This is a genomic window from Corynebacterium auriscanis (assembly GCF_030408435.1).
Lineage (GTDB): Bacteria > Actinomycetota > Actinomycetes > Mycobacteriales > Mycobacteriaceae > Corynebacterium > Corynebacterium auriscanis.
The window spans coordinates 2478110-2593452 of sequence record NZ_CP047046.1; the positions used below are offsets into that span (position 1 = coordinate 2478110).

Sequence of the window (115343 nt, forward strand, 5' to 3'; positions counted from 1 at the left end):
CCATCCCGCTTCGCCAGCCTTCTGCCCTCCGGCCCCAAAACCAGCGGGACGTGCACATACTCCACCGGTTCTAACCCCAGCAGATGCGCCACATACGCCTGCCGCGGCGCTGAGCTCAGCAGGTCATCCCCGCGCACGACCTGCCGCACGCCCGACAGGGCATCGTCTACCACCACCGCTAAGTTGTACGCGTAATCATTCGCGTGTCCACCCGCGCCATCATCGCCCTCTTCGTCCGGCGCGCAACCCGGCAGCACGTTGCCACCGCGGCGCAGGACCATGTCATCAACTTCGTCGCGGTACACCCCATCCGTGGCCTGTGCGGAAAAAAGCTCTGCCACCTGCCACGAGTCCACATCGGACGCCAACCGCAAAGCCGGCACCCGCCCTCGTGCACGTAGCTGGTCGCGGGCAGCGGTGCGCTGAGCGCTGCTCAACGAGCGACACGTCCCGGGGTATACTCCCGGCCTCACATGCGGCGCACGGCTAGCCTCCTGGATATCCTTACGCGAGCAATAGCATTCATACACCAGTCCGGCGGCCTGCAGTTTTCCCAGCGCAGCCGCGTAGTGGTTGAGGTTTTCTTGCTGGCTCGCCACCGGGCCGTCGTGGTCTATTCCCAACGACGCCAAGTCTTCCAACTGCCGCGCCGCCGACGTGGGGGAGGATCGCTGCGCGTCGATGTCATCAATGCGCATACGGAAGGCAAGGCCGGCGTGACGTGCGAAAAGCCATGCCAGCACCGCTGTGCGCAAATTGCCCAGGTGCAAGTCCCCGCTAGGGGACGGCGCGTACCGACCGGCGGGGCTGGCAGGAGTTTCGTCCCCGCCTGCAGCAGAAACATTCGGGTCGATGCCCGGGCGAGAGTCCGATGAGGTCATGACTTGCATTCTAGGGTTTCCCTGCACGCGCTACCCGCCCCCTCCGCGTTTCCCCTTCAATCTCCCCGCTCTCCTACTCCCTAACCTCTTCCACCCCGCGCTCCACGTCGAAAAAGCAGAACGAAACGCACCCCCAACAGCGCACCTTCCCACCCCTACCGCCCAACCCTGTACCGCACAACCCCGCAAAGCAGAACGAAACGACACGACAAACCGCGACATCACGCATCTCATTCTGCTTCTCCACACCAACCCCCCACCACCCCACGCTCCACGTCGAAAAAACAGAACCACACGCACCCCCAACCCCGCACCTTCCCACCCCTACCGCCCAACCCTGTACCGCACAACCCCGCAAAGCAGAACGAAACGACACCTCAAACCACAACATCGCGCATCCCATTCTGCTTCTTTACGAGGAGGGAGGGAAGAAAAGAAAGGGCGCGTTGGAGGGGAGGAAGAGAGGGAGCCATTGGAGAGAGGAATGGAAGAATGAGGAGCCGTTGGAGAGAGAGGAGGAAGAATAAGGAGCCATTGGAGAGAGAGGAGGAAGAATAAGGAGCCATTGGAGAGAGAGGAGGAAGAATAAGGAGCCATTGGAGAGAAGAATGGAAGAAAAGGAGCCGTTGGCGTGTTGGAACGAGTAAATGAGGGGAGAAAGGGACAAAGGGAAAGAAGGAGGGAAAGTGCAGTCGTAGGAACGATCGCACGGATCGGGATCTGTTCCGCGACACGCCAACCCTAGCCTCGCGCGCGACCGACTAAACTCATGCTCCATGACTGCGCAATCCCACGCCAAGGGCACCAACGGCTCCCGCACCAATGTCAAAGCCTCCGACACCACCTTCACCCTCGGCCACGAGCTCGGGGAGATCTCGGATCCCTCCTCCGCCACGCCCGCAGGCACCAAAGGCGCAGTTCACGGGCGCACGGGCGTGATCCACACCCCGCACGGCGATATCGAAACCCCCGCGTTCATCCCGGTGGCAACCAAGGCAACGGTGAAAACGCTCACGCCGGATCAGATCCGCGAGACCGGTGCGCAGGCCATCCTCTCGAATGCCTACCACCTATATCTGCAGCCAGGCCCCGACATTGTGGATGAAGCGGGCGGGGTCTCCGCTTTTGAAAACTGGCACGGGCCCACGTACACCGATTCGGGAGGTTTCCAGGTGATGAGCTTGGGCGTCGGATTCAAAAAGGTGCTGGCGATGGACACGGTGGGCCTAACGGAAAAGGACATCCGCGCCAAGAACAAGGACCGCATGGCGCACGTCGATGAAGACGGCGTGGATTTCCGCAGCGTGATCGATGGATCGAAGCACCGCTTCACCCCGGAAGTCAGCATGCAGATCCAGCACCAACTGGGCGCGGACATCATTTTCGCGTTCGACGAGCTGACCACCCTGGTGGATACGCGCCAGTACCAAGAGCAATCCGTGGAGCGTACCCGCCGTTGGGCTCAGCGATGCCTGGACGAGCACGACCGCCTCACCAACCTTCGCACGCATCGGCCGTTGCAGTCGCTGTGGGGCGTGGTGCAGGGTGCGCAGTATGAAGATTTACGACGCCTCGCTGCCCGTGGCCTCGTGGAACTTTCGGAGCAGGCGGAAGCCGCTGGACGCCGAGGCTTTGGAGGATTCGGCATCGGTGGTGCGTTGGAGAAGGAAAACCTGGGCACGATTGTTGGATGGGTCTGCGATGAGCTTCCCAAGGAAAAGCCTCGGCACTTGCTGGGGATTTCGGAGCCCGATGACCTGTTCACCGCTATCGCTGCAGGTGCGGATACGTTTGATTGTGTTGCACCCACCAGGCTGGGCCGGCGCGGAGGTGTGTATACCTTAGACGGGCGGATGAATCTGACGGGCGCGCGGTTCAAGCGAGATTTCACGCCGGTAGATGCGGAGGTCGGCGGGTACGTATCCGAGAATTACACCCGCGCATACATTCACCATCTGCTGAAGGCTAAGGAGTTTTTGGCGGGCACGCTGTGCACGATGCACAATCTACACTTCATGATCCAGCTGGTGGACAATATACGCGAGGCGATGAAGGAAGGCCGCTTTGAGGAGTACCGCACGGAATTCATGAGCCGCTACTACGGGCCCGATTGGGCGGATCGAGTAGTGCCCACGAATTTCATTGACGGGGTTCGCTAGGCACAGCATTGCAGCGCTTTTTGGAAATTGATCCAAAGGTTTTTGCTGAAAAACTACACTGACCTTCATGAGTCAGCTTTCTCACCCCATTGGTTTTTCAATTGGTACGGCCAGCGCGGCATTGCAGATCGAAGGATCCTTGCCCGCCAACAATTGGTCGCGCTGGGCGGATCAGGGGCATGTACTAGACGGAACATCGCCCGATGTCACGACCGACCATTGGAACCGGTGGCGGGAAGACAACCGGCTCATGGAGGAGCTCAGTCTTCAGATTGCCCGTATCTCCGTGGAATGGGCTCGGATTGAACCGCGGCGAGGCGAGTTCGATTTCGTCGCTCTGGACCGATATGCCGCCGAAATTGCCGACCTCAAGGAACGGGGAATCGCCCCGTTAGTGACGTTGCACCACTTCGGGCATCCCCTGTGGTTCGAGGATTTGGGGGCCTTCACCCGTGAGGAAAACGTCAGTCTCTTTCTGCGCTATGTGCGCACGGTCATTCAACATCTCGGTGATGTAGTTGATGACTGGGTGACAATCAACGAACCCAATGTGTTCGCCACGCAGGCATACCTGTTCCGTGAATCCCCGCCCGGGAAAACCAGCTGGCCAGCGCTGCTACGCACGTTGCGGAACATGGCGGTGGCGCACATTCGGGCATACCAATTGATCCATGAAGCATTGGATAGCCCGCAACGGCAGATCAAGGTGGCGTTTGCACATCACGTACGCGTTTTTGCACCACTTAATCCAAAGAATCCCCTCCACCGGGTTTTCACTACTTTCAACGAATGGGCTTTCAACCGCGTGGTCGAAAAAGCATTCCTCACCGGGGCGTTTTCGCCCCTGTTGGGGAAGGCCCACACGACGATTAGCCCTGGCCATTACGCAGATGCCATTGGAATTAACTACTACTCACGCACCGCAGTCCGCGGCCCGTCCGACGGCACGTTTCCCGATGCAGACGTCAATGATTTGGGTTGGGAGGTGTATCCGCAAGGCTTGGTGGATGTCTCGCGCCGTTTAAGCAGCACCTATCAACTACCGATCTGGATCACCGAAAATGGGACCGCCGATAACGGATCGGGCGAACCCTCGAGTGAAAGGTTTCGCTGCCGGTTCCTGCTTGACCACCTAACGGCTTTATCGGACGCGCATGCCCAGGGAGTTCCTATCGAACGCTATTACCACTGGTGTTTCATTGATAACTGGGAGTGGACCGAGGGGATGGCCCAGCGGTTCGGCATCGTAGGAATGGAACCGGGAACACTGAACCGCGTGGTCAAGCCCAGTGGATACATGCTGCGGGACATCATCAAATCCGGTGGCATTACCCGGCATATCAGGGAGCAATACACAGAGCCCGGCGGTTACCTGCAGGGTGTGAGACTCAGCCAGCCGGGCTTTCAACCACGGAATCGCCGACCGTGGAATCGCGTGGCGGACGGCGAGCGGCGAACCAAAACAGGCCGAACCGATGAGTGAAGTAATCCCAGAAAACGTCACCCGCAATTGGATGACTCGGTACGGCTTAGCCTATTTCGGATCGTGCGTGGGATGGGCTGCCCCTTCCCAATTGCTGCTTGGCAACCAATTGATGGTTCTGCGACCGGATGACAAAGAAACAGCACTTTCGGTTCTCATGATGCTCGGCGGAGCAGTGATGGTTGTCACCAGCCTCATCACGGGCACGTTGAGTGACCGAACCCGGTCTCGATGGGCCGGCGCATGCCGTGGATCCTGGCCGGTTCAGCCCTGTGCGCATTGTGCTTGGTCATCGCCCCTTTTGCCCCAAGTTATTCCCTTTTGCTGCTCATGTGGGCTGTGTTCCAGATGAGCATGGCCTTTGTCACTAATAACCTGCTCACCGTCGGTCCCGATGTAGCTCCCCCAAAGCAATACGGAACGATTTCGGGAGTGTTGGGCGCGACCTACACGCTGGGTCTTGTGATGGGAACTGTCATTGCGTCTGCACTGGATCTCCGCTCAGCGTATTTGGCTACCGCCTTAGTATTAGTTGCAACCACGCTCCAAATGATTTTCGGCTCCGGATTGAGAGTTATTCTGCGCGCAGAGCAGCAGGCGCTGAGCAGCAGAATGCTCCCGGAATCAACCCCATCGAATCCCTCCGCCAATCCGCGCACCCATTCATACCGCGACTATTGGTGGGTATTCGCTTCCCGCTTTGTTATTCACATCGGCAATTACACAGCCCTGTTCTACCTTCTGTATTACTTAGCGGATCATATCGGCATCGATGATCCAGATACCGGAGTGATGATCCTCACCGTCATTTACGCCGCATGCACCGTGGTGACCAGCCTCATCGGGGGTTCCCTTTCGGATCGACTGGGCAGGCGCAAGGTATTCGTGATTGTGAGCTCCTGGGCAATTGCCGCCGCAACGTTGCTCATGGCATTTGCGCACCACATGATCACGGTCGTTTTCGCGGCAGTAATCCTCGGCTTGGCCTGGGGAGTGTTCACGTCTGTGGACCAAGCCCTCATCAACGAATCCCTCCCTAGCGAGTACAACCGCTCGCGGGACATTTCCATCATGACTCTCACGGTCGGCATCACGAATATGGTCGCGGGAGGCATAGCGGCGCTGGCCCTGCACAACCTCGGTGGTTACCCCGGGTTGTACGGACTGTGCGCCGTGGTGAGTTTCGTCGGATCGTTGCTGGTCATCCCGGTGCGTAGTTCGTCATAGAGGCGGCCGCGCTGGTGGCGGTTTCTCCGCCGCCCAAATTCGGACGCGATGGCCTGCTCCCTCCACCCCAGCTCGCCCCCAGCCACTCCACCTCGGCCGCCAGCCACCCCGGCTCGGCCGCCAGCCACTCCACCTCGGCCGCCAGCCACTCCACCTCGGCCGCCAGCCACTCCACCTCGGCCGCCAGCCACCCCGGCTTCTTACTTAACTTCCCACTAACCTCCTACTGTGGGAAGTTAAGTAGGAAGCTTGTGGGAAGTTCCAATCAGGACCCGCGCCTCGCCCCCACTGCGTCATCGCCCATCTGGTGAATCTCGCCAGAGTTGAATGCCGCTTCCAGCTTCTCGCCCTCCACATCAAACGTGGGAAGAATCTTGTCCAACCACTTGGGCATGTACCAGGTCCACCGTCCGTGGAGAATCATCAGCGCAGGGATGGCGGTCATGCGGATAAAGAAGGCGTCGAATAAAACTCCGGCGCCGAGTGCGAAACCGAAAATCTGGATGAACGGCAAGGGCTGGAACACAAAGCTGGCAAACACACCAATCATGATCAACGCGGCGGCGGTAACTACGCGCGCACCCAGGCCGAAGCCGAAGATCACCGAATCCTCGGTGGGGGTGTAGGGGGAATTGTGGGCTGTGCGCTTCGATTCGTGAATGAACCTCTCACGCATGCGAGAGACTATAAACACCTGGTAGTCCATCGCAAGCCCAAAGGTTACCCCGATCAGGAAGATTGGCATGAAACTGATCAAGGGCCCCGGTGAATCCCACAACCCCCACAGACCCTTTTGCCACACTAATACTGTGACGCCGAAAGCCGCACCGACACTGAGCAGGAATCCGGCAGCGGCCATGATGGGTACGAGGAGACTGCGGAAGACCATGAGCAGGAGCAGCAGCGCCAAACCCACCACTAGGCCGAGGTAGATCGGCATCGCATCCTCCAGCTTGTCTGTCACATCCTGCTGGATCGGAGTGAATCCGGTGATGCCCATGTCGGCGCCGGTGGCGGCCTCGATCAACGTCTGCTGGGAACGCAGTCCGTGGATCAGTTGCACAGTGCGCTCGTCGATCGGTCCGCCGTTGGGCGTGACGAGGATCTGCGCGGTAGTGCCGTCAGGGGATTGGCCCACCAGCTGAGCGTGCTTAACGTCCGCATTATTGCTCAGCTCGGATACCGCATAAATGAACGCGGCCGAGCGGGCGGCTTGGAGGCGGTTATTGTGCGACTTGCCCTGGTCCTCGCTGCTCTGCTGTCTATCTTGGCCCTGGCCTTGCGCGCCCCGCTGCGCATCCTGTTGGCCCTGGCCCCCACTACGTTGCTGGCTCTGTTGCCCCTGCGCGCCCTGCTGCAATTGCGCCTGCACATAGGGCTTCAGCGCCTCCGCGTTCTCGTTGACATTCGTGGCGTTTACCAGCACCAGGAACGGCGCATTGCGACCAGCCCCAAAACCCTCGGCAGTGAGCTCCGCAGCCTTGCGCTGCGTACTATCCACGTTCGAGGTCGAATCCGAAGGCAACGACAGCTGCAGATCCATCGCCGGCGTGGTCAGCGCAGCCAGACACGCCATCACCAACGCCAACATCAGTCCAGGCACCCGGTGAACCAGTTTCACCCACTTCATGCTCAACCCCTCGCGCTCAGCGCTGTCTGGCGCCCCAGCTCGGCGCGCGGCCCCGGTGCTCTCTACTGTCCTAGCTCGGTGCGGGGCCTCAGCACCGTCCGTAGCCCCAGCTCGGCGCGCCGCCCCGGCGCTCTCTGCTACCTCGGTTCCACCGGTAGCCCCGTCGCCACCCCGTTCCGCGTTACCGCTATCAGCCAGCGCAACCCCAGCCCGCGCGGCGTCCTTCTTAAAGAGCCGCCCCGCAAAGATCCCCACCAGGGCCGGCAGAAGAGTTAGCGCCACCAACACCGCAATGAAGACGAACGCGGCGGCCGAGTAGCCCATGTACGCCAAAAATGGAATGCCGGCCAAGCGCAGGCCGAGCAGCGCAATGACAACGGTCAGCCCCGCGAACACCACTGCAGAACCAGCGGTCCCGGTTGCCAGGCCGATGGCGTCCGGTTTGGACCGTCCCCGCTTCAACTCATCACGATAACGAGACATGATGAACAGTGCATAGTCGATCCCCACGGCCAGGCCGATCATCACGCCCAGCGTGGGCGTCATGGAATTCAACGGACCAAACGCGGTGGCCCCCACCGTCAGCAGGGCGCCAATGCCCACCCCGATCACCGCGGTAATCAACGGCAACCCGGCAGCAATAAGGGATCCAAAGGTAATGAACAAGATGATGAGAGCCACGATCACACCCGCGATCTCACTGATGGGCTCAACCGCGATGGGATCCCCAAAACCGGGCCCACCGACCTCAGCGGTCAACCCAGCATCACGGGATTTCGCAATCGCGTCGTACACCGCATCGCGATCTTCCTCCGTGACGTCCGCAGGCAGCGGCACATCAAAGCTGAAAGTGGCAATACCCGTGCGCCCATCGGCGGACCAGGTGCGCAGATTATCGGCATCGGCCCGCGCGGTCTGCTCGGGTAAACCCTGCGCGGTCAACTGCTTGACCAGCTCTTTCTCCAACCCAGCGTTCATCGTGACGGGGTTGTGGAACCGCATGGTATCGCCCAGCTGCGGCACGTGATCCTTGACGTGCTGGACGGTTTCGTCCATAGCTTTCATGTACTGCGGTTCGTCCAGTTTATGGCCCTCGGGCGCCTGGAACACCACGTTGACATCCGCAGCGGCTGCCGGGTTCTTCGTCCCCGGGAATTTCTCCATGAGCGTTTCGGTGGCATGCGTTGTGGGCACGTCACTGATCTCGAAAAGGTCGTTAAACCCCTTCTGGAACGTCAAGGCACTACCGGCGACGGCAGCCAAGGTCACGAGCCAGAAGATAAGAACCATCCACTTATGGAGGAACGACCAGCGGCCAGTATGAAAGAGGAATTTAGCCACGGAAAGCCTTGTCCTTTACTGGGAATTGTTGGTGTGCAATAGTGCGGTGAACGTGGTGGTTTTTATCCACCCTCACTGAACGTAATGACGTGTCCTCAACCATAGTGGCCATCTCCGACAGTGCCGAAATAGTTGAGTAAGCTTCGGGCTGCAGGCTCGCAACACGGGCTTACAACGAGGACCTCGGGCAGAGGCCTTCAGAACAAGCTTCGAACGCGAGCATGCAGCACCAGCTTCCACACAAGCATGGACGAAAGGTAGGGCAAGTAGTAATCGTGGCTGCGAACGTAATCAAGGTATGCGCGGTGGTCGTTCAGGATCCAGAGGGCCGACTTCTGTGCGTACGTAAAAAGGGTTCGCAGTTCTTCATGCAGCCCGGCGGCAAACCCGAGGTCGGGGAAACCAGCCAACACACCATCATCCGCGAGGTCAGGGAAGAGCTTGGCGTCGAAATAAAAGAAAACAGCCTGCAGTTCCTTGGCGTGCATTCCGCCCAAGCCGCCAACGAGAACGGCTTCACCGTCCAGGCCACGCTCTTTTCCCACCCTTATACCCAGGCGTTCGCCAGCATCACCACTGGTCGGGCCGAAATTGCTGAGGTTGCTTGGTTATCTTTAGACGACGCCACCCAGCGCCCCCACGTCATCGCTCCCCTGATGCGGGAGCGCATTCTGCCCGCGATCGCCCGGCGGATTAATTCCGTGGCAGTGTTTACGGGAGCTCGTCCCGGGGTGGACGAAAGGTACATGAGCATGGCCCGCGATTTCGGACGCGCACTAGGGAAGCAGGGGTTAACCCTTGTTTACGGTGGCGGCAAAGTCGGACTGATGGGAGCGGTCGCCGACGGTGCGCTGGCAGTGGGCGGGCACGTGGTTGGTGTGATTCCGCAACACCTCGTCGATGGCGAGATCGCCCACCCCGGACTCACTCAGTTACATGTGGTGCACTCGATGCACGAGCGCAAGGGGCTCATGGCAGAGCTGGCCGATGCGTTTGTGGCGCTTCCCGGCGGCACTGGCACGCTGGATGAGGTTTTTGATGTGTGGACCGGACAACAGTTAGGGATCCATCACAAACCCATCGCATTGTGTGGCGCGGAGTTCTGGCAACCGCTGGTGGAGAGCTTGGCCGGAATGTCCACGGAAGGGTTCATCCGGCAAACCGATATTGATTCGCTGATCGTCACCGATGGTGCCGAGGAGACGATCGCGATCTGCGAAAGGTGGCAGGCGCCGAAGCCGCGCTGGTCGGATCGGTGAGCTGCAGCAACCGTCCCAGCACGATGTAACGGCCGAGCCAGAATCCCCCCACGGCTAGACCAACGAACCACAGCAACCGCCCCAGCACGATGCAACGGCCAAGCCAGCATCCCCCACGGCTAGACCAACGAACCACAGCAACCGCCCCAGCACGATGCAACGGCCGAGCCAGAATCCCCCACGGCTAGACCAACGAACCACAGCAACCGCCCCAGCACGATGCAACGGCCAAGCCAGCATCCCCCGTTACCGTCGTGCTGTCGCAGCTCTTGCCTAGATATTCAGTTGGTCACGAATCCCTGCAACGCCACCAGGTTGCGGTTGCGGCGCCTTAGGATTGTGAGGGGCCGGCTTGACTGGGGTCAGCGCCTCCAAGCTATTGCCACGCGGGATGTGCCCGCAGCTGGACGGAGCGGGGCGCCCGTTGAACCGATCCATGAGCCAGGTCGTGGCTTCTGGGTACCAAAGCGCGAAAGCACTGGTGTGCGGAAGGATTTCGTACTCACGGTACAGCACGGGGTTACCCGCCTTGCAGTACTTATCCGCGATAGAGCGAACGTCGCCGGTCACCATTACTCCGTCGCCCTTTCCGATTCCCTTTGGTCCGGGCATGGTGCCATCCATGAAGCCACCATTGGTTTGGCCGATCATGAATGGGACGTCCGGATTCGGTCCGAGGTTCATGTTCACCTTATTCAGGACGTCAACGAGCCCCGGAACGGACCGTGGGTCCTTGTACTCCGGCCTGAACATAGATTCGTAGGTCACGCCACCGAACTGCGCGTGGACTTCGAATAGGGAGGCGTTGCGCAACTTGGTCATGATCCGCTTGCCGTATGGGGAGAGGTAAGGATCTAGGTCCAAATCGTATGCCCTCGCCAGACCAACCACCGCCATGGGAAGCACACCTGCCCACAGCGGGCTGCCGTTGATGTATTTCACATCGTGGATGGGGTTGACGAGTGTGCCGCCGGTAGCTGCGCCGACGAGGTTGTCATTGATATCCGGCGCGTACTGGGGTGCCAGTTGTGCTGCCCAGTTCGTAGCGATCGCACCGCCAGAGTATCCCAACAGCCCGACCTTGGCCTTCGTGCCAAGGCGCAACTTCTTGGAATTCAGGGCTGCCCGGATTCCATCAAGCGTGATCTGGCCGTATTCTGGGCCCGCAGCAAAGTCAGCGGTTTGGCCTTCGATATCGGGGATCGCAACGGAGTATCCCTGCGCCAAATATGGGATTAGAACAGCGGTTTCCATTCCACTGGAGAACGTGCCCAGTGCGAAGTCTCCTTCGATCGCGCGGGATGGGGAATGCTCGGGATTCAGCGAATCGTACACCGAATGGTAACTAACCAGCCTGCCGTTTGGCTTGCCGGTAGGCTTCACCACGGAGGTCACCCCAACGCTTGGCCGGCCTTGTGCATCCGTTGTACGGTAGCGAATCTGCACCACGCTGACTGGGAATTGCAGGCCCAATGCATGGTAGGAAATAGTACGCTGCCCCAAGATATCCCCTGGTTTGAATGCGGAGAGATCACGGGACTCGTGGTAGAAAGCAGTATTCGATTGGCGAATGGATGCCCCGCCCAAGGGGGCGCCAGCCATGGGGCCCTCGTAGCGAAGCCCGCTTTGGGTTTGTTGGTTCGGTGGGATAGGTATGATCTGCGATGGCTTCGGATCGCTTTCCACCTTCACGTGAGGCGGGGTGGTGGATCCGGAGCTAGATGCGGGAGCCGCATTCGCGGCGGGCATGGTTCCGTCGAGTACCGCTCCAGCGGGGAACGCAGAGGGAATCACAACTCCCGCTGTAGCGGTGGCCGCTGCGAGTGCGGTTGAAAGGAGCCTTTTCATGGTGCTCTCCTTTGTGGCGTTTCAGCGTTGAACAATGAGGGGTGTTGAGAGGCCACAACAATCGAAGCGATCAACCTCCGATTATCTGACCTTGAACTGAGATTAACGCCTCTATCCGGTGATATACAGGCGTTCCTAACGTTCTCCTGGCACCAGATTTTTTGTTGAACAACTGCGCCCCTGCTCACACGGCTTAAATATATTCCACCGGGGGTGGGGGCAGCCCACCCCCGTCCGGCCGCGGATTTAACCAAGGCCCCGTTTGACTGGACCCCGTTTAGCCGAGCCCCTTTAACTGAGCCCCCCCCCGTTTAACTGGCCTCCCCCGTTTAGCCAAGCCCCCCCCGGTTAACTGAGCCCCTTTAACTGGCCCCCGTTTAACTGAGCCCCCACAGAAACAACGAAAAAGAAGCCCCAAGACATCTTCCATAAGGAACAATGTCTTGAGACTTCGCAATGGCGGTGGCGGGGGGATTTGAACCCCCGGTTGCTATTACACAACACTCGCTTTCGAGGCGAGCACCTTCGGCCGCTCGGACACGCCACCATCGGATTACGCAAACCACATGCGGTAGAAACTTGTGCCTCACACCAAGTCTAGGTTTGCAAACCTCGATCAAGAATAACACCGGCTTGCCGACGCACGAAAAACGGGTCCGCATCACACTGCATGCGAACCCGACTCCAAAATGTTTGCGCTGATCCGCCCCTGTACCGCCGCGACAATCCCCAGCCAGGAGCGCAAACTAATGCGCTTAGTTTTCGTCCTCACCTAGAACGCGGTCCAGCCCTTTATCCAAGCCCTGCTTGGCCTTGTCAGCCTTGCCCTCATCTAGCTTGCTATCAATAATCTTGCTGCCTTGCTCTTCAATCTTGTCGCGGTTGTTACCTGCCAGGTCCTTAGCCTTATCCATGAAACCCATTGTGATTCTCCTTCTATGCTTGCTCTGCACGCCAACCGGTCGCGGCTTCCGCTACACCGGCTGGCGATCCTTTATGTATAACGATCCGCGGTCGAACCTGAGAATGCACTCAGCGTTCCACCCACGCCTTCCACGCTAGTGATATTGCCCGTACCTCGCAGCACGCTCGCCGGCACCCTCAACAAAACACATCCGGCTATAGGTTTTTAAAACAATCCCGAATCAGCGGCTCGTATTCACCACAGCCCCGGAGGTCGCAGCAGCCTAGCACCCTGCCCCCGAACGGCGTGGGGTCATAGCACCCTGCCCCCGAACGGCGAAGGTTACGGCCCCACCCCACCGGATCGCCACCCGCCCCACGCACTCGTTCACACAATGTGCAGCAGAACTCTGACAAAATCACGCGTTTTTGTTGGACTTCTGCTGCACATTCCTTCTTCAGCGGGGAGAATACCAGCACTGAAACGTCCGAGAAAGCTCTCGACATCAATATGTTCGAGAAAGCCCCCAGCACCGTCCCACATCTCGGCCTAGCACCCTACCCCCTCCCAAACGGCGTGGGGTCGTAGCACACTCCACCTCGCAGCACGCTCGCCAGCGACCTCAAGATACACGTCCCGCAAAGTTGAGATCCTATGAAGAACACCCCTACCGAAGGTTTTCGAAGAACCCCCGCACCAGCGCTTCGCATTCGTCGCGGAGCACCCCGCCGAAAACTTCCGCCTTATGTAATGGCGCTTCCCGTGGTAAATCCCATACGCTTCCACAAGCCCCAGTTTTAGGTTCGCTGGCGCCGTACACAATCTTGCCGATACGTGCACCCAGCGCCGCTCCCGCGCACATCGCACACGGTTCCAGTGTCACCACCAGCGTGCACCGCTCTAAACGCCACGAATCTCCTAGCGCGTCCACGGCCGCCCGCAGCGCCGCCATCTCCGCATGCCCCGTAGGGTCCCGGTCAGCTTCGCGCCGGTTGGTCCCCACGCCAAGCTCCCGCCCATCGGGCCCGTAGACCACGGCTCCAACGGGAACGTCAGCGCGTGGCGTCGAGTAAGCAATTGAAAGAGCCCTACGCATCCAAGCCTCGTGCTGCACCTCAACCTGTGGCCTAGGCAACCCGCCGCCTACCCACGCCCCCGCTTCTGCATGGCGATCATTCACCACCGTGTACCTACTCCAATTCCAACCCGGCCGCTGTGCCAGTCAACTCAACCTGCCAACCCGGCCGCTCCAACCCCAACCCGGCCCGCCTACTCCAGTTCCAAACCAATCGCGTCCGCCAGCTCCTCGGCACAACCCAGCTCCTCGGCCACCCGCATGAGCTGCTCGGAGGCATAAAGATCCTCGTCATCAAAGATCACGCTAAGCAACTGCTCCGGCACCCCCAGGTCCTCCAGCAGATCAAAATCACCCTCAGGCCATGGCTCATCGCAGTTCTCGGCTTCATCCTCAGTAGGAGTATCCACATCGAGCTCATCCAAAATGTCCGTCGCCAAGTAGTAATCCAGCGCCGCCGTAGCATCCGAAATCAGCAACCGCACCCCACCCGGGACAGGCCGCACGACGGCGCACCAGTCGTCATCCATGCAGACGAATCCCAGCAGGGCGCCTTCAGCGCGGTTGGCACGCAGGTCTTTGACCAGATCGCGGAGGCTATCTAGGGCCTTTTCGGGCAGCTCCCGCACTTGCCATCCACCCTCGCCCGCAACGGCGACAGCGGCAAAGGTCAGCTCGGTTGTCTCACTCATGTCCCCAACGCTAGTCGTGTTGTGGGAAAATAGGGAGCGTGAGTGACATTAAGAGCCCCGAATCCCACCCCGTGAACCCCACGAGCATCGCCGCTGAGCCACGCACCCCCATCTGCGTGCTGGGGTTAGGCCTGATCGGTGGATCTCTGCTCCGCGACCTCGGCCGCCTGGAATGGCCGTGCTACGGGTGGAATCGTTCTGAAAAAACTGTGACCCGCGCCCGCCGCGATGGCTTTGATGTCTCGAATGACCTCACCGCGACGTTACAGCGCGCCGAACAGGACGGAGCTCTACTGGTTCTCGGCGTGCCAATGTTTGCTCTTTCTTCTTTACTCGACGCCATCAAGGTCCACGCCCCTCATTGTGGGTTTACGGACGTCACCAGTGTGAAGGAGGAGGTGCACGACCTGGTTGAAGAGCATGGTTTAACGTCGCGCTTCGTGGGTGGGCACCCCATGGCGGGTACCGCGAACTCGGGGTGGCCGGCCACCATGAGCCACCTATTCGAAGGCGCTGTGTGGGTGGTGACCTACGACAACGCGGTCGCCGGGGATGGCAAGGGTAAGGGTGCTAATGAGGCCGAGGAGCTGTGGCTGAACACGTGGGCTCGCGTGGTCACCATGGCTGAAGCCGTAGGCGCGGCGGTGGTTCCCGCGTTGGCGCGCCGGCACGACCGGGCGGTGGCCCGCGTTTCTCACCTTCCTCATGTACTCGCGGAGGCGCTGGCGATCGCAGGTGACAAGGGGGGTCCGCTGGCGCTGACCTTGGCGGCGTCGAGTTTCAGAGATGGCACCCGTGTGGCCGGCACGGAGCCAGCGCTGGTGCGGGCGATGTGTGAAAACAACCGCTCTTCTTTGGTGGTTGCGATTGATGAGACGCTGGAACTGCTGCAGCAAGCGCGCGAGCAGCTGGCGAACCCGGATGAGGACATGCGGGACCTGACGGAGGTCGGGCACGCGGCCCGTGGGCGCTTCGAGGCGCGGGCGGGGCGTAAGAAGGGTGAGGGCCCGAATCGGCCGATCATCCGTGTGCAACCGGGTGGCACAGGCTGGGTGTCGCAGCTGGAATCGGCGGAATCGATGGGTGCGCAGATCGGGATTTTCTAGCTCGCGCGGTGCTGCTTGCTGGGACTCTGGGGCCCTGGGTCGCTGCGCCCCTAGCTGGGCTGTGGCCGGGGTGATGCTAGCTGGGCTGTGGCCGGGGTGATGCTAGCTGGGCGCTATCCCGTCGGTTGATCTCCCCATGACTTCAGCATGAAAAACCCCGGCGGTAAAAACCGGCCGGGGTAGATCTCGTGCGCCCGGAGGGATTCGAACCCCCAACCTTCTGATCCGTAATCAGTCAGCGCCCAACAAATCTGATCAGAATGAAAGCTCCTTCACACTGAGAAATCCCAAAAAATCCAAGTACGGAACCGCGAAATGCGCAGCTGCATCAGGTAACTTCAAATTCGAGGTACTTTGAGGCGCAGATTTCTCGTCGGAGACAATGGTCGCACCACGAACCGCGCCACTAGCCACCAGCCACCAGCCATGAGTCTGCAGCATTAAGAAAACTGTCCACAGCTTTCTGCGTCAATTTTGGGGTTCTTTCAAACTGCGCCCACGCCGATACCTCGACATACTTTTCAACTTCAGACTGAATCGGTGCTAACACCCGGTCATCCGGAACATGTTTCGAAAACCATTCACTCTGCTCTGAAGACCAGGCGGTAAGCTCCCGTTTCACTTCCTTATGGAAATACAAATCACCACCCGGAATGAGGTCAGCGAACTCGTCCCATAAACTCCGAAAAATTGCAGGTGGATAGGTATTCCATGTACCAATCACAATATTGGAGTCAATTAGGTACATGTCAGACAACCTCATCCGCAAGCGCCATGACCTCTTGCAAGGTCTGCTTGTTTCCAATCCCCAAGAATTCTGCGGCAGCAGGTTCAGATAGATCACCAGCAAGCGCTGCTCCCGTGATGGTATTCAGAAATCTGCGCCCGACGCGTGAACGCACCAAAACAGGAAAGGGAGGCGCACCAACTGTTTGAGACGCTTGGGCTGCTTCCTCGCCCTTGAAAAGACCAACGGCGCGATCCGCATCTTTCTTCTGAACCAATTTCAGCTCTACGAGTCGCCAGAGCAGCGCTTCTCTACTGACCCCAAACCGAGTTGCTGTTGTTGAAAGTTGAACTACCAACTGATCGGAATCGAATTGAATACTCCTGACACTAGCCTCAGGAATTAGGAGAGCTGCAGCAAACTTATTACACCATCGCTCCACATGATTTCTTTTTCCTTGATCGCCTGACAGCCCTGGCGCTGCCATAGCAACGTGAGCTAGCTCATGAGCCAGACTGAACAGCTGAGCAGTCTTGCTATCTGATGTGTTTACAAAGACGAGTGCATATGGGCCTTCACGAAGGGTGAATCCTCGAAATTCATGGACGTCCAATCTCCGTGAGGTCGAATTCCCAACAATGGTATTCCGCATTACAAGCAGACCATGATCTTCCATACGATGGACTAGATCCCTGACCCTGTCAGGCCCTTCAGGGTGGCCTATCGAGTCCCATCCCAACGATTCTAGGACAACTTCTGCTGCTTTCTCAGGTGGGGTGGAGGGCGACACAACTCCGAGAATCGTGGGCGGTGCTATGCCAATCTCGGTCGCGTACTCGGCATACCAATCCAGACGCTGCTCAGCAGTTTGTATAACTTCACGCAGATCGGCGCCGATCGACTCAACGTTTGCATTGCGAACCGTTCGAAAGTCAGGGATCGTAAGCTCATCAGGAGTCGGGACTGGTAGAAGAAGCCGACCAAGTGGTAGGCGAACAGCTTTAGCAAGCGTCTTAGCTTGCGGAAGGGTGGGTTTCTTCGAACCAGACTGCCATTCCTTCAATTTAGGAAATCGTTTTTCAATCTCATTTTCACCTAGTCCAGAGCGCTCCAGCGCCCACTTCAGAACTTCAGGTTTTATCGTCACTTCGACTGTCACTTTGCTCGCCTCCTTTCTAACCAGAACTATATCCCTTCAACAAGACAAGCTCACCAGCATTTCAACGCTGATTCTTATCCCCACCAGCTGCATCTGTATCTGATTCAAGACTCGCTACCTACTCAAAGACCCAGCTGGTTGCCCCAAGCAACCAGAAAAACCCCAGCAAACAGGGAGTTTGCCAGGGTCTTGATTCGTGCGCCCGGAGGGATTCGAACCCCCAACCTTCTGATCCGTAGTCAGATGCTCTATCCGTTGAGCTACGGGCGCAACCGTGCACGTAGATGCCTGAAGCCGAACCAGCGAGGTTCAGCAGCATCCGCCGCAACGAGGGATAACATTACACATTCCCGTGAGATTTAAACAAATCCGCACGTCATGCGCTAGATTTTTGTGCCCGAGCCACCCCTTTATCGGCGCACATTCCAATCCAGGAAACTCTCACCGGACCCCATGCCTGTAGAACCAATGAAGGGTCCTGGTAGGAGCGGCGGGAACAGCTGATGCAGGAACTGGGTGATAGACGCCAAAACATCCGTGGATGGCCCTGACATAGCAGCCAGGTTATTCAAAGGATCGGACAACGTAGATCCCGCCGGCAATGACTGATCCGCAGCACTTGCAGTACCTGGCGCCATCACGCCACCAAGGATCAATCCTGCAGCCATAGCACCCGCAGCGAAAGTTCTACGGGAACGACTGACGCGGGACGCTCCATTGGAACTAGAGATCGAGCCAGCGCTGACGCAGTTTGACGAGGTGACGCCGGGCCTCATGGAGGATTCGGGCATTGTATTCTCCTGTTCCGCTGGGCAGGAATCGACGAGAATCCTCACCACAGCACATTTTATAAGCCACAAGGTGGCCCGGTGAGCAAGCCACATACAGGACACTAGCGCCGAATATTTTCGGCGGGGAATGTTTCTAGAAAAAACTTCATTGGCCGGGCCGCACACTGCTCACCCCTGCGCGTGGTTCGGCTCAATCCTGCAAGGCCCGCTACTCAACCCAGCGCGCGGTTCGGCTCAACCCTGCAAAACCCGCTACTCACCCCTCGAATCGTGTGCCTTCCACACCGCCTCGCCAACCACCAGGTCCTCCCACGGCATGCCAACTGTTTTGAATACGATCGGCCGGTCTCGCTCCAGCTGGACCGCACCACTGACAACATCTTTCATCGACACTAAGTCAGACTCGGAAAGCGTGCCGTCTTCGATAGCAAGGGTGATATCGCCGGCTTCGGCAAGCGCGGCCCTAGGTTCTTCAACAATGACGTGGGCGGCACCAACGAGGTCGGCGGAAAGCTCACGGGCATCGGTGGTGTGGGAACCAACAGCGACAATAACGGCGTGCGCGGAGACATCCTCAAGTTGCAAAATCGGGGAGGCTGCCGTGGTAGCGCACAGCACCAGGTCGGCAGTTTTAAGCGCGTCGGCGGCCTCTGCACTCCCTGACCGCAGCCACGTGTACCCAAGATCGTCCGGTTCGTTGCGGCTCACGAACGCTATGGAAACCTCCCTAATGCCTTCCAGTACCGACGTCACCGTCTCAGCATGACCGCGCCCCTGCGCCCCCGCTCCCAGAATCACGACGTTGATCGGGTCCGAACCATCGACGATGAAGTCCCGGATACCAGCGAGTGATACAGCCGGGGTGCGCAGGGTGGTCAATGCTGCACCGTCAAGGAGGGTGTGCGGAGTGAGCGTTTCACCATCGGCCAGCAGGTACTGGCCCTGAACGAGCGGCAAGTCGGTTTCAAAGCCCTCTGGGTGGAGCAGGATGATCTTCACACCCGCAACGTGGGGCAACGTTGACGGCAGAAGGTGCATCTCACCGTGATGCAGGGGAACCTTCGTACGGGCCTGATCGTCAGCTGGGTCATAGCCACTGCGAAGCACCTGACGGAGCGCCTCCACGGCCTTGGCTGGGGTAATAGCGGAATTGACATCGTCGTAGCTAAGAAACTGCATGGCATCTAGGGTACGTGGATTCCGCAAACTCAATTTGGTGTGGTACCCCGAGGTATGTGGCCCCCTAGCATCGTTCAGCCATATCGAAAATGACGATGTCAACTTTGTCGCGACTCACCCGTCAAATGTGTCGCAGCCCATGAACACGCGACTCACCCCTCAAACGTGTCGCAGCCCATGAGCAATGGTGCGCCCGGAGGGATTCGAACCCCCAACCTTCTGATCCGTAGTCAGATGCTCTATCCGTTGAGCTACGGGCGCTTCACCTTGCGATGAAAGCGATGCAGCCGAGCACAATCTCCCGCGGACCACCACAGGCGCACCACACGCCCCACAACACTGTCCGCCGCTGAACCCAGACCTCACCACAAGTCACTGGGCAGCACCTGAGCAGCTCTGGCGCTTCGCATTTCACCGAAGGTACGGAGACGCGGCACAAAATCGCAAGCGACTCCGGCCCTGTTTCCGCTGGTCAACAGGGTGTTAACCAATTGCGATCGTAACACTCGTGAAGCTTAACCCCAAAAAGTCTTCCAGCCGATTCTAAACTTTGCTATCTTATACATCTGCGAATGGGCAGGGTACAGGGTGAAAACAATGCCCATTTACATGTTGCGCGACAGCAATATCGCTACCCCCCACCTGGGGGCACGTTTGCAATCGTTGGGAGAATCGAACTCGCCCAATGCGTCAAGTTCTGCTATTCGGCTCCGCCACCGGCTTCACGCAAACCGCAAGCGGTGCACCTCCCCCTCTGAACTTCACCCACACCCCGCACCCAAAAAAACACCGGCCCCGCCTCGATGCACTCGATTAAGCAGGGCCGGCGCAATACTTCTCTGCGGAGGCGACAGGATTTGAACCTGCGGTCCCCGGAGGGACAACTCCTTAGCAGGGAGCCCCATTCGGCCGCTCTGGCACGCCTCCATTCGAACCGGGGTGGCGTCGAACTAAATAGCAACAAAAAGCAACTAGATAGCAAGAAGAACCAACCAGTTTCGACGGCATAAGCCTACACAGGAAACCGCCCGGCCCCAAATCGCCGGTGGGTCTACAAACCGCCGCGATCGATTGCATGGTGGGTAAGCTGGTGCAATGGTTCGAGCTGATTTATCTTCCCTACCCGCATATGTCCCCGGCGCATCGGTTGAGGGGGCGCTAAAGCTGGCGTCCAACGAGTCCACGTTGGCTCCACTCCCCTCGGTAGCGCAGGCCATTACCGCGGCCGCCTCCGGCATCAACCGCTACCCGGACATGGGCGGATTTGCATTGCGAAAGAAGATTGCGGAGTGGTTTAGCACCCAGCCCACGTCTACCAGCCCCACCACCTTCACCACGGAGAATGTGGCCCTCGGCAACGGCTCATCGGCGCTGTGCCTGCAATCAATCCAAGCTACATGCGCGCAGGGTGAGGAAGTCATCTTCGCCTGGCGTTCCTTCGAGGCCTACCCAATTCTCACGCGCATCGCCGGCGCCACACCCGTACAAGTCGCCCTCACCCCCGACCACGGCCACGATCTCTCCGCGATGGCGCAGGCCGTCACCGAGCGCACGCGGTTGATCTTCGTGTGTAACCCGAACAACCCTTCGGGGACTACTATTACCGACGCCCAGCTGCGCACCTTCCTCGCTTCCATCCCTGCACACGTGCAGGTGGTGTTGGACGAGGCTTATGTGGAATACAACCGCGCGGAAGACCAGCCCGATCAGCATGCCCTGTTAGCAGAATTCCCAAATCTGGCGGTGTGCCGTACGTTCTCGAAGGCTTACGGGTTGGCGGGGTTGCGCCTGGGGTACATGGTGGGATCCCCGGAGTTCATCGAAGCCGTCAACAAGGTGGGCATCCCATTTGGGGTAAATGCACTATCGCAGGTCGCGGGAGTGGCCAGCCTAGAGGCACGGGACGAGTTACTACAGCGCGTGGACCACACTGTAGAGCAGCGCGCGCGGGTAGAGCGCGTGATTGCGGAAGCCGCCCCTGATCTCTTGGTACCCAGTCAGGCAAATTTTGTGTGGCTGCCGTTGGGCGAGAGTGCGCAGGCATTCGACGAGGCGCTGAAGTCGAACGGAATTGTGGCACGCTGCTTCGCAGGCGAGGGCGTTCGCGTAACTGTCACGAATGACGTGGAAACCGATCAACTGATTGAGGCGCTCCGGGCAGCGCTCCCAGTGGCGGGGGCGTAGGAAGCGCGAGTTTCCCAGTTCAAGCACCCAGTCAACCCTGCTGGGGGCCACGGGACTAGGGGATCGCTACGTTAGAAACGGCGGCGCAAACTCAGCAGAGCAACGCCTACGGCCAACGAGACGGCAACGGTTGCCGCCACCGCTGCGATACCCTGGCCGTTTTCCAGTTGCGCGGGCCCGCGGGAACCGGCGGATGCGCCAGGATAACCATAGGCCTCATTGCTGAGGGTTGAGTCGTCCGCCTCATCGAGGGAACCCAATTTATCGGGTTTTTCTCGACCAGCGCTATCACGGTCTGCCCGGTCACGGCCAGCTTTGTTATTCGTACCATCTTGTGACTGTGGACCATTCGTGCGGCCTATTTGATCTTCTTGAGCGAAGATTTGAATGTCTTGGGGAACGCCCATCCTCGGCTCATTAGGCTGCTCAGGGAGGCGCTGTGTTGGCTGGTTCCCCGCCACCGGCGTAGGCGGAACCGTGGTCTCATCATAGGCAGGTTCCTCGGTGGTATCGGTTGGATCCTCGGTGGCGCGTAGTGATGCTTGTACGGTAGTCGTTTGTGCACGCGAGGTCGGGGCAGCCGTCTCTGCCGTTCCCGAAGGTTCAGTCGTCTCTGCCGTTCCCGAAGGCCCTACCGTCTCCGTCGGCTCTGTAACAGTTACCGTTGGTTCTGTCGTCGCTTCCGTCGTCGAGGATTCCGCCGGGGATTCCTCCGCCACATCGAACGCGACCACCGCTGTTGCTTCTTTGCCCGTGGGCTTATCCACCAGCTTAAATTCCGTCGCATAACGTCCCGCTGCCGCAGGCACTCCCGTGATCTTCCCGGTAACCGGATCAAAGGTCAGGCCTGGGGGCAGCGTGGTGGCGTCGAAAGAAAGATCCGACGTTGTGAAACCGGAACCAGGCATTACGGATACGGCCTCGATAGGGCGGCCGACCGTAGCCGCCTGTGTGCTGGGCTGGATGTGTATAGTGACCTCGACAGGGATGACTTCAATGCTGAAGGTCCGAGTGATCGGATTACCTAGATAATCACGGATTTCCTGGCCAGCCTGGTCGACCGCCACAGCTGTAACCTCGAAAAAACCGGTTTGCGTAGGCACACCCGTCAATACCGCCTCACTGGTGTTTTGACCGGGGCCAACGGGCGCCGGGGTGTAAATCATCCCTGGGGGAAGCCCATCCAAGCGCGCCATTGCTCCTTCGGCGAACCCACTTAAGCGGATGGTGACGGGCCGAATTGCCCGCCCCTCCAAAACAGTGATGGTTGCTGCGCGCTCGGTGGTATCGGTGGCCGGTGCAGCTATTTCGCTGGCACCCCCGGTGTTTTCCTGGGCCAGGGTTTCGGGAAGCGCAATCGACCCTAAAGCCAACCCCCCCGGCCATGGCTGCGGACACGGCTGCGGACATGACAAAACCAACCACATGACGGCGCAGACCTTTGTGCGCCGAATGCGCCACCGGCTTTGCGGTGGCACTCGCGGAGTGATCCGCGCCGTAGTTGATGCCCTTCATTCGGCCAACTTTCTTTACCCTATTGCCCTAGTCACCACCGGTGTTTGACCAAGAATTCCAAACTCTCCACCAAATACGTAACAATTTGATTTGATGGAGCTAAATATTAACAGAGCACCTAACTCACATAATATCGCTCGATATTGCCTGCCCCAAAAACTAACCTTCGCAGTTCGGGTTAAGTATACGCTGAGAAGCGTCACACCACCCGCCCGTAGTACTGCAGCCACCAGCTGCAGTAACGCTCCTGCAGTGCACCCACCCTAAAATAGTCAGGCGTGAAAGATCCAACTCGTATTCCCCAACTCATTGCGGAGCTGCAGTCGGTATGGGAGGCACTGCCAGATGTGCCCTTCGCTCAACTTGTGCATCAGCTCCAGGCTGCTGGAATGTCTATTACCAGCACGGATGATGATGTTCGGGAGCTCTTTCAGCGCCAACTGTGCGCCCACCCCAGCGCGCTGGATCAATCCGCCCTCGCTAACCGTGCCTTTATTGTGCAAACGGAAAGCCCTTCCCGTCGCATTATCCTGTCGCGGAGTTCCGTCGCGGTTGTGCCAGTCGCGGGCAGTTCCGCTTATATTTCGCGGTCTTTAAATAGGGCCGAAAAGCTAACTCCCATCAAAGAAGCTCGGGCCTCTACTCACCCTGTCAATAAGCATGATGAGCACGTCTTGCATCCCACCGTGTGGCAATTTTGCAGCATTCGGACGTGCCGGGTGAGCTCGCCTTTAGTGTTGCTTGATGCTAATGGGATCTCCCACCATTTGGGTGTGGTCACCTCGATTGCGGTCGCGGGTTTCCCGGCCGAGCATGCGGACATTGCTACTAGCTCCGTTGAGACCCTGTGTGGTGCCCTGCAGGGAGCTATGCCCGTAACCCCTCAGTTGTTGGATAACCAGGAGTGGTTGATTCGTTGCACGGATGGCTCTCTGGTTTTGTTGGGGCGCTGGTTGGTGGTTTTTTCTTTCCGACGCCGCACTCTGTCCTCTTCAGCCCACCCTTGGACGCGAGCGGAGTTCAGCTCTGGGGAGGCTGCGGCCGTGCCCGATCAGGGATTGGATGCAGGGTTTTCGGTGGATCTGGCTAACGGCCAGTCTATGCAGTTCGGACAAGTGGATTGGGTGATCCGGGTGCGGTGATGCACGGGTGAGTTCAACCCGGTGAGTCCCGCGAGGCGGTTGAGACGTGAATATTGGGTTTGATTTGTTGCCGCAATGCCCAGAAGAGGGGCTCACGTTGTGAAAACGTGAGCCCCTCTTCTTTGCTGGTTTACTTCGTCTCGTCTTTTGATGAAGTGCGTTGCCCCGTGGGTTCCGTGGGGTTAACTGTGTTCTTTAAGTCGACGTGTTCAGCGTTCCCCCCGCGAACCCGAGGGCGTTCCCGCGCCTTGCGGGCTCCCCGTCCTGTGGTGTTGCAGGGACAGAGTGCCCGAAGGGGCGGGGTTGGGTTTTTCGTCCCCAGCGGGCGACGTGCGTCTAGTTCCTCGCTGAGGACGGGTGAGAGTGGTTAGCTCTCGCGGCGGCGCAGTGCGAGCAGCGCGCCACCTACGGCAAGGGCGAGAACTGCAGCGCCCAGTGTGATTGCCACACCGGATACACCGGTCATTGCCAGCTGGCCACCGCGGTTGCCTTGGTCCGCTGCTGCGGAGTTGCCACCGTTGTTGTTGCCAGCACCGGTGTTACCACCGTTGTTGTTGCCAGCGCCGGTGTTGCCACCGTTGCCGCCCTGGTTTGCAGCACCGTTGTCACCTGCACCTGGCTTGCCTGGCTTCATGTCACCTGCACCTGGCTTACCTGGCTTCATGTCGCCTGGCTTGCCGGGCTTGCCTGGCTTCATGTCACCTGGCTTGCCGGGCATGGAGGAACCTGGTGCATTGCTGCCACCAGCGATTCCGCCGATGATGCCGCCGATGATGCCACCGCCGATCAGGCCTGGAATCAGGCCCTCGGACGAGCCGGTGCCGTCACTGGAACCAGGCAGGCTGTCCGAACCATTATTGCCGTCGGAGAGGCCTGGCTTTTTTGGACCGTCGATGATGTCAGGGGTGCCATCCTTTGGATTCTCATCCGTGACACCGGTATCACCCAAGCCATCACCGTTCTCGTCGGTTACAGGACCCTCAGGAACATTGGACTCATCCTTGTTTGGCTTACCGTCACCATCGGTGTCCTCGTCACCATCATTGGTGCCGTCACCGTCGGTATCTGGCTTCAACGGATCCAGGCCAGCGACCTTCTCGTCATCGTTGGACACACCGTCGCCATCAGCATCCGGATCCTTAGAATCCGGAATGTTATCGCCGTCAGTATCCTTCTCGGCCGGTCCGTCGATGATGTCAGGGGTGCCATCCTTTGGATTCTCATCCGTGACACCGGTATCACCCAGGCCATCACCGTTCTCGTCGGTTACAGGACCTTCAGGAACATTGGACTCATCCTTGTTTGGCTTACCATCACCATCGGTGTCCTCGTCACCATCATTGGTGCCATCACCGTCGGTATCTGGCTTCAACGGATCCAGGCCAGCGACCTTCTCGTCATCGTTGGACACACCGTCACCGTCAGCATCCGGATCCTTAGAATCCGGAATGTTATCGCCGTCAGTATCCTTCTCTTCGGTGCCGTCAAGCAAGTCAGGCTTACCGTTCTTCGGGTTCTCGTCCGTGATGCCAGTATCACCCAGGCCGTCACCGTCACCGTCAGTTACAGGACCTTCAGGAACATTGGACTCATCCTTGTTTGGCTTGCCATCACCATCGGTGTCCTCGTCACCATCATTGGTGCCGTCACCGTCGGTATCAGGGTTGAGCGGGTTGAGACCAGATGCCTTCTCATCATCATTGTTGACACCATCACCGTCAGCGTCTGGATCCTCCTCGTTAGGGATCTTGTCGCCGTCCTTGTCACCCTTAGGACCGTCCTGATCATCCTTATCAATGATGTCTGGGATGCCATCGCCATCGGTATCGGTAGTCTCATCCTTCGTCGGATCGGACTCATCCTTGTTCGGCTTGCCATCACCATCGGTGTCCTCGTCACCGTCATTGGTGCCGTCACCATCAGTGTCTGGATTGTAGGGATCAGTACCAGCGGCGTTCTCATCGGAGTTGTTCACACCATCACCATCGATGTCAGGATCAACCGCGTCGACGATGCCATCGCCATCCGTGTCATTCTTAAGCGGACCGTCGATGATGTCAGGGGTGCCATCCTTTGGATTCTCATCCGTGACACCGGTATCACCCAGGCCATCACCGTCACCATCGGTTACAGGACCTTCAGGAACTTTGGACTCATCCTTGTTCTTTTTGCCGTCACCATCGGTGTCCTCGTCACCATCATTGGTGCCGTCACCGTCGGTATCAGGATTCAACGGATCCAAGCCAGCGGCCTTCTCATCATCGTTGGACACACCGTCACCATCGGCATCTGGATCCTGAGCGTTAGGGATGCCATCGCCATCCTTGTCACCCTTAGGACCATCCTGATCATCCTTATCAATGATGTCTGGGATGCCATCACCATCGGTATCGGTGGTCTCATCCTTCGTCGGATCGGACTCATCCTTGTTCGGCTTACCATCACCATCGGTGTCCTCGTCACCGTCATTGGTGCCGTCACCATCAGTGTCTGGATTGTAGGGATCAGTACCGGCAGCCTTCTCATCGGAGTTATTCACACCATCACCGTCGATGTCAGGATCCTTAGAATCTGGGATGCCGTCACCATCGGTGTCTGGATCAGCAATCATGCGCTCCGTGACAGTGATCTTGAACTTGTCCTGGTCTTCCTTGCCATCCAGTTCCGCCTTTACGACTACGTCGTAGCTGGTGAGTTCCGCGTCAGCAGGGACGGTTCCCTCAATAGCCTTGGTCTCTGGGTTGTACTTCAGGAACGGAGGCAGGCCGTCTGCCGTAACCACGGAATTCGGGGTGGATGTAACCGGGATGGATACTTCCTCACCGCGCTGAACCTTAGTATCCGGTGCGGCGTCAACCGAAACGTCGCCCGCCGGATCGGTGGGGTCCGTGTTCTCAGGGTCGGTCAGGGTGACGGTGACGGTATCCACAACCTCACCGGTGCCATTCTTGACCTCAACAACGATCTTGTCGCCAGGCTTAGCGCCCTCATTAGGCGTCACGGTGATCGAACCATCCGGGTTCAACGTCGCTGTACCAGGACCCTCAGTTACCTCAACGGTCGAGCCCTCAGGAACGTCACCACCCTCGTTAGGGATGTTCTTTGGCGTATCAGCTGGAGTCTCACCGTCGTTCCAATCAGGCTGCTCAGCTGGAGCAGACGGATCGGTCAGGGTGACGGTGACGGTATCCACAACCTCACCGGTGCCATTCTTGACCTCAACAACGATCTTGTCGCCAGGCTTAGCACCCTCATTAGGCGTGACGGTGATCGATCCATCCTCATTGAGCGTCGCCGTACCAGGACCCTCAGTTACCTCAACGGTCGAGCCCTCAGGAACGTCACCACCCTCGTTAGGGATGTTCTTTGGCGTATCAGCTGGAGTCTCACCGTCGTTCCAATCAGGCTGCTCAGCTGGAGCAGACGGATCCGTAACCGTAATCTTCGCGATCACGGTGTCCTTGGTCTTATCTGGGTACGTAACCTCTACTGGAACTTCAATGACATCGCCAGGTTGAGCCTCAGCCGGAATCTTAACGGTTATCTTTCCCGTGGAATTTACCTGGGCTCCTCCCGGAGCATCAGGCCCGGGTGCAAAGGCTGTTCCCTCGGGTGGAGACACCTCCTGACCATCCGGATCAGAGAATACCGGGGACGGAACCTCCACCGTTTCATTCGGACTACCCGTAGTCTCTGGATACTTCGGTTCGAATTGGCCATTTTGTGCATCCTTCTTCACCAAAACAGAAGATGCAGAAACATCATTCCCACCCGACACTAGGACTGCCGAGTAAATGTCACCATCATTTGCGTCACCGGGAATATCAAATGTGCAGCTCGCAACCTGGGTAGTGGGGGTTTGGCTCTGATCAATTTCGCAAGTCTTAACTACCTGTCCGGACTTGTCACGCCACTCAACCCTAGATGGGAGTTTGGATAGCTGCCCCCGCAGCGTCGGAGTTACGGTCGTACCGGGCTGAGCTGGCTTATCCGTAGCGTTGTAGTCGGTCGTGATGTGCGCGGGCGCATAGGGCATGATACCGAAGTTGATGTTGTAGAAAGACCCAACTGGCTTGCCATACCGCGGCTTACCGATATCTTCCACCCGACTAGTTACTGTCTGATTATCCCCCGGATTGACCTCTGCACGGAACCCGCCACCGCTCTGAAAACTCTGGAAGACTGGACGTTGGAAACCGGTGTAACCTTGCTGCACCACCCCATCCTGGTTTTCAACCCACATAAATAGGTGATCCCTATTGAGGATGTCCGCCTGATTCTGCGCAGCGTCGGTATATTCGCCAAACCGCAGGGTATAGAAACCGTCACTATTAGTCTTTCCATGGACCGTCTTCAGAATGTACTCGGGATGCGCCTCGAGCATCTTTTTGGTCTCAATGGCAAGCGCTTCGGGATCATCTTTGTACTGTTCACGCAGCGCATTATTCGCTGCAGCGCCATCTTTGGTGAGGGTAGATGCAAATACTGTTAGATCAGATGCGGCAACGTCACCATCAGTTCCAGTGTAATTTGGGCCAGTTGCAGTTAAACCAGCGTCAGTCCTCCCGGTTTCAAACCAAACTCGCCCCGAAACGGTGTTGGACACATCTAGTTGGGTAGCTGGATTCCGCACGGCACCCAACGGGTCTTCGACTAGCTTGTCACCTTTTGCTGCCATGTAGGAGGTAGCATGGGAAGGGGCCATCTCCTGCATGAAGACCGCAGTCAACTGCATATTTAGACCCGCAGATACGAATGAACCCAACGGATACTGTGAAGGATAGTTGAATGATCCTGGCACGAATCCATTAGCCTGACGAATCATTTGCATCTGATTGCCGTTGACATTTCGGTATGGCTCTACCCAAACGCGGTGCTGCTGATTAGCAGCCGCTTTGTATTCGTGCTCCTTACCCGCGGCGTCCGTCCACGTCATTCCCCGATCGCCATTTCCGAAAGCGTATGTACCTCCGCCACCGTTGCCACCCACGACGTCTGGCAAAGTATGCGTTTTGGCGGAGAAAACTGGCGAGTAGCTACCGTCTGCATCGCGGAACTGAGCGTAAACGGTTACGCCGTCCACCGTTTCCAAATTGTTATCGACCGTAGCGCCCGGATTCCCATCGGCGGATGCAGCAAAAACATGCCCTGAGAGCAGACCTTTGCCCACACCACCTGAATCGGTGAGATTTCCCGCCGTAGTAACACGGCCACTTTCAATCATGTCCGCATCGATGATTTCCCGCCCATCAGCAACCGGCGCCTCTTGGGCCACCGCCGCAGGCAATGCAACCTGCGACTGTACAACGACCGTGCCAGTTGTGGCCAGCATCAGTACTGCCGCTGCAGCAGCAACGGACTTCATCTTGTCAGAAAAACCGAGTGCCAGCGCACCCGATCCGGCGTTACGAGCCTTACGGCCTCGCAGGTTAGCCATAATGTGTCCTTTCAAAAGACGAGATTGCCGGTGGACACCGGCTTCGTGCAGTGTGGCGTCACACTTGAAAAGCAGTGCCCGTGATGCAGCCCACCTGAACCAGGGTGGCAAGCTGAAGCCCTGCTACTCGCATGTGAATCCTTTAAGTTAGGTAGCTCTCAATGTGAGATACACATGATTGCAACCTGAACATTTGCTGATACTACACCTTGGAGCTGAAATTAGAAGCCTCAAACTTTATGGTTTTTTAATAAACCTTAAAGGTTGAACAATATTTTTCCCACATACTTTTGCCACTCACAGCAACCTACTGCGTCCTAACAGCCGCTTTGACCCTACGTGCGAACCTCTCGAGCTGTGCCCCTTAACCGCGAATTGTAGAACATCTCCTACATTAAGTAGGGGGTAAGTGCCCCTTATCTAAACTGGCTTAACTCTTACCGAGTGTTAACCCTCGTGAGTTAGCGTGAGATCGAGCGCCACTGGGGCGATACAGCGACACCTCCCCAGCACCTAAGCTCTCGCCATTGACCACCTGTCTTACGCCCTTCCCCACACCCTTACCCGACAACTTTGTGACTCACCCCTACAACCGGCTAAGCTATGGGTGCTTCACCAACTGGCGGAGATTAAATCCAGCAGAACCGAAGCAAATCTTGGAAGTATGGCAGAGCGGCCGAATGCACTGGTCTTGAAAACCAGCGATGGGAAACCATCCGGGGGTTCAAATCCCTCTACTTCCGCCAAATTCGCACTTCGTGCCTCCCACCCAGCCACGTTGCTAGGGTGGGCGCCATGAACCCTTCAGACGCGAACCCCAATCACAACCCCAATCAGAACCCCAACAGCAACCCCAATTCCGGCAACAGCGGCGCCACGAATCCCCCCACGAATAGCGCCGCCGGCGGCACCCAGGCCCTCGGGATCGTGCAGGCGAATCCGGACGAGGCGGCGTCCTTGGAATGGAAAGCAATCGCAAAGCCCCAGCCAGCCACCGGCGAAGCACTGGTGCGCGTGCGCTTCGCCGGCGTGAACCGCGCCGATACCCTGCAAGCGCAAGGCCACTACCCACCGCCACAGGGAGTCACGGACGTGATGGGCCTAGAGGTCACCGGTGTGATCGAGGATCCAAACGGCGCGACCAAACCCGATGGCACCCCGTGGGAAAAAGACGAACACGTGGCTGCGCTCCTCAGCGGCGGCGGTTACGCCACGCACGTTGTGGTCCCCCACGGCCAGCTATTGCCCATCCCCGACGGCTTTAGCTTGGCCGAAGCTGCCAGCATCATCGAAGTTGCCTGCACCGTATGGTCGAACCTCACCGATGTGGCCGGCATGAAGGCCGGCGATCGCGTTCTGCTGCACGGCGGCGGTGGTGGCATCGGCACATTCGCCACCCAATATGCCACCACCATCGGTGCGGACGTTGCCGTAACAGCAGGCAGCCAGGCAAAGCTGGACGTCTGCAAACGCTACGGAGCTACCACCTTGATCAACTACAAGGAGCAGGACTTCGCTGAGGAGCTCAAGCCACTCGGCGGGGCAGACATTATCCTCGACATCATCGGTGCAAAGTACCTCGACAGCAACGTCAAGGCGCTAGCCAAGGACGGGCGCCTCGTGATCATCGGCATGCAAGGCGGTGTGAAGGGTGAACTGAACATTGGCCGCTTGCTCAGCAAACGCGGCAGCATCCACGCCACCGGTCTGCGCTACCGCGATATCGCAGATAAAGCCCGCATCGTCGCCGGAACGCAACGCGATATCTGGCCTCTCCTGGCAAACGGCACAATCACCCACCACATCGATCGCACAATGCCCGTGGAAAAAGCTGCCGAGGCGCACAAAGCGCTACTCAACGGGGAGGTCACCGGCAAGATTGTGCTGGAAGTGGGGTAAGACCTGCGCTCGCCCCGCTACCGCAAGCTCGCCCCACTACCGCAAGCTCGCCACCGCGCGCACCAAGTGATCCACATCATGGATTGTGTTGTGCGGCGCTAGGCCCACCACCACCGCACCACCCAGCGTGGCGTCTTCGAACACTCCCATCCGGCTGAACAGCTCGGACTCCCCCGGGCGTACCACGCCGGTGACGATTCCGCTGGCCAAAAGTCGCTCTTCCACCACCGGTGCCGGCACCCCGTCAACCATAAACGCGAAACGTGGCACACGATCCACCGCGTCAAACGATCCGTGCGCGCCGTGTTCCCCCTCGTCGTTGATCACATCGCCATCCACACCGATCACATGTACAGTGCCAAGGGATTGCAGCCCCTCTACCGCCCGGCGCGCCAGTCCATTCAAATGCGCGCTGAGCTGCGGCAGGCCGCCTCTTATCCGACGCCGCCGTGTTCCCCGCACCCCATCATCCAGTGCGGCCAAATGATCCACGGCCTCGGGCACAGCCCCCAACAAGCCCTCAGAAACCCCACCAATTTCTAGAACTTCACGGGCTTCCTCCAGGGAAGGCCCATGCACCACATCCTTAGCCTTGAAGTGTGGCACCAGGCTACGCAACGTCTGCCTATCCCGAAAAACCAAAGCACCCACACCGGGCCCGCCCAAACTGCATACATCTAGCGCCACGACATCCGCCCCCAACTCGTCCAACACAACAGGACGGTAAGGAGCGTAAGAATTCACATCCACGACCAGTAGCGCATTGCTCTTCGCCCGCACCGTTTCCGCAATGGCATGCACGTTGGTCACGGTACCCACCAAGCGATTAGCGGCCGAAAGCGCTACCACGGTTGTCTGCGCACCGATCAACTCCGTGAACTGCCAGGCCGGTAAAGCCCCGGTACCCAAATCAGCTTCCGCCCAGCGCACCTTGGCACCGTACAGATCGGCGGCGCGCTTCCAGGGGCTAATGTTCGCGGGATCGTCGATGCGAGACAGCACCACTTCCTCACCCAACCGCAGCCGACGGGACAACGCGGTGGCCAGGTTATCTAACAAGCTGGCCCGCGAGGCACCCACAATCACACATTCCTTCCGAGCCCCGGTGAGGTCAGCAATGGCGGTGCGCGCGGCGTCGATAAAAGATTCCCCAACCCGACGGCCCAACTTCGGTTGGCGAGAGTGCTGCCCCGCACCGGCCTCCTGTGTCTCCAGCAAAGGAGCAATGCGGAAGCTGCGAGCAGCGGCGGCCGACACTCGCTCCGGGATCTGCGGGAAATCCTGGGCGTTAAGGTAGATCCAACCGTCCGCAAGGGAGGAATAGAGCCCGCGAACTCGCGGAGTATCAAACACAGGTAGCACCTTTCGTGAAAGCTCTCGCCTTATGATGTGACTGATATTAGCGAGCCTTATCTTACGGGTCGATTGTGTGAATTTGATGTGCGCCTCTACCAGCACCGATGCTCGAGGAGGGAGGGGCGGGCGCCCGGGGCAGGTGATAGCGACCACGCGGGGCGGCCCACCGAACGGCGTGGGCTGTTAAACAATGCCAACGGTCGCGAGTACATTGAATGCACTAGTAATGATGGGATACCCATCGAATAACCACCGCACATACGCGCGTGTTTTTAAGACGATGAGACGACGATTAGATAAGGCACTGGTTAAGTAGATGACGGTTAACCCCCAGTCGCAATCTTCCAGCGCGGCACTGCACGCGGATATACAGCGCATGACTGCCGCCACCGAGTCGCACAACATCCCCGCATCCAAGTCCCAGACGCTCCGCGCCGCGTGGCGCGACCTGGCTCGGGGATTCACCCAACGCGAACTATGGTTGGCGCTGGGTTGGCAGGACATCAAGCAGCGCTACCGTCGCTCGACCCTGGGCCCACTGTGGATCACCATCGCAACCGCAGTCATGGCGGTGGCTCTAGGGTTGCTGTATTCCCTGCTATTCCAACAAGACTTGGCGCGATTCCTGCCCCACGTGGCGGTGGGCCTGATTCTGTGGAGCTTCATCGCCGGCTGCATTAAAGAAGGCGCAGAAGTCTTCATCGATAATGAAGGCCTCATCAAACAACTGCCCTCGGCCCTATCGGTGCACGTATACCGGCTAGTGTGGAAGCAATTCCTGTTCATGTGCCACAACTTGGTGATCTGGCTGGCCTTGCTGGCAATCTTCCGCATCCCGGTAGGCTGGAACGTCTTGCTGACAATCCCGGCCATGTTCTTGCTGGTTGTTAACGGTATTTGGGTGTCCATGTTCTTCGGCATTATCGCCACTCGCTTCCGCGATGTGGCACCGTTGCTGGAATCACTGGTGCAGCTGGCTTTCTATATGACGCCCATCGTGTGGACCACCGCCACCCTCAAGGAGCAGGGCGGGGCTGTCGCAGAACGCGCCAAGATTGCCGAGATTAACCCGCTGTACCACTACCTAGAAATTGTCCGTGGGCCGATGATCCATGAACCCGTGGCAGCATACAGCTGGTGGGTTGTGCTGGGCTTTACAGCTGTTGGACTCGTTGCAACTCTGCTGGTGATGCGCCAATGGCGCTTCCGCGTGGCGTACTGGGTTTAAGGAAAGGACTTCAACGATGGTCAGCATTGATACCTACGGCGCCTGCGTGGATTTCCCCATTTTCGACGCACGATCGCGGTCCATGAAGCAGACGTTCCTGGGGGCGGCGGGTGGCGCTATTGGGCGCAATGCCTCCAACACCGTCATGGTGGAGGCTCTGAAAGACGTGAACCTGCACTTGGAGGAAGGCGACCGCGTGGGTTTGGTCGGGCATAATGGCGCCGGTAAATCCACGCTGCTGCGCCTGCTCTCTGGAATCTACGAGCCCACTCGTGGCTCCGCTGTGGTGCGCGGGCGAGTGGCACCCGTTTTCGACCTCGGCGTGGGCATGGACCCGGAGATCAGTGGGTACGAGAACATCGTGATCCGCGGGTTGTTCCTAGGCCAAACACGCAAAGCCATGCACCGCAAGATGGACGAAATCGCCGAGTTCAGCGAGTTGGGTGAATACCTGTCCATGCCCCTGCGCACTTATTCCACGGGTATGCGCATCCGTTTGGCGCTCGGTGTGGTCACTAGCATCGATCCGGAGATCCTGCTGCTGGACGAGGGCATCGGTGCCGTGGACGCGGCCTTCATGGCCAAGGCCCGTAAGAAGCTCACGGAAATGGTGGAACGCTCCGGCATCCTGGTTTTCGCTTCTCACTCCAACGAGTTCCTCGCGCAGTTGTGCAACAGCGCACTATGGATCAACCACGGTGAAATTCTGCAGGCCGGCCCGGTAGCAGATGTGGTAGAAGCCTACGAAGGCCCCGATGCGGGGGAACACGTGCGCCGGGTGCTCCAGGAGCTCGGGCGCGCCTAGCCCACACGGCGTACAGTCGATCGTGATGAAAAGCGCACAGAACCCATCCGAACCAACTGCATCACAGGCCTTCAACTCTAAAGTGTGGTTGCAGCATTACACCGAGGGCACTGCCCCCACCATTGACGGTCTCAATGACCGTGGCGAAACGTTAGTAGAAGTCTTCTGGAATGCAGTCTCCGACTTCGGCGACCGCCGGGCATTTAACTTTTTCGGCAAATCAACGTCCTACGAGGAGTATGGCGTCGAGGTAAAAAAGGCTGCCGGGGCGCTGCTGAAGCTTGGTGTGAAGCGTGGCGAGCACGTGGCGATCCTGCTGCCGAACTGTCCTCAGGCACTGGTGGCTTTCTATGCGATCCTCTCCATCGGTGCTGTGCCCGTTTTACACAACCCGCTGTACACCGCGGCAGAGCTGGAACACCCCTTCAACGATCACGCAGCTCGCGTGGCAATCGTCTGGAACAAGATCAATCCAACGATGGAAAAGCTGAAACAGACCACCCCGTTGGAAAAGGTGGTGGCCGTGGACATGCTGCTGGCGATGCCGAAGCTGAAGCGCATGGCACTGAAACTGCCGATTGGGCCGCTGAAAGCCGCCCGCGAAAAGCTCACGAACCCCGCGCCCACGGCGACGTCCTGGGAGGAATTCCTAGCTAGTGGCCGGCGCCGCGCGAAGTCGTTTGCACCCGTTTCTATCGACGCCCAAGAGCCCGCCCTCGTGCTATATACCTCTGGCACCACCGGTAAACCCAAGGGCGCTGTGCTCAGCCATGCCAACCTAGTTTCAAACTTGGTTATGGGCGTGGCCTGGGTCCCGGATCTGGGTAAGGGAGCAAAACCGGAGGTGATGCTGGCCGCGCTGCCGATTTTCCACGCATACGGGCTGACCATGAACATCACGCTGGCGCCTTACACCGGGTCTGAACTGGTGCTGTTGCCGGCACCGGAGATGCCGTTAGTGATGCAGGCGGTCAAGAAGCATCACCCCACGTGGCTGCCAGGTGTCCCGACCTTGTACGAAAAGATCATGGATACCGCCGAGGAAAAGGGCGTATCCCTCAAGGGCATCCGTAATTCCTTCTCCGGCGCCTCCGCCCTACCCGCCGCGACTGTGCGGCGCTGGGAGGACCTGACCGGCGGCGCGATTGTGGAAGGCTACGGCCTGACGGAAACCAGCCCCATCATCTTGGGTAATCCCGTAGGCAAGGGGCGCGAAGGCTACATCGGCGTACCATTCCCCAGCACCGAGGTGCGTATCGCCAACCCGGATAATCCAGCCGAAACGCAGCCTGATGGCGAGGCCGGAGAACTGCTGGCACGCGGACCACAAGTATTCAAGGGCTACTTGAACCGCCCCGATGCCACCGCTGAGTCCTTTGAGGGCGAATGGTTCCGCACCGGCGACATGGCCGTAATGGAATCCGATGGATACGTACGCATCGCATCCCGAATCAAAGAAATGATCATCACCGGCGGATTTAATGTGTACCCTGCCGAGGTAGAAGAAGTTCTGGAACAACACCCAGATATCGAAAAGGCCTGCGTGGTTGGCTTGCCGCGAACCGACGGCAGCGAAACTGTGACGGCGGCCCTAGTCCTGGCCGATGGGGCCAAAGTGGATATGGAAGGCTTCCGCGCCTTCGCCAAGGAGCGCTTGACCAGTTACAAAGTCCCACGGGCGTACTATGCCTTCGACGAGCTCCCCGCGGATCAGATGGGCAAAATTCGCCGGCGTGAGGTGCGAGACCTGGTGCAGAGCCAAGCGGACAAGTAAGCCCCGCGCGGCGGCGGGCGTGCCATAAGCCGCTAGAGGCGGGTGGCAGCAATAGGCGACAGTGGCGGGCAGCAAAAGCAGACACGCAACCGCACCAGCAGCGCCACAGCTTGTGCACCGGACCGCTATGGCACACTAATAACCATGTCATTGAGCCGTACTGATTCCATCGTCGCTGTCATCGTGACCCACAACCGGGTCGAGCTGTTGGAAGCCTCCTTGAAAATGGTCGCTGGGCAGCGCGCGTTGCCTGCTGGGGGCAATGATGGGGAGCAGCGGGGGGCGTCGGGAAGAGAAGAAAACCCCCGCACGCCGCAGCTCCAGCACATTGTGGTTGTAGATAACGGCGCCGATCAACGGGTGAAAGCGCTGGTCGAGGACGTGTGCGGCGAGCGCGGAGTGTACCTGCCGTCGCACACGAACTTAGGCGGCGCAGGTGGTTTCGCATACGGGTTTTTGACCGCCCTGGCGCTGGGCGCGGATGCAATCTGGTGCGCCGACGACGATGGCCGCCCCGCCGATCCCCACGTCCTGGCCACTCTTCAGCAGGTGGCGGAGCGTGAGGGGCTGGATGAAATCTCGCCGGTCGTATGCAACATTGACGATCCGGGCCGCTTGGCGTTTCCACTGCGTCAGGGTTTGGTGTGGCGACGCCGCCTCGATGAACTCGAAGGCGATTTCCTGCCAGGGATCGCGAGCTTGTTCAACGGCGCGCTGATTAGTGCCACCGCGATGGAAGTCATCGGCGTGCCGGACTATCGCCTGTTTATTCGTGGTGACGAGGTGGAGTACCACCGGCGCTTAGTGCGATCCGGGTTGAAGTTCGGCACCTGTTTACGCACGTCGTATGTGCATCCGGATGGGTCTGAGGAGTTCAAACCGATCCTGGGCGGGAAGATGCATACGCAGTACCCGGATAACGAGTTCAAGCGGTTCTTTACCTATCGCAACCGTGGGTACGTGATGAGCCAGCCGGGGATGCGCAAGCTGCTGCCGCAGGAGTATGCGCGATTTGCGTGGTTCTTCCTGGTGCAGAAGCGGGATGTGAAGGGCTTCCGCGAGTGGTTGAAGCTGCACGCGATGGGACGGAGGGAGCAGTTCCGGCGGCCGGGGAAGTAGCGGGGCGCCAAGCGCAGGGGCGCCAAAAACGACCCGGCGAAGCAACAGATCCAACAACAGGGGCAGGACGTTGCAGGCCCCTGAAGTGGTGGGAAGAAGTGGCTGAGCTAAACCGCTGGTCGCTCGCCCGTGACCTCGTCCATTTCTTCCTCACGCACGCGGAAAATAATAAAGCGCTGGATGAGGAAATTCAGGATCGTGGCCGCACCCTGGGCGATGACGAAACTGAATACGCGCACCCAGAATTCGTTGAGGTCAAAGCCCTCCAACCACGGGATGCCAACCTTGTACAGGCCGATCTGCACCAGGTACGTCAACCCATAAGTGATCATGGTGATCACAAAGCGCCGCTTTGATGGGGCGGCATTGAAGGTCCACCGGCGGTTAATGAGGTACGCAGTGAGCGTGCCGAGGATGAAGCCAATGGTCTTCGAGAGGTTATCGGACATCCCGAATGCGAAGCGGAAAAACAGGGTAGATCCCAGGTCCACAATCGCAGAAAATCCACCGACCAAGATGAAGCGGAACAGGGAGGATTCCCAGATTTTCTGGGTAGCGAGACTCTTCCGCTCAGCCGCGGTGAGGTTATCTGCCATTAGGCCTAGCCTTTCTGGTTGGTCTGAGGTTCCCGGTTGCTGGGCGTAGCGTTGCCACCGTGTGCTGGGGTTTCGTTTACTACTTTTCCGCCCGATGCGGCGCTATCGGTTGCGGCGCCGTCTGCCGCAGTCCCGGTCGTCCCAACACCGGTCGTCCCAGCACCAGTCGTCCCAGCATCGGTCGTGTCAGCATCGGTCGTCCCAGCCCCGCCCGATGCAGCCCCGCCCGATGCAGCCCCATGTAATAAGGTTCCGTCAGTGACCCGAGGTTCTATGGTGCGGACGATCTTCTCCGGTTCGCTCTTATTGGAGCCACGGAACGTCCAAAGCTTGTTGAAGAGGAAGTTCGCAGGCACAGCAACCATCACGCCGATGAAGTTGCCCCAATACGAAGGAGTTCGCAATCCCGATGAGGAATCGAAGATGTCGCGCGGCAGCGCCAAGGGAGACTCCACGTTAATCACCAAGGTGGCTACCGCCAGCGTGATCAACAGGCCGAAAACACCCACCGCCATGAATTGCGGCAACTGCTTCCACCACGCACGTTTCTTCGCGTCCTTGAACGTCCAGCGCCGGTTCAGCATGAAGTTCCAAATGTTGGCAATCACGAACGCAATCACACTAAACACGTGGTACCAGCGCATGTGGAACTGCGAACCCAGCAGGTTTACAAACGGATCCTCCACCCCGATGTGCCACGCCCCATCGAACAGCTTGCGTGCCACCACAAACACTGCCTGGTTGACGACAAACCCGCTGGCGCCCACGATGCCGAATTGCAAGAATTGGCCAAACAGTTTGCGCTTGCCCCCGCGCGCAGGTTCGGCGGTACCGGTCTGCGCCGTGGTTCCATGTTCGGCCCCGCTGATCTGCGTTGCGGTCGCGGCAGCATCTTTTTTCATTCCGACGCCACGCTCCTCCACGTTCGCGTCCTCAGTAGTCGGTCGCACTGTTTTCCTTCGCCGGGCTGGGGTTTAGTAATCGAAGTTGGTCGACTGACTAGATTACGCCGGCGCGGTCAGAATCAATAACGGACGCGCCCCAGATTCGAAGAATCGAGTCCTCTAGCTGGGGAATGTTGGATTGAGGCCCACTAATCCAACACGGTTTTGTCACAGTTGAGGAAGAGTGACAGATTCGGGCTTTTTAGCGCTGCAGAATGTAGCGGTACATTTCCAACCGCTCCACGATAGAGCGCCGTGGCACCAAAAGTGCACAGGCCTCATTCGGATCAGCCTCGCCGTTTATCGCACTGTCGGCTGAAGCAGTCGGGCCCCACGAATCCGCGCCCGCCGTGGCCAGGATCTTGATCGTGGGGCGCGCCAACGATTGGATTTCAACGTCCGAGAGATACCCCCGCTCCCCGTAAGCGGACTCCTCCTTGCCGCTAGCTCTGACCGCGTAAATATCTGCCGAACCGCGCGTCCCCGCAGTCGTGGACTCCGCCTTCCCACGAGCCTTCGCAGTCGTGGACTCCGCCTGCCCGCGCGCCTTCGCAGTCTTGGACTCCGCCTTTCGGTACGCCTTCGCAGTCTTAGGCTCCGCCTTCCCACGCTCCTTCGCACGCGCTAGCGCTATCATGAACGACTCACTAGTTTCCGCCACAACGTCTTCGGAGCCCAACGTCGACAGCGCTATGATCCGCGCCCAAGCCGCGGCCCGGGCCTTCGGGGATTTCTCCACAGGCAGATCCGCAAGGTATTCCGCCACCTGCTCATCCACGATCGCCGGGCGATCCAAATCCAGTGCCTGTAGAAGCGGAATAAACTGGAACAACTGATACTTCTTAAGCAACTGCGCCAATTCGGGCTTGAGGTTCGCCAGCACGTTTTCCACCGGATCTTCACCGGCTAACTCCACATTCACGCACTCGATGTCCACGTCCTTCGCGGGGTAGCCCACTTGTTCGGTGGACACTGGGGCGAGTTCCACCCCCTCGGCCTCCTCATCGGGTATAAAGTCCGCCCCCAACAGCAGCGCGTCGGGGTGGTCCGAGGTGGCGTCGGAATCAAAAAAGCCCGCGTAGCTGGGCCATTCGTCAACCGATTCCCCGGCAGCAGGAATGGGCACGCCCCGGGGCACGGAGCTGGCCACGGTGAACGTGAATGCGGCATCCCCGACCTTCAAAACCGCACCCGATCCGACCGCGAGGGCTTCCCCGATCTCCGTGCCAGGGGAATGCGCCGTGCGGGAGTACACTCGCAACACCCCATCCCGGCGCGCCCGCAACGACCAGTTGGTGACCAAAGGCTTGGTGGGCACCAGGGCATCCACGGTGGAGGGCCATTGGAAGCTCACCAAGATGGCTTCGGCCAGCTCGGCCACACTGGCAGTGCTGGTCACGCTGATCAAACGCGAAAAATACCCCACCCCGCGCTGGGCGTATTCAACAACGGCCAACAGATTTTCCTCCGCGCCCCGGACGGCAGCCGAGACTGAGGATTGCGGCAGATGGGACGGCGCATCCGCGACCGTACGCACTCCCGGGAAGGCAACGATGCGCGCAGATTGAGCGGAAGAGCCGGCCGAAAACCGCCTATTCCCCTCTGCCCCATGCACATTCGTTGCAACCATGGCACTTAGCGTAATGGCGCGCCCTTGGGTTCGCTGTGCAACGGATTCGTCTGCCCCAGCCGACGCGCCCGCAGCTTATCGAACGCATTCCATAGGATCAGCCATTCGCGCAGGCCACGGGCGGTGGCGAGGGCATCCCGGACGACTGGGGGAAGCTCTGGGTTGGGGTCCTGGGTCGTGGCGGGTTGGGTCGGGGCGGGTTGGGTGGTGGCGGGCTGGGCGGTGGCAGGTTGGGCAGTGGCGGGTTGGGTGGCATCAGCATCAGCGACTGGAGTCTCGGCCGCATCCCCCTGCCCCGCCGCCGCGATGAACTCTGAGAGTTCAGGCACCTCACCCCAAGCCGGTTGGCGCTTGCCGGGCGACTCCTGCGCGAAATCCTTCCGCGCCTGCTCAAACTCTTGATGGGTTGCGGCCGTGGTGGCGTCGGTATCAATCAACAAAACATCCTGGCCCAGCAACTTCTGGAACGGCGCCCGCGGTGTGCCCGGCGCCAGCAGCACCGGAAAACGCAGCAGCGTGCGCAGCATCGCCAGAGGATCCTGGCGGTCCGCAATCCACTCCGCCTGCGCCGCAAAACCCGTGATCCCCTCCGGCGTGACCACCCAAGCACCCGAAAAATCGCCGCGCTGCACGGCCGGGTCGGTCTCCACCTGCCACACGGCCACGGTGGCGTGCGCGAGGTCCAACTGTCCTCCACCACTGGTTTCCTTTTCACCCGACGCCGCCACGACCATTATCGGGTCATACCTCGGCCCATTGGGCGCTGGTGCCTCCACTGATTCGGACTGCGTGTAGTCCGCGGCATCAGCGGTAGCCTCGGCGGAGGTGGCTGGAGTGTCAGTGGCTGGAGTGCCTGCCGTGTCAGTGGTTTCGGCCTTGGTTTCCCGTGAATCTGCCTGTTGTTGGGACATGCCTGCCATCGTAGTCAGTGGGTCAGACAGAGTGACGGCCCGCAGGCTATCGTTGATTAACATTTCATACAGCACCTCAGGCAGCATCTTGTCGATACCAGGAAGCAGCGGGCCCGCAGACTATCGTTGATTGACATGGCGATCTTCGACATTTTCTCCAAGAAACAGCGCAGCCAGGAAGAACAAGACCAACGCGCCGAGCCCGTACAAGTGGGCGGGGTGGGACAGAACTCCTCGTACGAAGCCTCCCACCGCACTACCTTGCCGCTTAACGAATTCATGACCCGCCTGATGGCGCAGGAACTCCCAATTCTTGATAGCACCAGCCGCCAGCGCGTCAACGATATTCTGCGGGAATACAACGGGCCGGAAATCACCAGCGTGGAGGAGCTTCCCGGGGAAATCCGCGACATTATGGAGCTGTACTAGCCCCCCCGATCAGCTGTACTGGGCCGCCGGGTCAGCTGTACTAGGCCTCCAGATCAGCTGTCCACGGGTTCGGGCCCCGGCTCGCCTCCCCCGCGATGTCCGGCCCGCCTACTAAAGTGGAAACCATGACTTTGCAGACCAGCACGAAGACCCTCACCGGTTGGGGGCGCACCGCGCCTTCCACCGCGGAAGTTCTATCCACCCCGGATATCGACGTGATTGCCAAAGCGGTCGCGCAAGTCGCGGATTCAAACGCGGATAAGCCTTCCCACCTGCAACGTGGTGTGATCGCGCGTGGCATGGGCCGCAGCTATGGCGATCCCGCGATGAACGGTGGCGGTCTTGTCATCGACATGCAGGCCCTCAATAAGATCCACAACATTGACCCAGACACAGCCGTGGTCGATGTCGATGCGGGCGTCACCCTAGACCAGTTGATGAAGGCCGCGCTGCCCTACGGCTTATGGGTTCCCGTGTTGCCAGGTACGCGCCAAGTGACGATCGGTGGTGCGATTGGGCCGGATATTCACGGCAAAAACCACCACTCCGCGGGTTCTTTCGGCAACCACGTAAAGTCCATGGAGCTGCTGGTTGCCGACGGTCGCGTGCTTCACCTCGAGCCCGAGGGCACCCCAGATGATCCCAATGGTGAGCTGTTCTGGGCCACCGTGGGCGGCATGGGCCTGACCGGCATCGTCCTGCGCGCGCAGATCAACATGACGCGCACAGAGACCGCGTACTTCATCGCCGATGGCGATATGACCCACACGTTGGACGAGACCATCGAATTTCACTCCGATGGGTCCGAGCACAATTACACATACTCCTCCGCGTGGTTCGATGCGATTTCCCCTGCGCCGAAGCTCGGCCGTGCCGCGATTTCCCGCGGTTCCCTGGCCACGCTGGATCAGCTGAAGGAACTGTCCCCCAAGCTGGCGAAAAACCCCCTGAAGTTCAATGCACCGCAGTTGATGACGGTGCCGGACATCTTCCCGAACTTCACCATGAACAAACTGTCGATGGTTGCGATTGGCGAACTGTGGTGGTTGAAGTCCGGTGAATACCGCAACCAGGTGCAAAACCTCACCCAGTTCTACCAACCACTCGATTTGATCGGTGAATGGAACCGTGGCTACGGATCCAAGGGCTTCTTGCAGTACCAGTTCGTGGTTCCTACCGAGGCTGTGGAGCCGTTCAAACAGATCATCCGCGATATTCAAAAGTCGGGTCACTACTCTGCACTGAACGTGTTCAAGCTGTTCGGCGAAGGAAACCGCGCGCCGCTGAGCTACCCGATGCCGGGTTGGAACGTGTGTGTGGACTTCCCCATTAAGCCGGGGTTGGGCAATTTCTTGGATGACTTGGACCGCCGCGTGATGGAATTCGGTGGCCGGTTGTACTTGGCAAAGGAATCCCGCACGTCCGCGGAGAACTTCCACAAGATGTACCCGGGCCTGCCCGGTTGGTTGGAAACCCGTCGCAACATCGACCCCACCGGTGTGTTCGCCTCCGATATGTCGCGCCGCTTAGAGCTCTAGGGCGCTGGGGCTCTTAGAGCTTTTTCGCACGCACGTATTCAATACTCGAATTTCTTTCGCACGCTCGTAATTAAATCTCAAAGGAGAACTTCAACCATGATCGACGCAGTGGGCAAACCCCAAAGCATCCTGCTACTCGGCGGCGCCTCGGATATGGGCCTAGCCGTTGTCGAGGAATTCCTCACCCGCGGTTCCGCCCGCGTCGTGCTCGCCGCCCGTGGTGGCGAAGACCTCGCCCAAGCTAAACAGCGCATGAACACCGCCGGCGCCTCCGAGGTCACCACGGTAGAGTTCGATGCCCTCGACTTCGACTCCCACCCCGCCGTGTTCGACAAGATCTGGGCCGATGGCGACATCGACATCGCCATCGTGGCATTCGGCCTGCTGGGTGATAACGAGCAGCAGTGGCAGAACCAAAAGTTGGCTGTGCAGGCCGTGCAGGTCAACTACACCGGTGCCGTCAGCGTGGGCGTGCTGCTTGCCGAGCACATGAAGAAGCAAGGCCACGGCCAAATCGTGGCGTTCTCCTCCGTCGCGGGTGAGATGGTTCGCCGCTCCAACTTCGTCTACGGCTCCGCGAAGGCCGGGCTGGATGGCTTCTACCGCATGCTGGGCGAGGCCCTTCGCGATACCGGCGTGCGAGTTCTGACCGTGCGGCCGGGTCAGGCCCGTACCAACATGACCAAGGATTTGGACGACGCCCCGCTGACCGTGGACAAGGAAGTCGTCGCACGCGCGATTGCCAAAGGAGTGGACAACCGCAAGACGGTCATCTGGGTTCACCCACTATTCCGCCCGATCATGCTGGTACTCAAGCACCTGCCACTGCCGATCTTGCGCAAGCTGCCGATCTAACCCGCCCGCGCTGGCGCGGATTACCCGTTCGTATCGGGCTGGCGCGGATCCCCGAGCACGCGCAGCTCGGCCACGCGCAGCAACTCATCCAACCCGTACAATCATGCTGGCGCGGATCCCCAGGCACGCGCAGCTCGGCCACGCACAGTAGCTGATGCGCGCGGTGCCCAGTGCACACAACTTCTTAGCCCACTCACGCTGACCCGCAGTTTCTTTCCCAACTGCAGGTTTTCGCGACCTTGGGGGAAACTGTCCGGAACCGTATCAGAACTTCACTAGCGCCCCATAGGGTATTCGGAAAGTGCTGGACGGGGTGGCGTCGTAAAGAAAAGGCGACTTAATGTAGCCAAACGTTGTTCAACAGGACAACGACGAGCCGCACTCACGAAGAAAGGTTTTGAAAAGCATGAAGATCCGTCACACTGTCGCCACCGCAGTAATCGCGGGCCTGTCCGCCGCCAGCCTGACCGGGGTAGCCACCGCAGCTCCAACGCCGGCCCCGGCCGCGCAAAATGCGCCAGCCACCGCCGACGAACCGGCTGCAACGACCGATGCTGAAGAGCCAGGAAAGGAAGAGCCAGGAAAGACCGAGAAACCCGGCGAAACGAAGAAGCCCGGCGAGCCGAACGAGGTTGTGGGCTCCATCGCGGATTTGCTGGCGTACCTCCCCGGTTTGCTGCCAGGCGATAGTGAGGCGGCGGGCTCCGCTGAGGGTGCAGAGCTGCCCCAAGATCTCGAGCAGTTGGCGGGTTCGGCATCGGAGCTGCTGAGTTCGGGCAATACCACCACCACGACCGAGCCTTCCACGGGTGAGGGTGAGGCCGATGCTGGGGACGCGACCGGACAAGCCGAGAAGCCCGATGCTGCGACGAGCACCGCTCCAAGTGAGGACGCGGATCAAGATTCTGCGCTAGGTACGGACGGCGCCGACAAGCCTGAAGGAGCTGAGCGCGCGGGTGCCCAAGGCGCAGCGAACGGCGGCGGCGCGGCAGGCGCGGCGAACGGCGAGGGCGTCGAGGATGCTGACAAGGTCACAGTTCCCGCAGCTGATACCAAGCCTGTCTCGGGGGACGCCAAGGCTGCCGCCGAACGCGTGATTGAGGAGCAGGAGACGAAGGCCGGGCACGACCTGGTAGAAGTGAACTTTGTGGATGATAAGACCGCTTTCATCTCCTTGGCCGAGTCCTTCGACCAGCAGGCAGATGCGGATGCTCTCAAGGAAATCGCGCAAGCACTGCACGATAACGGCTTCACCGTCACCGCGGAGCGCAGCGCCAAGTAGTGCAAGGTGTGATGCTGGCACCAAGCAACTTATCCGCCCGAAGGAGGGGCGAGGCCGGGGGATGAAGGTGGGGTGGAAGTGGGAGTGGGGTGGGCTGAAGGTCGTCCAGGCGCGAAAAGCAGAATGAAACGACCAAAACACGCGCCGCCCCCGCCTCAAGGTCAGCGAAGCAGAACGAAACGACTGAAACACCCGCCACAACGCGCATCTCATTCTGCTTCGCGAACACGTGCTGAATAAGCAGAACGAAACACACCCCGAAACGCGCATCTCATTCTGCTTCGCCAACACATGCCCAATGAGCAGAACGAGAACGATCAGAAAGGGCGCAGGCGGAGAAGGGAGCAGGCCTGCGACAAATAACGAGGAAGAACCTAGCCGGGGAAAGGGCCAGGCCCGCAGCTAATAACGAGGGAGAGTCGGGGCCCCCGGGATATGGGCAAGGGCACACCGCGACCACGGCCCGTGGGGGGGAGGATTGGCGAAGCCAGGCTGCCCCAGGCCTAGCGGTTAAGCTGCCCCGGGCCTAGTAGCTCAAATGCCCCAGGCCTAGCGGTTAAACTGGTTGAAAAGGCCCACAACCAGGGCGATCAAACCGCTCAACCCCAGGCCGCCCAGGATCCAGGCCAGCAAGGTCTTGTTGTCGACCTTTGAGGAGCCCTGGGAATCCGAACCCTGTGAGCCCTCGCCCAAGGAATCCGAACCCGGCGCGCCCGACAAATCGGATCCTCCGGGTTGAGGCGCGGGTGGGGTGGTTTCCTCGATCACAATATCCACCGCAGAAACCGCCACCGTGGTCTTGCCCGATTGGGAAGGCAGCACCTGGATATCGTCGTCTTCTACACCGGAGTAGACTGCGTAAACTTCTTGATCTCCCGCGCCACTGAAGGTGTGCGTAATAGTCGCCTGAATCTTGCCATCGACTGCTTGCGCCGGAGCGACTCCCACCAAGCGGCCTGCCACGAAGAAGGAAACCGTTCCACGATCCAACGCGCCTGCCGGGGCATCTTCAGCGTTAATTGTCGCAGTGAGCTTCGCTTCCTTACCGTGTTCCGCGGTGGGGTTGACCACGAGGTCGACTTCGGTGGCGAACTGGCTCTTATCAGCGACCTTGATGTCCACAGCGGCGGATTCGGAACCCGCATATTGAACGCTATCAACATCCTCACCGTAGAAATGCGCCGTGACCTTGTTCTCACCGGGTGCGAGCTTCGTCTCCAGCGTTGCTACACCCTTTTCATCCGTTACAACCGGTTCACCATGATCCAATCCATTGACCCGGAATTGAATCTTCTGCCCGGCGAGGGGCGTTTTGTCCTCACCAAACGTTAGCGTGGATGTGAGCTTTGCTACCTCACCGTGTGCGAGCTCCGTAGCTGAGGCTTCCAACGTGGTCTGGGTCTGTTGCTGCCCATTAACATCCACGGTTACCGGCGCCGACTCGGATTCCAAGTAGCGCTTCGCCACGGATTCATCGATGACCTCAGAGAACTTCGCGGTATACGAATAGCTCTTGCCGGTGGCTTCCTCCGCAGACACCTTATCCACGAAGCTAGCCCGGCCATTCTTTACGGCCACTGGCTTTCCGATTGCCTCGCCATCGCGATAGAACTGTACGGCGCCGCTGGCTGGCAGCGCAGAACTATCCGTAGCATCAACGGAGGCATTCAGAACCACCGGAAGGTGTGCATCCTCAACCGCCGCAACCCAGGTGGTCAACGTGGTCGCCGTAGCAACGTCCGTGAGTGGTATGGGGTTCACGGTCACCCGCATTGTCTCGGAATCTGAGGAAGGCAGAATGCGAGAATCCACGCCCTTAAAGCGGGCGGTGACGTTGTACTTCTTCGGCTCGCGATCATCCAATTGCGGGAACGTGTGGGTAAGAACCGCTAGACCGGATTCATCGGGATTAACCTCCCCGATTGACTTCCCATCGACGAAGAATTCCACCTTGCCCTGGGACAGCAATTGGCTGTTCCCAGCGGTGGTGGTCACCTGTGCCTGCAACTTCGTATCAGTTTCGCCGGTAATGATATCCAATTCGGTCTTTGAAAGAGCGATATTAGACGATCCAACCACCCGCGTGGTGGTCAGCTTCCCGGCCTCAGGGTTGGTGGGTACGCACCAGTAATCGTCGTCAGCAATGCTATCGTCCTGGGCGAAAGAGAAGGAGTTGTTGATCCCGCCACGTTCTGCCGGCGCACCTGCTCCACGCAGCCCAACAGACAATTCCTGCCCAGCCACATTGGTCGCAACTAGCTTTAGGGTCAGCGAAGGAAGCGTGAACTTGGACTTTGCCTTGATGCGCAACCCAGCCGCGGGGCTATTGATAGCGGCATTCGGTCCATTATTTACGGTGTGACCGCCATCCACACGGACGATGTGACCATTGGGATCCGGATTTCCTTCTTCATCGATCACCGTTGCAACCGGAGCTGCAGCGCCAGGCATCAACCCGGTAGCCGCGCCCAGGGTGGCACTGGCGACCTTTACACCCTCTGGCACAACAATGTCGTACTTCAATCGACCGATATCCGAAGCGCCGAAGAACGCTACCGAATTGTCTTTCAAGCTCATCTGACTAGGGGCAATTGTCACTTCGAACTGTCCGTTTGGTGCGGCCTGCTCGGGGTAGGTCACCTTGAAATCATTGGGCGTGAACTGCAGGACCGAATCACTGAGGGTTTTCGGACTCGGGCCGATAACACGGGTGTACTCAGTACCCACACAATCGTGGGTAACGGCAATGGTCTTGTTCTGCACCTTCGTGTCCTGCGCCTGCGCCACACCCATGGTGGAAGCCGTGACGGAGAGACACACAACAACAGCTAGGGAGTTACGCCGGTACGCAGGCGTGTTCTTTTTAACTCGCATGGGAATTCTGTCCTTTTCAGTGATGATGGATATGTGGAGGATGTAACTACTTAGCTCTTTGCTGCCCCGCCACCGGCGAATAGCTTCTTAAAGAAGTTGGCCAAGAAGTCGATGATTTGTTGGAAGAATCCCTTGGCGGATCCCGTAGAAGAACCTGTCCCGTCATTGGGCGACGGCATGCTGCTGCTCGAACCGGGCTTTGGTTCCACGTGCACATCGCCGTCTGGGTTTGGCCCCTGCGACTCCCCCACCACCGTGAACTGCTTCTCTGCCTCACTGAGCTTGGTGCCCTCGGAATCAAACAGGGTTGCTACCAAGATCTTGGTTGGCTCTTTCGCGCTGTTCCACGTCACATTCATATCCGCCACACCATGCACCACGGGAATCCGAACGGGCTGGCCGTCCTTCTCCACCTTGCTGCCGTTACTGGTCAGCTCTAGGTAACCGTTGATTCGCTTCATATCTGCATCGGCATTCTCTGGGCGAGCTTCAAAACGCACCGGAAGAGCCTCACCAGCTTTCACTTCCTGCGTAGCAGACGTCAGCTCAGAATTGATGGCACCCACATCGGCATTAGCTACCACGGTCACGGGGTGCGTAGCGCGGGCGGAAACCTTGCTTTCCCCCTCGCGGATGAACTCGGCTCGAATGGTGGACTGGCCCATCAAATCCGCTGGGATATCGATCGTGGCACGCGCCTTCCCCTCTTCAACGGCGATATCGCGGGCCACAAGGGCGTCGCCAACAAAAATGCGAACCTTGCCGTTGGCTGCTGGGATAACGGTGAAATCGTACGAGTACTGCGCCCCCGCATAAACGTTAGCCTCACCTGTGAGAGTGGCCTGGGCGGTGGACGATGCGGCGACGACGGTGACGGTCATCTGCTCCTCCGCCCGCGTTTGCTCAGAATCTGCGGCAGGCACGTAGGTGGCCTTTAAGGTGATATCGCCCGTACGCGTGAAAACATGTTCGACCTTCGCAACCCCATCGGTTACCGGGGCGGTCTTGCGCTGGCCATCAACGATGAAGTGGACCACACCCTTCGTGTCGGTGGTGTTCGGGGCAGGGGTCACGGTCGCCGTCAGCTCCCGCTTGTCCCCAACCTTAATCCCGTCCAATTGGCCGTTGATCGTCAGTCCGGTGCGGTCTGCAGCTTCCACCTGAATCTTAGTTTCAGCTGGTGGGGCGGTTGTTGGACTATTACTCGACGCCTCCAGGGCGGCCTTGATCGTTACCTCCCCTGGGGTGGAAAACGTGAATCGGGCGCGGGCCTGGCCACCGTCCGTGACGGGGATGCGACGCTCTTGACCATCACTCGTAGTGATAGCGACCTGTCCCTTGGCCCCAGCGGGGGTGTTCACCGCGACCTCAACCGCTTTCTGCGCGGTGGCAATTTGCGGGGCAGTTATTTCCAGCTTGCCTTGCAGCTGAACTGGGGTAACCGTGAGTTCCGCCTGCGAAGAGGCGAATTCCTTCGGCACAGCAGGTTCGAAAACGGCTGTGACTGGGGTGTCCTTGGCCTCGTCGAAGGTGAGGTTGGCGGTGGCCTGTCCGGTCTGCGGATCCACATCCGCGACCACGCTGTTGGTACCAGCCGTGAAGCGGACTTTACCCGCTGCACCTGGGGTGACCTTCGCCGTGAAAGCTGCGGGTCGGCCGACCAGAATCTGCTCTGGTTGGGTGAGCTCAGTTTGAGTTGGAGTTGCCGGTATTGCGGCCACGTTGATGGTCAGCAAGTTGTCAGCATCCCCCGCGGGCACGCAGCCAGCGGATGCCCACGCAGTTCCTATTAGTGGGGCATTCGCGGTGGCCAGCACGGTGATGGCATCTGCCGGGTTACCCAGGGTCGCGGCTGCGCCCTTGGTACGCAGGCCAACCGTGGCTGTACCAGGGGCCGTTGCTTTGAAACGCAGTGTGACCTCGGGGAACTGCAGATCGATCGATTTCTTGTTTCGCAGGTCCATTCCTAGGCCCGCGTGGGAATTGGTGGCGCTGTTGGGGCCATTTCCCGTGGTGTTATGCCCGGCATCTGTGAAGCGGAGGATGGTTCCCTGTGGGTCCTCCTTGCCTTGTTCATTGACGGTGATGATCTTGGCGCCGTCAATAGGCAGATTGCCGCCCTTGAGGTCGAAGCTTTCCAGTTGCAGATTGGTTGGACGAACGAGGTCCATCTTTAACCTCGAGGCCTGCTGCAGGCTTACTCCGCTAGGCAGGGAGCTCATGTCGATACTGATGGGGTCGATCTTCACCTTGACCTCGAAGGCTTCCCCTTCTTTAACGTCTTGGGGAGAGGTGATTGCGACCTTAACCGGGTCCGTCAATGCAATTTCTTGTGCCCCCACGAGCGGCAAGTCACTGGTCTTGCATTTTGCCGTGATGGTCTTGTTCGTTGTTTGTGCTTCTTGGGCGACAGTTGAGGGGACAACGGTCATTGCGGTAGCGGAGCCAAGAGCTACCGCAATCGCCAGAGCGGGACGCAGGGACCCACGATGAATTTTAGATGTGAGCGAAGGCATCTCGAGTCTTTCTAGGAAGGGAGATCTGTGGAGAATTCAGAGGTACGAACTGCCTTGGGAACCCTAGAGATTTTCCAGCAGAAGGTTAGGATTTGGATCTGAAAGTACCTGCGGAAGTTCGTTGCATTGTTTGCCTCATTCTGCGACACCGCGGGGACGGAGTATATTGGATTTCCGTTTGTTGAATGTAGCTTTTTACAATGCTGAAACATAGAGTAAACCATTAGCGCGCGTGGTGCCGGGCAAGCGAGAATAGTTTGTAAACCAGCAGAAAAACCGGGCATTTTTCCTACAGAGCGAGACGCTAGAACGCTGAACCTACCCCCTGAGGCCACACCCGAATCAAAAGGTTTACCTATGGGGTTTGTGGCCGCTGAAGGCGCGCATTAATGGCTTCGCGCGGGGCGGTCACGTCCTGGGCGGCTACGCCAGATGGTTCAGCACCCTAGGAGCTCACGCCCCAGGACAGTCACGCCAGGTGATTCAGCACCCCAAGGCAATCTCGCCAGGTGATTCACGCAAGGCACTCGACCATTTCCCCTGGACTTCCATACTGTTCCTCCCCAAACGAGCCACCACCCCCCCTCAATGCCAGCGAAGCAGAACGAAACGACCAAAACACACACCGAAACGCGCATCTCACTCTGCTTCGCGAACGCATGCCGAATAAGCAGAACAAAACACACCCCAACCGCGCATCTCATTCTGCAACATCGACATGCACACTTCCCCAAGGCCACCTCATGCACCCCCATGTGCGAAAAGCAGAATGAAACGACCAAAACACACCCCGAAACGCGCATCTCATTCTGCCTCGCGAACACATGCCGAATAAGCAGAACGAAACACACGCCGAAACGCGCATCTCACTCTGCTTCACGAACACATGCCGAATAAGCAGAACGAAACACACGCCGAAACGCGCATCTCACTCTGCTTCACGAACACATGCCGAATAAGCAGAACGAAACACACCCCAACCGCACATCTCATTCTGCAACATCGACATGCACACCTCCCCAAGGCCACCCCAGTCGCCCCCATGCGCGAAAAGCAGAATGAAACGACCAAAACACCCGCCACAACACACCGTCACAGAACCGGCCCGCCGCGGCAGATCATCACAGTACGGCCCGCCCCAGCGCAAGATCGAGGTGCACGGAAGCGCCGGAACCAGGAGCAAGAAGTGGAGCAAACGAAGTGATGGAAAAGTGGCCCCAAGTGGACTTCACGTACAGATGAAACCGTTGATCTAAAAAGAAAAGGAGGCCCGCCTCCGGCGGGCTCCTGTTCCACGGCGCGGCGTGAAGCCGCGCCGGAGGAGTCAGCGCCCAGTCCGGTGCGAAGTGGAGGCCGATTCCGGGCCCCACTGCGCAGGGGTTTAAAAGGAGTCCGGAATCCAAGAAAAAGAGCGTTGCCACGAAGGATCCTGGTGCAACGGTGGTGCCACACCACCCAACCCCGGCCAAACCAGAACAGTGTGGCGCCCCGCCGCGTCACCCCGCTATTCCAACCCGTAACCCAGCCACACCCAACCGCTCAGCCACACAGCCACACCGCCCCGCCGCGTCACCCCGCTATTCCGCCCCGTGACTAACCGTGTGCGGCTCATGGTGCCGCACATCAATCCGCACTATCAACGTGAAAACGAACAGCACAACGGAAGCCACCGCGGCCACCATAAACGCAATATGGATGCCACTTTCCAGCACGTCCGCGGCGGGCTTCCCCGGATCAGACTTCGCCGCCACGCCCGCCCCCACAGTCATCAGCGCAATGAAAACCGCGGTACCCGCACCGCCCGCCACCTGCTGCAACGTGTTGAGGATGGCCTGCCCGTGCGAGGCGATCTCGTCACGCACAGCCGCCAGCGCATTAGACATCAGCGGTGTGAACAGCAGCGCCAGCCCCAAGTGCAGCACCAGAGACAGGACAATCAGCTGCACTTGGTAGCTCAGATGGTCATCGCTGATCCACCCGAACAACGCATGCGTTTGCCGGAACAGCGCCAGCCCCAGCAGGGAAACCGCCAACAGGAAAGACCCCGGAATGATGAGCGGCCGAGCCCCCTTCGAATCGTATAACCGCCCCACCATGGGGCCCATCAACCCCATCAACAAGCCGCCCGGCAAAGTCACCAAACCGGTCGCGACCTGGGACAATCCTAGGACCTGCTGCGCGAAGATCGGCATGAGGATAATGAAACCAAAAAGCATGAAGAAGCTGAACAACATCATCGTCATGCTCAGCGTGTACTCCCGCACACCCAGCGGTTCCAGATTAAGAAGCGGTTCCCGGGACGATTCCTGGTTGCGGAATTCGCGGCCGAGGAGCGCTTGGCGTCGGAAAAAGAAAAACAGCCCCACCAAACCCAACAGCAACCAAAGCAACCGGCCGACCGGCAGCCCCTCCGCGAGCTGGGAAAACCCCGCCAATCCATACAACGTGGCCGAAAAGCCCAGCGCCGCCAACAGAACCGACGGCACATCCAGGTAGGGCTTGGTTGGCTCTTCGAAGTTTTTCACCAAAGCCACACCGACGCCCAGCGCCACCAGCACCAACGGAATCATGAGGCCGAAGATCCACCGCCAGCTAAGTGTTTGCAAAACGATACCCGAGAAGGTGGGACCCAATGCCGGGGCCACCGCGATGACGACGGTGACGTAGCCGAGGACGGAACCGCGACGTTCGACGGGGATGAGGCGCATGATGGTTGTCATCAATAACGGGATGACCAGAGCAGTTCCCGTGGCCTGAATGATGCGGGCCACAAGAAGGATGGGGAAGATCGGCGCAAATGTGGCTAGGACCGTGCCCGCCAGAAACGCGACGAGCGCGGCAATGTAGATGGCGCGCAACGTGAAGCGCTGCATGATGTAGCCCGTCATGGGGATGACGGTGGCCATGGTCAACATAAATGACGAGGTCAACCACTGCGCGGTGTCAGCGCTGACCTCGAAGGTGCTCATGAGCGCAGGCAGTGCGACCGCCAAGGTGGTCTCGTTGAGAATGACCACGAAAGCAGCGGCGACCAGCACGCCGATGAGGAGCGTGGAGTTAGTTTTCGGGGCGGTAGTCATTTGCTAAGCCGTTCAATTGGAAAAGAAACGAGGAAAGAAAACAAGGATAGCTTAGCTATGGATGCAACCCTAATACTGGAAGTGTCGCCAACGCGGTGCCTCGCACCCTGCCCCAAGGCTGTCCTAGCTGTGACCAGCCCGTGCCACTGGTCTTCGTGCAACACCACGGGCGTTCGACTCCCTTGCCAGTAGCCGCCCTGGGCCTAATCGCCGGCGGCCCCCGCGCCACGGGCATGCCATTCCCCGGTTTGTGTCCGTCCTGGGCCTAGTCACCAGCGGCCCCCGCGCCACGGGCATGCCATTCCCCGGTTCGCGTCCGACCTACGCCTAGTCGCCAGCGGCCTGTTCTTTGCCGTCCCGCCCCTCAGTGAGTTCGTTGTTCCCACCCGCGCTCAACTGCCGGTTCGCAGAATCCTTCGTGTCAGACTTGCCAGCGCCCAGCTCCGCACGAATCTGATCAAGGCGCGAGGTTGCCTTCATGTCGTGGCCAGCTGCGGAGATTTCCTGCATCCGCCCCTGAACAGAACCTTCAACAAGCTCCTGAGATCCCAGGGCATTGGCGTACCGCTGTTCGATCTTCTCGCGCACACCATCGAGCGTTGGAACGCTGTCATCAGCTTGGATCCCCTGCATCTCTTGCATAGAGCGAGACGTCATTTCCTGCATCTTCGCCTGATCCGCCTGGCTACGCAGCTGGTTGATCTGGGCGAGCTGCTCTTCCAAGCGCGCAGCGGATTGTTTCTGCTGCTGTTCTGCCTGCTTCGCGGCTTCCACGGCACCCGCATGCAGCTGCTTGGTCTCCTCGAACTGCTGCTCCACGGAAACCAGCTGGGAAGCGAAAACCTCCGCGGTATTATTCAACTCCTGCGCTTTAGCCTGATTGCCCTCACCCGCAGCCTTATCCGCCTGCTGCAGAGCCATACGCGCGTTATCCTGCAACTTCGCAATATCTTGCTGCAGGCGATGAAGCTTCATCTCCAGCTGGTTGCGGTTACCAATGACGGCGGCTGCCCGCTCAGTGATCTCCTGATGTTGCCGCTTAGAAGCCTCCGTGGCCTGCTGAATCTGCACATGAGGATCCGCGTTTTCTTCAATCTTTGTATCCATCGATTGCATCAGATACTTCCAACCTTTGGAAAACGGATTAGCCATGAGGATCACTCCCAGTAGTTGTGCGGTCAATTCGACGGTGTTTGGGTTTCGTTCTGGCCATATTGTGTTATCCCCACGCCCGATAAATAGGGCATGAGGGCACCAATTGTCTCGGGGCCAAACACTACTGACGTCTATGGTACGGCGATTGCCGCCGTCGTGCGCTACAGACCTGCCTTTCCCATCCGGCGTACAGTCGGAGGCTATGGACGTTGCTTGCTATACCGCGCCCGCTGCTGGCGCACCCATGGAAAAAGGAACCATCACCCGGCGCGACCTGCGCGCAGACGATTGCCTGCTGGAAATTCGCTGGGCGGGAATCTGCCACAGCGATATCCATACCGTTAACGGCGATTGGCCCCATGAGAACTTCCCCATGACCCCCGGCCACGAGATCATCGGAACTATCCGCGAGGTGGGTCCTGCGGTGACCAAATTCAGTGTTGGCGATGTTGTTGGCATCGGCTGCATTGTCGATTCCTGCGGCGACTGTTCCGCGTGCAACGAAGGCGATGAAAACTACTGTGAGAATGGTTCCACCGGAACCTACAACGGTGTCGATCGCCATGATGGCTCGATCACCCAGGGTGGCTACTCCACTCACATTGTGTGTCGCGAGGACTTCCTGATTAAGATCCCGGCGGCCTTCGCGGACCTCGACGATCCCGCTGCAGCGGCTGCCACCCCACTATTGTGCGCTGGCATTACCACGTACTCCCCACTGAAGCACTGGGGTGTGGGCCCTGGCCAACGCGTTGGTGTGGTTGGAATGGGTGGATTGGGCCACGTGGCCGTAAAGATCGCCAAGGCCATGGGCGCCGAGGTCACTGTATTTAGCCACTCCCTATCCAAACAGGCAGATGGCAAGAAATTCGGCGCCTCCGATTATGTAGCTACTGCGGAGGAGGATTTCTACAAGCCCCACCGCAACAGCCTAGATCTCATCATCAATACGGTCTCCGCTCCGATGCCCGTCGAACCCTTTATGCAAATGCTCCGCCGCAACGGCACGATGGTGATGTTGGGCCTTCCCCCGGAAAAGATGCAGCTTGGCGCAGGCCAACTTATCGGTGGCCGCAAGTCCCTAGCCGGTTCAATGATCGGCGGCATCGCCGAAACCCAAGAGATGATGGATTTCTGCGCCGAGCACGGCATTACGGCCGAGGCCGAATTGATCGCTGCCGACCAGATTAACGAAGCCTATGAGCGCGTGTTGGCGTCGGATGTCCGCTACCGCTTCGTGATCGACGCGAAAACCTTTTAACCCTGCCCACCCCTGCCGGGCCACCGACCCCGCCCTGGCAAAACCCAAAGCCCACAAGCGAAACCCCGCTGCCAAACACAGCAGCGGGATTCTCTTTCGGCCAAACTAGCCCACTAGGCCAAGCTAGCCCTGCTCGTTCTGAGCCTCTACCTGCTTGCGGACCTCATCCATATCCAGCTGCTTCGCCTGGGAGATGAGGTCATTAAGCGCCTCGCCAGGCAGCAAGCCGGATTCACGCGCCAGCAGAATACCGTCGCGGAAAACCATCAGGGTTGGAATGGACTGGATCTGAAGAGCTGCGGAAAGCTCCTGGTTGGCCTCGGTATCAATCTTGCCGAACACGGCATCCGGGTTCTGTTCGGATGCATCCTCGAAGATTGGGCTAAAACGCTTACAAGGGCCACACCAATCTGCCCAGAAATCCAGTAGCACGATGCCATCCTGAGAAACGGTGTCCTGGAAGTTCTCGCCGGTAACCTCAATCGTTGCCATAGTTAAAGGCTCCTTTCGTTGTCGATTCACTAGTTTTTTGCTCTAGTAGACCCAACGATACGCAAGAGCCGGTTTATTCCCCACGAATCGTTTACTGTTTTTCTATGACTACTTCTTCTTCTCCTTCTTCTTCCCAGTTCGACGCCAACACGAACCCCTCCCCCGTCTTCCGCATGTATAAAAAGCTTTCCAAGAAGCCGGGTGGCAAGGCGCTGTTTTCGGCCGCGGTTTCCCTGAAAGCCCCCTACTTCTCCACGGTATTGCCTCGCCTGCAGGAAATGCGCCCCGGATACTCCGAGGTCAAAGTGCCAAAGTGGTGGTTGGTCAACAACCACATCAAGACCTTCCATGCCATCGCGGCATGCAACGCGGCCGAGTTCGCCATGGGCATGCTGGCGGAGGCCTCCTTGCCGAACACCCACCGCTGGCTGCCCAAGGGCATGCGCACGGAATACCGCACGAAGTCCAAGGGTGGGCTCACCGCTCGCGCCAGCGCCGACCTCCCCGATTTCTCCCAGATCACGCGGGAATCTGGTGGCCAGACGCTCACGGTGACTATTCACTTTGAGGATGCTGCCGGCAACGAACCTGTATACGCGGAGATCGACATTTGGGTGACCGCGAAAAAGTAGAACCAAGGCGCCCTAGGGCGACATGATCAGCAACGCTGCCACGTAGCCCAAAAGAGCGGCCACGATGCTGGCGGCGGTCATCACCACCAGTTGTCGCATGCCCACCCAGCGCGAGGGTCCAGAGGTTGGGTGATTGAGGTTCGGCGTGGCGTCGATTAAAGAGCGAAAGCGCGGGGGCAGCGCCTCGACTATCGCAGTTGAGAAAGTAGTGAACCCACCGCAGAAGCCCGTGCCCCAAAAGGTGATCAGCAAAGCGACGGTTGAGTTGTAGCTACTGGCTTTGGGTAGCGATTCACCCTGACTGGCCAAGGGAGTCATGCCCGTGAAAACGTAAGTCGCACCCAGAAGCAGCCCGAGGGCCGCACTGCCTGCCACGTTGATCACCGTGAGGCTGGTGAGGGGCGACATCCCCACGCGGGAGGACTTCAGTCTGCGATCCACCGCAAAACGAGTGATTGCGCCCAAGCCACCGCCGATCATCACGGCGAAAATTTCCAACAGAGAGTTCATGAGCGCTGCCCGTCGGTGCCGGCCTCGGCCTCGGTCTCGGGTGAGGGTGCGGGTGAGGGTGCCTGCGGTGCTGTGCTGGTGTGCGTGGCTTGTGGCGCCTGGCTGGCCTGCGTGCCCTGCGGCACCTGGTGCACCACCTGCGTGCCACGAATACCCGCGCCCCACACGCGCCCCGCTAGCGCAGCGATCACCCCGACCAACAAGCTGGCGATGCAGTAGCAAAACCCGCCTGCGACCTCCGCAAACGTGGGTATGGCGGTCAAACCAGCGCGCAGCTGCGCAGAGCTCGCTTCTAGTCCAGCGGCCACCGAAGCCAACGCGCTGAAGGAAGTAAACGCCCCCAGCGCACCGGTTCCCCACAGCACGCGCGCCTTGGAGTTCCCATTCGGGTACATACTCACCAGCGCACCGAGCATCCCGGCCCCTACGGCATTGCACAGCATGAGCGACAGCCCTGGCAGCCCCCAGATGTCCCATAGATAGTTGCCAGAGCTGGGGGCGAGAGATACGCGCGGCAGCGCCGTGGACAGCACCCAACGCGCAAAAGTACCGACCATGCCACCGGCAAATACCCAAAGGTATTGCCGGGGCAGGGTCGGTTGTGTTGCTACAGAGGGGCTAGTCACCCCTCTAGCCTACAAATTCCGCGCTCAGAACCCTACCTCTGATCGAAGTAATGCGGGTTCCGGCAGAACTTACTGCTGCTTTACGAGGGAGAGGTCGAACTTCAGGCCGATCTTCTCGGAAACCAGCACGCCGCCGTTATCCAGCTTGGTCTGCCAGGTCAGACCAAAGTCGCGACGGTTAATGGTGGTCTCACCTTCGAAGCCAACACGGGTCTGTCCCCATGGATCCGTAGCCTCACCGTTGAAGTCGAAGTCGATGGTGATCTGCTTGGTAACACCCTTGATGGTCAGGTCACCGGTAACGCGCAGAGTGTCCTCATCCAGTGGCTTAGCTTCGTTGGAAACGAAGGTGATCTGTGGGTGGGCCTCGGTCTCGAAGAAATCACCGGAGCGCAGGTGGTTATCGCGATCGGTGTTGTTCGTGTTGATGGAACCCGTATTGATCTCCACATTGATGGAGACGTTGCTAAAGTCTTCGTTCGCGGAAACGGTGCCGCTGAACTCGTCGAAGTTACCGCGAACCTTGGTAATCATTGCGTGGCGTGCGGTGAAACCCAGCTCGGAGTGGTCGGAATCGATGGTGTAGTTACCTGCGTACTTGCTGAAGTCAGACATGGTTAGACCTTTCGTTTGGTGTTTACATTGAGTTATTCATCAACAGCGGTAGGCCACCCGTCCTCGAGTGTAGCGCCTCATTCGCTGTCATGTCACTAACCTACACAACAGTAGGTGATGTGTCAACAAAGCGGTTGATGTGGTGTAATAGTCGCGTCCAATTTTGGTTCTCAACCTGCTCTATGGTGATAATTTTGCTAGACACATCAAACTCACTCCAGACATCAGTCGTTCCCGAAATAACCACGACGGAAGTACCCATGCCGGATCCAACCCCCACATCGCAGCAGAACACCCTCGATTCTCACCTCGCGCCACGTAACCCCTCCGGTTCTGCGCCCACGCCAGAACAAGCGCCTCGCTGGCTCACCGCCGCCGAACAAGCTACCTGGCGCGACTGGATCTTTGTTACTTCTCGTATCGACGCCACCATGGCCCGCGAGCTGCAACGTCATTCTGACCTCTCTTTGGCTGACTACACAGTCCTGGTGCCCTTATCGGAACATCCCCAGCGGCGCGAACGGATCGCAGCTTTAGCGGAGGCCCTGCAATGGGATCGCTCGCGGCTATCCCATCAGATCACTCGCATGGCCAAACGCGGACTTGTGCGCCGCGAGTCCTGCGCCGAAGACGGCCGCGGTGCATTTGTGGTCATCGAACCGGCGGGGATGGAGGCGATCAAAACCGCTGCCCCCGGTCACGTAAAGTGCGTGCAAGATTCCTTCTTCGATCAGTTGGATCAGCGCGACAGCGAAGACCTTCAACGCATTCTGCGCAAGCTCGCCGCACAGTTTGAAAACGACCGAGCCTAAAGAGGCTTATACCCTGGCACGGCGATTGCCGTACCTCTACGGCATCGGCGCGGTACTAGCCGCTGCGCCGCTGATAGGCCACACTCACCATCCCAACAGCGCCAACAACCTACGGCATCGGCGCAATATCGCGCGCAATGTCACTGAACTTAGAGAACTGCAATTGGTGAGCCACCGTCACCGTACCGATGGGGCCACCACGATGCTTGGCTAGGATGATGTCTGCCTCCCCCTGGCGTTCGTGATCGCGGTTTTGCGAATCAGGACGGTGAATCAGCATAACCATATCTGCATCCTGCTCCAGTGAACCAGATTCACGCAGGTCAGAGACCCTGGGCAAAGCATCCTCGCCACGCGATTCCACACCACGGTTCAACTGCGAAATAGCGATCACGGGAACGTTGACTTCCTTGGCCAATAGCTTCAATTGACGCGAGAATTCGGAGACCTCTTGCTGGCGCGATTCCACGCGCTTACCGGACGACATCAGCTGAAGGTAGTCCACCACGACGAGCGAAAGATCCGCCTGTTGCTTTAAGCGGCGCGCCTTCGAACGAATCTCCATCATCGTCAGATTGGGTGAATCATCGATATAGATTGGCGCTTCGGCAATCTCGCCGATGCGGGCGGTAAGCCGATTCCAATCCTCATCATCCATTTTTCCGCCGCGCATGGCGGACAGGCGCACATCCGCCTCGGCGGAGAAGATACGCATCATGACTTCAGACTTGCTCATTTCCAAACTGAATAGAGCTGAAGCCTTACCTTGACGGATAGACGCGCTGCGCATGAAGTCCAAAGCCAACGTGGACTTACCCACGCCGGGACGGGCGGCAACAATAACCATTTGCCCACCACTGAGACCGTTTGTTAGGTCGTCAAGGTCTCGGAATCCCGTCTCGATCCCCTTCGCTTGCCCACCCGAGCTCAGATCCTCGATTTCGTCCATCGTGGATTCTAGGAGCGCCTCGAAGATTTCGTAATCCTCGCTGGCCGACTCGTTCGTGATGGAGAACATTTCCTGCTGAGCGTTATCCACCACCGTGGCAACCTCAGCACCCTCGATACCGGAATAACCCAGCTGCACAATTCGCGTACCTGCATGGACAAGCCTGCGTAGTGTGGACTTTTCCTTAACGAGTGCAGCGTAGTACCCCACGTTGGCACTGGTGGGAGTCTTCGCCAAAATGCTATGCAAGTACGGAGCCCCGCCCACGGCTTCCAGCACACCATCGCGGTCCAGATACCCCGCGACGATAACCGGATCCACTTCCTTGCCCTCACCGTAAAGCCGCAACACGGTTTCAAAAATGGTCTTGTGCGCAGGACGATAGAAATCATCACCAGAGAGGATCTCGACCACATCGGCGATCGCATCCTTATCCAACATCATGCCGCCTAGCACACCTTGTTCGGCGCCGATGTTCTGTGGCATTTCCCGCCCCGCATCTTGAACCTGCTCACGGTAATTGCGTTTGAATCCACCGGAGCGTTTGCCACCTTGAAAGGCATCATTCGAGCTGCCCGCGCCCATGCTGAAATCACCGGGTTCCATTGGGGGTTCGTCAGGTAACGGAATATCGTCGAAGTTGATGTCTGGATTCTGTGGGCTCATGCGTTCAACCATAGTGCGCAGACCCGTATACCGAACTAGTAACCCTCGTGGGTTCACAGGTCTCCCGCACCCCAACCGGCGGACCCCACCCGCCCGAACTCACAACTCTCCTGCACCTCAACTGGCAGCAATTCCGAACCCACTCACACCCCCCTTGAAAGCGAGTTATCCACAGGGGTCTGGGGATAACTCTGTGGAAGATATGTGAACAACACCTCTTTCCCCAGCTCAGCCTGTGGATAACTTGTGTATAAACACCCCCCTGACCAGCGTGTTCGCAAGTTCCTGCAGGTCAGGGGACTTTTTGAGGTTGACCCAGCAACAAACCCCCCGGTGGATAACTTTCGTCACATATGTTAACTGCATCGTGAGATTTTGACTTTTTTATACCTACTGGTCACCCAATTAAGATTCCATTTCCCCGATAGCTCACCGGTCCGCCCTCGTTTTCCACAGGCTACCTCTTTGCCCATGTCAACCCCGATTCAGCCAAAATCCCGCCTCATACGATTTTGTATACTAAACCTAAAGATATGACGAATTCGCAGCCCGAATCCCGCAACCCCAACCACGCAGCCACAACACTGGAAACCCTGCTTCTTCCGCACAACACCTCCCCGGACAACCCACTGGACCTACTCATCGTGGGCGCAGGCATTTCCGGCATCGATCTCGCCCACCACGTAGCTAAAAACTTCCCCGATTGGTCCTGGGCCATCGTCGATTCCAACTCCGATGTGGGTGGCACGTGGAACACCTTTACTTACCCCGGAATCCGCTCGGATTCGGACATGGCCACCTTCTCCTTCCCCTTCGAACGTTGGCCCCATCAAGGAACGCTCGGCTCAGGAGCGCGAATCAAGGAACACGTTCGCCAGGCAGCCGCTCAGGCTGGGGCTCTGGACCGGCTTACGCTCAGTACATGGGTCCGCCACAGTAACTTCAACTCCGCGCTGGGCCTATGGGAAGTCGATGTAGTGGAGGGCCCGCCCCGCAGCAATAACGCAGAAGGATCCCTGCGGGGCGTCAATAAAGAAGACAAAGGGCACACCGTTTACACGCGGCGCCTGCATTTCGCCGCGGGCTACTATAAACACAGCGCAGGGTTCACCGCGAAAATTCCGGGATTAGAAAACTTCGAGGGCACAGTCATCCACCCCCAGCGCTGGCCGGAAGACGTAGATGTACGCGGAAAGAACGTCATCATCATTGGCTCCGGGGCCACCGCCATCACGCTCTTGCCCGCACTGCACGCCATGGGGGCCAACACCACGATGTTGCAGCGCACCCCCACCTACATCGCTCCCCTGCCGGAAACCGACATGATCAGCACCGTCACCGGCGCGATTATCGGCTCGAAGGGTCGCCGCGGTCAGCTCGCCGGGCGCATCGCCCGCTCCGGGCATATCGTACGGGACATGGCGCAATACCACCTGTGCCAAACATTCCCCACCCTCGCCAAGGGCGCATTCTGGGCAATGAACCGCGCCTACATCGGTGCGGAGGAAATCAAACGGAACTTCACCCCGCCCTACGGCCCATGGGATCAACGCGTATGTAAATCACCTGGAGGGGACTTCTTCCGAGCCGTGCAGCGCGGCGCCACAGTGGTTACGGGGGTTATCGACCAGGTCCAAGCCACGGGCATTCTTCTCACCGACGCCACCACGCTCCCCGCCGACATCATCATCACGGCCACCGGCCTGCAGCTGCAGGCGTTCGGCAATGCGGGATTCAGCGTGGACGGCACTGACGTACCCACCAAATCCATGGTGGCTTACCGCAGCATGATGGCAAACCGGATCCCGAATTTCAGCTACACCATCGGATATCTGAACCAATCGTGGACCCTACGCGCCGATATGACCTCGCGTTACCTGGTCCAGTTGTGGAAGGACATGGAACAGCGCGGCGAGGCTTTCGCCTGCCCTGTACTCCCCGACGACCTGCAGGCAAACCTCCCCATGCTGGAGATGGAATCTGGTTACATCGTGCGCTCAGTGGGCGACCTGCCACGGCAGGCGGCCCGTGATCCGTGGCGCATGGAGCACGACTACATCCGGGAACGCCGCACATTCCTGGGAGCGGATAACACAGTGGATATGGCCTTCGGGGATGCCGCAATCGCTGCGACTGCTCCGCTTGCTGCCGGACAAGGTGGAGGTGGCGCGGAAACACTAGTCATGCCGGGCTAAGGCCCGTTACAGCCTGTCCTGGGTGCGGGCAGGGAACCCGCCCCGAGGCCCCGCATCACGGGTTAGACCACATCTGCAGACCCCGCCATACGGACTCCCCGAGGAGAAAAGAAGGGGCCCGGCTGGTCTCCGCGCCATTAACGTGCACGGAACTAGCCAGGCCCCTTCTTTGGGTGCTGTTGTCTAGATATGTCTTATGTCTCTAGGTAAGTGTTCTTAAGCCACGAGTCGTACGGTGTGTTACACACCTTGCCCCTTGGAATCACTCTCGTGATCTCCGTACCATATGCTTTCTCACCCGCAGTGGCGCCTTTTGGCGGTGTCTACGCGCCGGCATTTTTATCCGACGCCACGGGGGTCCCCAGCAACAGCGTTGTCTAGGCGCTAGCTGGGTGCTAGGCAGCGACTGGGACGGCGTTGTCTAGGCGTCGTCCCACATAAAAGTACAAAGAGGCAGCGACCCGAATTACTCGGCTACAACCTCGAAGTTGAGGTTTGCAACGACATCAGAGTGCAGCTTGACCTCGACAGAGTACATGCCGGTGGACTTGATCTGTCCCTTGCTCAGCTTGATGCTCTTCTTTTCCAAAGAACGGCCGTTGGCCTTCTTCACTGCAGCTGCAATGTCTTCAACGGTAACGGAGCCGAACAGCTTGCCTGCCTCAGAAGTACGAACTGGGATGCTCACACCGGACAGAGCCTCGAGCTCAGCCTTAACCTCGCGCGCGTGATCCAAGTCGCGGATCGCGCGTGCTTCCTGGGCACGCTTGATGCCCTCGATCTGCTTCTCAGCGCCGCGGGTAGCAACGATTGCGTAGCCGCGTGGAAGCAGGTAGTTACGTCCATAGCCAGCCTTGACCTCGACGATGTCGCCTGGGACACCGAGGTTGTCAACGGTGGCGGTAAGGATCAGCTTCATGATCCAACCTTTCGTTGTGCGTGGAGTTGACTCGTTTTAGTGATTAATTTCTAAAATGGCGGCTCATCATCGCCGTCACCAAAACCGGACTGCGGTGCAGAGTTCCATGGGTCATCCATCGCGGCGTTACGCCCGCTGAATCCTTGGTTGCCCTGATTGCCACCGTTGTCGCGCCCACCCTGTGGGCCTCCAAAACCACCCTGGTTGCCACGTGGAGCCTGGCCACCCTGATTCCCAGAGTTACCGCCGAAGCCACCTTGGCTGCCCTGGCCGCCACCGGCGTTACCGCCGAAGCCGCCTTGACCACCCTGGTTGAATCCACCCTGGCCGCCACCGCGGGAAACCTTGTTCACCTGTGCGGTTGCGAAACGCAAGGATGGACCGACTTCGTCGACCTCGACCTCCATGACCGTTCGGCGCTCACCGTTCTTGTCATCATAAGAACGCTGGCGCAGACGGCCCGTGACGATCACGCGGTCGCCCTTATGCAGGGTTTCCGCAACATTCTCCGCAGCTTGGCGCCACACGTTGCACGTCAAAAAGACCGCCTCGCCATCCACGTACTGACCCGCCTGCGAGTCGTAGCGGCGCGGGGTGGAAGCGACTCGGAAGTTAGCCACAGCGGCGCCATTTTGAATGAAACGCAGCTCGGGATCAGCAACAATGTTGCCGACCACAGTGATTGGAATGTCTCCCTGTGCCATGTGTCTTACCTCGCCTTGGAAGTTGGGTGTGGAATTGCTTGCAATGTCCGGTTTACAAGGACTGCTTAAACGTCCTTGCGCAGCACCTTGGTGCGCATGATGTCGTCGTTGATCTTAAGCACGCGGTCAAGCTCCTGCACGGTAGCCGATTCACACTTCAGGTCGAGAACAACGTAGATGCCCTCGTCCTTCTTGTTGATCGGGTACTCGAGGCGACGCTTGCCCCAAATGTCGACCTTCTCCACGGTACCGTTTTCCTTGCGGACAATCTCCAAGTACTTGTCCAGCGACGGGGCAACGGTGCGCTCATCCTGGGAAGGGTCGATGATGATCATCATCTCGTATTGACGCACGGACCTCATCACCTCCTATGGTCTTAATGTTTTTCGGCCATACCCGGGTTTGGGCATGGCAGGAGGGTCGTTGCGTCAGCAACCTATTCAGACTACAGTGCGCGGACCGAAATCAGAAACGCACGCCCATGCTAGCCCTTCGTTGCGATGAAAATAGCCGTCGTGGTTGGCACGATCGTCATGAATACGATTGCGATGGCAAACAAGGTCCACACCAGTTTCCGTGGCTTGTTCATGCTGAAGCTGGCGAAGGACGCACCAAAGAAAAGGAACCCGATCAGCACACTGCCGATCGTTACCCACATTGTTGGACTCATAGTTATTCGGTCTCCCTTGTATCTGTCATCGCCTGGTGTGCTGTTGCTGGGCGTGCCCCGTCCGGGTGCGTATCTGTTGTGTGCGGGGTGGCCCGGCGCGCTTCGTCCGGGTGCGTATCTGTTGTGTGCGGGGTGGCCCGGCGCGCTTCGTCCGGTTGCGGTTCGGCTAGGCGCGGCTCGTCCGGTTGCGGTTCGGCTGGGCGCGCTTCTCGCGTTGGGAATTCGGGCTGGGGCCCCACCCGGTGCGCTTCCCGCACCGGGTCCGGGTCCTTGCCCAAGATCTGACGGATAACTACAACCGCCATGAACACCAGCAGACCCAACCGGATCACCGTCATCGTATCCGCCAACCACTCCGGCGCCCGGTGCCCCGCCGGCAAAAACTGCCACATGCGGACGTACCAATAGACCGCTTCCAGCGCTGCCCACCCGAACACTAGGCGCCACCTCGGCAGTGCCAGCACCAACATGGGGACCAGCCAGATCGAATACTGCGGGCTCCACACCTTGTTGGTCACCATGAACGCTAACAGTGCGAGGAACGCCACCTGCCCCAACCGCGGCGTGACGGGCGCTTTGAAAACCACTAGCCAAGCCAGCGCCACCAAGCAGACCGCCAACAACACAAACGTGATCAGGTTGAATGTGCCCACGCCCTGCACAGCAGTTGAAGGGGAATTACCATCCCACGCGCGCTGCCCCGTCACATGCGCGATCACCGCGTAGATCGTGGAGCCCTCCCAGCCACGTTGTGAATTCAGGCGGAAGAACTCCCCCCATCCTTGCGGGGCCAGCAGGTAGACCGGCAGATTGATGGCCGCTAGCGTGATGAACATTCCGGACAACATTCGCGCCAGCGGCAACCACGAGCGATTCCGCAAACACAACAGGATGATGGCCCCGCCGATGAAAGCCGGCCACAGCTTCAGACTAATCCCTAGGCCGATCATCACGCCGGAAAGCGCGGGGCGTCGGTTAAACCACAAAGCCATCGCGGCTACGGCCGGCAGTACCGATAGCAGGTCAAAGTTCGTGAACGCGTGCACGATGACCAGCGGAGAAGCCGCCATTAAAAGAGTGTCCCACACCCGATTGTCCGTCATGCGTGACATGATCGCCACCGCTGCCATCCATGCCAAGGCCAAAAAGAAGCAATTCACCGCAAAATAGACGGATGCCTCCGGAACGGCGCTCATGCCCAGGGGCTTAAACAGGGAATAGATGAAATGCGCAATGACCGAGTTAAGCCACTGGAATAAACCCGACAGGACCGGATACTCCATATGGCGCACGGTTCCATCCGATCCCGTCCACGAATTTAGGTACGGAAATACCTGTTCATCCAGGCGGTGGGAATGGTACAGCGTGATCGTGTCGTTGTAGCACGCGCTGGTGTATTGCCTGTGGCCACTCCAGTCAACAAACGGGCCGCTTTGCCCGTGGCCTGTGCGCACACACTGGCCCTTTTGTAGGTAGCCGAGAGTGAGGAACAAACCGGAAACCGCCACGAGGATCCGCAGCGGAGTCCACCATCGAGCTCGGCCAATCAGGGCGTGCTTACCCGGCTTGCCGCCGATGAAATCAACAAACCCCGACGCCATAGGCTCCGTGACCGAGGGAAGCACTCTAGTACGGTTGCTTTCCAGCGGGCGGAGTTGCGTCGGGGTTTTTGTCATGGTGGGCATTATAGGCCCTAGCGGTAGTGATCGGCCCAGTTAATCCCCTTCCACCACGCTACAGAGGGAAGCCGGGGAAAGGGGCCCGGGAGGCGACAGCCGGGTTATTCTATCGGCCCCCGCCACCTAGTAAGTCACCGATGAGGTCATCGATATTGCCACCCGGCGGTGGTGGTGCCGGCGCCGGGTTGGGGCGCGGCTGCGGCTCGCGCGGAGTGGCCGGTCGCGCCGGAGCGGGCGCGGGTGCTGGCGCCTGGCTTGCGGGCTGCTCGGGGGCGGGAGCTTGCTGTTCAATCGGAGCCTGGTCCGCTGCCCCTCCAGCGCTCGTACCGGAATCCGGCACTGATTGTTCCGTGCCGTCGCTCGTGTGGAACGACTGGATCTCCTGACCATCCAAGGAGCGGTCCATCATGGCGCGCCATACCTGCGCTGGATCACCGGAGCCGTACATCGAACCGCCACCTGCGTTGTAGAGAGGCTTGTTCTTGAGGTTGCCGAACCACACCGCAGTGGAAAGCTGCGGTGTGGAACCGATCATCCAGGCATCTTTATTCTCACCGGTATCGCCCAGCTGCGCGGTGCCTGTCTTCGCTGCAGATGGTCGACCACCCGCCAACACATTGCCGTTGGAATAAGCCGCAATGGGCTGCATTGCAGAAATCACGTTATCTGCAACGTCTTCCTTCACGACCTGGTCACCCTTCATCTTGGAGTTGTCCAACAGCACATCGCCATTGGAGTTTTCCACCTTCTGCACGAAGTGAGGGCGGTAGTACTTACCGGCGTTCGTCAGCGTGGCCAGGCCAGATGCCATATCCAATGGTCGCGACTGGTATTGGCCCAATGTCACACCTTCGTACGGCGGGCCGTTCTTTTCCCGCAGCGTTTTACCGATTCCCGGCAGCTCTTCGGCGACGCCCAAACGGTGAGCCATATCGGCCACATCTTGGGGTCCGCCCTTCAGCGACTGCGTCAGGCGGATGAAGCTGGTGTTAAGAGACATCTTCAGCGCTTGGGCGATGGAACAAGTCCCACACGACACGCCCTCGGAGTTATTCACGGTGATATTGCCCGTGGTCACTGGAGACGAATCGAATTGGTCGTACAGGCTGCCCCCTTGGTCGAGGTAGGCCGCCAGAGCGAAGATCTTGAACGTCGAACCCGTTTGCACGCCGGCGTTAGCGAAGTCCCAACCCACGGGATCATCGCCACCGTACCAGGCGCGGATACCTCCATTGCGGGGATCGACTGAGACCACAGCTGCTCGCACGTCATCGGGCTGACCATCGAGCTTGTTCTTGGCTTCCTCCACCGCAGCGGCCTGCGCCCTAGGGTCAATGGTCGTGGTGATCTTCAAACCACCAGTATTGACCTGCTGCTCAGTGATACCCGCTGCCGCGAGTTCTTGGACGACCTGGGATTTAATCAGACCATTGGAACCTTTGGCGATAGAGGTAGTTGCCGTGGTCGCTGGGTCCTTAACCCTCGGGTAGCGGGCAGCCTGACGGTCCGCCGGCTTCAGCGCCCCCGTCGTGACCATGCCATCCATCACGTAATTCCAGCGGCTCTGCGCGCGCTCCTTGTTAGTCCACGGATCCAGCGCCGAGGGGGCCTGGATCGAAGCCGCAAGAACTGCGCCTTCGGCCGGGGTGAGCCTATTGACATCCTTACCAAAGTAAGCTTGCGATGCCGCCGAGATGCCGTAGGCATTACGGCCAAAGTAGATGGTATTGAGGTAGGCCTGCAGGATCTCATCCTTGGACCACTCACGAGCCATCTTCGCTGAAATCACCAGTTCTTTGGCCTTACGGGTAATCGACCGCTCATCACCAACCAGTGCGTTTTTCACGTACTGCTGGGTAATAGTCGAACCACCACCAGCGCTGGATTTACCAGTGACGGCGCCTAGGGCCGCGCGCGCGTAGCCGGAGATAGAAAAGCCCGGGTTGTTGTAGTAATCGCGATCCTCGGCCGCCAGCACAGCCTGGCGCACGGGAAGCGGAATCTCTTCCAATTTCACGTTTTGGCGGTTGCCCTCCGGCGGAACGATTCGCGCCAACTCGGACTTTCCGTCCATAGCCATGATGTGTGAGACCTGGTTGTTGACCAGTTCTTCCGGCTCGGGGACCTTAGTAACCGCGTAAGCAGTGAAGAATGCCACTAGTGGAACCACAATGGCCACGACCATGAGCGCGGCAAAACCGGCCAAGAGACTACGCAAGAAAGACTTGTCCTTCAGACTCGCCTTCCTTCGCGTACGCACCGTGATATTCCCGTTCTTCACCGAGCGGCTCTTAGTCTTCGCCGATCCGGCGAGCATTCCGCGTTTTGCTTGCTTACTCTGCTTACCCTGCGGACGCGGCTGACCTGGGCGGCCAGAACGGTTCGGACGACCTGGCTGGCCAGGTTGACCCTGACCAGTAGGTTTACGCGGTGGCTGGCCCTGCCCGGCTGCGCGCCGTGGCGGTTGGCCGGAGCCACGACGTGGTGGCTGGCCCGAACCCTTGCGTGGAGGCTGGTTGGAACGAGGCTGGCCGCGCCTCGCTGCGCCATCGCTGCCTGAGGAACGTCCGCCCGATTGTGGTGATCGACGAGGGCCAGGACGGCCCTGCCCGTTCGGATTCCGTGGAGGCTGGTTGTCAGTACTCAACTAGTCGAGCTCCCGATCGCTTGCAAAAACTATTTACTCTGCACTGGAGTGCACTGTGGTCAGTGGGAAAACGTTTCCACCCTAACCAAGAAGTTCCACCTGCAATGCAGGCATACTTCAACGATGTGCACGGTAATCTCCCCCGGGTTCTCAGCCATCTCTGCCTGCAGGCGCCCTTGAGAGAAATCTTCCAGCACAACGTCTATTTCCTTAACACTACGCGCTGTACCCGACTTTTCACCTAATAGCTCACCGTGAATCCACCGTGTGTCATACAGTTTTTCGCTGCCACACACAGGGCACAAGCGCTCAGCCCGATGCCCTAAAACCTCGGCAGAGGCGATGAGGGACGAGGTGGCGTCGCAAATATCAGAAGCCCTAAGCTCCCCCGACCGGAACTGCGAAAGCACCCGAGCCCGCTCCAAGTCCCTGCCCACGACGTGTCGCTTCAAGTCCATGACACGCATTCTACGGCTCCTAGAGACTGTTCTTAATCGGTACACCACGCTTGCTTGATCGGTACACCAGCGCCACGATGCAAGCCCTCAAGGCCCGGCGACTTAGCGTGGGATCCATGCCTGCTAATTCCAATACTGTAAATATCGCCATCGTCGGCTTAGGTAACTGCGCGACCTCCCTTATTCAGGGTGTGCACCGGTATGCCGAAGCAAAGGTTGATGAAGATGTGCCGGGTTTGATGCACACCCAATTTGGCCCGTACCACGTCGATGATGTGAAGGTTGTTGCCGCCTTCGACGTGGATGCCGAAAAAGTTGGCAAGGACGTTTCCGAGGCCATTGAGAGCTCCCGCAACTGCACCATCAAGATTGCTGACGTTCCCCACACCGGAGTCACCGTCAAGCGAGGCCCCACCCACGATGGTCTGGGTCGCTACTACCAAGAAGCCATCGAAGAATCCGCCGAAGCGCCCGTCGACGTTGTATCCGCGTTGAAGGAAGCCCAGGCCGATGTAGTGGTTTCCTACCTGCCCGTGGGCTCTGAAGAAGCCGATAAGTTCTACGCCCAGTGTGCCATCGATGCGGGATGTGCCTTTGTGAATGCGTTGCCGGTGTTCATCGCCTCCGATCCCGAATGGGCGAAGAAATTCGAGGATGCGGGACTTCCCATCGTCGGTGACGACATCAAAAGCCAAGTTGGCGCAACAATCACCCACCGTGTTCTAGCCAAACTCTTCGAAGACCGCGGTGTCCGTTTAGAACGGACCATGCAGCTCAATGTGGGTGGCAACATGGATTTCCGGAACATGCTGGAACGCGAGCGCTTGGAGTCCAAAAAGATCTCGAAGACCCAGGCCGTGACCTCCAACCTCAAAACCAGCCCGCTGGCTGGCAAGATCGATGATCGCAATGTTCACATCGGCCCATCTGATTACGTCGAATGGCTCGATGACCGCAAGTGGGCTTATGTCCGCCTGGAGGGTTCCGCGTTCGGTGAGGTGCCCCTCAACTTGGAATACAAGCTTGAAGTGTGGGACTCCCCCAACTCCGCCGGCATTATTATCGACGCCGTGCGCGCAGCGAAAATCGCTCTGGACCGGGGTCTCGCTGGTCCTGTGAACGCCGCTTCTAGCTACCTGATGAAGTCCCCACCGGTACAACTGCCCGATGACGTGGCCCGAGCGCAGCTGGAGGAGTTCATCAATGGCGCGTCTGACTACCGCCCATAGTTGTTTTCCTAGGTGTACCTTTCCCCGTTTCTTGCACTAGTGATGTACTTTTAACAGTATGTCCACGAACCCCTTGGAGATCGCGGCCCAGCTGCGGCCGCCACTAACTCGCCTTTACTTGCTGTACTTCCGCCAGGCGGAGCATTCGCACATTAGTATGGCCCAGCTCTCGATCATGATGATCTTGGATGACAACGGCCCCATGCGTATCTCTGCTATCGCGGCGACGGAGTCCATCCGTATGCCAACCGCGTCCAACGCGGTGAATCAGCTTGAAACCATGGGTCTTGTTGAACGCATTCGAGATGTCAGCGACCGCCGCGGTGTGCGCGTTGACCTGACTGATAAAGGGCGCGAGGAGCTCGCGAAGCTCTCCGAGGAGCGCAGTAAGCAATTAGCCAGCATGTTGGAAGGTTTGACTGAGGAGGAGCTGCGTCTCGCTGACGCCGCCGCTCCCCTGATCAAACTAATCCTAGAGCGCTACACGGAGCAGATCGAGAAACAGGGAGAGCTGAACTCGGACGATTCCGCCCGCAAACGAGACATCTAAATTGGCTAAGTCCGACAAGATTTCCAGCGCCTCTCACGGTCCCGTGGCCAACCTGCACGGCGGTCGCGAAGAGCAGCATGCGGCTCCGAAGTCTCCCTTGCGACTGTTGGTCGCGTGGCGCCCACAGTCCGCGGGCGAGGAAGTTGCCGATGTAGCTGCATGGATTGGCCGCACCGAGGAGATTCGCGTGCGCTCCGCCACCGTGATTCCGCGTGCGTGGGAGACCCAGCCGGGTTCTGAAGAGTTCCACGAGTATCGCGAATGGGTGCTGGCTGAAACCCAGGCCTGCATGGACTCTGCCTTGGGCGCATTGGGGCGTGCGGGATTGCCTCATGGAATGCTGGCCGAAGAGGACCCGGCGGTTGTCGATATCGCACCCACGGAGACAAAGGTGTTGATCAAAGCCGCGGAAGACTTTGCAGCCGATTGCCTTTTGCTGGGATCGCACCCCGCGGCGCCCCGCGGACGGTTTCGCATGGGTTCTACTGCGGATGCCCTGTTGCACTGTGCCCCCCTGCCAGTGCTGTTGGCACCGCGTAGCTCGAAGCTCGCTAAAAATGGAGTAACCCGCGTGAGCTGCTCCTATGTGGATACCGTGCAATCGCATGAGGCGTTGCGCCGAGCATCCGACCTCGCCGCACGATGGAAAGTCCCACTGCGCTTGGTCGCCTTTTCCCCCTCCGGCGCCACCATGTACCCCACCAACGTTCCATTCAATGGCAACTCGGACATGATGGTGGAATGGCGCGAACAAGCCCTAGCACTTCTGGACCGTGGGCGTGACCGCGCGTTGACCCGCCACCCCGACCTGAAGGTGCAGATGGATGTGGGCAGTGGTTACGGCTGGTCAGGCGCCATTAACGCACTGAAATGGAAGAAGGGCGACCTGCTGGTCATGGGTTCGTCGGAGCTGGGCCAATTCAACCGGGTCTTCATTGGCCCGTCCACCAACCAGATTCTGCGCCACAGCCCCGTGCCGGTGTTGGTGAGCCCGGTTTAGACCCCTCCCCTGGTCGCTGTGCTCCATCGCTGCCGCGTTTTAACCTTTCCGTCTAGCGATGCCCTCGCTATGCCCTTGGCGGGTTTGTTCACGCTCGGCCGAGGTTCCCAGCCCCATCGCTGCCGCGTTTTAACCTTTCCGTCTAGGGTGGAAACCAACCCTAAAATGCGGTTGTGATCGGAGGATTTAATGTACACCCCCAACGATGACGAAGTTCACGGTGGCGGATACACGCGCCCGCTGACCGAGGACGACTATATTGAGGATCCGCTGTTGCGTCTAGAGCGTAACAATCGTTCCACCCGGAATGCCTTTGTATTCTTCTTCGGCACCATCGCGCTAACCCTAGGTTTCGCTTTAGCAATAGCCCTGATCAGCCGATTCATGGGTGGCCCACGGTGCGAGGCGGGAGAATCCGCCTGGATCTGCAGCGAAGGCATGCAACTGGCGTTTTGGATTGTTCCAGCGGTGATCTCCATGGGTGCCATGTTCATGTCCGTGTGGATCACCTACGACAAGTGGCGGCGCCACCAGCGCTGGCGCCCATGGATCGCTGTGATCTGGTTCCTTATGCCCTACGGGCTAGCGTGGGTTACCTCCGCCGGAGCAGCTTTGCTGCTCGGCGTGTAGCCCTCCCCTATTTTGCGACGATGTTGACCATCTTCCCTGGCACAACGATGATTTTCGCTACCGTCTTGCCCTCGATATGACCAACCACGTTGGGCTCTTCCAAGGCGGCTTTTTCAATATCCTGGCGGGAGGCATCAGCAGCGATGGTGATGCGTCCGCGCAGCTTACCCATGACCTGGACTGGTAACTCGATCGTGTCGTCTGCCAGCCATTTTTCATCCCACGTTGGGAAAGCCACGTAGGTCAGTCCGCCTTGGTGGCCCAGCTTCTCCCACATCTCTTCCGCAATGTGTGGCGCCACCGGTGACATCATTTGAACCAGCGGCTCCACCGCGGCCCGCGGGGCCCGAGCATCACCGGAGTAGGTCTTCGTCAGATAGTTTACGTATTCGATGAGTTTGGCCACGGCCGTATTGTCGCGCAGCTCCGTGTAATCCTCGTGAATTCCGGCCACCGCGCGGTGCAGAGCGCGGTTGTCGTCATCGGTCAACTCAGCTTCTGAAACATGGGCCTCGCCCGTGCCTTCATTCACCACCAAGCGCCACGCGCGTTGCAGGAAGCGCTGCGCACCCACTACATCCTTTGTAGCCCACGGGCGGGATGTATCCAGTGGCCCCATGGACATTTCGTACACACGCAAGGTGTCTGCACCGTAGTTATCGCAGATCTCATCGGGAGAAACGGAGTTCTTCAGGGATTTGCCCATCTTTCCGTATTCCTGGGTGACCTCAACTTCTGCACCACCATCGGCTGGGGTGTAGAAGAATTTGCCGTCGCGTTCCTCCACGTTCTCGGCAGGCACGTACACGCCACGGGAATCCGTGTAGGCATACGCCTGGATGTAGCCCTGGTTGTACAGGCGGTGGTAAGGCTCAAAGGAACTCACGTGCCCAAGGTCAAAGAGCACCTTGTGCCAGAAGCGGGAGTACAACAGGTGCAGCACGGCATGCTCCACACCACCGACGTACAGGTCCACACCACCGGCCGGGCGCCCCTCGCGCGGACCCACCCAGTATCGTTCATTTTCGATATCTACCAGGGCATTGTCGTTCTTCGGATCGATGTATCGCAGTTGGTACCACGAGGAACCCGCCCATTGCGGCATGACGTTGGTATCGCGCCAGTAGGTCTTTTCGCCATCACCCAGATCCAGCGTAACCTCAACCCATTCCTTGGCCTTCGCCAGTGGTGGCTGTGGCTCAGTATTCTTGTCATCCGGATCAAAGCTAACGGGCTTGTAATCCTCTACTTCGGGCAGCACGACGGGCAACATGCTCTCCGGCAGCGCGTGCGCCACACCGTCCTCGTCGTACACGATCGGGAATGGCTCGCCCCAGTAACGCTGGCGCGCGAACAGCCAGTCGCGCAGCTTGTACTGAATTTTTTCTGTACCGACGCCACGCTGTTCCAACCACTGCGTCGCCTTGGCGATCGCCTCTTCCTTGCCCAGGCCATTGAGGTCGAGACCGGATTCGTTGGCAGAGTTTATATGCGGTCCATCCTCGGTAAAGGCTTCGACCTGGGTGTTTCCACCCTGGAGAACCTCAACGATTGGCAAATCAAATGTTTGAGCGAACTCATAGTCGCGTTCATCATGGGCCGGCACGGCCATGATCGCGCCCGTGCCGTAGCCGGTCAGCACGTAGTCGGCGATGAACACTGGAACAGGCTTGCCGTTGACTGGATTGGTGGCGTGCACGCCCAGGAACACGCCAGTCTTTTCCTTATTCTCCTGGCGTTCCAAATCCGACTTCGCGGAAATGGCGTCGCGGTATGCCTCCACTGCAGCAGCAGGGGAGGACTGACCATACGTCCAACGCTCGTTCACGCCTTCGTATGCGCCAGCGGAATCACCACCATGCGCTGCAGCTGCGGCTGCCACGAACTGGTCCACCAACTCGTGTTCCGGTGCCAGCACCATGTAAGTCGCGCCGAACAGGGTGTCCGGGCGCGTGGTGAAGACCTTGATTTCGGCGGATTCACCGGTTGTGGCTTGGGTGGCGTCGGAAATAAAGGTGACCTCCGCGCCGCGCGAGCGACCAATCCAGTTACGCTGCATGGACTTGACCTTCTCCGACCAATCCAAGTAATCGAGATCGTCGATGAGGCGATCCGAATACGCAGTGATGCGCATCATCCACTGCTGCAGGTTCTTACGGAAGACGGGGAAGTTGCCACGTTCGGAACGCCCGTCGGCTGTGACCTCCTCGTTCGCCAACACAGTTCCCAAACCAGGGCACCAGTTCACCGTGGAGTTAGAGCGGTACACCAAGCGGTACTCGTCGAGAATTGCCTGCTTTTGTGCAGGAGTGAGAGTGGCCCAATCATCGCGCTCGGAAGCTAGTTTTGCCTCCAGCTCCGCGATGGGACGGGCCTTGCCCTTCGAACCGGATTCGTTGGTGGCCTCCGGGTCAAACCACGAGTTGTAAATCTGCAGGAAAATCCACTGCGTCCAGCGGTAGAAGTCCTCATCCGTGGTGGCCACCGCGCGGCGCTTGTCGTGGCCCAGACCCAAACGCCCAAGCTGACGCTCCATGTTTTCGATATTGGCCATGGTCGTGGTGCGCGGGTGCGTGCCGGTCTGCACAGCATATTGCTCGGCGGGCAGGCCAAATGCGTCATAACCCAGCGTGTGCAAAACATTCGCCCCGTTCATGCGCTGGAAGCGCGCGTACACATCAGTGGCGATATAACCCAGCGGGTGGCCAACGTGCAGACCAACACCGGAGGGGTAGGGGAACATGTCCTGGATGAACTTACGGTCCTGCGGAAGGTCCTTACCGCTATCGGAGGCGAGCGCGCCCACGGGGTTGGGCGTGTTAAATGTCCCCTGGTCAGCCCAGTGCTTCTGCCAGCGCTGTTCGATCTGCGCCGCCAGCTCAGGGGTGTAGCGGAAAGAGTTATCTGCAGGCGTATTCATGCTTGGCAATTGTAGTGGGTAGAGCAGACATTGTGGTGACAAGCCCTGTTGTGATCGCCCGCCCGGCCCTCCATCGCCGACTTATCGAGAATTAGTGAATCCATTGCACGCGGAATACACTAAAACGCATGATCGTGCTGACAATTGTCCTGGCAATTCTTGGGATCGCTGTTCTAACAGTGGGGATTATGGCGCTGACGGGCAACCTACCCGGAAATTCCGCGGTTGGCCTGCGGATTCCCGAGGTTCGTAAGTCCAAAGAGAACTGGATCATGGGACACAAAATCGCGGGGCCGGCCTGGGCGGGCGCAGGTGCGGTCCTCCTAGGCGCAGCACTTCTGAGCGCGAGGGTTTCCGGTTGGATGTGGCTGGTCCTGGCTTTGCTGGTGGTCGGTGCCGTGTTCCTATTGGGGTTGGGTGCGGCGTTGGCTTCTCACACTATGGCCCGGGTTGACGCCCAGCGGCTGCACGCGGAAGTCGCTGCTGAGGATGCCGCGGGTGGCTGCTGCGGCGGCAGTGGGGCTGCCGATTCCGGCACCGACAGTTGCGGGGACGTCGCCAGCGCCGAAGCATGTGCGAGCGGAAACGCTTGCGGTTCCTGTGCACTCAACGGTTCGTGTGAGGGCGGGGGAGCGGCCTTCGATGCAGCCAAAACTTCTGCGACGACCACCGCCAAGCCCCAGGTGGATATGGATGCTGCTCGGCGCGCGGTAGCGCAACGCAATATATAACTCACCCACGCCCCCAACGTGGCCTTCCCATAAATCGTTCCTTCGGCCGATAGTCTACCGAGTAAGCCGAATCTACTGTGACAGTCATGCACCGCGTGGAAATGATTGACGTAGCTCGGCAGAAATTCGTTCGCCCGAAGTGGACGTATTTCCTGTTCAGCACCGGATTGATCCTCATCGGCCTGATACTTCAGATGTGGGGCACTGGCGAGGTTCTCGACGAATTTACGAACGCCCATCGGGACGTTCCGATCGGGTATGGCTTCTATATGGTGGCCCAGTTTATGGCGTTCATTGCTGCCGTTATCGTTTTTCCTATTGCGCTGCGGCACGATCCCCGCGAACTCACTCAGCCACATACAGATCCCCAACGGGTTTTCGCTGGCCCGCGTTGGGCCATGATCGCTAATGTCGTGTTGGCTGCGCTGGCATTTTCTTCCGGTGCGGCACCCTTCATCTTCGCCGCCGCTATCTCTCTGGCCGCCCGACCTTTAAGCAAGTGGACGTGGATGGCCGCGGGCGCTTTCTTTGTTTCCGCCAGTGCCGACCTCTACCTCTCCTGGTCCCCGGCCACCTCCGAGAGCCTGTTAGACAAGGATCTCTGGTATATCCTCGGTTACCTCTGCGCACCGCTTTTGGTCCTATCACCTGCCGTTTTTATTGGTCTGCACCGTGGCCGAGCTCGCACCGAATGGTGGCACCTGATGGAGGAAGCACGATTCTCCTCGGAACACATCGACCAGCAACGCCACCTGGCTCAACGTGAAGAGCGCACCCGGATTGCCCGGGATATGCACGACTCGCTGTCTCACCGGCTGAGCCTCATCGCCGTACATTCGGGCGCGTTGGCTTTTCGGGACAATCTCGACGCCACCTCGGTCCGCCAGACTGCGACAACCATTAGGGAACAGGCTGAGGCTGCGGTCGAGGAACTGAAGACAGTCCTTACAGCCCTCCATGAGGATGGGCCGCAGGACGTGGATCCACGCCTCGACCTGGAGCAATTGGTAGAGCAAGCACGTGCTGCTGGTAACTCCATCGCGCTGGATATCAGTGATGCTCCCGACCCATCCGAGTTGGACACGCTGGCTACGCACGCCCTGCATCGGGTGGTTCAGGAATGCCTGACTAATGCGCGCAAGCATGCCCCCGGCCAGACCGTATCCATTACTGCTCGGCGCCGCAGTGATCACGGACAGTGGTTCTTTCTGCAGCTTTCGAACCCCTTGCCGTTGAATAATTCCGCGAACCGGGCCAGTTTCCTCTCGGATTCTGCCCATCTGGGCCTGACAGGTTTGGCGGAACGCGTGAAGCTCAGTGGCGGGTCTTTCGAGACCAGGGTGAATGCGGGCCAGTTCACGGTAGAGGTTAGGCTGCCGTTGGCGTCGGATAAAAAACTAAGCACCGCGACGAAAAAGGATGCGTAGATGACAACCAGTGGAGAAGCGACCCGAATTGCCGTTATCGATGATGAGGCGCTGTTGCGGAAAGGGTTGGTGCTGATGCTGGATGGCGCCGAGGGCATCGACGTGGTGGGGGAGGCCAGCAACGGCAAGATGGCTATAGAAGTCATTCAGCGCAAGCGGCCAGACGTGGTGCTGATGGACATTCGCATGCCGGTCATGACGGGCATTGAGGCGGTCGCCACGCTTCGAGAGCTGGGGATAGACGTGCCGGTCATTATGCTGACGGCTTTCGATACAGATGCGTTTATTCTGCGATCGCTGGAGGCGGGGGCGGTGGGATTCCTGCTGAAGACGACCGCTCCGGAGGCGCTGGTGCGGAGCGTCAAAGCGGCTGCGGCAGGCCAGCAACTGCTAAGCGCCGAGGTGCTATCGAAGCTGGTTGGGATGGCTGGCCATGGACGGGATGGCGGTATAGGCGGTGGCTCGGCGGCGAGCGATGGGGGAGGGGAGCCAGTGACTGCGAAGACCGGTGCGGGCTTTGAGGGGTCCCCGGCTGCGCGCCGCTTGGACGTGTTGAGCCCACGCGAAAAGGAGTTGGCGCTGCTCATCGCGCAGGGAATGGGTAATGCCGAGATCGCTGAAAAGCTGTACATCAGCATCCCTACGGTGAAGACCCATGTCGCGCGGATTCTGGAGAAATTGCAGGTCAGCAACCGCGTGCAGATTGCGATCGCCGTTGTGCGCGATTAATTGCACCGGCCTAGGGGCGCCCGACGGGTGTCCGAAGTGTGAACTACGATCGAGCACATGGATAACGGGCACGGAAACCAAACAGCCAATGCTTCGCTGGGGCCGAGCGGGGCGGCGGGGGATATTCAAGATCAATCACCCGTCGTGGTGGTGTGTGGGTCCATCAACGTAGATACCTTTGTGGGCCTGCAACAATTCCCCACACCGGGAGAGACGGTGATCGGCCGGCGCGGTCTGCAGGGGTTGGGCGGAAAGGGGGCCAACCAGGCGGTGGCTTCCGCTCACATGGGGGTGGAGACCCTGCTGCTGGCTTCCGTGGGGCAGACCAGCGCAAATAATCCCACCGAGCCCTTGGATCCGCTGGCGCTGTTGGCGATCAAGGAGCTGCAGCAGCATGGCGTGAACACGGAATTCATTGCCCGGACCAACGAACCCACTGGTCAGGCTTTCATTATGAATGACGCCTCCGGGGAGAACATCATCATCGTCACATCTGGGGCGAACGAGCTGACCAACCCCGCAGCACATGTGGACCTGGTGAAGGAGCTTTCCGCCACCCGCCCAATGCCAGTGGTGCTGGCCCAGGGAGAGCTGACACCCGCTCATTCCGCGGAGCTTCCGGCGCTCGCCAAGGCTGCTGGTGCGCGGCTGTTTTTGAACTTGGCGCCCGTGACAACAAAGGATCCCGATCTCGTGGCGGCGGCTGATCCGCTGATCCTCAATGAGCTGGAAGCCGCCGATATCACCGGGGTGTCGCGCGAAACTCCGATGGAGGAAATTTTCACCGCGCTCGCCCGGGTTTCGCGCAGCGCTGTCGTGACCTTGGGTGCCGAAGGTGCTGCGGTCATCGATAGCGATGGAGTGACCCGCGTTCCCGCCCCGAAGGTGGACACGATCGTGGACACTACCGGGGCGGGGGATGCTTTCTGCGGAACGTTGGCAGCGGCCGTTGCGACGGGCGCTTCGTTGGCGGAGGCCACGAGACTGGCTGTCGCCGCGGGTTCCCTAGCCACTCAAAAGCCCGGCGCGGCTGGTTCTTACGTTACGGGCCAGGAAGTACGTACATTGGCAGCGGACGGCGCTGCCAAACTTGAAGGAGAAAACCGATGACGACCACCGCAGCTACCAGCACCCACGCAACGGGAGACTGTTCCACCCCGCGCCGGATCATCCTAGACTGCGATCCCGGCCACGATGACGCCATTGCCATGCTTTTGGCCTGGGGGAATCCCAACATCGACCTGATTGCGGTCACCACTGTGGCAGGTAACCAAACGCTCGAAAAGGTCACCGCCAACGCGCGGGCTCTTGCCCGCGTGGGCAAGATCACCGGTGTGCCCTTCGCTGCTGGAGCTGACCGCCCCCTGGTTGCACCCCAGCTGATCCCCGAGGCCATCCACGGTGAAAGTGGCTTGGATGGACCGCAGTTGCCAGAGGCGGGCGTCGAATTAGAAAAAGCCCACGCAATTGAGCTGATGGCGCACATTATCGAACAAGCGGAACCGGGGACAATCAGGCTGGTACCCACCGGGTCACTTACGAATATTGCGCTCTTCGCACGCACGTACCCACACCTCGTGGAACGTGTGGCCGGGGTGACACTCATGGGTGGCGGGCACCACACCGGCAACATGACCCCCGCGGCAGAGTTCAACATCCTGGCCGACCCCGAGGCGGCCAAGATCGTGTTTGATGCCGCCTGGCCTGTGACGATGGTGGGATTGGACGTCACGCACAAGGTGCTCGCCGTGCCCGCGCGGATGAAGCAGATCCGGGAAGTGGGCACCGATGTGGCGGAGTTCGTGGCAGAACTCGTGGAATTCTTCGGCACGTCCTACATGGACCTGCGCCGCTACCCGGGACCACCGTTGCACGATGCCCTTGCCGTCGCCGCCGTTGCCGACCCAGAGGTACTAACCACGGTGGCAGCACCCGTCGCAGTAGAAACTCGCGGTGAATTCACCCGCGGAATGACAGTCGTGGACCTTCGCCGCACTTGGGGCGCACAGCACCAGACTGCGGAGAACCCCGGTGATCCTTCTGCGTTGGGCCTATCTGATGACTACGCGGCCGCGGGATTGGAAACTTACGGCGAAATGCAGGAACCGGTGCGTCACCGTGTGGGTGTGGATGTTGATGTGGAACGTTTCTTTGATCTTTTAGTCGACGCCCTACGCCGAATCGGCAACACAGGTTTTCGAGGTTAACGCTACGGCCCGGGGTGCGATAATCTCTAACCCATGACCACGCCAGCTGCCCTAACCACTGCAGATCCCATTGACTCGAGGAAAGGTGGTTTGCCGCTGCTCATGGCGGTGCTGATCACCGCCGCCGTCGCGTTCCAGCTCAATGCCTCCATGTTGTCACCGGTGCTTCGCACCATGGCCGAAGAGCTGAATACTGACGAATCCACCGTGGGCCTATCCCAAACCGCGTTTTTCACCGGCGGTGCCATGTGTGGCCTATTCCTGCCACGCCTGTCGGACATCATCGGCCGACGCAAGGTGCTGATCGTAATGCTGGCGGTGATGGCCGTTGGCGGAATCATCGCAGCTCTGGCCCCGAATGTGGGCGTGTTGATGGCTGCGCGCGCCATGCAGGGCATCGCCGGTCCCACCATCCCAATGACGTTGATCATCTTGCGCAGCCAGGTGAAAGAAGAAGTGCGTCTAGGCACACTCATGGGCCTTATCGCTGCCGTCAACGGTGGCGTGGCCGGTTTGGACGTTCTGATCTCCGGCTGGATGGCTGAGAACTGGGGCTTCCGTTCCGTGTTTTGGCTGATCGGCATTATCGGCGCCATCGCCACCGCGGTTGTGGCCATGTGGGCGCCCGAATCGAAGCCTTCCGACAACGTGAAGATGGATTGGCTGGGAGCGGTTTTGCTGGTGATCTCCGTGCTCTCGCTGACCATGGCCGCCAATGAGATCGGCAAGGCCTCCCTGCCCGCTGGTGCAAACTGGATGCTGGTGGGGTGGTTGATCTTGGGTGGCTTGCTGGTGTTTGCCTTGTTCTGGGCATGGGAAAACAAGCACGACCAGCCACTGGTTGCACCGAAGTACCTGCGCCTGCGCCAAACATGGGCGCTGCTGCTTACCACAGTGTTGACGATGACCGGCGTGTTCGCAGCCGTCAACGGCGTGGCAATCTCTCTGGCACAAAACGCCGATGCGGGATTCGGCATGAAGCCCGACTTCGCCAGCCTTGTGATGCTCACACCTTATGCACTGGTCGGCTGGTTCGTCGGCCCCTTCGCAGGCCGTCTAGCGCCAAAAATTGGTTACTCCCGCTTGATCCGCATCGCCAACCTAGCCTCCGCACTACTGCTGCTGGTGTTGGCCTTTGTGGGCGTGCACTCCAAGCTAACGCTCATCGCCGTGGTGATCCTGCTGGGTGTTACTTACGCGGGCATCGGAAACATCGTCCTGAACAACCTGGGTGTGGTGAATTCCCCGAAGGATTACGAGGGATTCCTGCCAGGTATGAACTCCGCAGCCTTCAACCTAGGCGCCGGACTATCCTTCGCTATCTTGCCGGTTTTCATGGTAGCCGGATCTCCGGCCGGATCGGATTCCACGGCGGGTTACACCACCGCGTTCATCGCCGGGGCAGTGGTGTTGGGAGTAAGCGTGCTGACCAGCATGCTCATCCCGAAAACCACCACCTCCGAACTCGATGGGGCACTAGTTACCGCTACCTCGTAGCAGCTTCCAGCGCCTTCTTGATTTCCTCGTCAGTGGCCAAGTGACCTGGGCCCATATCCAATAGCGAGGTGGGATTCGCACCCTCTGGCAGGTAAGGCTGGCCGTAAGCAGGTTGCCCGTTGTCATAGCGCCAGCCTTCCGACAACGGACCCGCATCGACCGTGCCGTAACCAATCGAGTCCAAGAACCGGCGAACCTCGTCCTTGGCGGATTCATCATCACCAGCGATGACCAGCGACGTCCGTTCGTTGGCATCGGCCGGGCGGGCCAATTCACCCAGGTGACGGAAGTTGATGTTGTTAAATGTCTTCACAACCTTCGCCTCCGGCACGCGGTCCTGCAGAATCTGTGAGGTCGTGATCTTACGGCTAGCGAGCTCCTCAATGAACCCATCGCGCTGCTCGTAGTAGTTACTGGTGTCGATGACAACCTTGCCCTTTAGCGGCTCGGTTGGAATATCCTTCAGAGCATTCAAGGGGATGGTCACCACAACGATATCGCCCGCCTCAGCGGCCTCTTCCGCGGTGGCTACCCGAGCGTTGGGGCCCAGAGCCTGCGTTAGGGGCAGCAGCGTGCGAGGATCACGGGAATTACTCATCACCACGTTGTAACCCGCCTGCACTGACAAACGCGCAACCGTGGCTCCGATCAGGCCCGCTCCGATAAAACCAATCGTCTTCATGGTCTTCCTCCTTGGTTGGATGCAAATTGAATATGAGGTTTAACCCCAACGTCCGCAGAATTATTCCCAACCAATTCCATTTTTCCGACTCCCGGGTGTGCAATTAAGGGGTTGAAAAGGCGAAACGGGGAGGCGTCGAAAAAATGTTAGATACCCTGAGGCAATGAGAAAGTCCGATCACACAACCCCCAGCGTGATCCAGCGGGTGCTTAGCTACCGGCCGGATCTCCTCATCATCCTCATTGTGGTCGCGGTGATTGCCGCGCTCATTGTTCCAGTTCGTGGTGAAGCTGCCGACGTTGCCGATTGGGTCGTGAAGATCGCAATTGGCCTGTTGTTCTTCCTCTACGGCGCACGGTTGAGCCCCCAGGAAGCTCTGAAAGGCCTGCTGCACTGGAAGCTGCACCTCCTGATCATGATCTTTACATTCGTCATGTTCCCGCTCATCGGGTTGACGATGTACCCTCTCAAGGCCGTGGTCGGCGAGGAAATGTACCTGGGTATCCTGTTTTGCACCCTCGTTCCCTCCACTGTGCAGTCTTCCGTAGCATTCACCTCTATCGCACGTGGCCACGTTGCCGCGTCCATCGTCGCCGCCAGCGTTTCTTCCCTGGTGGGTGTGGTGTTTACACCGCTGCTGGTGCTTCTTCTCATGAGCAACTCCGGGGGCCTTCATATCGACGCCTCCACGTTCATCAACATCGCCGTTCAATTGTTGCTTCCGTTTGTGGTGGGGCAGGTGCTGCGCCCATGGGTGCACAAGTTCGCGGCATCTCCACTGACGAAAAAGGTGGATCAGATCTCCATTGGATTGGTGGTGTACACGAGCTTCTCCGAAGGCGTGGTTGAAGGTGTGTGGAGCTCCGTAAGCTGGATGACCTTGATCGGGTTAGTCATTGGCTCTGTGGTGCTGGTGTACCTGCTGCTATCAATCACCGGCTTCGTGGCCCGCACGATGGGCTTCAATTACCAAGACCAAGTGGCGATCCAATTTGCCGGGACAAAGAAGTCTCTGGCCTCTGGTTTGCCGATGGCTGCCGTGATGTTCGGTTCCGGTGGCTTGGGGCTACTGATTCTGCCGCTGATGATTTTCCACCAAGTGCAATTGATTATCTGTTCGATGCGGGCTTCTACCTACCTGGCGAAATGGGTAGACGAAGGAGCCGGCCCCGATGGGCGGGACAAGATCGCTGAGGACGCGCGGACGTGGTAGGTACTCACCTCGGATAGGGGGAGAAACGAGACGTTGCTAATGAAAGAGGCACAAGCTATTTGGGATGATGCATAGAGTATCCATTTAGTTGCTTTGACCAAAGGACACGTGCTTATCAGAGCCCGGTCCGCGTTAGAGTGCTTTGACTTAGCAAACGAGACGGAAAAACACTATGGCTGAACGAACCGAGAGCGCAAGATTAAGGGCGTCAGTGGCTAGGGCTGAGGAACACGATGGTGGCGATTCTGCTACTGATCGTAAGCGGATGACTAAAACAATCATCGCGGCTTCCAGCGGCAACCTGGTGGAATGGTTCGACTTCTACACATATGCATTTTTCAGCGTGTACTTTGCCGAGAGATTCTTCGCCGGAACCGGCCAAACTGGCGCTTTGATGAGTACCGCCGCGATCTTCTTTGTCGGATTCCTTATGCGACCATTGGGTGGGTACATATTCGGGCGAATCGCCGACCGGCAGGGACGTAAGAAGTCCATGCTCATCGCCATATTGATGATGTGCGCTGGTTCATTAGCTCTCGCTTCACTGCCCACGGCCGCGACCGTGGGTGCACTCGCGCCTGTTTTGTTGCTGCTTGTTCGCTGTGTCCAAGGACTGTCCGTGGGTGGAGAATACGGATCTGTTGCAACCTACATGTCTGAGATTGCACCCCCAGGTAAGCGCGGTTTCTATTCATCATTCCAATACGTCACGTTGATTGGTGGCCAGCTTCTTGCCAGCTTGGTAGCGCTCATCATGAGTACCGTGCTGACTGAAGACCAGATATCTAACGGATGGTGGCGCCTACCATTCGTCCTGGGTGCCATTGCTGCTCTGGTTTCCCTATGGTTGCGCAATACACTGGAGGAGACCGTCGACGAAAGCAGTACAACAAAGAATGATTCCGGAAGTCTCCGGGAACTCCTGTCTTACCCACGCCCGGTGCTCGTCGTGCTAGGTATCACTGCAGTAGGGTCCCTAACGTTTTACACATTCACGACCTACATGCAGAAGTTTCTCATCAACACTAATGACATTTCGAAAGCAGAAACCACTCGGATCATGACCGCGTGCCTGTTTCTTTTCATGCTCCTGCAACCAGCCGTCGGGTGGCTCTCCGACAGAATCGGGCGCAAGAACACGATGCTGATCTACATCATTGCAATGGTTATTCTGCCGATCCCATTTTTTAAGATCTTGACAGGGCAGCAAAATGTCTGGATTGCAGGCGGGTTAGTGTTCTTCGTTTTAGTTTTCGTTTCATTTTACACCTCAATTTCAGGCATTCTGAAAGCTGAAATGTTTCCCACACACGTTCGCGGACTCGGCGTGGGCTTCACCTACGCCGTGGGCAATTCCCTCTTCGGTGGGTCCGCAGAATACGCGGCTCTAGGGTTAAAGAACATCAATCTAGCGTGGGTGTTCCCCATTTACGTTTCGGTCGTTGCCCTTATCGGTCTCATTGCAGTCATCACTATGCGTGACGACCGCATCCACTCCACAATCGACAACCAATAATCTGGCATCAGCCCTTATCCATCAACGTGCAGTCTCTTGGCGAGCGTGAGCGTGAAGCCCCTTAGCGATCCGCCACAATCACCACATCTAACTGCCGCGGCCCATGCACACCGTGCACGCGGATTAGTTCAATATCCACGGTCGCACTGGGCCCCGAGACCATCGTCATCGGTTCTGTGTGCAGCCCTTGTTCTCGCAGGTAAGTGATCGCTTGGGGGACCAGTTCTACGATGCTGGATTCCGCCACCACTACTACGTGATGATCCGGCAGCAATGTTGTGATTCGACGCCCAGATTCCGCACCCGCCAGCACGATCGTGCCTGTATCGGCAATAGTCACCGCAGACCCCGTCACGACGGCAGCAGCTGCATTGATTTGTTCCTGCGTTAGGAAATCTGCGGTGACTGCTCGCGCTTTTCCAAGCCGCCCAGCGTCATCAGTTAGCCCAGCGCCGCCAACTGACCCAGCGCCGCCAGCCAACCCCGCACCACTGGTTACCCCAGCATCACCAGCCAACCCCGCACCACTGGTTACCCCAGCATCACCAGCCAACCCCGCACCACTGGTTACCCCAGCGCCGCCAGCCAACCCCGCACCACTGGTTACCCCAGCAGCACCAGCTAGCCCAGTGCGTTCGGAACCGTCGCCATCCCGCAGCACGCTAAGTCCCGCGCCCTCAAGCTCCCTGAACCACTCGTCCGGAACCGCCGTGGGCGCAATGATCACATCATCGCGGGAAGCATCTGGCCCCGATTCCACATCAGCATTCGATTCATGTTCCAGAGACCCCTGCTCGGACCTCCCACCAGTCACCAAGTCACGGATAACACCCGGCAGGTCGGCTTCGTCGACGATGGTCACGGTGGCGTCGTAATCCTCCAAGCGATCAACCAGCAAAGACCGCAGCTCTTCACCTTGCCTGGAGCCGTCGCGGCGATAAGACCTAAACGGCTCAGAAGCGGGCCGCGATCCGGTGGCGGAAGGCCCAAGGGCAGAATTGATGCGCGCGAGAATATCCTGTTTCGCCGTTGTCTGCTTAGCGGCCATGATCAATTATCCTCTCCACGGTTTCTCCGCCACCACGAGCGGAAAGACTCCTTCGGCGGGGCGGGAATATCGCGCGATCGGGTCCATTCGCCCGCCACGCCCGGTAAGTTGAACAGGCCTTTCTGAGGCGCAAGCCCGCTCGCGATGGGCAACGCGCGCTCCACGGTATTCATGCGCGCACCATCGCTCATCATCCACGACGCCCCGGCCAGTGCCACATCCAGTTGCGACGTGGGTACGCGCCCGCCCAGCGGATGATTCTGCTCCACATCTTGAGCACGCAAGCGAACCAGCATCTCCGGAATGTTGATCTTCACTGGGCACGCATCGAAACACGCGCCACACAGGCTGGAAGCATAGGGGAGTGACCCATTCTCGGAAGCATCCACACCGGTCAGGAGGGGAGTGAGGATAGCGCCGATTGGCCCTGGGTAGACCGAACCATAGGCGTGCCCACCCGTGCGCTCATATACCGGGCACACGTTCATGCAGGCTGAACAGCGGATACAGTGCAGTGCCTGCCGGCCGTACCTATCCGCCAACGCACGCGTGCGGCCGTTATCCAGCAAAACAACGTGGACGTTGTGCGGGCCATCGCCCTCGGACACCCCAGTCCAGAACGACGAATAGGGATTCATGCGCTCACCAGTGCTGGAGCGGGGGAGTAGCTGCATGAACACTTCTAAGTCTTGGAACGTCGGCAGCAGCTTCTCAATGCCCATCACGGTGATCAAAGTCTCGGGCACCGTCACGCACATACGCCCGTTGCCCTCGGATTCCACGACCGACAATGTGCCGGTTTCCGCGATTCCAAAGTTCGCCCCGGAAATAGCCACGGGCGTGGTGAGGAACTTCTGCCGCAGGTGCTTGCGGCTGGCCTCAGCCAAAGCCTCTGGGTCATTGGTGAGCTCGGGGTTGACATCCTCCATTTGGCTGAGGAAAATCTGGCGAATCTCATCGCGGTTGCGGTGAATCGCGGGCACCAGAATATGCGATGGCTTATCCCCGCCCAGCTGCACAATTAACTCTGCCAAGTCGGTCTCTACTGCTGTAATACTGTGCTCTTCTAGGTACTCGTTCAGCCCGATTTCCTGTGTGGCCATCGATTTGACCTTGATGACCTCGCGCTGACCGCTCTCGCCAATCGGCGCGTGGTCCTCCACCAGTTGCCGCACAATCTGGTTGGCCTCTTCGGCATCCCGCGCCCAGTGCACATGGCCGCCACGAGCCGTGAATTGTTGCTCGAACTGCTCTAACAGCTCCGGCAACCGCGCCATCACATCTTCCTTGATGGCCTCTCCCGCGTCGCGTAGCTGTTGCCAATCTGGCATTTCCGCTACGCGCGCAGCCCGTTTACTCCGAATCGTCTGCGTGGCATGCCGCAGGTTGGTGCGCATCTGCATGTTGCCCATTTCGTGCTCGGCAACCTCCGGGAAGGGGTATTCCTCGAACAGATTCCCCTGTCCCCGCACCGATGGCATTCCCAATGGGGTGCCCTTGAACGGTGTACTTTTAGCCGAATTCAATGATGCCTTCATCGCAGCGAACCTCCTGTCACTTTGCCCCCTTCTGCTGGCAGTCGCAGGGGGTTTTCTTTGGTCGACGCCAAAATCCGGGCCATATGTACCGCCGATGGAGTGTCGCGAACCCCCGGGGTAAGCCGTCCCTGGCGCGACAGTCCGCCACCGATATGCATCAAACAACTGGCATCCCCGCCGGTGCACACATCGGCCTGCGACCCAATTACGGCCTCCACTTTGTCACCCAACATGGCGCTGGATACGCCGGAGTTCTTCACGCTAAATGTTCCACCGAATCCGCAGCAAGAATCCTCGTGCTCAATGGGGCGCAAGGTTAACCCCTCTACGCTTTCCAGCAGGTCCCGCTGCCGGTCACCCAAACGCAGCAAGCGCATTCCGTGGCATGACGGGTGGTAGGCCACCGCGTGTGGAAAGTAACTGCCTAACTGGTCTGCCGCGTTGTCTACACCGCAAATTTCGGTGAGGAATTGCGCTAATTCATAGGTGCGATCTGCAATTTGGGTGGCGCGGGTCGCCAGGTCTTCGTCCCCTTCGTGCTGGGCGATCATGGGGTGCTGGTGGCCTAGCGACGCCACGCAGGATCCACTGGGAGCCACCGCATAGTCCCACGATTCACCCTCAAAGGCTTCTACGTGGTTTTTCACCACCGGATAGGCTTGAGCGAACTTTCCCGAATTGATGTGCATCTGTCCGCAACAGGCTTGCTGTTCGGGGAAGACGACGGTGTGCCCGAGTCGCTCGAGGATACGCACCGTATCTTTGGCGACCTCCGGATACATCGCGTCCACAATGCACGTGGCGAATAGCGCAATTTTCATTCTTCCTCCGTCATGAACGTGAACCTGGTTAGTGTTGTGTTCTTAATGAGCGAGGTTCCAGTTTGCAGCGCTGGGTTAATGGGTGTGGTCTTGGTTGGTTGTGGGAACCCAATAAACCGGGTTTGAGGGAACTGCGCCCATTGCGCCAGCGTAACCTTGGTTAGTTGCGCTTGACGTAACCCATCCGGGGACGGAATCCCTGGGGGTGTTTCATCTGCGCAGCAGCGTCGGCGATGATCAACCGGAAACGCGGTTGCATGGGTGGCATGTTGCTGATGGGAAACCAATCCACGCGCGTTGATTCATCGTCGTTAACGTGCACATCAAATGCACCCGGCGCGTCCGGATCCGGAACCTCTAAGCGAATGGCCGTGTCCACGTAACTGACCACGTCACCGTTGGGGTATTCCACCGGCCCCACTTGGCCCACACCCAGAAGGGCAGCGGGCTCCACTGTCAGACCGGTTTCCTCAGCCACTTCCCGTACAGCCGCCCGGTGTGGTTCTTCCCGCGGGTCCACGATCCCAGTTACGGGAGTCCACTGCCCGTCATCGGCCCGTTGAACCAGTAATACCTCGGGAACGGCCCACAGCGGGGCGTCGTTCTCTACGGGTTTCAACACGATAGCCGTAACTCCCGGTAACCACAGTTCTGCGTGCCCGACCTGCTTGCGTAGATCGAGAATAAAATCCGGTGTTGCCATGAGAGTCAGCTTACGCCGAACACCGACAGCGCCGTTTTGCTGCTTCAGGGCGCGAGTGGATCTGGGGAGTATGAAACGCTGGTCAATGCATTCTTGATAATTTAAGAGCAGAAAGCGCTGTGCGGGCCAGCATCTTTTCTCAATGCGTCCGCCACCAAGTAACGACACACCTCCCGGCCCGGGAGTAGCTGCGCAGATGGAGCGCACCAGAGAAAGGCTGACGATGCCCAAAAACGGTAATGACAACACCGAGCAGTTCCCGCACATCGGCGAACCTCCGCACTACAACCGCGGTGGTCACGGCCAAAAGGGCCCCGGGTCGACAAGTGCGGCTCAGGACAACCAGGGTTTCGGCAATCGGGATTACAATCCGAACGGCTCGTGGGGCGCCCCCGCGCAAGGTTATGGAGCGGCAGGTCAAGCCCATTTCGGGCCCGGTGGCGACCGTTATATGCAGCAACCCCAAGCCCCACGGAGCCCATTTCAACACAGCCCATATCAGCAGGGTGAATCTTCGCACAGTCCGTACCAGCAAGGTGAACCTTCGCACAGTCCGTACCAGCAGGGAAAGCAACCTGCTAACAATGGCGCCTACCGAGCCCCTGCCGGGGGGCCGTTGGGACCGCACCAGCGCCCACCGCGGAATTCACCACAGCACCCACCCGCGCAAGGTCGCCCCGGGTCGCGCAATCGTGCCGATACCCCGCCACCACAGCGCAACACCTCAACAATTGTGCTCAGCATCTTGGTCATTATCCTCAGCTTATTGTTGCTTGCTGCGGCGGCGTATTTCTTCTTTGGTGATCGCTCTCGTAGCGACGCCCCTTCGACCAACCGAACCAATTCCGCAGGGGGCGCTGGAGAATCCGCGGGCCCGAAAACCAGTAGGGCCGAAGACGAGACAACTGAGAGCGAAACGTCCACCAAACCCAGCGAGAGTAAGCGCGCTGGGGACTTCGAAGTACCTGGATCTTGGAACAAGTGCGCGGGTTCCGGTGCAGCGGGGGACCTTAACTTGACCTACGCCGAGGATTACGGTGGAAACACCACGACGTGTGGGTTCGCTACCAATGTGCGCGATGCCTTCGTGGATTACTACCGCCAGACCGATAAACTCAACGGCACTGTCGAGGCAACCAGTCCCACAACGGGCCAGACCTACACCATGTCCTGCCATGACAACGGCACCTATGTGACCTGCTCCGGTGGCAATAACGCGCGGGTTCACATCCTTTAACATGAGCGAGCACACTATGACATCAGCGCGCATTCGAGCCTGGCAACCGCGCACGCCACCCGGTCAATCAGGGGGTGCCTATCGAGGACATAGTACTTCCCCGCAACCCGCTACTGGATCGATGGTCACCCGCGGCCTCGCCCTGGCAGCCGCGGCAACGGTCACGGCCTTGGTACTTACCGGCTGCACGATCGATAAGGAGCGCTTCGGTGGCTCCTCAGATTCTGAACAGTCCGCCGCATCCCACGCCGAATCCGATCCTCAGGAGGGGAGGGGTGGGGACCGGTCAAGCACACGTAAGCCAAACCCAACACAATCGGCGCCCAGGACCACCGTTGGGGATTCCCAGCCCGCGCCGGGGGCAAAGCAGGCGGGAGATCTCAACGCGGCAATCCGCCATGTGCAGAGCAAATACGCGGGCCAGCTTGGGTTAGCTATCAGTGATCCACGCGGGAACGGTTCTACCGCGCCGGTTAGCTACGGCTCGTTGGATGAGGGGCCCGCGTGGTCCACTGCGAAGATCCCCGTGGCTATCGCGGTTGCGAAGAACGGCGGTGTTACCCCAGCGATGCGTTCAGCCATCACCGTGTCGGACAATGCGGCAGCTGACAGCCTGTGGCGCTCCCTTGGTTCTCCTGCACAAGCCGGTGCGGCCGCCACTATGGTGCTGCGAGAGGGTGGCGACCAGGTAACCACGATCCACACTGCGGTCACGCGCCCCGGTTTCTCGTCTTTCGGCCAAACCCGTTGGTCGCTTGCGAACCAAGCAACGTTCGCGGCAAATCTGCAGTGCATAGCCGGTGGATCCGTAGTCAGTGATCTCATGGGGCAGATCGCCGCTGGTCAGAATTACGGGTTGGGTTCGATCCCCGGTGCGCATTTCAAAGGCGGATGGGGGCCAGACGAAAATGGCGGCTACCTCACCCGACAGTTCGGATTCATCCCAGGTGAAAAACCCGGCAGCTTCGTTGGCGTAGCTATTGCGGCGAAACCCGCGGACGGTACCTACGAAACTGGCCAAGCCATGCTCACAGAATTGGCGAGGGCTCTAACAAGTCTCCGCGGTTACGGCGGTACGTGTTAGTTGCGTTCCGGGTGTTCTGCCCACGTGGAAAACAGGTTCTCCGGGAATGGGCGGCGTTTCATCAACTGCCGCCACGTCTCACCCGGCTTAGAACCGAATACATCCTCCGCTACCGCGCGCTGGAACTGCACGGAGCCCTCGGCCAGCCACTCGTCCAATTCCGTACGCGCTAACTCCGTGAATCCGACGAATAGGCGCAGATTTTCCACCGGCACATCCAAATCCTGGTTCTCGGTGATCACCACCTGAGCCAAACGCTCCTCTGCATCAATCAGAAGAGCACGCCCGTCACAAATCATCGCAGGTTGGAAAGCACGCTCGGAGGGTTGCTCCGTGCCATTTTCAGTCCCCTCTGCAGCATCATCTCCCGCACCCTCTGCAGCATTATCTCCCGCACCCGTTGCCGCTACATCGACATCGGCGGAGAGTTGGCCGATAGCCACTACTGCACCCGGCACATCCGCGCCACCGAGGAAGAACACCTTCGGCTTCGTCAGCTTCTGCGCCAGCGCGGGCAATTGGTTCGCGACCGCCTCTGTCGTCATCTGATCCAGATACACCCCTGCCACGTTGGCTTCATCGGCGCTGATGACCAGCAGAACCTCGCCGGCTAACACGCGCTTACGATCATCGAAGATCACCTGAGGAGGCACGTAGATCACATCACCCGGGCGAATATCAACGGCTCGCTGGGGTTGGGAGCCGCGGGGCTCGTTGGCGTCAGATAAAGAAGAAGTAGAACGGTCAACCATTAGTTAGCCTCCTGTTGCTCGGCCCACCACGCACGCAGCTCAGCGATGGCATCCTCGCGAGACAGCGGGCCACGATCTAGGCGTAGCTCCTTCAAGTATGCCCACGCTTTGCCGACTTGCGGGCCGGGCGGCAGATTGAGGATCTCCATAATGGCGTTGCCGTCGAGGTCGGGGCGTACCGCTGCCAGATCTTCCTGCTCTTGTAGTTCTGCGATCCGGTGTTCCAATCCGTCGTAGGTGCGCTGCAGGCGATCGGCCTTCCGTTTATTCCGTGTGGTGCAATCAGCCCGCACCAAAAGATGCAGGCGAGGCAGCAATTCACCGGCATCGTTGACATATCGGCGCACCGCGGCATCCGTCCACGTCGATTCACCCTGCGGTCCACCATCGCTGTAGCCGTGGAAACGCATGTGCAAAAACACTAGCTGCGAAATGTCCTTTACTAGCTGCCGTGAATACTTCAACTTCTGCAGGCGCTTGCGGGTCATCTTGGCACCCACCACTTCATGCTGGTGGAAGGTTACGGTTCCAGATTCCGTGAAAGCTCGGGTCGCAGGTTTTCCTACATCGTGGAGTAGCGACGCCATGCGTAGCTCCAGATCGGGCTCCCACTGGTTCTTAGTTTCCAGCTCCACCGCGTTGCGCAGTACCCGCAGAGAATGGCGGTAGACATCCTTGTGTTGCTGGTGTTCATCCTGCGTCATTTTTAGCGCGGGTAGTTCCGGCATGACGAACTCGGCGATTCCCGAATCCACCATCAGGTCTAGGCCCTCCCACGGAGCCACGCCCAGCATCAACTTGTTCAGCTCCACGGCTACGCGCTCCACGGTGATGCGCTTAATCTCCGGCGCCATGGCAGCCATCGCCTCACTGACACGGGGAGCCACGGCGAATTCCAGCTGCGAGACAAACCGGCATGCACGCAGCATGCGCAGTGGGTCATCATTAAACGAAATGTGGGGGGAATCCGGTGTGTCCAACAACCCAGCAGCGGCGTCCTCCAAGCCACCCAGCGGGTCACGGAACTGGTGGTCGCCGTCGGGATTCAACTCCAAAGCCATGGCGTTGACTCGGAAGTCGCGACGGATGAGGTCGCCTTCCAAGGTATCGCCGAACGTGACCTGCGGGTTGCGGGAATCACCGTCATATTGATCCGCGCGGAATGTCGTGATCTCAATCATCGCACCCTTGATTAGGGCAGAGACCGTCCCGTATTCAATGCCGGTATCCCAGATCTTCTCGGCCAGAGGCTCCACAACCTCGATGATCTGTTGCGGACGCGCATCGGTAGTGAAGTCCAGATCGTGGGACAACCTGCCTAGCAGCGCATCGCGGACCGAACCGCCCACCAAGAACAGCGAGAAACCGGCTGCGTTAAAGGCCTTGGCGAGGGGCTGCAGAGTTGTGTTCTGCTTACCCAGAGCCTGCCAAGCGTTCGCCATCATGGTGGCGGGGGTGCGGGGGTTTTCTGGCTGGTGGTTCACGCCGTTGATTCTACAAAAGCGTGCGACAGGCTTTACAGGTGCGGTCAATGGGGGATGATTAGCCCTTGTATGTTTCGTGGGTGCACAACGGGATCTGGGGAGCGTGCTTTGGTGACTTGACGCACGGGACCGGTTGGCGCGATAGGTTAGCGCGACGGGGAGGGCACGGCCATGTTTCCCATAAATTAGGTTAAACCGACTAGCCTAATAAGAATGAATGAGAACGAAGGTGCCGCGGACGGCCAGCGCCGTCGTCGGAACCGGCGTTCCCGACGACCGAACCAAAAACGCGCGCAGGGCAATCCCACCCGTGACAATTCCAGTAATAATGCTGCGCGCAACCACGGCCCCGATGCCGGCAACGGTAAGGGTGTAGCAAACGGTAAAGGTGGCATAAACAAGTCCAATCGTGGCAATGGTCATGCTGGTGAATCGAACACGAGCAGGTCCACAGTCACCGGACCAAAGACCGGCGGGTCGAATGCCCCTGGATCGAACGCGGGAAGGTCGAACACTGACGAAACCACTACTGGTCACACCGAATCGGGGAACACAGGTGCCCGCCGCGGCGAGCGCCGGAACCAGAACATCCCCGGCCCAAGCAACGGAGGTAATAATCGGCGCCGCCGTCGTGGAGGCCGTGGCCGTGGTGGGCGTGGCCCCGGAGGTCGTGGCAATGCCAACCACAACAACTCCATTCAGAATTCACAGAACCTGAATGAGTCCCCCGGCGCCCAGGGATCGCGGGAGCTGGGGAACAGTGGGGCGTCGGATAAAAAGGACAGCAATCCCAACCACGGTGGCAACGGGGGCGGCAACCGCAAGCAACGCAGCTCGCGGCGCGGTGGACGCAACCAGAACAGCGCCACACACAACGGCGGTGGCCGCAACGGTAATGGGCGAAACGGTGGCCGCAACGGTTCCGGGCGGAACAATGCTGGGCGTGGCGGGGCTGACAACCGTGGAGCCAACAACCCCAGGCGACCCAACGGCAAATCCCGCGATTCCGGTTTTGCTATCACCCAGCGCCCAGAACGCGATACCGAAGCATTCCACGATATGCATTCAGAGCTGCCCATTTCCGTGGAGACTTCGGCGGGTGGCCTAGTCCTATCCGGCTTGGCAGAAGCCGTGGGACCCAATGGAGACGTGGACTTGTCTAAGATCTACGTGGCCCTCATTGGGCGCTTGGACCGGCGCGGCCGCCTGCTGTGGTCGATGCCCAAAGGCCACGTAGAACCAGATGAATCCCAACACGCCACAGCGGAACGCGAGGTCTGGGAGGAAACCGGTGTGGCCGGAAAAGTCATCGGCGAATTGGGCACGATTGACTACTGGTTTATCTCCGAAGGCGTTCGCATCCACAAGACTGTCCACCACCACCTGCTGCGCTTCGTCGATGGGCACCTCAATGATGAGGACCCCGAAGTAACAGAAGTCACCTGGCTACCGGTCAATCAATTAATCGAGCGTTTGGCCTATGCCGACGAGCGCCGATTGGCCCGGTTAGCCTTCGACAGTTTGCCAGATCACGCCCGCGCAGAAGCCGCTGCAGGACGGCTCACACCCCGTTAAAGACATCATGACTCCACGCCACACGTGCCCTAGCTACCACAGCCCGGAACGCGTTTCCACGTCGCGCCGACCCCGCACGGCCCGTCGCATTGCTGGAGCTGTGCTGGCTTCGGGACTCATCGCGGGAAGCTCTTGGGGTTGGGGAACACTGGGGGATTCCGCTGGCCATACTGGGTTTACGTTCCCCGGCGCCGGAGTTAGCGCCGCCCAGCCTGCACCAAAAGCGCAAAGCCCGGCCCCATCCAATCTGGATCGCTATTTCGGTGGTCAGTTGCCTAGCTTCCCCGGCAATCCCGCCATAGAGGACGACAACAGCGCCGGTGGTGCCGCCTCGGATAACACCAACGGCTTGCCCGCCCCATGGACGAACCCCAACGCTCGCTCCACGGACCCCCAGTTACGCACCGCGCTCACCCTCACAAAACTACCCCGCGTGCAGGGTAACACCGCCACATTCCACCTGCGCATCACCAACAACCGCACCACCGCGATCACCAACCCCACGGTTTCCTTCGCGTGGCGCGAAGCCGCACAAATCGAATCGCTGCGCATCGCCCAATTGGCCAACCTGGGCGAATACCCACGTCAAAGCCCCGCTGTGGCGCTGCAGGGGTCTATCGAACCAGGGCAGAGCCGGGATATCACCGTGGAGGTTTTAGGTTCCGACGCCACCCGGGGCCAACCTAGCAACATCGCCCAAGGGGACCGGGTTGTCCTGAACGCGCCGGGCCTACTGCAACCGGGTGCACACCCCGTGGTATTCAACGTGGGTGGGACGATCACAGGGGACGACACCCCCGAGGGACCCGTTGGTTCCCTAGCGGTGACGCGAACCGCGGTGAGCGTGGCGTCGGATAAAAAAGAAGCCCCGACCCCCGTCACCATGCTGTGGCCTCTAGCTGCACAAACGGCGGCGGTATCTGGGACCACCGGGGACGCGCCCACGCCCGCACCGCTGTACTTGCGCAACGAGAACCTAGCTAAAGAGTTAGGGACAGGCGGGCGACTGCGCGGGCTGTTGGATGCCTATCGCGATACCACCAGTGGGCAAGAAGGGCGCGAGCTACGCGCGGCGACGTGCTTGGCGATCGATCCCGAACTCATCGACACCGTAGAACGTATGACCCACGGTTATCGGGTTGGTCCGAAGGCACCGGAGGCTGTCCAGGAACAGCGCCGATTGCGCGATTCCTGGGGAGAGCTGCTGGGCGGGGACGAGGACAACTCCGTTGAGGGAACCGGGGTGGCGGCCGCCAAGGCGTGGCTGAAGGATCTGCGCGAGCTAGTCAAGGGCGGTTGCAGCGTAGCCCTGCCGTATGCCGGTGCTGATATCAACGCAGTGGCAGCCACGGGCAACGACTGGCTGGGGGTCCAGGCGTTCGGCACGGGTGCGCAGACCATTAAGCGAGTGCTGGGAGTAGTGCCACAACAAAATATCGTGGTGCCGAGTTCGGGTTACGTAGCACCGGAATCGGTTCCGATGCTGGCCGCCGGTGTAACCCAGGGAATCGACGTAGATTCGTCTACGCGGTTTGAAGCCGTGCAATCGGGGTTACCCGTGTTACCAGCCGCGGGTGCGGTGACAGCGCTAGTGGCGGACAACACGGTTAATCAGACACGCCCAGCGCGGCCGGTCGAGCCCGGTACGGGCGGCCCAGACGGGCAGGGGAGTACCGAAGCGCAACAAGTGGCAAACATCGATAACAGCTGGAATCAGCGGATCACTCGCCTGGCTACGCAGCAGAACAGCGAGCCCAGTGGTCAGCAGGGCGGTCTGAGTGGTCAGCAGAGCGGCGAGCAGGGTGGGCAACAGGGCGGTCTGAGTAGTCAGCAGAGCGGACCCGGCGCGCCCGCTGCATCCACAGCGCCTACTGCATCAACAGCGCCCGCCGGGCACCAGTTCACCACGGTGGCATTTTCGGGAAACCTGGGAACCTTGCTACGGGCTACCGGTGCAACACCTGAAGTTGCGCCCTACTCCAACCCGGAATCGCGCTATCCATTGGAGCAAGACAGCTCAGCCGCACGCATGGGAACCGCATTAGCCGGGTTAGACCTAGAGATTGCCCGCCAGCAACCTGTTTTAGCCGTGCCTCCCGCAAACTGGGGAGTGACGGAAGAGGAGGCCCGCGCGGTCCTGCAAAACCTTTCGGGGCACCTCGCAAACGATTCGGCCAGCCCTGCTCCACTATCGCGCATCGCCGAGCCCCGAGGAGAGCTCAAGGACCAGGACCTCGCCAGCGGCGCAGCAACCGTACCCTATGGCGATCCGGGTGCTTCCTCGCCCGCACTCAACGGTTTCGTGAGCAACATCGCAGGTCAACTGTGGGATGTCACGCTGATGATGCGGAACGATCCCAAGATCGCGCTGGGCCGCGAAGTATTCACCCGGCCACTGTTCGATGACCTGGTGCGCAGCCTTTCGGGCTATTCAATGCGGGTGAAATCACAGTGGCAAGAACAGCGCGAAGGCCGCGTGGCCCGGGCCACACACGTAGCTGATGTGACCGATAAACTCCAGCGCAGCGTCACGCTGGTGCCCCCAGGAAACGTCTTTACCCGCACCAGTGATTCTTCCCCCCTGATCGTTGTCGCGCGCAATGGTTTGCCCCTGCCGGTGCGTGCGAAGTTGGAATACTCCACCGAGCAGTCCTCCGGGATTGCCATTGACGTTCCCGATGCCCAGGACATCCCAGCGCGCGGTTCCATCACCATGTCCCTCACCACAGAGATGCCTTCCGACCAGGGAGCACAGCAGATGGAGCTATGGTTGGCGACCGCCGACGGCAAGCGAATCTCCACGCCCGTGCGCCTCGGCGTGCAATCCGCGCCGGGATTGCACATCTCCGGGTTGCTGATAACCGGTATAGCTCTTGCCGGAATAGTTGTGGCCGCTCGTTTGCCATGGGTGCGCCGAACCCGCCAGAGGAGCAAAAATCGCCTGCTAGACCTGCCCGAGAGACCGGTTAATCGATGACACGCCCACGGCACCATTAGGCATAACAGGGGTTGTGGCACAAAATGGAGAAGTGACTTTCCCCCAAGACAACGATGAGAACCCCCATCGCGGGCGAGAAGCGGATAACCCCGGACGAGCCCCAGCTGGCCAGCGTGGCCGGTTTCGCCGTCCTCGGCCTCCGGCGATCGTACCCGGAGCCAACGATGGTCCAGCCCATAGCGGTGTTGGGGAAGCTGGTGGCGTCGGTCATGGGGTAGAAAAAGCCGGCGAACCGCAACGGTCCGACAACCATAGTGCGGGTAGCACAGCTAAAGCTGAGCCCACACAGGCTGCTGGCGAGGCCCAAGCAGCTTCCGGCGCCAGCAGCGTTGGAGTGGTTGAGGCGAAACGCTCTACGGGACCCAGTGCTCACAACGACGATGCTGATAATGAATCCGGCAAAAGCGCCACCGATGAAGTGGTGCGTGCGGGTGGATCCATGGCGATCGCTACTCTGCTGTCGCGCATCACGGGATTCCTGCGCACAGTGCTCATCGGCTCGGCATTGGGCCCGGCGATCGCATCGGCGTTCAACACCGCCAACACGTTGCCCCACCTGATTACCGAGCTGGTTTTGGGAGCGGTGTTGACGTCCCTTGTGGTTCCCGTGCTCGTGCGTGCAGAGAAGGAGGACCCCGACGGCGGCGAGGCTTTCATTCGCAGACTGATGACCCTCACGTTCACCCTCATGGGGGCCGTGACGGTTTTGTCCATTCTGGCCGCGCCATTCCTGGTGGAAGTTGGCCTGGATGAAAACGGGCACGTCAACATTGATATCGCCACGTCAATCGCCTACCTAGTGCTGCCGCAGATCGTATGCTTTGCGATGTTTGCGGTGTTCATGGCGGTGCTCAACACCAAGGGCATGTTCAAACCCGGCGCGTGGGCCCCAGTGGTCAACAACCTGGTCACGTTGGGCATTTTGGTGCTGTATTACATGCTGCCTGACGAGACGAAGCTCAACCCCAACGAGTCCGTCACGATCACCAACCCGCACATCTTGTTGCTGGGCCTAGGTACCACCTTGGGCGTGGTTGCCCAAGCCGCCATCATGATTCCGTTCCTGCGCAAGGCCGGGATCAACATGAAGCCCCTGTGGGGCGTGGATAAGCGTCTCAAGGCGTTCGGTGGTATGGCGATTGCCATCATCGTGTACGTCGCAATTTCGCAGGCTGGCTGGATGCTGAATAACCGCATTGCCTCCCAGGCCTCCGATGCCGCGGTGACCGTCTACATGCAGGCCTGGCAGTTGTTGCAGATGCCCTACGGTGTGATCGGTGTGACCCTGTTGACCGCCATCATGCCCCGGTTGTCGCGCAACGCTGCAGACGGCGATGACCGGGCTGTGGTTCGCGATCTCACCAGCGCAACCAAACTCACGCTGCTAGCTCTCCTGCCGGTCATCGTTTTCTTCACAGGTTTTGGCACTTTAGTCTCCGCCGCGCTGTTCCAGTACCAAAACTTCGATCTGGAGACCGCGAATGTGCTGGGTTGGACAATCTCCTTCTCCGCGTTCACGCTGATTCCTTACGCGCTGGTCATGCTGCACCTGCGCGTGTTCTATGCACGCGAGGAAGTGTGGACTCCCACTTACATCATCGCTGGTATTACCACCACGAAACTGGCACTGGCGTTTTTGGCTCCTCATATTTCCACTGAACCGCGCCTCGTCGTGGTCCTGCTGGGCGCCGCCAACGGTTTCGGCTTCCTTACTGGTTCGATCATCGGTGCTCTCTTGCTGCGCCGTTCGCTAGGTAGTTTGCAGGGCCGCGATGTTGTGAAAACGGCACTGTGGACCGTGGGGGCTTCCCTGGTTGGTGCGCTCATTGCGTGGCGGGTGGATGTATTACTCGCCACTTATGTATTCCAGACCCCGGCCAATCCATGGTTCCTGATTCGTATGTTGATCGTTGGGCCAATCTTCCTGATCGTCACGGGTCTGGTGCTGTCGCGGTCCAAGCTGCCGGAAGTCGACATGTTCGGCCTCATGCTGGCTCGCATGCCGGTGGTCGGTCGTTTCTTTACACCTCGACGCCCCGTCGATGCCGACCGCGCCGCCGCCATTGCAACTCCGGATTCCGCGGACCAAGCCCAAATGGCCATGCAGGAAACCGGTGTGCTCGGCGACTACGCGGGTACGTTCATGCCACCCATGTCCGCGGGTCGAGTCCGTGGTCCGCGCCTGGTGCCCGGCGCTCCCATGCTGCAAGGACAGTACCGCTTGCTGGCCGATCACGGTGGTTCTCCGGCAACCCGGCTGTGGCAGGCCCGCGAGATGTCCACAGGCAACATCGTGGCGCTGACGATTATGGACCCCGCAGCCTACGTTAAGAATGCTGTGAAGGCTGACGATACGCACACCACCAAGATGGTTCGCGTAGCCCGTGCGAAAGACGATATGTTACGCCGCTCCGCCACCCTCAAAGACATGGATTGCAAGGGTATGGCCACTGTGCGTCGCGTCATCGATAACGGAAACCTCGTGGTTATCGTCTCTGACTGGCTGCAGGGTTCCCCGCTGTCCACCGTGGCCCAGTCCGGACCGGATCCAATGGCCGCAGGTTATGCAGTAGCGGCCCTAGCCGATGCTGCCGATGACGCTCACAAGGCCGGCATCCCGCTGGGTATCGATCACCGCGATCGGCTGCGCATTACCACTGCCGGTCACGCGCTCTTAGCGTTCCCCGGTGTGCTTCCGAACAACACGGAGCGCCAAGATGCCCACGGTATTACCGTGGCGTTGGGATTGCTGTTGGAGCACCTGCCGGACGAAGAAATTCCGGAAGAGCTGGTGGAAACCTACCGCGAGCTCAAGGCCATCAATACGGATCCCGATAAAGAGGTGGATCTGCACAAGGTCGCCAATCATCTGCGCAAGCTCACCAGCGGCGATTTGGACGTGGAAGAGGACGACGTTCCAGAACCCACAAAGGTCGCCGGTTTCGGTGCGGAGCCGGCCCGTGCGCCACGATTGGCCCTCATCGCGTTCGTCACGTTCTTGATCGTGGCCCTGTTGGCGGCGGCTATCGCGGGAGTGGTAAGCGTTGTTGGCGGCGATAGGAATGATTCGCCGCTATCCACCAATTCCATCCGCCAGGGTGCGGAGCGACTGGGTGATAAGACCCCACGTCCAGTGCCCGTCGCCAACGTGGTCGCGTGGGCACCGGCAGATGCTGAGGTGAAGAAACCCGGCGACTCTGGTAACCCAGCCTACGGGCCAGATAATCCAGATCGGGCACACTTCGTCATCGACGGCGACCCCAATACGGTGTGGTCTACGGAGAGCTATCTCAATCAATTGGGCTCCCAACCCCCGGCCTTCAAGCAGGGCACCGGTGTGCTGCTGGAAATGCCGGCGGAAACCCACTTTTCGGAGTTGGATCTTTCTGGTTTGACGCCCGGCGCCCACCTAGAGGTGCGGATTGCTGGGGACTCGGCGGATTCGCTGGCGCAGACCCAGGTTCTCACTGGCTTCGACGTAAAGCAGCCCCACACGATCATCCGGCTGGATGATTCGCAGCGGCGTGGCGCGGGAGAATCCGCGACGGCCCAATCGTCTGCCGCGCAGCCAGGTAACGCGAGCTCGAACGCGGATAGGTCCGGTCGGGCCACCAGCGGTGCTCGCGATGGTGTGCCTCCTGGAGCGGATGTCATCGACCTTCCGAAGAACGCGAATACCGAGGGTACGAAACTGATCATCTGGGTCACGAAGGTGGCGGAACCGAAGAATACCGCCAGCATCGGCGAAATTGACGTGCTGGGAACGTGGCGGGGCATGCCCGAAACGGAGGAGCCCGCGAAGGCACCCGCGCGGTAACAACGCGCGTTGGGGGTTATTGCAGCAGCTCTCTCACCTGAGCGCTTCGCGAAGTACGTTCATCGGTAGTTCGTGGGTCCCGTTCGCGGGCCCCGTTCGTGAGTCCCGTTCGTGAGTCCCGTTCGTGAGTCCCGTTCGTGAGTCCCGCTCGTGGGGCCCGTTCGTGGTGAGTACGTCGCACCGGCGACGCCACAGCTTCGTGAACAGCACCCACGGTAGCCCTACGCCCCAGAGTTATCCACAGATTCGCCGGTTTCATACCGGCTGGCGCGCCACTATAAGCAAGTTATCCACAGGGCGGGGAGAAAACTCCCCGCCCTGTGGTGTTACCCGCTAGACTTCGGAATCACGAGCTTGTGCAAATCACGCCTAAGCTTCACATTCAGATTCAGAGATACCAAGTTCAATTGGAGCAACACGAACTCTGGAGCGCGACGGGGGTTGAGCATCCAGAGAACTAGGGGGATTCATTGTCATGGAACAAGGTGGCGTCGACCCACAAAGAGCCGAAGGCACACCAACGGCGACAGCGCTGGCGACGGCGAGTGATGAACAACTATTGCGGTGGCACATTGGCCGGCCCGCGGGAGAGGGAGTATGCCGGGGGACTGCGTTTCGGGAATTAGTTCAACGGCACCATCGGAAACTCTGGTGGGCCGTACGGCGCGTGGATATTCACGACAGCCACCACATGGATATATTTCAAGAGGGCCTCCTGCGGATACATCGCCATGCCCATCAATTTCGCGGAGAAGGATCATCCGTTTCCACGTGGATGACCTCGATTATGTACAACTGCGCGCTGACGTACGTGGCCAAATTGCGGCGCGAGGCCAGCCCGCAGCCGGTAGAATTGGAGGTCACTCTGCGTGAGATGCCAGCGAAAACTATTCGGGAAGAAAACACGGTGGAACGGTTGGATGTATACGCCAACCTCAAGAAACTAGATCCGAAAGTACGGCAAGTGGTCGCCCTGAATTTCCTTGCCGGGTTGAGCGAGGAGGCCACCGCGAACCGCCTGGGCATTCCAGTAGGAACTGTGAAATCGCGAAAAAATAGGGGGAAAAAGCAGATGCAGGCACTGCTGGTGGCCGACGGGGGTGGGGAATACGCGTGTCGTTTAGCTAGTTAGACTGGGTGGGCGGAACGTGCTTTTAGTGGGCGGAACGTGATTTTAGTTAACGATGCATAGCCCCGGCTAACGAAGAAGAGAAGGAAGTCATGAATCAGCCATTTCTGCAGGGTGGAGGCTTTTTGAAGGCCAATACGAATAGCGACGATAAGGTCGGGGCACCAGCAAATGGGGATGCCACCAACACGCAGGTGGCGCCGGGCCTGGGTGCTGGCGCCCAGTTTATCGGCGTGGGGGCAGCGGGTGTTGAGGAAGCCGGTGCACAGAAGGTAGGACCGGAATCGGCTAGTGCCGGGGCTGACGAGCAACCGGTCGATGGAAAGATTCATGACGTAATCATTGTGGGATCCGGCCCGGCCGGTTACACCGCAGCAATCTATGCCGCTCGCGCGGAACTGGAGCCCGTCGTTTTTGAGGGCATCGAGTACGGCGGTCTTCTGATGCAGACCACCGAGGTGGAAAATTTCCCCGGTTTCCGTGATGGCATTCAGGGCCCCGACCTCATGGAGGAAATGCGAGCTCAGGCTGAGCGCTTCGGTGCTGACCTGCGCGGCGAGGATATCGAGCGCATCGACCTGACGGGTCCAGTGAAGAAGCTATGGGCCTACGGCCAGCTGTACTTGGCTAAGTCTGTGATTCTGGCAACGGGCGCGGCGCCACGCTATCTGGGTGTACCTGGTGAGGCCGAGCTGCTGGGGCACGGTGTATCCGCATGTGCCACCTGTGATGGCTTCTTCTTTAAAGACAAGAAGATCGCCGTCGTCGGTGGTGGCGATTCGGCCATGGAGGAGGCCGACTTCCTCACGAAATTTGGTTCGAGCGTCACCATTATTCACCGCCGCGACGAGTTCCGCGCTTCCAAGATCATGCAGGAGCGCGCCAAGGCCAACGACAAGATCGACTTCGTCATGAACGCCAAGGTCGTGGAGGTGCTGGGAAGCACCGCTATGACTGGCCTGAAGTTGGAGGATACCGTCACGGGCGAGCAGCGAGACGTCGAGATGGACGCGATGTTTGTAGCCATCGGTCACGATCCACGTGTGGCCATCTTCGAGGGCCAAGTGGCGCTGAAGGAAAACGGTTATGTGCAGGTCGACGAGCCTTCGACTCGCACCAACGTTCCGGGAGTATTCGCCGCCGGTGACTTGGTAGATTCCCACTACCAGCAAGCCATCACTGCAGCTGGTTCCGGCTGCCGCGCGGCACTGGATGTTGAGGCGTACCTGGCCGGCTTGGAATAGCCCACTTATTCACTTCGGTGGGTTGCCGTTCAAGCACTGGTGGCGCGCCAGTACCCGGCAACGTTGGTTGTTACCGAACCACTGGGTAAACTGCCGATTAGAGACTGCATATTGATTTCTCGCTCATGTTTTGGGCTGATAATGGAAATCAATGGGTAGCCGGTTGTAAGGGCCATCATCTTCTGGTGGCTTTCGCGCTGTGTGAATCGTCTACGTCCACAAAGAGTCCACAAGAGTCTTTGCGGAATTGGGGGATTTAGCAGAGCACTACGAAAGGAAGGACTCGCCAGTGGCTGATATTCAAAAGCTCAACCAAACGAACTTCGATGAGGCCATCGCGTCACCAGACAAACCCACCCTCGTGGATTTCTGGGCTGAATGGTGCAAGCCCTGCAAAGCCATGAATCCGGTACTCGAGGAACTGGCCGCGCAGTATGACGGCAAGGCGACCATTGCTAAGGTCAACGTGGATGAGGAACGCGGTTTGGCTGCGCAATTCCAGGTCATGTCTATTCCCGCACTGATGATCTTCAAGGCGGGGGAGCGCGTAGCTGAATTCAATGGTGCACAACCGATGAACAAACTCCAGGCCCACCTAGATAAGTGGGTGTAAACCAGTCAGCTCGGTTGCGCAGAGGAACACCGTGACCTGCTGTCCCTGCAGGGGATAGGCCACGCACAGTTTGGCTAGCGCCACCGGATTCCACCCCAGATGCTTGGACCCATGAATTCTGAGTACACCACGACCACACCACCGAAGCGATACCGGACCGATCAGCCCGGTGCGCAGACACAACCTGATTCGACCCCTCGGACCATGAGACCAAAGGAGTTTTAGAGGCACATGGAACGTTTGCTTCTTCAAGTCGGTGACAGCAGCCCCCGCGTCGCCGAGGTTCGGGGTACGTTGGCCCGTTTGGGTCTATTGGAGGGTTTTAAGGGCGACGCCACCGGACTCAGCAAACAGCGTTGGTCAGCAGAGGACCAAGTGTTCGACGCCGATCTTGCCGAAGCCCTCAAGGCATTCCAGCAGCAACGCGGCATCATTGCCGACGGGATGATTACCTCCGGTACTCTGCGCGCGCTGCGCGAGGCCTCTTACACTCTCGGCGCTCGCGTACTGTCGTTGCAGAGTAATCAATTCGTGGGGGACGATGTTGCGCAACTGCAAACACAGCTACACGATCTGGGCTTTTACACCAACCGCGTGGACGGCCATTTCGGCCACAAGACGCACGCAGCGGTTGTTACCTATCAGCTAAATTATGGCCTCAACGACGATGGGGTCGTGGGCCCAGACACCCTGCGTGCGCTGTCATACTTGGGGCGTCGAATAACCGGAGGTTCCCCGCAATCCATCCGGGAGAAGGAGCAGATTCGCACAGCCGGGCCACAACTGTCCGGCAAGCGCGTGGTCATTGACCCGGGATTGGGAGGGGACGACAAGGGATTCGCCGTACAGGGGCCTTACGGCGAGGTGACGGAGGAGGAGATCCTGTGGGATCTCGCGGGTCGCATTGAAGGGCGGATGATAGCTGCGGGAATGGAGACGATTCTGTCTCGCCCACGTTCCGCGAATCCGAGTAATCAGGATCGTGCGAGCATCGCGAATGCCTTTGGTGCCGATTTGATGATCAGTTTGCGGGCAGATATTTATCCGAATGAACTCGCCAACGGTTGTGCTTCGTTCTATTTCGGGTCACTGTCTGGTTACTCCTCAATGGTGGGCGAGAAGCTCAGTGGCTTCATTCAGCGCGAGATTTCAGCCCGCACACCTCTGCAGAATTGCTATAACCACGGCCAGACGTGGGACCTGTTGAGGTTGACCAGCATGCCGACCGTGCAGGTCGTGCCCGGTTACCTGACGAATCCAGGCGACATCGCCGTGCTGACCGACCCCGCGATGCGCGACACGATCGCCGATGCCATTGTGGTTTCCGTCAAACGGCTGTACCTGCTGGATAAAGACCACCACCGCACCGGTACGTTCAGCGTCACGGAAATTATTCGGGACGAGTTACCGAACTAGGGCACATTTGGGAGTTTAGTTCGCGTTATCCTTGCGGCTGCCCATCCTCAGTGGACGCCGAGGGTCCGGAAACTTCCGACCGCATGGGGCTAAGACGGCCGTTGTCACCACCTAACACAGTATGAATTTCCTCTGGCCCGTTGAGTTCTTGGTGCTCCGCCTTTTCGAACCTAGCAAACACGCTCATGGCTTCGGGCAGCTCACGGCGATAGCGCGGGTACTTGGGGTGGTGCGCCACTACGCTAAATCCCTCCGCTTCCAAGATGTCCTCTGACAACAATGGAGCCCATTCCAGAGCGTCTTCTAACGCGACGTTCTGCACCTCTTGAGGGTCTTCCTGCAGCGCAGCAATCGGCGCTGCAGGCAAACCGCAAGCCAGCGATGGGGTCGGGGATGTTGTATCAGCTGTGACCGGTGCAGTAGTCGATACTTGCTCACCCTCGTTCGCCACCTCGTCGGCCTGTGCGCCGCCCTCTCCTGCAGTACCACCTAGGGGAGCCGATCGACCAGCAGCCGTTCCGCGGAGCGCCGCTTCGTTGGCTTGATCGTCCCACGAATTTCTGCCTTCGGTGTATCTTCCGCGTTGATTTTCCCCAATACTTTCCCCACGACGTTTTTCTCCTGCACTTTGCCCGCGTTGTTCTTCACCAACACCTTGCCCACGTTGCTCTTCACCAACACCTTGCCCACGACTAGCCTTAGCCGCTTGACGATCCCACCCGCGATACGCTTCGGGAATGAACTGCAACTCCTGCAACGGTGTCAGTGGCAATGCCCGGCGACGGTTGGCATCGTCCTCACTGGCAACATGGATCGCCGCAGAGCGCTCACCTTCCTCTCCACCCATAAGTAGGTGGCCCTTCCCGTTCGCAGTGTCGTTCTGGTCTGACTGAGGGCTTCCAGGCGTAAGACCCATCGCCCGTTGAATAACCGTGTCATCAAATTCCTCTGCGCGCGCAAAAGCCTCTACGGCCTTCACACCACGCCGAGTCGCCTCATTAAGAACGGTGTCAATCAGCTGATGCTCCAAGTAAAGCCCCATATACGCATCCGAAACGTGCACCGTACTTAAAAGAATCGCATCGGGGGATACGGGTCCAGTCGGCAGTTTCCTCGCTCCCGGCATGTACGAAATCGGTGCGAAGAACACCGTAGCCGCCGGTACAGGATTGGAATCAACGTCACCATTATCTACAAACGCCGTGTAACCGCAAATGCCCCAGGTTAAATGCGTATTTTGCATCCAGACCTGCTTGTCGAAGATCTCGTCCGCTCGACTTGGCTGCGGATGTGTTGGCTCGGTCTCTCGCTGCCAAAACATATCGGACGACGCCCCCGGCTCCACCGAACGCATTGTGGAGGGGGTCACGGCATGGATGTTAACGCGCACCTAGACCTACCCTTCACCACGCTTTGTTGGAACACTCGTTTGTGCCTATTTTATTGTTCACAACACAGGAAAGGGATTGAATCGTCGAATTCTTTATTAAGAGTTTGCTGGCGATTAGTAAGGGCACGCCTTATCAAGGTCGGTGTCCCTTCTCTCATCAATGAAGAACGGTGAATCATCCCTTCGTCTAACCGTAGTGCCCCTCGAACCAATTGTTTCACGTGAAACATCGCCCGTCAGCCATTGCCAACTGCATTAAGCCCACCGCAAACAGAAACCCAGCGACGATCCCGGCCTATACCGTGTTTAGGCCCGGGCTTTGGGCCCGGGCGCGGATGTACCGGCTCTGTCAGCGGGGTTTCTCGGATTCCCTACAATGTTTGCCCGGGCGCGGATGCGCCGCCTCTGTCAGCGGGGTTTCTCGGGTTCCCAACAATGTTTGCCCGGGCGCGGATGCGCCGGCTGGGAGTCTAAAACTTCCTAGCCGCGGTATTTCAGCAGATCGGTGATCCGATCGAAATCCTCAGGGCCACCGAATTCCACCACGATCTTGCCACGCTTCTTCCCCATTTGGACCGAGACCTTCGTATCCAACGCATCCGAGATGTCTTCTACCCACGAAGAGACCTCGGGCGCCAATTCCTTAGATGGGCCGGTCTTTGGCTTCTTGCGAGCTCCCTCGCCGCGGTTCAGAAGAGTTACTGCTTCTTCCGTCGCCCGCACACTCAACCCCTCAGCCACAATCCGATCAGCAATTTGGCCCTGAGCTCGGTGCACATACTGTGTCGCTTCATCATCCGCGATTTCCGATGGTGCCCGAACCCCCAAAAGCGCACGAGCGTGACCGGCGCTCAAGACACCGGCACCCACCCGACGTTGTACAGCCACAGGCAACTGCAGCAACCGAATCATGTTTGTGATCAGGGGGCGCGATCGACCTAGCTTCTGCGCCAGTTGCGCCTGTGTCACCCCGAACTCTTCGAGCAATTGCTGATAGGCCGCAGCCTCCTCCAACGGATTCAGCTGAACGCGGTGAATATTCTCCAGCAGCGCATCGCGCAGCATGGCATTGTCTTCGGTCTCCCGAACAATTGCCGGGATAGATTGGAGCCCAGCCTTCTTCGATGCCCGAAGACGGCGTTCACCCATAATGAGCTCAAACTCCGAATCCCCGTGAGGGGAGTGCCGCACAACAATCGGCTGCATCAATCCAAACTCACGGATAGAGTGAACCAGCTCGTTCAGAGCCTCTTCGTCAAAAACTTGACGCGGTTGTTTTGCGTTGGTACGAATCGCCCCAATGGGTAACTCTCGATACTCCGCACCAAAGCTATTGGTTTGCCCGGCCTCTGCAACGGTTGCCTTGATGCCATTATGATCTTTTTGTTCGCGACTTTCGGCCTGACCAATGCCAGCCTGAGTTACGTCACGGTGACGATATGTTCCCTCGCCCTTCCGCGATGCTGATGGGTTCGTTTGACCCGGGGTAGGGGAGTGGCTGGAGTCATCCTCACGTAAACTGCCTGCAGTAGCCCGTCGGCCATAAGCTCCGCGGTCCCCTCTGGAGGTTCCACTTTGACCGTGCGCTGGCCTTCCCTCGGAGATAGCATCGGTCCGTTGCTGCCCCGCAATCCGTTGAGCTTGTGAACCATTGGAGCTACCTGCACCCAGGATGACGTTTGCAGCACCGTCCCCCAAGGACGGCTTGTTATCTCCACTTGGAATCAAAGATGCTAAGCCGCGACCAAGCCCACTACGCCTGTTAGCTGTTTGCGGCATCACCTTCGGCATTCTGGGCTTCTTATTATTGGCTTCACCCATAATTAATTAATCCCATCGTGTAGTTCTGGTGCAATCCCGACTGGAGCAGTTGTAATCCCAGGCAAATAATCCCCTCGTTTTGCCATCTCAACTGCAGCATCAAAGTAAGCAAGAGCCCCTGGTGATCCTGAATCGTATTGCAACACGGTCTGACCATAACTCGGAGCCTCCGAAATTTTAACCGAGCGGGGAATGCGGTTATCCAATACGACAGAACCAAAGTGGTCCCGAACCTCGTCGTTGATCTGTGCGGAAAGCTTTGTCCTTGCATCGTACATCGTTAACAACACAGCCGAAATGTGGAGGTTCGAGTTCAAGCTTTCACGGATCATAGATATGTTGTTGAGTAGCTGGCTCACACCTTCTAGCGCGTAGTATTCGCACTGAATTGGAATTAACACCTCGTCCACGGCTGTCATAGCGTTGATGGTGAGCAAGCTCAACGAGGGTGGGCAGTCAATGAAAATAAAATCGAACCCGTATTCCTTCACAAATTCCTCGGACAAAGCGTCTCGAAGACGGTACTCGCGGCGAACCATACTGACAAGTTCGATATCGGCTCCCGCCAAATCTATGGTCGCTGGAATGCAGTAGAGATTGGGGTTGTCCGAGCTCTGTTGCAATGTGTCAGCGGGGTCAACGCCCCCTACCAATAGCTCATAAGAACCAGGAGTGCCTACGGTGTGTTCAGCGTCCAATGCTGTGGATGCATTGCCCTGCGGGTCCAAATCGATCACTAGGACCTTCAATCCGTGCAGTGCCAGCGCCCACGCAAGGTTGACGGCGGAGGTAGTCTTTCCCACGCCGCCTTTCTGGTTAGCCACCGTGAGCTTGCGACACTGTTCTGGTTTTGGCAGTTTAAGCCCGGACGTATTCTTCAACCGCGCGGCTTGCCTAGCAGCGCGCCCAATCGGTGTGTCATCCCAATCCACGGGTGCCATACACTTCCAATCTCAAACCTGTTTGCACTGTTTCCACGGTTTCACGTGAAACAAAATAGGATCCAAAACATGTGTTCCGGCGAAGTGAAAACGCCGTGACACTAATAGAGCAACAACTAATAGATTATTCTACCGATGCGACAACGTCGAACCCGCCGGAAAGGTCTCAACTGAGGCCGAATCGGACTACTCCCACTTCGTGACCCATTAAAAGCACCACCAACAACCCGTGACAGCGTAGAGCCACATGTATGTGCGCGTCTGCGGTGAAACCCAGGGGTCTCATGTCCATACCCCTATCGTCGACGTGCACAAAGCTATGCGCTCGTCGAGGTGCATAAAGCTGTCCGGTTGTTCCTTTCAACCCAAGCACTCATAACAAGCAAAAACCCGAAAGCGACCATGCGAACAGGGAACTGGACACCGTGGTAGCACGGTAATCTCCCGCAGCTGCAGAATTTAGCTTCAAACGATACGCCGCTACGAGTGTGCGCTCTAGCAAAACAGTGAGCATTACTAATGGCCGAGAACCACGAAGATAGGCCGTAGGCCGTGACAAAGCCGATAGAGGAATCACGACAAACGCACCTTTCTGCCTAGCAAACACCCCAGATCGTCCAAAGCCTGCCGATCGAACGTCAACCGGAAACAATTACGTCAGCCAGGGACAACTACGTCAACCACGCGTTCAACATGAAATCCATGCGCTATCAAGAACCGTTATTCGGCGAAGGAACCAGAAAGCGGCCACAACCGAAGTACTCCCGGCCGTTTTCAGGCCACTAGCCACCGCTGCACGGATACTCAAGGGCCAAACGTGCCCCTTCATCGACTCTAACAACGAGGAAACGTCATGATTCAACGACGAAAGGGATTCTAGGAGACCCGTGGAACTGAGACCACAAAAGTCGATTGTTCTAGGATGCCCATGCCAACGCTATGGACTTCCGGCTGTCCACCCCCGGTGCGCTTAATGACGGCAGCATCTCGCTCAATTTCCTCATGGACTGAAGATCCTTTGATAGCCACCATTGCGCCTCCAACGCGCACCAAGGGGAGGGACCATCCTGTCAGCTTGCCAAGCGGGGCTACGGCGCGAGATGTGGCCACGTCTGCACCTCCAATTGCTTTTCGGATTTGCGGATCCTCCGCGCGACCACGGTGAACGGAACAATCCAGTCCTAGTTTGGCCACTGCTTCTTCTAAAAACACAGTGCGTCGCAGCAAGGGTTCAAGTAGCTGGACCTCAAGATCTGGACGTGCAATGGCGAGCGGAATCCCGGGGAGGCCCGCACCACTTCCCACATCAATGACCCGAGCATTCTGCAAAACGACCTCACCCAAGACCGCCGAGTTGAGCACATGGCGCTCCCAAATACGGGAGACTTCTCGGGGACCGATTAATCCACGCTCAATGCCATCGGTTGCAAGCATTTCGGCATAGGCTTCTGCTAGGTTAAGGCGGTTTCCAAAAACCTTCTTTGCGATCGGAGGAGTGGGACCTAATGAGTTCTGGATCAGTTCACTGTCGGACATGAGGCGGCTACCTTCCTAGTAAAAAGCAAAACTTCCCACCGCGATGTTTCACGTGAAACAAACCTCAAGAGCCCGCGGTGTTCGGAGCGAATCGCTTTCCATAGTTTACGTTCTTTGGTGCTCATTTCCCTCACTCGGGTAGGAACCAGACCGAAGAAACGGCCTATAGAACGACTACGACTCCGTGTTGGCAGACAAACGCCCCGGACCGAGGCAAGTTCTAGTGATCGTGGAAACACCTGACTTCGTGTGAGGTGTTGTCTTGGAGTCTCGGTGGGACCCGGATTCTGTTGTGGTCGA

The 115343-nt window shown here is 58.8% G+C and carries 87 protein-coding genes and 5 tRNA genes (1 of these 92 cut by a window edge); 42 read left to right on the forward strand and 50 right to left on the reverse strand.

The genetic code is table 11. The annotated features are described in order from the left end of the window. Positions 1-881: the 5' portion of a glutamyl-Q tRNA(Asp) synthetase gene (locus CAURIC_RS10535; protein ID WP_083284316.1), read on the reverse strand. 262 nt of this gene lie to the left of the window's left edge; 881 of the gene's 1143 nt are visible here — the first part of the coding sequence; its start codon is at positions 879-881; its stop codon lies off the left edge, out of view. Between the two features lie 776 nt (positions 882-1657). Here CAURIC_RS10535 and tgt point away from each other — a divergent pair. From tgt to CAURIC_RS10550, 3 genes are all read left to right on the forward strand, one after another. Then, positions 1658-3040, forward strand: a complete 1383-nt coding sequence (tgt, locus tag CAURIC_RS10540; RefSeq protein ID WP_084588219.1) for a tRNA guanosine(34) transglycosylase Tgt — start codon at positions 1658-1660, stop codon at positions 3038-3040. Between the two features lie 67 nt (positions 3041-3107). After that, the gene (locus CAURIC_RS10545; RefSeq protein WP_084588220.1) at positions 3108-4523 is read left to right on the forward strand and encodes a glycoside hydrolase family 1 protein; all 1416 of its coding nucleotides are present in this window, start codon (positions 3108-3110) and stop codon (positions 4521-4523) included. 243 nt (positions 4524-4766) lie between these two features. Further along, the gene (locus tag CAURIC_RS10550; protein ID WP_290182782.1) at positions 4767-5750 is read left to right on the forward strand and encodes an MFS transporter; all 984 of its coding nucleotides are present in this window, start codon (positions 4767-4769) and stop codon (positions 5748-5750) included. Between the two features lie 265 nt (positions 5751-6015). Here CAURIC_RS10550 and CAURIC_RS10555 read toward each other — a convergent pair whose 3' ends face one another. Beyond that, a complete protein-coding gene (locus CAURIC_RS10555; protein WP_290182784.1) occupies positions 6016-8721 on the reverse strand; it encodes an MMPL family transporter in 2706 nt (901 codons plus the stop codon). A gap of 275 nt (positions 8722-8996) precedes the next feature. Between CAURIC_RS10555 and CAURIC_RS10560 the strand changes: the two genes are divergently transcribed. Beyond that, positions 8997-9980 (forward strand): TIGR00730 family Rossman fold protein, encoded by a 984-nt coding sequence (locus tag CAURIC_RS10560; RefSeq protein ID WP_235700859.1) that lies wholly within the window; start codon positions 8997-8999, stop codon positions 9978-9980. 273 nt (positions 9981-10253) lie between these two features. On the opposite strand, the gene CAURIC_RS10565 is transcribed toward CAURIC_RS10560, so the two are convergent. The 5 genes from CAURIC_RS10565 to CAURIC_RS10585 all read right to left on the reverse strand — a co-directional run bounded on the left by CAURIC_RS10565 (position 10254) and on the right by CAURIC_RS10585 (position 14499). Beyond that, positions 10254-11828, reverse strand: coding sequence for a lipase family protein (locus CAURIC_RS10565; protein ID WP_035116381.1), 1575 nt, complete (start codon positions 11826-11828; stop codon positions 10254-10256). A gap of 457 nt (positions 11829-12285) precedes the next feature. After that, positions 12286-12375 (reverse strand) — tRNA-Ser (locus tag CAURIC_RS10570). Positions 12376-12583: 208 nt separating this feature from the next. Next, positions 12584-12742 carry a hypothetical protein gene (locus CAURIC_RS10575; protein WP_265915031.1) on the reverse strand — a complete coding sequence of 53 codons (159 nt, stop codon included), beginning with the start codon at positions 12740-12742 and terminating at the stop codon, positions 12584-12586. Positions 12743-13399: 657 nt separating this feature from the next. Beyond that, the gene (locus tag CAURIC_RS10580; protein WP_265915030.1) at positions 13400-13912 is read right to left on the reverse strand and encodes a nucleoside deaminase; all 513 of its coding nucleotides are present in this window, start codon (positions 13910-13912) and stop codon (positions 13400-13402) included. A gap of 89 nt (positions 13913-14001) precedes the next feature. Next, positions 14002-14499 carry a tRNA adenosine deaminase-associated protein gene (locus CAURIC_RS10585; RefSeq protein WP_035116042.1) on the reverse strand — a complete coding sequence of 166 codons (498 nt, stop codon included), beginning with the start codon at positions 14497-14499 and terminating at the stop codon, positions 14002-14004. 47 nt (positions 14500-14546) lie between these two features. Here CAURIC_RS10585 and CAURIC_RS10590 point away from each other — a divergent pair, with 47 nt between their 5' ends. After that, positions 14547-15605: a prephenate dehydrogenase gene (locus tag CAURIC_RS10590; protein WP_052095209.1), complete on the forward strand. Its 1059-nt coding sequence runs from the start codon at positions 14547-14549 to the stop codon at positions 15603-15605. Positions 15606-15860: 255 nt separating this feature from the next. On the opposite strand, the gene CAURIC_RS11065 is transcribed toward CAURIC_RS10590, so the two are convergent. From CAURIC_RS11065 to CAURIC_RS10625, 8 genes are all read right to left on the reverse strand, one after another. Next, positions 15861-16046 carry a DUF4411 family protein gene (locus CAURIC_RS11065; RefSeq protein WP_084588262.1) on the reverse strand — a complete coding sequence of 62 codons (186 nt, stop codon included), beginning with the start codon at positions 16044-16046 and terminating at the stop codon, positions 15861-15863. Next, a complete protein-coding gene (locus CAURIC_RS10595) occupies positions 16012-16353 on the reverse strand; it encodes a DUF4411 family protein (RefSeq protein ID WP_035116048.1) in 342 nt (113 codons plus the stop codon). Before CAURIC_RS10595 ends, CAURIC_RS11065 begins: the two co-directional genes overlap by 35 nt. 1 nt (position 16354) lies before the next feature. Next, positions 16355-17491 carry an ImmA/IrrE family metallo-endopeptidase gene (locus tag CAURIC_RS10600; protein WP_035116050.1) on the reverse strand — a complete coding sequence of 379 codons (1137 nt, stop codon included), beginning with the start codon at positions 17489-17491 and terminating at the stop codon, positions 16355-16357. 197 nt (positions 17492-17688) lie between these two features. Further along, positions 17689-17761 (reverse strand) — tRNA-Arg (locus tag CAURIC_RS10605). A gap of 140 nt (positions 17762-17901) precedes the next feature. After that, positions 17902-18159 carry a hypothetical protein gene (locus tag CAURIC_RS10610; RefSeq protein ID WP_035116053.1) on the reverse strand — a complete coding sequence of 86 codons (258 nt, stop codon included), beginning with the start codon at positions 18157-18159 and terminating at the stop codon, positions 17902-17904. Positions 18160-18534: 375 nt separating this feature from the next. After that, positions 18535-19461: an ornithine cyclodeaminase family protein gene (locus tag CAURIC_RS10615; RefSeq protein WP_035116058.1), complete on the reverse strand. Its 927-nt coding sequence runs from the start codon at positions 19459-19461 to the stop codon at positions 18535-18537. A 185-nt stretch (positions 19462-19646) separates the two neighbouring features. Then, positions 19647-19722 (reverse strand) — tRNA-Arg (locus tag CAURIC_RS10620). A 581-nt stretch (positions 19723-20303) separates the two neighbouring features. Beyond that, a tRNA-Ser gene (locus CAURIC_RS10625) sits at positions 20304-20388 on the reverse strand. A 168-nt stretch (positions 20389-20556) separates the two neighbouring features. Here CAURIC_RS10625 and CAURIC_RS10630 point away from each other — a divergent pair. Continuing rightward, positions 20557-21645 (forward strand): pyridoxal phosphate-dependent aminotransferase, encoded by a 1089-nt coding sequence (locus CAURIC_RS10630; RefSeq protein ID WP_035116061.1) that lies wholly within the window; start codon positions 20557-20559, stop codon positions 21643-21645. 71 nt (positions 21646-21716) lie between these two features. On the opposite strand, the gene CAURIC_RS10635 is transcribed toward CAURIC_RS10630, so the two are convergent. After that, a complete protein-coding gene (locus CAURIC_RS10635; protein WP_290182788.1) occupies positions 21717-23018 on the reverse strand; it encodes a putative Ig domain-containing protein in 1302 nt (433 codons plus the stop codon). Between the two features lie 420 nt (positions 23019-23438). Here CAURIC_RS10635 and CAURIC_RS10640 point away from each other — a divergent pair, with 420 nt between their 5' ends. Further along, positions 23439-24302, forward strand: a complete 864-nt coding sequence (locus tag CAURIC_RS10640; RefSeq protein ID WP_035116067.1) for a hypothetical protein — start codon at positions 23439-23441, stop codon at positions 24300-24302. Positions 24303-24669: 367 nt separating this feature from the next. Here the strand turns inward: CAURIC_RS10640 and CAURIC_RS10645 are convergent, their stop codons facing one another. Next, on the reverse strand, positions 24670-29739 hold the full coding sequence (locus CAURIC_RS10645; RefSeq protein ID WP_290182789.1) for a YPDG domain-containing protein: 5070 nt from the start codon (positions 29737-29739) through the stop codon (positions 24670-24672). Positions 29740-30397: 658 nt separating this feature from the next. On the opposite strand from CAURIC_RS10645, the gene CAURIC_RS10650 reads away from it, so the two are divergent. Both CAURIC_RS10650 and CAURIC_RS10655 read left to right on the forward strand, forming a co-directional pair. Continuing rightward, positions 30398-30485, forward strand: a tRNA-Ser gene (locus CAURIC_RS10650). Between the two features lie 49 nt (positions 30486-30534). Continuing rightward, entirely contained in the window at positions 30535-31638 is a 1104-nt protein-coding gene (locus tag CAURIC_RS10655; protein ID WP_084588264.1) for an NAD(P)H-quinone oxidoreductase, read from the forward strand. 36 nt (positions 31639-31674) lie between these two features. On the opposite strand, the gene CAURIC_RS10660 is transcribed toward CAURIC_RS10655, so the two are convergent. Continuing rightward, positions 31675-32991 carry an aminotransferase class V-fold PLP-dependent enzyme gene (locus CAURIC_RS10660; protein WP_172644109.1) on the reverse strand — a complete coding sequence of 439 codons (1317 nt, stop codon included), beginning with the start codon at positions 32989-32991 and terminating at the stop codon, positions 31675-31677. Positions 32992-33310: 319 nt separating this feature from the next. On the opposite strand from CAURIC_RS10660, the gene wzm reads away from it, so the two are divergent. The 4 genes from wzm (at position 33311) to glfT1 (ending at position 37920) form a co-directional block, all read left to right on the forward strand. Continuing rightward, complete coding sequence (gene wzm, locus CAURIC_RS10665; protein ID WP_052095202.1) at positions 33311-34222, forward strand: galactan export ABC transporter permease subunit Wzm/RfbD; 912 nt, start codon at positions 33311-33313, stop codon at positions 34220-34222. Positions 34223-34238: 16 nt separating this feature from the next. Then, on the forward strand, positions 34239-35027 hold the full coding sequence (wzt, locus tag CAURIC_RS10670; RefSeq protein WP_035116072.1) for a galactan export ABC transporter ATP-binding subunit Wzt/RfbE: 789 nt from the start codon (positions 34239-34241) through the stop codon (positions 35025-35027). 25 nt (positions 35028-35052) lie between these two features. Next, positions 35053-36801: a long-chain-fatty-acid--CoA ligase gene (locus tag CAURIC_RS10675; protein WP_070434375.1), complete on the forward strand. Its 1749-nt coding sequence runs from the start codon at positions 35053-35055 to the stop codon at positions 36799-36801. A gap of 144 nt (positions 36802-36945) precedes the next feature. Continuing rightward, positions 36946-37920: a galactofuranosyltransferase GlfT1 gene (gene glfT1 / locus CAURIC_RS10680; protein ID WP_035116075.1), complete on the forward strand. Its 975-nt coding sequence runs from the start codon at positions 36946-36948 to the stop codon at positions 37918-37920. A 107-nt stretch (positions 37921-38027) separates the two neighbouring features. Here the strand turns inward: glfT1 and CAURIC_RS10685 are convergent, their stop codons facing one another. The 4 genes from CAURIC_RS10685 to CAURIC_RS10700 all read right to left on the reverse strand — a co-directional run bounded on the left by CAURIC_RS10685 (position 38028) and on the right by CAURIC_RS10700 (position 42064). Next, positions 38028-38516 (reverse strand): GtrA family protein, encoded by a 489-nt coding sequence (locus tag CAURIC_RS10685; RefSeq protein WP_052095203.1) that lies wholly within the window; start codon positions 38514-38516, stop codon positions 38028-38030. 5 nt (positions 38517-38521) lie between these two features. Next, a complete protein-coding gene (locus CAURIC_RS10690; RefSeq protein WP_412766421.1) occupies positions 38522-39466 on the reverse strand; it encodes a GtrA family protein in 945 nt (314 codons plus the stop codon). A gap of 196 nt (positions 39467-39662) precedes the next feature. Beyond that, a complete protein-coding gene (locus tag CAURIC_RS10695; protein WP_052095204.1) occupies positions 39663-41090 on the reverse strand; it encodes a hypothetical protein in 1428 nt (475 codons plus the stop codon). A gap of 5 nt (positions 41091-41095) precedes the next feature. Beyond that, positions 41096-42064 carry a hypothetical protein gene (locus tag CAURIC_RS10700; RefSeq protein ID WP_156963610.1) on the reverse strand — a complete coding sequence of 323 codons (969 nt, stop codon included), beginning with the start codon at positions 42062-42064 and terminating at the stop codon, positions 41096-41098. Positions 42065-42136: 72 nt separating this feature from the next. On the opposite strand from CAURIC_RS10700, the gene CAURIC_RS10705 reads away from it, so the two are divergent. The 4 genes from CAURIC_RS10705 (at position 42137) to CAURIC_RS10720 (ending at position 46105) form a co-directional block, all read left to right on the forward strand. Next, on the forward strand, positions 42137-42430 hold the full coding sequence (locus CAURIC_RS10705; protein WP_052095206.1) for a hypothetical protein: 294 nt from the start codon (positions 42137-42139) through the stop codon (positions 42428-42430). Between the two features lie 125 nt (positions 42431-42555). After that, complete coding sequence (dprE1, locus tag CAURIC_RS10710; protein ID WP_282939878.1) at positions 42556-43968, forward strand: decaprenylphosphoryl-beta-D-ribose oxidase; 1413 nt, start codon at positions 42556-42558, stop codon at positions 43966-43968. Between the two features lie 96 nt (positions 43969-44064). Further along, entirely contained in the window at positions 44065-44823 is a 759-nt protein-coding gene (dprE2, locus tag CAURIC_RS10715; protein WP_035116078.1) for a decaprenylphospho-beta-D-erythro-pentofuranosid-2-ulose 2-reductase, read from the forward strand. Between the two features lie 406 nt (positions 44824-45229). Then, positions 45230-46105, forward strand: a complete 876-nt coding sequence (locus CAURIC_RS10720) for a hypothetical protein (protein WP_282939875.1) — start codon at positions 45230-45232, stop codon at positions 46103-46105. A gap of 549 nt (positions 46106-46654) precedes the next feature. Here the strand turns inward: CAURIC_RS10720 and CAURIC_RS10725 are convergent. From CAURIC_RS10725 to CAURIC_RS10740, 4 genes are all read right to left on the reverse strand, one after another. Continuing rightward, positions 46655-48979, reverse strand: coding sequence for an Ig-like domain-containing protein (locus CAURIC_RS10725; protein ID WP_035116087.1), 2325 nt, complete (start codon positions 48977-48979; stop codon positions 46655-46657). Positions 48980-49029: 50 nt separating this feature from the next. Beyond that, positions 49030-51495 (reverse strand): hypothetical protein, encoded by a 2466-nt coding sequence (locus CAURIC_RS10730; RefSeq protein WP_035116090.1) that lies wholly within the window; start codon positions 51493-51495, stop codon positions 49030-49032. A 1577-nt stretch (positions 51496-53072) separates the two neighbouring features. Further along, the gene (locus CAURIC_RS10735) at positions 53073-54575 is read right to left on the reverse strand and encodes an MFS transporter (RefSeq protein ID WP_172644110.1); all 1503 of its coding nucleotides are present in this window, start codon (positions 54573-54575) and stop codon (positions 53073-53075) included. Between the two features lie 327 nt (positions 54576-54902). Next, positions 54903-55727: a PspA/IM30 family protein gene (locus tag CAURIC_RS10740; protein WP_052095207.1), complete on the reverse strand. Its 825-nt coding sequence runs from the start codon at positions 55725-55727 to the stop codon at positions 54903-54905. Between the two features lie 205 nt (positions 55728-55932). On the opposite strand from CAURIC_RS10740, the gene CAURIC_RS10745 reads away from it, so the two are divergent. Then, positions 55933-56991: an NAD(P)-dependent alcohol dehydrogenase gene (locus tag CAURIC_RS10745; RefSeq protein WP_282939865.1), complete on the forward strand. Its 1059-nt coding sequence runs from the start codon at positions 55933-55935 to the stop codon at positions 56989-56991. A 123-nt stretch (positions 56992-57114) separates the two neighbouring features. Here the strand turns inward: CAURIC_RS10745 and trxA (CAURIC_RS10750) are convergent, their stop codons facing one another. Then, entirely contained in the window at positions 57115-57483 is a 369-nt protein-coding gene (trxA, locus tag CAURIC_RS10750) for a thioredoxin (protein WP_035116096.1), read from the reverse strand. A gap of 104 nt (positions 57484-57587) precedes the next feature. Between trxA (CAURIC_RS10750) and CAURIC_RS10755 the strand changes: the two genes are divergently transcribed. Beyond that, the gene (locus tag CAURIC_RS10755; RefSeq protein ID WP_035116099.1) at positions 57588-58115 is read left to right on the forward strand and encodes a hotdog fold domain-containing protein; all 528 of its coding nucleotides are present in this window, start codon (positions 57588-57590) and stop codon (positions 58113-58115) included. Positions 58116-58127: 12 nt separating this feature from the next. Here CAURIC_RS10755 and CAURIC_RS10760 read toward each other — a convergent pair whose 3' ends face one another. From CAURIC_RS10760 to CAURIC_RS10770, 3 genes are all read right to left on the reverse strand, one after another. Further along, positions 58128-58625, reverse strand: a complete 498-nt coding sequence (locus tag CAURIC_RS10760) for a fluoride efflux transporter FluC (RefSeq protein WP_035116101.1) — start codon at positions 58623-58625, stop codon at positions 58128-58130. Continuing rightward, positions 58622-59251: a fluoride efflux transporter FluC gene (locus CAURIC_RS10765; protein WP_141739686.1), complete on the reverse strand. Its 630-nt coding sequence runs from the start codon at positions 59249-59251 to the stop codon at positions 58622-58624. The genes CAURIC_RS10760 and CAURIC_RS10765 overlap by 4 nt, the downstream gene beginning before the upstream one ends. 69 nt (positions 59252-59320) lie before the next feature. Beyond that, positions 59321-59866, reverse strand: a complete 546-nt coding sequence (locus CAURIC_RS10770) for a YceI family protein (protein WP_035116102.1) — start codon at positions 59864-59866, stop codon at positions 59321-59323. A gap of 260 nt (positions 59867-60126) precedes the next feature. On the opposite strand from CAURIC_RS10770, the gene CAURIC_RS10775 reads away from it, so the two are divergent. Then, complete coding sequence (locus CAURIC_RS10775) at positions 60127-60678, forward strand: MarR family winged helix-turn-helix transcriptional regulator (RefSeq protein ID WP_083284188.1); 552 nt, start codon at positions 60127-60129, stop codon at positions 60676-60678. Between the two features lie 109 nt (positions 60679-60787). On the opposite strand, the gene dnaB is transcribed toward CAURIC_RS10775, so the two are convergent. After that, complete coding sequence (dnaB, locus tag CAURIC_RS10780) at positions 60788-62293, reverse strand: replicative DNA helicase (RefSeq protein WP_035116104.1); 1506 nt, start codon at positions 62291-62293, stop codon at positions 60788-60790. A gap of 533 nt (positions 62294-62826) precedes the next feature. Here dnaB and CAURIC_RS10785 point away from each other — a divergent pair. Then, positions 62827-64488: a flavin-containing monooxygenase gene (locus CAURIC_RS10785; protein WP_084588268.1), complete on the forward strand. Its 1662-nt coding sequence runs from the start codon at positions 62827-62829 to the stop codon at positions 64486-64488. 466 nt (positions 64489-64954) lie between these two features. Here the strand turns inward: CAURIC_RS10785 and rplI are convergent, their stop codons facing one another. The 7 genes from rplI to CAURIC_RS10820 all read right to left on the reverse strand — a co-directional run bounded on the left by rplI (position 64955) and on the right by CAURIC_RS10820 (position 71565). Continuing rightward, positions 64955-65407: a 50S ribosomal protein L9 gene (gene rplI, locus CAURIC_RS10790; RefSeq protein ID WP_035116109.1), complete on the reverse strand. Its 453-nt coding sequence runs from the start codon at positions 65405-65407 to the stop codon at positions 64955-64957. Between the two features lie 50 nt (positions 65408-65457). After that, positions 65458-66111 carry a single-stranded DNA-binding protein gene (locus CAURIC_RS10795; protein WP_035116112.1) on the reverse strand — a complete coding sequence of 218 codons (654 nt, stop codon included), beginning with the start codon at positions 66109-66111 and terminating at the stop codon, positions 65458-65460. A 65-nt stretch (positions 66112-66176) separates the two neighbouring features. After that, the gene (rpsF, locus tag CAURIC_RS10800; protein ID WP_172644111.1) at positions 66177-66473 is read right to left on the reverse strand and encodes a 30S ribosomal protein S6; all 297 of its coding nucleotides are present in this window, start codon (positions 66471-66473) and stop codon (positions 66177-66179) included. A gap of 122 nt (positions 66474-66595) precedes the next feature. Continuing rightward, a complete protein-coding gene (locus CAURIC_RS10805) occupies positions 66596-66781 on the reverse strand; it encodes a hypothetical protein (RefSeq protein WP_035116115.1) in 186 nt (61 codons plus the stop codon). Positions 66782-66783: 2 nt separating this feature from the next. Further along, positions 66784-68457, reverse strand: a complete 1674-nt coding sequence (locus CAURIC_RS10810; protein ID WP_290182792.1) for a glycosyltransferase family 87 protein — start codon at positions 68455-68457, stop codon at positions 66784-66786. A gap of 109 nt (positions 68458-68566) precedes the next feature. After that, on the reverse strand, positions 68567-70645 hold the full coding sequence (locus CAURIC_RS10815) for a transglycosylase domain-containing protein (protein ID WP_070434463.1): 2079 nt from the start codon (positions 70643-70645) through the stop codon (positions 68567-68569). Between the two features lie 521 nt (positions 70646-71166). Further along, entirely contained in the window at positions 71167-71565 is a 399-nt protein-coding gene (locus tag CAURIC_RS10820) for a DUF5318 family protein (protein ID WP_235700810.1), read from the reverse strand. Between the two features lie 116 nt (positions 71566-71681). Here CAURIC_RS10820 and CAURIC_RS10825 point away from each other — a divergent pair, with 116 nt between their 5' ends. The 4 genes from CAURIC_RS10825 to CAURIC_RS10840 all read left to right on the forward strand — a co-directional run bounded on the left by CAURIC_RS10825 (position 71682) and on the right by CAURIC_RS10840 (position 74974). Continuing rightward, positions 71682-72794 (forward strand): inositol-3-phosphate synthase, encoded by a 1113-nt coding sequence (locus CAURIC_RS10825; RefSeq protein WP_035115549.1) that lies wholly within the window; start codon positions 71682-71684, stop codon positions 72792-72794. A 58-nt stretch (positions 72795-72852) separates the two neighbouring features. After that, complete coding sequence (locus CAURIC_RS10830) at positions 72853-73344, forward strand: MarR family winged helix-turn-helix transcriptional regulator (protein WP_035115376.1); 492 nt, start codon at positions 72853-72855, stop codon at positions 73342-73344. A 52-nt stretch (positions 73345-73396) separates the two neighbouring features. Beyond that, complete coding sequence (locus CAURIC_RS10835) at positions 73397-74344, forward strand: universal stress protein (RefSeq protein WP_052095154.1); 948 nt, start codon at positions 73397-73399, stop codon at positions 74342-74344. 189 nt (positions 74345-74533) lie between these two features. Next, positions 74534-74974, forward strand: a complete 441-nt coding sequence (locus CAURIC_RS10840) for a hypothetical protein (protein WP_282938304.1) — start codon at positions 74534-74536, stop codon at positions 74972-74974. A gap of 7 nt (positions 74975-74981) precedes the next feature. Here the strand turns inward: CAURIC_RS10840 and CAURIC_RS10845 are convergent, their stop codons facing one another. Continuing rightward, positions 74982-77894: a leucine--tRNA ligase gene (locus CAURIC_RS10845; protein ID WP_035115377.1), complete on the reverse strand. Its 2913-nt coding sequence runs from the start codon at positions 77892-77894 to the stop codon at positions 74982-74984. A gap of 128 nt (positions 77895-78022) precedes the next feature. On the opposite strand from CAURIC_RS10845, the gene CAURIC_RS10850 reads away from it, so the two are divergent. The 6 genes from CAURIC_RS10850 (at position 78023) to CAURIC_RS10875 (ending at position 84485) form a co-directional block, all read left to right on the forward strand. Beyond that, positions 78023-78625, forward strand: a complete 603-nt coding sequence (locus CAURIC_RS10850) for an SdpI family protein (RefSeq protein WP_035115379.1) — start codon at positions 78023-78025, stop codon at positions 78623-78625. 86 nt (positions 78626-78711) lie between these two features. Further along, positions 78712-80052, forward strand: a complete 1341-nt coding sequence (locus CAURIC_RS10855) for a sensor histidine kinase (protein WP_052095130.1) — start codon at positions 78712-78714, stop codon at positions 80050-80052. Then, positions 80053-80781, forward strand: a complete 729-nt coding sequence (locus tag CAURIC_RS10860) for a response regulator (protein WP_035115381.1) — start codon at positions 80053-80055, stop codon at positions 80779-80781. Between the two features lie 57 nt (positions 80782-80838). Then, positions 80839-81891, forward strand: coding sequence for a ribokinase (locus tag CAURIC_RS10865; RefSeq protein ID WP_290182799.1), 1053 nt, complete (start codon positions 80839-80841; stop codon positions 81889-81891). Continuing rightward, the gene (locus CAURIC_RS10870; protein WP_052095132.1) at positions 81888-82988 is read left to right on the forward strand and encodes a nucleoside hydrolase; all 1101 of its coding nucleotides are present in this window, start codon (positions 81888-81890) and stop codon (positions 82986-82988) included. Before CAURIC_RS10865 ends, CAURIC_RS10870 begins: the two co-directional genes overlap by 4 nt. A 33-nt stretch (positions 82989-83021) precedes the next feature. After that, positions 83022-84485: an MFS transporter gene (locus CAURIC_RS10875; protein WP_035115383.1), complete on the forward strand. Its 1464-nt coding sequence runs from the start codon at positions 83022-83024 to the stop codon at positions 84483-84485. On the opposite strand, the gene CAURIC_RS10880 is transcribed toward CAURIC_RS10875, so the two are convergent. Next, a complete protein-coding gene (locus CAURIC_RS10880) occupies positions 84475-85167 on the reverse strand; it encodes an NADPH-dependent F420 reductase (protein ID WP_035115388.1) in 693 nt (230 codons plus the stop codon). The two genes, CAURIC_RS10875 and CAURIC_RS10880, sit on opposite strands and share 11 nt — an antisense overlap. 163 nt (positions 85168-85330) lie before the next feature. Between CAURIC_RS10880 and CAURIC_RS10885 the strand changes: the two genes are divergently transcribed. Both CAURIC_RS10885 and CAURIC_RS10890 read left to right on the forward strand, forming a co-directional pair. Next, the gene (locus CAURIC_RS10885; RefSeq protein ID WP_035115390.1) at positions 85331-86380 is read left to right on the forward strand and encodes a bile acid:sodium symporter family protein; all 1050 of its coding nucleotides are present in this window, start codon (positions 85331-85333) and stop codon (positions 86378-86380) included. A 172-nt stretch (positions 86381-86552) separates the two neighbouring features. Further along, the gene (locus CAURIC_RS10890) at positions 86553-87896 is read left to right on the forward strand and encodes an MFS transporter (RefSeq protein ID WP_290182804.1); all 1344 of its coding nucleotides are present in this window, start codon (positions 86553-86555) and stop codon (positions 87894-87896) included. Between the two features lie 61 nt (positions 87897-87957). Here the strand turns inward: CAURIC_RS10890 and CAURIC_RS10895 are convergent, their stop codons facing one another. The 4 genes from CAURIC_RS10895 to CAURIC_RS10910 form a co-directional block, all read right to left on the reverse strand. After that, positions 87958-88944, reverse strand: a complete 987-nt coding sequence (locus tag CAURIC_RS10895; RefSeq protein WP_290182806.1) for a LutC/YkgG family protein — start codon at positions 88942-88944, stop codon at positions 87958-87960. Between the two features lie 2 nt (positions 88945-88946). Then, positions 88947-90482, reverse strand: a complete 1536-nt coding sequence (locus tag CAURIC_RS10900) for a LutB/LldF family L-lactate oxidation iron-sulfur protein (RefSeq protein WP_235700812.1) — start codon at positions 90480-90482, stop codon at positions 88947-88949. Next, the gene (locus tag CAURIC_RS10905; protein ID WP_035115392.1) at positions 90479-91303 is read right to left on the reverse strand and encodes a (Fe-S)-binding protein; all 825 of its coding nucleotides are present in this window, start codon (positions 91301-91303) and stop codon (positions 90479-90481) included. Before CAURIC_RS10905 ends, CAURIC_RS10900 begins: the two co-directional genes overlap by 4 nt. Before the next feature lie 160 nt (positions 91304-91463). After that, positions 91464-92006, reverse strand: coding sequence for an NUDIX hydrolase (locus tag CAURIC_RS10910; protein ID WP_035115394.1), 543 nt, complete (start codon positions 92004-92006; stop codon positions 91464-91466). Positions 92007-92202: 196 nt separating this feature from the next. On the opposite strand from CAURIC_RS10910, the gene CAURIC_RS10915 reads away from it, so the two are divergent. Continuing rightward, a complete protein-coding gene (locus CAURIC_RS10915) occupies positions 92203-93243 on the forward strand; it encodes a hypothetical protein (protein ID WP_290182808.1) in 1041 nt (346 codons plus the stop codon). A gap of 121 nt (positions 93244-93364) precedes the next feature. Next, positions 93365-94327, forward strand: a complete 963-nt coding sequence (locus CAURIC_RS10920) for a serine hydrolase (RefSeq protein WP_035115396.1) — start codon at positions 93365-93367, stop codon at positions 94325-94327. On the opposite strand, the gene CAURIC_RS10925 is transcribed toward CAURIC_RS10920, so the two are convergent. Further along, a complete protein-coding gene (locus tag CAURIC_RS10925; protein ID WP_052095134.1) occupies positions 94324-95079 on the reverse strand; it encodes a YqgE/AlgH family protein in 756 nt (251 codons plus the stop codon). The two genes, CAURIC_RS10920 and CAURIC_RS10925, sit on opposite strands and share 4 nt — an antisense overlap. Next, positions 95079-96524: a CCA tRNA nucleotidyltransferase gene (locus CAURIC_RS10930; protein WP_290183441.1), complete on the reverse strand. Its 1446-nt coding sequence runs from the start codon at positions 96522-96524 to the stop codon at positions 95079-95081. The genes CAURIC_RS10925 and CAURIC_RS10930 overlap by 1 nt, the downstream gene beginning before the upstream one ends. A 627-nt stretch (positions 96525-97151) precedes the next feature. Between CAURIC_RS10930 and CAURIC_RS10935 the strand changes: the two genes are divergently transcribed. From CAURIC_RS10935 to CAURIC_RS10965, 7 genes are all read left to right on the forward strand, one after another. Then, the gene (locus CAURIC_RS10935) at positions 97152-98138 is read left to right on the forward strand and encodes an NUDIX hydrolase (protein WP_052095155.1); all 987 of its coding nucleotides are present in this window, start codon (positions 97152-97154) and stop codon (positions 98136-98138) included. 7 nt (positions 98139-98145) lie between these two features. Beyond that, a complete protein-coding gene (locus tag CAURIC_RS10940; protein ID WP_290182812.1) occupies positions 98146-101115 on the forward strand; it encodes a hypothetical protein in 2970 nt (989 codons plus the stop codon). A 52-nt stretch (positions 101116-101167) separates the two neighbouring features. Beyond that, positions 101168-104953, forward strand: a complete 3786-nt coding sequence (locus CAURIC_RS10945; RefSeq protein ID WP_290182814.1) for a murein biosynthesis integral membrane protein MurJ — start codon at positions 101168-101170, stop codon at positions 104951-104953. A 475-nt stretch (positions 104954-105428) separates the two neighbouring features. Beyond that, positions 105429-106085, forward strand: a complete 657-nt coding sequence (locus CAURIC_RS10950) for an RNA polymerase sigma factor (protein WP_084588227.1) — start codon at positions 105429-105431, stop codon at positions 106083-106085. Positions 106086-106174: 89 nt separating this feature from the next. After that, positions 106175-107326 carry a thioredoxin-disulfide reductase gene (gene trxB, locus CAURIC_RS10955; RefSeq protein ID WP_035115400.1) on the forward strand — a complete coding sequence of 384 codons (1152 nt, stop codon included), beginning with the start codon at positions 106175-106177 and terminating at the stop codon, positions 107324-107326. A gap of 289 nt (positions 107327-107615) precedes the next feature. Then, on the forward strand, positions 107616-107939 hold the full coding sequence (gene trxA / locus CAURIC_RS10960; protein ID WP_290182816.1) for a thioredoxin: 324 nt from the start codon (positions 107616-107618) through the stop codon (positions 107937-107939). 231 nt (positions 107940-108170) lie between these two features. Beyond that, positions 108171-109355, forward strand: coding sequence for an N-acetylmuramoyl-L-alanine amidase (locus CAURIC_RS10965; protein ID WP_035115403.1), 1185 nt, complete (start codon positions 108171-108173; stop codon positions 109353-109355). Between the two features lie 25 nt (positions 109356-109380). Here the strand turns inward: CAURIC_RS10965 and CAURIC_RS10970 are convergent, their stop codons facing one another. From CAURIC_RS10970 to rsmG, 4 genes are all read right to left on the reverse strand, one after another. Continuing rightward, the gene (locus CAURIC_RS10970) at positions 109381-110724 is read right to left on the reverse strand and encodes a hypothetical protein (RefSeq protein WP_290182818.1); all 1344 of its coding nucleotides are present in this window, start codon (positions 110722-110724) and stop codon (positions 109381-109383) included. Positions 110725-111225: 501 nt separating this feature from the next. Next, a complete protein-coding gene (locus CAURIC_RS10975; RefSeq protein WP_290182820.1) occupies positions 111226-112524 on the reverse strand; it encodes a ParB/RepB/Spo0J family partition protein in 1299 nt (432 codons plus the stop codon). Positions 112525-112568: 44 nt separating this feature from the next. After that, the gene (locus CAURIC_RS10980) at positions 112569-113507 is read right to left on the reverse strand and encodes a ParA family protein (RefSeq protein ID WP_035115410.1); all 939 of its coding nucleotides are present in this window, start codon (positions 113505-113507) and stop codon (positions 112569-112571) included. A gap of 876 nt (positions 113508-114383) precedes the next feature. After that, entirely contained in the window at positions 114384-115043 is a 660-nt protein-coding gene (gene rsmG / locus CAURIC_RS10985) for a 16S rRNA (guanine(527)-N(7))-methyltransferase RsmG (RefSeq protein WP_035115412.1), read from the reverse strand. Between the last annotated feature and the right edge of the window lie 300 nt (positions 115044-115343).

Bases quoted from the DNA above. Each gene is read 5' to 3' on its own strand.
- tgt (WP_084588219.1), top strand. From the start codon at position 1,658: ATGACTGCGCAATCCCACGCCAAGGGCACCAACGGCTCCCGCACCAAT.
- CAURIC_RS10545 (WP_084588220.1), top strand. From the start codon at position 3,108: ATGAGTCAGCTTTCTCACCCCATTGGTTTTTCAATTGGTACGGCCAGC.
- CAURIC_RS10550 (WP_290182782.1), top strand. From the start codon at position 4,767: ATGCCGTGGATCCTGGCCGGTTCAGCCCTGTGCGCATTGTGCTTGGTC.
- CAURIC_RS10565 (WP_035116381.1), bottom strand. From the start codon at position 11,828: ATGAAAAGGCTCCTTTCAACCGCACTCGCAGCGGCCACCGCTACAGCG.
- CAURIC_RS10575 (WP_265915031.1), bottom strand. From the start codon at position 12,742: ATGGATAAGGCTAAGGACCTGGCAGGTAACAACCGCGACAAGATTGAA.
- CAURIC_RS10585 (WP_035116042.1), bottom strand. From the start codon at position 14,499: ATGAGTGAGACAACCGAGCTGACCTTTGCCGCTGTCGCCGTTGCGGGC.
- CAURIC_RS11065 (WP_084588262.1), bottom strand. From the start codon at position 16,046: ATGCTGCAGACTCATGGCTGGTGGCTGGTGGCTAGTGGCGCGGTTCGT.
- CAURIC_RS10595 (WP_035116048.1), bottom strand. From the start codon at position 16,353: ATGTACCTAATTGACTCCAATATTGTGATTGGTACATGGAATACCTAT.
- CAURIC_RS10610 (WP_035116053.1), bottom strand. From the start codon at position 18,159: ATGGCTGCAGGATTGATCCTTGGTGGCGTGATGGCGCCAGGTACTGCA.
- CAURIC_RS10615 (WP_035116058.1), bottom strand. From the start codon at position 19,461: ATGCAGTTTCTTAGCTACGACGATGTCAATTCCGCTATTACCCCAGCC.
- CAURIC_RS10630 (WP_035116061.1), top strand. From the start codon at position 20,557: ATGGTTCGAGCTGATTTATCTTCCCTACCCGCATATGTCCCCGGCGCA.
- CAURIC_RS10645 (WP_290182789.1), bottom strand. From the start codon at position 29,739: ATGGCTAACCTGCGAGGCCGTAAGGCTCGTAACGCCGGATCGGGTGCG.
- CAURIC_RS10655 (WP_084588264.1), top strand. From the start codon at position 30,535: ATGAACCCTTCAGACGCGAACCCCAATCACAACCCCAATCAGAACCCC.
- wzm (WP_052095202.1), top strand. From the start codon at position 33,311: ATGACGGTTAACCCCCAGTCGCAATCTTCCAGCGCGGCACTGCACGCG.
- wzt (WP_035116072.1), top strand. From the start codon at position 34,239: ATGGTCAGCATTGATACCTACGGCGCCTGCGTGGATTTCCCCATTTTC.
- CAURIC_RS10675 (WP_070434375.1), top strand. From the start codon at position 35,053: ATGAAAAGCGCACAGAACCCATCCGAACCAACTGCATCACAGGCCTTC.
- glfT1 (WP_035116075.1), top strand. From the start codon at position 36,946: ATGTCATTGAGCCGTACTGATTCCATCGTCGCTGTCATCGTGACCCAC.
- CAURIC_RS10685 (WP_052095203.1), bottom strand. From the start codon at position 38,516: ATGGCAGATAACCTCACCGCGGCTGAGCGGAAGAGTCTCGCTACCCAG.
- CAURIC_RS10695 (WP_052095204.1), bottom strand. From the start codon at position 41,090: ATGGTTGCAACGAATGTGCATGGGGCAGAGGGGAATAGGCGGTTTTCG.
- CAURIC_RS10700 (WP_156963610.1), bottom strand. From the start codon at position 42,064: ATGTTAATCAACGATAGCCTGCGGGCCGTCACTCTGTCTGACCCACTG.
- CAURIC_RS10705 (WP_052095206.1), top strand. From the start codon at position 42,137: ATGGCGATCTTCGACATTTTCTCCAAGAAACAGCGCAGCCAGGAAGAA.
- dprE1 (WP_282939878.1), top strand. From the start codon at position 42,556: ATGACTTTGCAGACCAGCACGAAGACCCTCACCGGTTGGGGGCGCACC.
- dprE2 (WP_035116078.1), top strand. From the start codon at position 44,065: ATGATCGACGCAGTGGGCAAACCCCAAAGCATCCTGCTACTCGGCGGC.
- CAURIC_RS10720 (WP_282939875.1), top strand. From the start codon at position 45,230: ATGAAGATCCGTCACACTGTCGCCACCGCAGTAATCGCGGGCCTGTCC.
- CAURIC_RS10725 (WP_035116087.1), bottom strand. From the start codon at position 48,979: ATGCGAGTTAAAAAGAACACGCCTGCGTACCGGCGTAACTCCCTAGCT.
- CAURIC_RS10730 (WP_035116090.1), bottom strand. From the start codon at position 51,495: ATGCCTTCGCTCACATCTAAAATTCATCGTGGGTCCCTGCGTCCCGCT.
- CAURIC_RS10735 (WP_172644110.1), bottom strand. From the start codon at position 54,575: ATGACTACCGCCCCGAAAACTAACTCCACGCTCCTCATCGGCGTGCTG.
- CAURIC_RS10740 (WP_052095207.1), bottom strand. From the start codon at position 55,727: ATGGCTAATCCGTTTTCCAAAGGTTGGAAGTATCTGATGCAATCGATG.
- CAURIC_RS10745 (WP_282939865.1), top strand. From the start codon at position 55,933: ATGGACGTTGCTTGCTATACCGCGCCCGCTGCTGGCGCACCCATGGAA.
- trxA (WP_035116096.1), bottom strand. From the start codon at position 57,483: ATGGCAACGATTGAGGTTACCGGCGAGAACTTCCAGGACACCGTTTCT.
- CAURIC_RS10755 (WP_035116099.1), top strand. From the start codon at position 57,588: ATGACTACTTCTTCTTCTCCTTCTTCTTCCCAGTTCGACGCCAACACG.
- CAURIC_RS10760 (WP_035116101.1), bottom strand. From the start codon at position 58,625: ATGAACTCTCTGTTGGAAATTTTCGCCGTGATGATCGGCGGTGGCTTG.
- CAURIC_RS10770 (WP_035116102.1), bottom strand. From the start codon at position 59,866: ATGTCTGACTTCAGCAAGTACGCAGGTAACTACACCATCGATTCCGAC.
- CAURIC_RS10775 (WP_083284188.1), top strand. From the start codon at position 60,127: ATGCCGGATCCAACCCCCACATCGCAGCAGAACACCCTCGATTCTCAC.
- dnaB (WP_035116104.1), bottom strand. From the start codon at position 62,293: ATGAGCCCACAGAATCCAGACATCAACTTCGACGATATTCCGTTACCT.
- CAURIC_RS10785 (WP_084588268.1), top strand. From the start codon at position 62,827: ATGACGAATTCGCAGCCCGAATCCCGCAACCCCAACCACGCAGCCACA.
- rplI (WP_035116109.1), bottom strand. From the start codon at position 65,407: ATGAAGCTGATCCTTACCGCCACCGTTGACAACCTCGGTGTCCCAGGC.
- CAURIC_RS10795 (WP_035116112.1), bottom strand. From the start codon at position 66,111: ATGGCACAGGGAGACATTCCAATCACTGTGGTCGGCAACATTGTTGCT.
- rpsF (WP_172644111.1), bottom strand. From the start codon at position 66,473: ATGAGGTCCGTGCGTCAATACGAGATGATGATCATCATCGACCCTTCC.
- CAURIC_RS10805 (WP_035116115.1), bottom strand. From the start codon at position 66,781: ATGAGTCCAACAATGTGGGTAACGATCGGCAGTGTGCTGATCGGGTTC.
- CAURIC_RS10810 (WP_290182792.1), bottom strand. From the start codon at position 68,457: ATGACAAAAACCCCGACGCAACTCCGCCCGCTGGAAAGCAACCGTACT.
- CAURIC_RS10815 (WP_070434463.1), bottom strand. From the start codon at position 70,645: ATGGTCGTGGCCATTGTGGTTCCACTAGTGGCATTCTTCACTGCTTAC.
- CAURIC_RS10820 (WP_235700810.1), bottom strand. From the start codon at position 71,565: ATGGACTTGAAGCGACACGTCGTGGGCAGGGACTTGGAGCGGGCTCGG.
- CAURIC_RS10825 (WP_035115549.1), top strand. From the start codon at position 71,682: ATGCCTGCTAATTCCAATACTGTAAATATCGCCATCGTCGGCTTAGGT.
- CAURIC_RS10830 (WP_035115376.1), top strand. From the start codon at position 72,853: ATGTCCACGAACCCCTTGGAGATCGCGGCCCAGCTGCGGCCGCCACTA.
- CAURIC_RS10840 (WP_282938304.1), top strand. From the start codon at position 74,534: ATGTACACCCCCAACGATGACGAAGTTCACGGTGGCGGATACACGCGC.
- CAURIC_RS10845 (WP_035115377.1), bottom strand. From the start codon at position 77,894: ATGAATACGCCTGCAGATAACTCTTTCCGCTACACCCCTGAGCTGGCG.
- CAURIC_RS10850 (WP_035115379.1), top strand. From the start codon at position 78,023: ATGATCGTGCTGACAATTGTCCTGGCAATTCTTGGGATCGCTGTTCTA.
- CAURIC_RS10855 (WP_052095130.1), top strand. From the start codon at position 78,712: ATGCACCGCGTGGAAATGATTGACGTAGCTCGGCAGAAATTCGTTCGC.
- CAURIC_RS10860 (WP_035115381.1), top strand. From the start codon at position 80,053: ATGACAACCAGTGGAGAAGCGACCCGAATTGCCGTTATCGATGATGAG.
- CAURIC_RS10865 (WP_290182799.1), top strand. From the start codon at position 80,839: ATGGATAACGGGCACGGAAACCAAACAGCCAATGCTTCGCTGGGGCCG.
- CAURIC_RS10870 (WP_052095132.1), top strand. From the start codon at position 81,888: ATGACGACCACCGCAGCTACCAGCACCCACGCAACGGGAGACTGTTCC.
- CAURIC_RS10875 (WP_035115383.1), top strand. From the start codon at position 83,022: ATGACCACGCCAGCTGCCCTAACCACTGCAGATCCCATTGACTCGAGG.
- CAURIC_RS10880 (WP_035115388.1), bottom strand. From the start codon at position 85,167: ATGAAGACGATTGGTTTTATCGGAGCGGGCCTGATCGGAGCCACGGTT.
- CAURIC_RS10885 (WP_035115390.1), top strand. From the start codon at position 85,331: ATGAGAAAGTCCGATCACACAACCCCCAGCGTGATCCAGCGGGTGCTT.
- CAURIC_RS10890 (WP_290182804.1), top strand. From the start codon at position 86,553: ATGGCTGAACGAACCGAGAGCGCAAGATTAAGGGCGTCAGTGGCTAGG.
- CAURIC_RS10895 (WP_290182806.1), bottom strand. From the start codon at position 88,944: ATGGCCGCTAAGCAGACAACGGCGAAACAGGATATTCTCGCGCGCATC.
- CAURIC_RS10900 (WP_235700812.1), bottom strand. From the start codon at position 90,482: ATGAAGGCATCATTGAATTCGGCTAAAAGTACACCGTTCAAGGGCACC.
- CAURIC_RS10905 (WP_035115392.1), bottom strand. From the start codon at position 91,303: ATGAAAATTGCGCTATTCGCCACGTGCATTGTGGACGCGATGTATCCG.
- CAURIC_RS10910 (WP_035115394.1), bottom strand. From the start codon at position 92,006: ATGGCAACACCGGATTTTATTCTCGATCTACGCAAGCAGGTCGGGCAC.
- CAURIC_RS10915 (WP_290182808.1), top strand. From the start codon at position 92,203: ATGGAGCGCACCAGAGAAAGGCTGACGATGCCCAAAAACGGTAATGAC.
- CAURIC_RS10920 (WP_035115396.1), top strand. From the start codon at position 93,365: ATGGTCACCCGCGGCCTCGCCCTGGCAGCCGCGGCAACGGTCACGGCC.
- CAURIC_RS10925 (WP_052095134.1), bottom strand. From the start codon at position 95,079: ATGGTTGACCGTTCTACTTCTTCTTTATCTGACGCCAACGAGCCCCGC.
- CAURIC_RS10930 (WP_290183441.1), bottom strand. From the start codon at position 96,524: ATGATGGCGAACGCTTGGCAGGCTCTGGGTAAGCAGAACACAACTCTG.
- CAURIC_RS10940 (WP_290182812.1), top strand. From the start codon at position 98,146: ATGACTCCACGCCACACGTGCCCTAGCTACCACAGCCCGGAACGCGTT.
- CAURIC_RS10950 (WP_084588227.1), top strand. From the start codon at position 105,429: ATGGAACAAGGTGGCGTCGACCCACAAAGAGCCGAAGGCACACCAACG.
- trxB (WP_035115400.1), top strand. From the start codon at position 106,175: ATGAATCAGCCATTTCTGCAGGGTGGAGGCTTTTTGAAGGCCAATACG.
- CAURIC_RS10965 (WP_035115403.1), top strand. From the start codon at position 108,171: ATGGAACGTTTGCTTCTTCAAGTCGGTGACAGCAGCCCCCGCGTCGCC.
- CAURIC_RS10975 (WP_290182820.1), bottom strand. From the start codon at position 112,524: ATGCCGCAAACAGCTAACAGGCGTAGTGGGCTTGGTCGCGGCTTAGCA.
- CAURIC_RS10980 (WP_035115410.1), bottom strand. From the start codon at position 113,507: ATGGCACCCGTGGATTGGGATGACACACCGATTGGGCGCGCTGCTAGG.
- rsmG (WP_035115412.1), bottom strand. From the start codon at position 115,043: ATGTCCGACAGTGAACTGATCCAGAACTCATTAGGTCCCACTCCTCCG.